The organism is Telluria sp. BA11, assembly GCF_056680305.1.
The window spans coordinates 2,810,577-2,925,919 of the sequence record NZ_CM155275.1; the positions used below are offsets into that span (position 1 = coordinate 2,810,577).

Here is a 115,343-nt window from a genome sequence, read left to right on the forward strand (position 1 = left end):
ATTTCCTGGCTTCCTGGCGCGCGCACCGCGACCGCACAGCGAACCCCAAAAATTGCCCTGCAGTTTTTGGGGTTTTTTCTTGCCCATTGCCATACAAGGACGCCATGCAGGTACTACCCATCTACCAAGTCGATGCCTTCACAGACCGGCTGTTTGGCGGCAATCCGGCTGCCGTCGTCGTGCTGGACGCGTTTCCCGACACGGCGCTGATGCATGCGATCGCTGCTGAAAACAACCTGTCCGAGACGGCGTTCCTGGTACCGCATGACGGGCAATACCGGCTGCGCTGGTTCACGCCGCTGGTTGAGATGCCGCTGTGTGGCCATGCGACGCTGGCGAGCGCGGCGGTCGTCATGGAACGGCTCGAGCCCGGTCGCACGGAAGTCGTGTTCGACACGGCAAGCGGCCCGTTGCCGGTGCGGCGTTCAGCAACCGGCTATGTGCTGAATTTCCCTGCCCGCAAACTGGTGCCGGTGGTGGCACCGCCCGGCTTGGCGGCGGCCCTGGGTTGCCATCCGCACGAACTGCTCGACGTCCTCGACGATGGATTCGGCTATACGGTGGTGCTGGCAGACGCACTCGCCGTGCGCGAACTGGCGCCGGACTTCAATGCCATCGGGCGCCTGCCGCGGCCTGGTCTGGCCGTGACGGCGCGGGGCGATGGCGACTACGATTGCGTCAGCCGCTACTTTGCCCCGGCCAAGGGCGTGCCGGAAGACCCCGTCACGGGCAGCGTCCATTGCGCGCTTGCGCCATACTGGGGCGCGCGGCTGGGCAAGACGACACTGCGCGCCTTCCAGGCATCGCGCCGCGGCGGCGAACTGGCGTGCCGGCTGGTCGACGGCCGGGTCGAGCTCGAAGGTGGATGCGTGCTGTATCTCGAAGGCCGCATCACTGTTTGAATTACCCGTTTTCATTTCACAGGAGACCCCATGCTGAAAATTCTCGGAAAAGCTGCCTCGCTCAATGTGCGCAAGGTCTTGTGGACCTGCAGCGAACTGGATATCCCGTTCAAGCGCGAAGACTGGGGCGCAGGCTTTCAGTCGCCCCAGCAGGAAGCCTTCCTTGCGCTCAACCCCAACGCGACGGTGCCGGTCATCGTCGATGGCGACTTCGTGCTGTGGGAGTCGAACGCGATTTGCCGCTACCTGTGCGCCAACAGCGCCGAACAACACCTGCTGCCACCCACTCCGCGCGCCCGCGCGCTGGTCGAGCAATGGATGGACTGGCAAGCCACCGAACTGAACAATGCCTGGCGCTATGCGTTCATGGGACTGGTGCGGGGCAGCCCGGCGCACCGTGATCCGGATCAGATCGCAGCGAGTATCGCCAGCTGGCACCGTCATATCGGCATTCTCGAGCGCCAGCTGGCCACCACCGGCGCCTACGTCACGGGCGCGCAATTCTCGCTGGCAGACGTCGTGCTCGGTCTGTGCGTCAACCGCTGGCTGCTCACGCCGATGGAGCGGCCGCACTATCCGGCCGTGCTCGCTTACATGGAACGCCTGAATGAACGTTCGGGATTCCGCACGTTCGGCGCCAACGGCGAGCCGTGAAGCCCGAACCGCCGGCCACCGGTGTCGGGTCACGCCGTGTACCGGTGCTCGTCCAGGCAAGCATATCCATGGCGGATCAGGCGTGCTAAACTACTTCGTTCCGAGGAGCGTTGCGACTGAAAGACTCCTTTCAGCCAGGCTCGGATATCAGCAACTGCGCTCACGTTACTTTTTTCTAATCATTGAAAGGAGGGCGTGATGAACGCCGTACTCAAAGAAACTGCCGACTATCTGGTCGCCGACATTTCCCTGGCCGCCTGGGGCGAGAAAGAAATCCGCATCGCTGAAACCGAGATGCCGGGTCTCATGGCCATTCAGGAAGAATACGCTGCCACGCAACCGCTCAAGGGCGCGCGCATTGCCGGCTCGCTGCACATGACGATCCAGACCGCCGTGCTGATTCGCACGCTGGAAGCACTGGGCGCCACCGTGCGCTGGGCATCGTGCAACATCTACTCGACGCAAGACCACGCTGCCGCAGCCATCGCCTCGGTCGGCACGCCAGTGTTCGCCGTCAAGGGCGAAACCCTGGACGAATACTGGGAATACACCCACCGCATCTTCGAATGGCCAGGCGACAGCCACGCCAACATGATCCTGGACGATGGCGGCGATGCCACCCTGCTGCTGCACCTGGGCGTGCGTGCTGAAACCGACATCTCGGTGCTCGACAAGCCGGGTTCGGAAGAAGAAATCTGCCTGTTCAACGCGATCAAGGGCCGTCTGGCGCGTGATCCGAAGTGGTACTCGAAGCGCCTGCCAGAAATCAAGGGCGTGACCGAAGAAACCACGACCGGCGTGCACCGCCTGTACCAGATGCACCAGGACGGCAAGCTGGCCTTCCCGGCCATTAACGTCAATGACTCGGTCACCAAGTCGAAGTTCGACAACCTGTACGGTTGCCGCGAATCGCTGGTCGACGGCATCAAGCGCGCGACCGACGTCATGATCGCCGGTAAAGTGGCTGTGATTGCCGGTTACGGTGACGTCGGCAAGGGCTCGGCCCAGGCCATGCGCGCGCTGTCGGCGCAGGTGTGGGTCACCGAAATCGATCCGATCTGCGCACTGCAGGCGGCGATGGAAGGCTACCGCGTCGTGACGATGGATTACGCGTGCGAACACGGCGACATCTTCGTGACTTGCACCGGCAACTACCACGTCATCACCGAGCAGCACATGCTCAAGATGAAAGACCAGGCTATCGTCTGCAATATCGGTCACTTCGACAACGAAATCGAAGTTGCCGCGCTCAAGAAATATGAGTGGGACAACATCAAGCCGCAGGTCGACCACGTCATCTTCCCTGATGGCAAGCGCATCATCCTGCTGGCCGAAGGCCGCCTGGTGAACCTCGGTTGCGGTACGGGTCACCCGTCGTACGTGATGAGCTCGTCGTTTGCGAACCAGACGATTGCCCAGATCGAACTGTTCATGAACACTGAGCAGTATCCGGTGGGCGTGTACACGCTGCCGAAGAAGCTGGACGAAAAAGTCGCGCGCCTGCAACTGCGCAAGCTGAACGCCCAGCTGACCACGCTGACCGACGAGCAAGCCAAGTACATCACGGTGAGCCAGGACGGTCCGTACAAGCCGGAACACTACCGCTATTGATCAGTCCCTGACTGTGCAGTAGTCTCCGTTGTCATGTGAAACGCCTTTCGGGGCGTTTCGTTTATCCAAATCCACGAAAGTCTGTAACGATGCGCCTGTTAATCACCTGGCTGATCAATGCCGCGGCCCTGATGGCCCTGCCTTACCTGATGCACTCCGTCGAAGTCTCGAGCGTCGGCACCGCCCTGATCGCGGCGCTGGTGCTGGGCCTGGTCAATACGCTGATCCGTCCCTTGCTGGTGCTGTTGACGCTGCCAGTGACGCTGCTCTCGATGGGCCTGTTCATCCTGGTCATCAATGCTGTGCTGTTCTGGCTGGTGGCGAACGTGGTGGGTGGCTTTGAAGTTGCCGGTTTCTGGTCGGCCTTCCTGGCAGCCATCCTGTACAGCATCATTTCGTGGGCGCTTTCTTCCTTGCTTCTCTCCGACAAAGATGGAAACTCCTGATTTCAGTATCGAGTTTTTCCCGCCCAAGACGCCGGAAGGCGCCGAGAAACTGCGCGTCACGCGGGCCAAGCTGGCCGAGTTGCAGCCCAAGTATTTCTCGGTGACGTTCGGTGCCGGCGGCAGTACCCAGCAGGGTACGCTGCAGACGGTGCAGGAAATCCAGGCCGCCGGCCACGAAGCCGCGCCGCACCTTTCGTGCGTGGGCGCCACACGCGAGTCGATCCGCGCCGTCCTCAAGCAGTACCAGGATAGCGGTATCCGACGGATCGTGGCGCTGCGCGGCGACTTGCCGAGCGGTTACGGCGGCGCCGGCGAATTGCGCTATGCCAGTGACCTGGTCGAATTCATTCGCCAGGAAACCGGCGACTGGTTCCGCATCGAAGTGGCGGCCTATCCCGAAATGCACCCGCAGGCACGTTCTCCGCAGGACGACTTGCAAGCGTTCGCGCGCAAGGTGAGTGCGGGCGCTGACGCCGCCATCACCCAGTACTTCTACAATGCCGACGCGTATTTTTCGTTCGTCGACAATGTGCGCAAGCTGGGTGTAACGGTGCCGATCGTGGCCGGCATCATGCCGATCACGAACTACATGCAGCTGATGCGGTTCTCGGACATGTGCGGCGCGGAGATTCCGCGCTGGGTGCGTCTCAAGCTGGCCAGCTTCGGCGACGACAGCGCGTCGATCAAGGCCTTTGGCCTGGATGTCGTCACTGGCTTATGCGAAAAGCTGCTGGCCGGCGGTGCGCCGGGGCTGCATTTCTACAGCATGAACCAGGCAGTGCCGACGACGGCGATCTGGCAGCGGCTCAGGCCTTGAGCTGCTAAAGGTAGCGTGGACGGCGGGACCGTCCACGCGATTAACCCACGTTCGGTACGCCTGTCCACATCACGCTTCGGTAATCACCCGATCAAGCGGCACATCGTGCGCGTCGCCGACAAATTCGACCAACTGGCACGCATACGCGATGCCCACCGTGCTCGGGCGCGGCTCGGGCGCCAGTGTCCGGTCATAAAACCCGCCGCCATACCCCACGCGATACCCCAAAGTATTGAACCCCAAACACGGCACCAGCAATGCCGGCGGCCGCGCCACCATGCGCAACTCGGCTGGCACCGCCACGCCCATCCGATCGGCCACGGTCGGCTCGCCCGGCCGCCACTCGGCAAATTCCAGCGCCGCATGGCGCGCCACGACCACAGGGAGCGCCAGTCGTACGCCTTCCGCCGCCATTTCCGCGTACGCTGGACCCAGGTCCGGCTCGCCCGCGAGCGGCCAGTAGACGGCCAGCGAGGCGTGGGGATTGGCCTGCCACCACGCCAGCACCCGCGCACCGATGCGCTGGTCCCATGCGGCTTGTAGTTCAGGATCAAGCGCACGCCGGCGCGCCTTGAGTGTGTCGCGCAACAACGCCTTGTCTTGATGTGGTTGCTGTAGAGCACTTGTGTCTGGGTGCGGCACGGAGGCGCGTGGTATTCTTGGTTCGCCGGTCATGGTTTCAATGCAGCGTATTGTGAGAGTGGTAGATGTTTCAATCGAAATTGCCTGTCGGCGTGTTGCCGGCTGCTATTGCCCTTGTTCTGAGTCTGGCGTTCGCGCCAGGCGCAGCGGCCCAGGAAGACCCGGAAGCACCCGCGCCCGAGGTAGCACTGTCCCCCGTTCCTGCGGGTGCGCCCACCGTGGCGGGCGCCGCCAGCCGCGCCGACGACGACAACTTCATGTTGCTGCGCGAAGCGGCGCGCCAGAACGACGAAGCGCGGGCCAACGCCATTGCGTCGCGCCTGCCGGTGACCAATTATCTGCTGGCTTCCTACGTTGACTATTATCGTCTGAAACCGCGCCTGCGCGATGCCATCCAGGACGAGGTGCTGCAAGTGCTGCGGCGCCACGAAGGCACGGCCGTGGCCGAACAGCTGCGCGCCGAATGGCTGATGGAGCTGGGTAAGCGTCGCGAATGGAATACTTTTGAACGCGAAGCAGGCACGCTGGCCCAGTCCGGCAGCCTGCCGATCCGTTGCTACGCGCTGCTGGCCAGGGCCGAGCGCGGCGAGCGCGTCGCCGACGAAGCGCGCGTACTCCTGAAAACCCCGGCCGGTTACGGCGACGCCTGCGGCGCCTTGATTGCGCAACTGGTGGCCAATGGCCAGTTCACCGAAGCCGATCTGCTCACGCAACTGCGCCTGGCGGGCCTGGACAATGCCAGCGGCCCGGCACGTCGTACCGCTGTCTTGCTCGGCTTGCCCGAAACCCGGGCCACCCAGGCGGTCGACCTGCCCGCCGTGGCCATGGCGCGCGGGATTGGCAACAGCCGCGCCGAGCGCGAGCTGTACCTGGTTGCCGTGGGCCGCATGGCGCGCACCACGCTGCGCCTGGCCGTGGCTGGCCTCGAAAAGAACAGCGCCCAATTGACGCCTGAAGAACGCGCGATCGGCTGGGCCAATGTGGCGCTGGCCGCCTCGATCGTGCTGGCGCCCGAAGCGCACGCGTATTGGGACCGTGCGAATGGCGCGCCATTGAGCGACTTCCAGATGCAATGGAAAACACGCATGGCGCTGCGCCGCGGCGACTGGAAAACCGTGCGCACCACGATCGAGACGATGCCGCCGGCCTTGCGTGCCGACTCGACCTGGGTCTACTGGCTCGGGCGCGCTCACCAGGGCGAAGGGCGCCCGGCCGAGGCGCGCGCGCAGTGGCAGAGCATTGCCGGCCAGACCACCTTCTATACGCAGCTGGCCCAGGAAGAACTGGGCAACCAGGTCGTCGCGCCGCCCCCGATCGCGCCGATCACGGCCGCTGAACTGGCCCAGGCCACGGCGAATCAGAGTCTGCAGCGGGCCATCAGATTCTACGATCTGCGCCTGCGCGCCGAAGGCAACCGCGAATGGAGCTGGGGTCTGCGCAACCTGTCCGAACGCCAGTTGCTGGCCGCCGCCGAGCTGGCGCGCCGCAACGAGCTGCTCGACCGCATGGTCGAGACGTCGCTGCGCACGCGTACCGAGTTCAGCTACGACCAGCGCTTCCCGGCGCCGCACCTCGACGTGCTGCGGCCGACGGCCCAGGGCCTGAGTCTCGACAAGGCCTGGGTGTATGGCCTGATCCGGCAAGAATCGCGCTTCATCCGTGATGCACGCTCGGGAGTGGGCGCATCGGGCCTGATGCAGGTGATGCCGGCCACCGGCAAGTGGGTGGCGGCCAAGATTGGCCTGAATAACTTTGTCACCAGCATGCTCAACGACCTGCACGTGAACATCACGCTCGGCGCCAACTACATGACGATGGTGCTGAACAATTTTGAAGGCTCGCAAGTGCTGGCCACGGCCGCCTACAATGCCGGCCCGAGCCGTTCGCGCACCTGGCGCAGCCGGCTCGACGCGCCGATGGAAGGGGCGATCTTCGTCGAAACCATCCCGTTCACCGAAACGCGCGGCTACGTGCGCAACGTGATGGCCAACGCCACCAATTACGCGTCCATCTTCGAGGGCAAGCCGCAGTCGCTCAAGGCGCGCCTGGGCACGATCACGCCGCGGCCATCCACGTCCGTGCTGGATTGACAGGCTGACCAGGCCGCGGTTCGCCCGGTCGCCGGGCGAGCGCCTTGACAGCCGCGGCATTGGGCCGCAAGCTGATGTCGATTACCGCAGCCGTCCCGGGCTTTCATGCACCGCCCGGGACGCCCTTCGCCACGTACCCGACGAGACCCCATGCAGACCATCGAACGCGACCCGATTCTCACGCACACCCTGGACCAGACCCGCAGCCCCGGCTTGACGCTCATCATCGGCAACAAGAACCTGTCGTCGTGGTCGATGCGCCCCTGGGTTGCGGCCATGGCATTCGGGATTCCGTTCACTGAAATCAAGGTCCTGCTCGACCAGCCAGATACGTCCAACGAGATCGCCCGCTACTCGCACGCAGGCCGCGTGCCGGTGCTGCTGGCCGGCGAAATGACGGTGTGGGACAGCCTGGCGATCACCGAATACCTGGCCGAGCAATTTCCCGACAAGCATATGTGGCCGCAGGACGTGGCGGCGCGCGCGCTGGCGCGCTCGATCGTGGCCGAGATGCACGCCGGTTTCGGCGAACTGCGCAGCGCCATGCCGATGAATATCCAGGCCCGCCTGCCGGGCCGCGGCCGCACGCATGGCGCGCAGGCCGACATCGGCCGCGTCTGCGAAATCTGGGAAGACTGCCTGTCGCGCTTTGGCCATCACCAGTTCCTGTTCGGCGCGTTCTCGATTGCCGACGCGTTTTATGCGCCGATCGTGCTGCGTTTCCAGACCTATGGCGTGATGCTGGCGCCGGCGCTGCAAGCCTATTGCGAGCGCGTGCTGGCCCATCCGGCCGTGGCGCGCTGGGTAAACGAAGCGATGCTGGAAAATCACCCGACGCCGTTGCACGACGCCGATTTGCCGGAGTAAACGATGCGCAGTTATGTTGTCGGCGGCGCCGTGCGTGATGCGCTGCTCGGGCTGCCGGTCAAGGACCACGATCACGTGGTCGTGGGCGCCACGCCCGAACAGATGATCGCGGCCGGCTTTCGCGCCGTGGGCAAGGATTTCCCGGTCTTTCTGCACCCGAAGACGCACGAGGAATACGCGCTGGCGCGCACCGAGCGCAAGACCGCGCCGGGCTACCACGGCTTCGTGTTCCATGCAGCGCCCGACGTCACGCTCGAACAGGACCTGGTACGGCGCGACCTGACCATCAATGCGATGGCGCAAGGCGAAGATGGCGTGATCGTCGATCCGCTGGGCGGTCAGCGTGACCTGGAAGCGCGCTTGTTCCGCCACGTGTCCGACGCCTTTGCCGAAGACCCGGTGCGGATCCTGCGCGTTGCGCGCTTTGCCGCGCGCCTGCCCGAATTCAAGGTGGCCAGCGACACCAATGCCCTGATGCGCCAGATGGTCGAGGCGGGGGAGGTTGACGCCCTCGTGCCCGAGCGTGTCTGGCAAGAGCTGGCGCGCGGCCTGATGGAACGCCAGCCGTCGCGCATGCTGGTCGTGCTGGACGAGTGCGGCGCGCTGGCGCGCCTGTTGCCCGAGCTCGATACGCAAGAGCGCACGCTGCGCGTCATCGACACCGCCGCGCAGCAGGATCACCCGCTTGAGATCCGTTTTGCGGCCCTGATGCGCGACGCTGGCACGGCGGCCGTCGAGGCGGTGTCCAAGCGCTTGAAGGTACCCAATGAATGCCGCGACCTGGCCCTGATGACGGCGCGCGAGCATGGCGTGCTTGCGCAGGCACGCACACTCGATGCCGACGCGCTCGTCACATTGTTCGAGCGCAGCGACGCCTTCCGCAAGAGCGCGCGCTTTGTCCAGATGTTGCTGGCCACGCGTTGTCACGCCAAAGATACTGAACGTGACCCCGCAGGCGACTGGCTGCTGCAAGCGCTGGATGCAGCGCGCGGCGTGGATGCCGGCGCCGTGGCGGCGCGCTGCGACCAGCGCGACCGGATTGCCCAGGCCGTGCACCAGGCGCGCGTGGAGGCGGTGGCCGCCATTTGTAATAAAGTGTGAAAAACCGCTCTGTGGAGCGTCACAGTTACATGTAGTTACACCCGGCGTACAGTGTGGCCCAGCGTTTTGCTATTCTTCAATATGGTCAATTGTTGCGTTGGAGAAAAAAGATGTTCAGGATGCTGGGACGGCGGATCGGGAGTTGGCTAAGGCGCCGCCGCCTGTTATTGGCGAGCCTGGCCGTCGTATTGATGAGTGCGTTGCTAGTGTTCCTGTACACCCGCACCGAGGTGATCGACCCCGAAGTGCGCAGCAACGTCCTGCTCAACCTGCGCGAATTCGAAAAGCTCGACGCCGAATGGGACGCCAACCTGCTGCGCGCTCATACCGGCCGCGCCAGCGTCCGGCCCGACCTGAGCTCGCAACTGCCGCGCATGCGCATCCTGATGGCGCGCCTGGAAGAAGCCGCGCCGCTCACCGGCAGCCGCGCCGCCACCGAGGCCTGTGCCGATCTGCGCACGGCGCTGCGCAACAAGGAGATGCTGGTGGCCGAGTTCGCGCGGCACAATCCGCGCCTGCGCGCAGCGCTGCTGCACATGCCGCCGGCCGTGGCCGACCTCAAGACCGAAATTTCCGGCATCGAAGGCGCGCTGGCGCCGGCCCAGTTCGTCGTGCGGCTCGATACGACCCTCAATGCGCTGCTGACTGACATCCTGCGCTACAACATCGCCCCATCGCCCGCGCTGGCCAGCCGCATCGAAGAAATCCTGGGCAATGTCGCCGCCCAGGAGATCGCCTTTTCGCCGGCCGTCGTCGACAAGATGGACGCCGTGATCCTGAGCAGCCGCGTGATCCTCGAAAAGCGGCCGCTGGAAAACCTGCTCGAAGCGCAGATCGCCGCCGTCGGCAGCGACATCGTGCTCGACCGCCTGGAGCAGGAATTCGAGCGGTCGTTTACCACCGTGCTGCTCGAGCGCCAGCGTTTTCGCGGTTACCTTGCGGCGTATTCGGGCCTGTTGCTGGTGCTGCTGGCCTATGCCGGCGTGCGCCTGCGCCGCAGCTATCGGATCATCGGCGTCGTCAACCGCCGCCTGCAGGCGGCCAACGAAACGCTCGAGCAGCGCGTGGCCGAGCGCACCGCCGAACTGCAGGCGCAGTCGGTCCAGCTCGAGCGCCTGGCCCAGCATGACAGCCTGACCGGCCTGATCAACTACCGGCAACTGACCCGCCTGCTCGAACGGGCGCTGGCCCGGGCCGACCGCCGCGACAGCGTCGTGGTGCTGATGTTCATCGACCTGGACGGGTTCAAGGCGGTCAACGATACCTGGGGCCATGCGACCGGCGACCTGGTGCTCAAGACCGTGGCGCGCCGCGTGCAGGCCAGGCTGCGCGCCGAAGATGCGCTGGCGCGCCTGGGTGGCGATGAATTCGTTATCCTGCTCGAAGACGTGACGTCGCGCGACGGTGCGCTGCGCGTGGCGCGCCTGGTGCTGGCCGAAATCGAATCGATCACCGAGGCCGATGGTCATGCGATCAGGATCTCGGCCAGCATCGGCATCGCCAGCGCGCGCGGCCAGATGGGCGCGGCGCGCGGACAGGAAGCGTTGCTGGCCGAGGCCGACCAGGCGATGTACGCCGCCAAGCAGGCCGGCAAGGGCCGCTTCGTGGTCAGCGAGCAGGCGCAGTGGCGCGACGAAGACGACCCGGCCGCGCCGGCGTCGGCGCCGGAGCAGGCGCGGCGCGAGCGTCCGAAGGAGGGCGCCGTCGGCAGCACTGGTACGGGCACAGGCACAAGCAAGGCAGACGCCGACCGGATCGGCTAAGATTTACGGGCGACATCGACTGGTTGTCGCGCACGGGAAGGTGGGAACATGCTGGACAATCCATTACGCCGCTGGTTACAGGGCTTGCGCGGCAAGAAGGGGCAGCCGCCGGTCCTGGTCAAGGAATTGCACGAGCGCGACCGCCGCCGCGTGCTGCGCCATCTGCTCGCGCTCGACAAGGATGACCGCCTGCTGCGCTTTGGCAGCATGATGTCCGACGACGGCATCACGGCCTATGTCGGCAAGCTCGATTTCGAGCGCGACATCGTCTTTGGCGTCGTGAGCAATGTGTTCCAGCTGGTGGGCATGGGGCACCTGGCGTTCGCGCCGACCGAAGGGCGCACCGGCACGGCCAAGGCGCAGGTGGCCGAGTTTGGCGTGTCGGTGTCGGCCTCGGCGCGCGGGCAGGGCGTGGGCACGCGCCTGTTCCAGCGCGCAGCGATCCACTGCCGCAACTCGGACGTCGACACGCTCTACATGCAGTGCCTGACGTCCAACAAGACGATGATGCATATTGCAAAGAAAGCCGGGATGGTCGTCACGCGCGAATACGGCGAGGCCGACGCCCACCTCGAATTGCCACCGCCCAGCCCGGGCAGCGTGATGGCCGAGGCGTTGGAGGAGCAGTTCGCGGCGATCGACTACACGGTCAAGGCCAATACGCGGGCCGCGGTGAAGTTTTTCACGCCACGAAAACCGCGGCAATAACTCACACCAACGGCATCGCTGTCGTTTCCTTGATCCGCTGCAGCGCAAAGCTCGACTTCACATCCAGTACGGCCGGATGCTTGAGCAGCGTGCCCATCATGAAGCGCGAGAAGTGGTCCATGTCGCCCACATGCACGCGCAATAAAAAGTCCATGTCACCCGTCATCGCATAGCAGGCCACGACTTCGGGCCAGCTGCCCACCGACACCGCGAAATCGTTGCGCGGCGACGTTGCCGGCAAGCCCGGCTGGCGCGTGGTGCTGGCCACTTCGCTGTGCTTTTCCAGCCGCACGTTCACATACGCCAGCAAGCCCAGCCCGATCTTGTCCGAGTCGAGCAGCGCCACATACTGGCGAATCACGCCCGCTTCTTCCAGCCGCTTGATGCGGCGCAGGCACGGCGACGGCGACAGGTTCACGCGCTCGGCCACATCCTGGTTCGACAACCGCCCATCGTTCTGCAAAATCTCCAGGATTTTGCGATCTGTTTTATCCAGCTCAATCTTTGACATACCTTCCCCACGTCCGTCTTTTGTATGGCAATTTTATTGCGCAATTCAAGAAGGAGGGGGAATTGTTTGGAATTTAATGCTGGGGGGGCAGGTCTATACTGGCGCAAGACGGGAGACCACTCCCGCCAAGAAGCGAGATGCAGGAAATGCACCGCTTCCGGCAACCGCCACCAGTTTCTTGGAGACACAATGAACGCACCCCTGGACCGCGCCCACCTGGCGTCGCCGTCGCCCGCATCCGCACCCGCACAAGACATCACGCTCGACGACAAATGGACGCTCGAGCGCGGCCGCGCCTTCATGACCGGCACGCAAGCGCTGATCCGCCTGCCGATGCTGCAGCGCGAGCGCGACGTCAAGGCCGGCCTGAACACGGCCGGCTACATCACCGGCTACCGCGGCTCGCCCGTCACCTCGGTCGACCAGACCGCGATGAAGGCCAAGGCGCACCTCGACGCGCACCACGTCAAGTTCCATCCCGGCATGAACGAAGACCTGGCCGCGACTGCTGTCTGGGGCACCCAGCAAACCAATCTGTACAAGGACGCGAAGTACGACGGCGTGTTCTCGATGTGGTACGGCAAGGGCCCGGGCGTCGACCGCTGCGGCGACGTGTTCAAGCACGGCAACAACGCCGGCTCGTCGCAATTCGGCGGCGTGCTGGTGCTGGCCGGCGACGACCACGCGGCCAAATCGTCGTCCACCGCGCACCAGTCCGATCACATCCTGACCCACTGCGGCATCCCGGTGCTGTACCCGTCGTCGGTGCAGGAATACATCGACTTCGGCCTGCACGCCTGGGCCATGAGCCGCTACACGGGCCTGTGGGTATCGATGAAATGCGTGACCGACATCATCGAGTCGGGCGCCGTTGTCGACCTTGATCCGGACCGCGTGCAGACCGTCATCCCGACCGATTTCCAGCTGCCCGAAGGCGGCCTGAACATCCGCTGGCCGGACGCCGTGCTGGACCAGGAAGTTCGGATGAGCAACCACAAATGGTACGCCGCGCTGGCCTATGCGCGCGCGAATAAGCTCAACCGCATTATCTGGGACAGCCCGCAGCCAAAGATCGGCATCATTACTGCTGGAAAAAGCTACTTGGACACGCGCCAGGCGCTGGCCGACCTCGGCATCGACGAGCAGGCCGCGCAGGACATTGGCCTGCGCCTGTACAAGGTCGGCATGACCTGGCCGCTCGAGGCCGAAGGCGTGCACGAATTTGCACGGGGCCTCGATGAAATCCTGGTGGTCGAAGAAAAGCGCCAGGTCATGGAATACGCGCTCAAGGAAGAGCTGTACAACCTGCCTGACGGCGAGCGTCCGCGCGTGGTCGGCAAGTTCGACGACACGGGCGAGTGGAGCAACAAGAACCGCATGGGTCACGGCGACTGGCTGCTGCCGGCCACGTACGAGCTGAATCCGGCGCAGATCGCACGCGCGATTGCCTCGCGTATCGGCCACTACTGCGCCGGCCACCCGGTCGCCGAGCGGGTCGCTCAGCGCATCGCCTTCCTCGAAGCCAAAGAGCTGGTGCTGCGCAATATCCCGGCCAAGGCAAACCCGGAAACCGACCGCATCCCGTATTTCTGCTCGGGCTGCCCGCACAACAGCTCGACCAAGGTGCCGGAAGGCTCGCGTGCGATGGCCGGTATCGGCTGCCACTACATGGTGCTGTGGATGGACCGTGAAACGTCGACCTTCACGCACATGGGCGCCGAAGGCACGACCTGGATCGGCCAGTCGCCGTTCACCGACGAGAAGCACGTGTTCGTCAATCTGGGCGACGGGACCTACTTCCACTCGGGCATCCTGGCGATCCGCGCCGCGGTGGCGGCCAAGGTCAACATCACCTACAAGATTCTGTACAACGACGCGGTCGCGATGACGGGTGGCCAGAACGTCGACGGCCCGCTCGACCCGGGCATGATCAGCCGCCAGATCGCAGCCGAAGGCGTCACGCCGATCATCGTCGTCACCGACGAGCCGGACAAATACCCGAGCGACTACGCCTGGGCGCCGGGCACCACGGTGCGCCATCGCTCCGAACTGATGGACGTGCAGCGCGAACTGCGCGAGATGCCCGGCGTGTCGGCCGTGATCTATGACCAGACCTGCGCCTCCGAAAAACGCCGGCGCCGGAAGAAAGGCGAATTCCCTGACCCGGCCAAGCGCGCCGTGATCAACGAAGCCGTCTGCGAAGGCTGTGGCGATTGCTCGGTGCAGTCCAACTGCCTGTCGGTCGAGCCGCTCGAAACCGAACTGGGCCGCAAGCGCCAGATCAACCAGTCCTCCTGCAACAAGGATTATTCGTGCGTGTCGGGCTTCTGCCCGAGCTTCGTCACCGTCGAAGGCGGCGGCCTGAAAAAGCCGAAGAAGGCTGCAGCATCCGACGCGGCGCCGCCAGTGCTGCCGGAACCCGTCATTCCATCGGTCGCCACGCCATTCGGCATCCTCGTGGCCGGCGTGGGCGGCACTGGTGTCGTCACGGTCGGCCAGATCCTGGCGGTGGCGGCGCACGTCGAAGGCAAGGGCGCGATCGTGCTCGACCAGAGCGGCCTGGCCCAGAAGGGCGGCCCCGTGATGTCGCACGTGCGCCTGGCCGAACATCAGGCCGACCTGCACTCGACGCGCGTGGGCACCGGCAGCGCTGACCTCGTGATCGGCTGCGACCAGATCGTCACGGCCAGCCGCGATGCGCTGTCGCGCATGGGCGAAGGCCGTACCTGGGCCGCTGTCAATTCGAGCACCGCCACGACGGCGGCGTTCGTGAAGAACCCGGACTGGCAATTCCCGGCCGAAGGTTCGCGCGGCGCGATCGAGCAGGCCTGCGGCAAGGCCAACGTCGAATTCCTCGACGCCGGCAGCATCGCCACGGCGCTGCTGGGCGACGCGATCGCCACCAATATGTTCATGCTCGGCTACGCGTTCCAGAAGGGCCGCGTCCCGCTGCGCGAAGCCTCGCTGCTCAAGGCCATCGAACTCAATGGCGTGTCGGTCGCGTTCAACAAGGCGGCCTTCAACTGGGGCCGCAGCGCCGGGCACGATCTGGCGGCTGTCAGCAAGTCGGCGATGCCGGCCAAGGTGATCGAGTTCAAGCGCATGCAGACGCTCGACGATGTCGTCAAGCGCCGGGTCGAGCTGCTCACGGCGTACCAGGACGCGGCGTATGCGGGCCAGTACACGGCCTTCGTCGAGCAGGTCAGGGCGCAGGAAGCGCGCCTGGGCAAGGGCACCCGCCTGTCGGAAGCCGTGGCCAAGTACCTGTACAAACTGATGGCGTACAAGGACGAGTACGAAGTCGCCCGGCTGCATACCGATCCGGCGTTCCGTGAAAAAATCGCCAATATGTTCGAAGGCGATATCACGCTCAAGTTCCATCTTGCGCCGCCGCTGCTGGCCAAGCATGACAAGGAAGGCCGCGCCATCAAGCAGGAGTTCGGCCCGTGGATGATGCGTGCGTTTGGCGTGCTGGCGAAATTCAAGGGTCTGCGCGGCACCGCGTTCGATGTGTTCGGCTACACCGCCGAGCGCCGCGTCGAGCGCGCCCTGATCGGCGACTACCGTGCGACGGTGGCGGCATTGCTGCCCAAGCTCACGGAGGACAACCTGGCGCAGGCCGTGGCGGTGGCCAGCATTCCCGAAGATATCCGTGGCTACGGGCACGTCAAGGAGCGGCACCTGAAAGCGGCAAAGGCAAAAGAAGCGGCGCTGCTGGCGGCATTCCATGCGCCGGTGGGCGCGGCGCCGCGCGCGGCTTGATGGCGTTTTGATCACGCCGGCGCGGCAGACGCGCCGGCGTTGTTTGATGGCTGCTTGTCGGCTTGGCATGCTTCGTTGTCGCCTGGCCTCACCTGTGACAGTTGGTGGTGTTGTGCACGAAAACCGCCGTCTATAATCATCTGCATGAGCCCGACATTCTCTCTCCCGCACAAGGCAGTTTCCGTCCGTCTGATTTCCGGCGCGCTCGCTGCGCTGTTCGCTCTCGCCGGCTGCGGCGGCGGTGGGGGCTCGCCCGGCGTGGGCGCCCGTCCACCCGTGGCGGACACGGCGCCGGTCACGCCGGCCCCGACCCCAACCCCGCCCACCAGCGGGGCGACGCCGGAAGACCTCAATCCCAACCTGCTCGGCGACGCCTACGGCACTTACTGGAACAAGTGCGCGGTACCGCGCACGGGCTTTGACGCCAGCGGCAAGGCATATCCCGATGTGCAGGGCACGCTGCTGGACGAACTGAAATTCCTGCGCGCCTGGACCAACCAGTACTACCTCTGGTACAACGAAGTCCCGAACACCTACAAGATGGCCGACTTCAAGAGCGCGATCGACTACTTCGACGTGCTCAAAACGCCGGCCGTGACGGCCACCGGGCAAGCCAAGGACCGCTACCACTTCACCTATCCGACCGCCGAATGGGAAGCGATGCAGACCCAGGGCATCGATCTGGGCTACGGCATCACGTGGTCGCGCAACGCGAACGGCACGGCGCCGCGCACCTGGCTGATCACGGCCGTGGAGCCGGGTTCGCCGGGCGCCGCCGCGGGCCTGCTGCGCGGCGACCAGCTGACGAAGATCGATGGCATCGACTTCATCAACACGACCGACGCGGCATCGATCGCGCGCATCAACGAGGCCCTGTTCCCTGAGACGGCCGGCAGCGCGCACCGCTTCACGCTGCAGCGCGGCGGCGTGCCGTTCGAGGTGACGATGACGGGCGCCGACGTGCGCATCGCACCGGTCAAGAACGTCAAGGTCATCGAGACCGCGACCGGCAAGGTCGGCTACCTGACCTTCGACACCTTCAATGCGGTCTCCGAAAAACAGCTGATCGATGCGTTCACCACGTTCCGCCAGGCGGGCGTGAACGACCTGGTGCTCGATATCCGCTACAACGGCGGCGGCCTGCTGTACCTGGCCAGCCAGCTGGCGTATATGGTATCGGGGCCGGAGTCGACGGATGGCAAGGTGTTCGAGCAATCGCAGTACAACGACAAGTTGCCGCGCGAAGCACCGCTGCCGTTCCGCTCGACCGCGTGGGGCTTCGCGTCGAGTAACCCGGTGCGCACTGGCACGCCGCTGCCGACGCTGGGCCTGAAACGCGTGACGGTGCTGAGCACGGCCGGCACCTGCTCGGCCAGCGAATCGGTGATCAATGGCTTGCGCGGCGCCGACGTCGAGGTCATCCAGATCGGCGGCACCACCTGCGGTAAACCTTATGGCTTCACGCCGGTGCCGAACTGCGGCACGACCTATTTCTCGATCGAGTTCAAGGGCGTCAACAACAAGGGCTTCGGTGATTTCACCGACGGCTTTGCGCCGACCTGCCAGGTCAGTGACGACCTGACGCGCCCGGTGGGCGACGAGAGCGAAGGCTTGCTGGCCGCCGCGCTGACCTATCGCGCCACGCAGGCGTGCCCGGTCTCGACGACGAGCCGCGCCCGCGTCGCGCCGATGGAAATCGTGCGGCCGCAGGTGAAGGAAATCGCGATCCGGCCGACGCCCGGCGCACCACCGCGCTGAGCAGACCGGCTGTATTGACGGGCGGCGTGGCCAATTCGGCGCGCCGCCCTTTGTGTTTCCAGAACTTAACTTTGCGTCAAGAACACGTCTATAATCGTCGGCTTCCCTGTCACCTGCCGGAGCTTCTCGATGATTCGTTCTGCGTTACTGCTGGCCCTGCTGTCTGCATTCCCTCTGGCGCACGCCGCTACCCCCGACCTGACGACGATCTCGGAACGCTCCGGCTTCCAGGCCACCGGCCGCTACGATGAAACGATCGCGCTGTGCGCCGCGTTTGCGCAGGCGTATCCGAAGCAGGTCCAGTGCATCGATTTCGGCATCACGCCGGAAGGCCGCCCGATGAAGGCGCTGGTGGCCAACAACAACGGCGTGTTCACGCCCGCAGCCGCCAAGAAGGCGGGCTTGCCTGTCACGCTGATCCAGGGCGGCATCCACGCCGGCGAAATCGACGGCAAGGACGCGGGCTTCCTAGCGCTGCGCGAGATCCTCGAAGGCCGCGCGGGCAAGGGCGCGCTCGACAAGCAGGTGCTGCTGTTCGTGCCGGTGTTTAACGTCGACGGGCACGAGCGCTTCGGCAAATGGAACCGCCCGAACCAGCGCGGTCCGGTGGAAATGGGCTGGCGCACCACCGCCCAGAACCTGAACCTGAACCGCGACTACCTGAAGGCCGACGCGCCGGAAATGCAGGCGATGCTGGGCCTCGTAAACGCCTGGGATCCGCTGACCTACGTCGACCTGCACGCGACCAACGGCGCCAAGTTCCAGCACGATATCTCGATCCAGGTCGAGCCGGTGTATTCGGGTGACCCGGAATTCCGCAAGGCTGGCCTGGCGCTGCGCACCAATGTCATCAAGGACATTGCGAAGGAAGGCTCGACGCCGCAGTCGTACTACATGTCGTTCGTGAAGCAGGACGATCCGATGTCGGGCTTCGAGGACAGCGTGTCGGATCCGCGTTTTTCGACCGGCTACTTCCAGCTGCGTAACCGCATGGCGATGCTGGTGGAAACCCACTCGTGGAAAGAGTACCCGGTGCGCGTGCGCATCACCCGCAACACCGTGGTGTCGGTGCTGAACCAGGTGGCAAAGCACGGTGCGGACTGGCAAAAGGCGGCCTATGCGGCCGACGCGCGCGCCGCAAAACTGGGCAACAAGAAGGTGGCGTTGAACTACCGCACCACCGACAAGACCGAGATGGTCAATTTCAACGGCTACGAATACACGCGCAAGCCGTCGGAAATCTCGGGCGGCCTGATGACGCGCTACGATGAAACCAAGCCGCAGGTGTGGCGCGTGCCGCTGCGCGACGAAGTTGTCGCCGACATGGAAGTGACAGCCCCGGGCGCCGGCTACATCGTGCCGGCGGCGCAAGCGGCGATCGTCGGCGAGAAGCTGCGCCAGCATGGCGTCGTGTTCCGCAAGCTGGACCAGGGCATTGCTCGTGCCAATGTCGAGACCTTCCGCGCCGCCAAGGCGACGCTGGACGCCGCCTCGGTCGAAGGGCATCAGCGCCTGACGGTCACGGGCAAGTGGACGGCGGAGCCGCGCGCAGTGACGGCCGGTTCGCTGTTCGTGCCGATCGCGCAGCCGAAGGCGCGACTGGTGGTCGCCATGTTCGAACCGCAGGCGCCCGATTCGCTGCTGGCCTGGGGCACGTTCAACACGGCCTTCGAGCGCAAGGAATACATGGAAGACTACGTGGCCGAAGACGTGGCGCGCGAGCAGATGGCGGCCGATCCGAAAGTGGCGGCTGAATTCGCCCAGCGCCTGGCATCGGACCCGGCGTTTGCCAAGGATCCGCAGGCGCGCCTGGCGTTCTTCGCCAAGCGGCATTCATCGTATGACGAGCGGTTGAATCTGTATCCGGTGCTGCGCACGGATACGGCGCTGTAACCTGGTCCCTGCGGACCGGCACGCTTCAGGTGTCGGTCTGCAGGAGATTGCGTGAATTCGCATTCGTGCGAAACACGATCGGCTGCTCGATCACGTGGGCGTTGTCCAGTCCTGCCGGGCGTTGGCTGGCAAAGCGGATCACCTTGTCGACTTCGCCGCGCTTGGGCGACTTGCTGCAGACAGGGTCAGTGGCTGCTGGGTCACCGGCGAGCATGAATGCCTGGCAGCGGCAGCCACCCAGGTCGCGTCCCTTTTCGTCGCAGCTACGGCATGGCTCCTGCATCCAGTCATTCCCACGGTACGCATTGAACGCGGTGCTGGTGCGCCAGATGTCGGCCAGGCCCACGTCGCGCACGTTCGGCAGGTTCAGGCCTGGCAGGTCGCGCGCATTGTGGCAGGGCAGCGCCACGCCGTCCGGCGCCACCCCGAGAAACACCGCACCCCAGCCATTCATGCAGGCCTTGGGGCGGTCCTCGAAGTAATCGGGCACCACGAACAGCAGCTTGCAGGCGTCGCCAATCCGCTCGCGGTACTCTGCCACCACGCGTTCGGCGTCGCGCACCTGTTCGAGCGTCGGCATCAGCTGGTTGCGATTCTTCATGGCCCAGCCGTAGTACTGGGTGTTGGCCAGCTCGAGGTATTCGGCGCCCAGCGCCAGCGCCATCTCGATGATCTTGCCGACATGCGGCAGGTTATACCGATGCAGCACGCAATTCATCACCATCGGGTAATCGTATTGCTTGATCAGCTTGGCGACTTTGAGCTTGAGGTCGAACGTCTTGGTGCTGCTCAGGAAATCGTTGAGCTCACGGGTGGAATCCTGGAACGACAACTGGATATGATCCAGCCCGGCGTTCTTGAGCGCCGCGATGCGGGTGTCATTCAGGCCGACACCCGACGTGATCAGGTTGCTGTAAAAGCCCAGGCGGCGCGCTTCGGCAACCAGTTCTTCGAGGTCGTCGCGCATCAGCGGCTCGCCCCCCGAAAACCCCAGCTGCACGGCGCCCAGCGCGCGCGCTTCGCGCATCACCCGCACCCATTCGCCCGTCGTCAATTCATTGCGCACCGCATCGTAATTGAGCGGGTTATAGCAAAACGCGCAGTGCAGCGGGCATTGGTAGGTCAGTTCGGCCAGCAGCCAGAACGGCGGCGACACGGTGGGCGCGCCGCTGTTGGCAATAACGGTTGGCAGCATCATTCGATCCACTTGTGCTGATGGGCGTGGGCCAGCAAGCCCTCGATATCGGTGCGCAGGCCGGTGGCCTGGAATCTGGTTTCCAGGTCGTGCACGATCTGGTCGACCGTGGCCTTGCCGTCGCAGCATTTCAGGATTTCGCCAGCGCTGCCATTCAGTTTGACCATGCCTTCCGGGTACAGCAGCACGTAGGCCTGCTGGGCGTCTTCCCATTGCAGGCGAAAGCGCCGGTTCAGGGCCGGCATGGCGGGGATGGCTGGATCGTTCATGTTGGATAGGCTTTTTCGATGGCGTCCAGCATGGCCCACAGGATGTCCAGTTTGAACTTGAGGATCTCGAGTGCGCGCTCCTGCTGCGCCCGGGTCGTGAAATAGTCGAGCGTCACGGCCAGACCATGGTCGACATCGCGCTGGGCCAGCGGAATGCGGCTGCGGAAGTAATGCAGGCCGGCCGGTTCTACCCACGGATACTGGGTTGGCCAGCCGGCCAGCCGGTCCTTGTGGATCTGCGGCGCGAACATCTCGGTCAGCGACGAGCACACGGCCTCTTGCCACGGCGAGCGGCGCGCAAAGTCGACATACGCGTCGCAGGCAAAGCGCACCGCCGGCACCACATGCTGGAGCGACCAGAGTTCGGCGCGGGGAATGCCGGCCGCCTCGCCCAGCTGGGTCCAGGCTTCCATGCCGCCCTGGGCGTCGCCCTGGTAATCGTCATAGCCGTCATGGTCCAGGATGCGGGCGATCCACAGGCGGCGCGTCGCGCGATCGTCGCAATTGGACAGGATCGCCGCATCCTTTTTCGGGATGATGAACTGGTAATAGAAACGGTTGGCAATCCAGCCGCGCAGTTGCTCGGGCGAGCATTGCCCGGCATTCATGCGCAGGTTGAACGGATGATGGATATGGTAGCTCTTGCCCATCGCCCGCAACTGCTGTTCGAATTCGGCGCGCGACCAGGGCGCCAATGCGGCGTCGTTCTCGACAGAGGGCGTCATACGGTAATGTCCATGCCGTCGAACGCGACTTCGATGCCGTGCGTGGCCAGTTCGGCACGCTCGGGCGAGTCTTCGCGCAGGATCGGATTGCTGTTGTTGATGTGGATGAGGATCTTGCGGCGCGCCGGCATGCGCGCCAGCACCTCGATCATGCCGCCCGGTCCGGACTGCGGCAGATGGCCCATCATGTGGGCCGTCTTTTTCGACAGGCCGAGCGTGATCATTTCGTCGTCGCTCCAGCAGGTGCCATCGACCAGCAGCACATCGGCCTGGCGCATCGCCGCTTCCACCGCATCGGTCATCTGGCCCAGTCCGGGCGCGTAGAACACACGCGCGCCGCTGGCACTGTCGTGCAGCATCAGGCCGATATTGTCGCCCGGGTGCGGGTCGTTGCGGTGCGAGGAATAAGGCGGCGCCTTGCTCGATAGCGGAACGGGCAGGAACGTCGTGTCGCGCAGTGGCGCAATCGAGAATGGCTGGCCGTCAATGGCCAGCGTGTGCGGCTCGACGCCGCAATAATGGCCAAGCACGCGCGTCAAAGGCAGCGCTTGCGACAGGTCGGCTAGCACCTCGGCGGTCGCATACAGGGGCAGGGGCGTGCCGCGCTCGCGCAGCATCAGCAAGCCGGTCACGTGGTCGATCTGGGCATCCATCAGCAGCACGGCCGCAATACCGGTGTCGCGCACGGCGCGGGCAGGTTGCAGGGCGGGTGTGGCGCGGATTTGCACCAGGATGTCGGGGGATGCATTGACCAGTACCCAGTCGATGCCATCGTCGCTCACGGCGATCGAGGATTGGGTGCGGCTTACAGCCTGGATGGTGCCATTGCGGATGCCATCACAGTTCAGACAATTACAATTCCACTGCGGAAAACCACCTCCCGCTGCCGAACCAAGAATGCGGATTTTCAACAGCGTATCCAACCTTTCACATGGTTATCGCTGATAACCGGAGTGGCAGGTACCGATGACAGGATCGTTCATCAGTACCTGCCGGAATTAAACATCAACGGTTCAGCACGTACATGGTGATTTCAAAACCCCAACGGAAATCAATTGCTTCAGGTGTTTCCCAGCGCATGGTAAGCCTCCTAGTGAATGCATGATGGTATGTTGCGAGTGATGGTCGTCGGCTACGCGACGACACCTGATTGTGACGGAATCTTGTCGATTCTGCACGATGGCGGGCGCTGCCGTGCGGGGGTATGTACGACGGGCCCGGCGATCGCGCCTGATCGGCAGCGCGCGTCGGCCGCGTCAGCGCGCTTTGTCGGCATCCCAGTCAAGCGGACCTTCGATCTGCCTGACGTGCCGGATGACGGGGCGTGCTTCTACCCTGGCGATCAGCGCGCGAATGTTTGGATAAGGGTCCAGCGAGACCTGACATGGCACTGACCATCCCAGAGCAACCACCGCGTAAGCGTCGATGACTGAATAGGCTTCCCCCAGAATGAATTGGCGGTCTGTCAGGTGATTTTCCAGGACCCTGAGTGGCAGGGATACACGTTCGTCATAATACGAGCGCAGACGCGCTTGTATTGCGTCATCTTTCTCGGCCCAGATCCAGGCAACTTCTACCATTCTTGGATGAAGGTCCGATGCGATAAAACCAAGCCACTGCTCCGCCTCATGACGCTCGCGCGTTCCCCGCTCGGGCAAGAGTTTTCTGGATGGCGCGAGATCGGCGATGAACGGCAACGTCGCGCTGTTCTGTGTGAGCACAGTACCGTCGCTCAGGACCAGCACGGGCGTCATGCCCATCGGATTGAGTGCACGGACCTGCTCTGTCAACGGGTCATTCTTTGCCCTCAGATTGACCTCGATCGCCTGGTAAGCGACGCCGCTTTCTTCCAGTGCAAAGTGGTTCGCCGTTGAGCATGCACCCCTGTGGTAATACAGTGTGATCATGGTTGATCCTTCAAGCGAGCGGTGCCCGGCACCAATTCCGAAACACGCTGGCCAGTATGACGACCCAAAATTTGATAACGCATGTCGCTCCTTGTTGTCATCCCCGCTGCAGCGGCGCTACAATAAAAGGATCACTGATCCACATGATGTGGATCAGTGATCCGATTGTCAAGGAGTGTTTATGCGGGCCGATGCGAAAGAAAACTATGACCAACTTCTCGAGACCGCGCGGGTCGTCATCGCCGAAGCGGGTGTTGATGCGTCGATGCGCGACATCGCGCGCAGGGCTGGCGTGGGGCCGGCCACCCTTTTTCGTCATTTTCCGACGCGGGAATCCCTGCTCGACGCGTTGCTCAGAAGTTCGCTTGAAGAACTGACGCAGAAAGCTGAAGCACTCGAGTCCGCCGTTAGTGCTGATGACGCGCTCGTTACGTGGCTACGCGAGGCGGTAGCGTTTGTCCGGATTTATAGCGGCGTGGTCACGTTGATGGCAGCTGCACTTTCCGACGTCAACTCGGCATTGCACACATCGTGCGACAACCTGCGCAGCGCTGGCACCCGCCTGCTGACGCGTGCGCAGGCGGTGGGAACGGCGGACAAGAACATAACGGGCAGCGATATGTTTGCGTTGATCGGAGCGCTGGGCTGGATCGGCGATCAGGCCTCGTTCTCCGCACGCAGCGACTATCTGTTCGATGTCATCGCCGCTGCGATTCTGACAGGCAGGCGTTACGGCGATGCCGGCAAGGACGTCAACAACACGGTCGTTACTTTGCCATCAGCGCCATTGACCAGCTGATATACCCGGTCAAATTCGTTATCGCCAATCTCTGTTCCTGGCGCACCGCCGAACAGCCGCACCAGTTCCGGCAGCGTATTGGAGTGCCCCACCACCAGCACCGGCCCTTGCAGCGCCTTGACCTTGCCGACCAGCGCCTCTGGCCTGCCTGCGTCGTATTGCTGCACGGGCAGGCTGAGTGATGCGGACAGTGGTTTCGCGGTCTCGAGCGTGCGGACGGTGGCGCTGCTGAAGATGGCCTGGATGCCGGCGCGGTGCAGCATCGTTGCGATATTCTGCGCCCGTTGCCGGCCTTGCGGCGTGAGCGACGGGTCGTTGCCGTCGGCGGCTTTTTCGCCGTGGCGCACGAGGTAGATCATGTCGGGCTCAGCCATGGCGGCGCAGGGCGCGAGCAGGGCGGCGGCCAGTGCCAGATGCCCCAACAATCGTGAAGGTGGTAGAGGAAAGCGCATCGTGGTCTTTCAGCATGGATGTGGTTGAAAGCAGCGTAGCACGGGGCGGTCAGTTGTCGTGCGCGTTGGTGGTGCGATCGGCCACGACACCCGTCGTGGCGAAGCGTTCGCGATACACTTTCGGCGCAATCCCCAGCTTTTTCAGGAACACCCGGCGCATCTGCGCCTCGTCGCTGAAGCAGGCACGCGCCGCGACCGTCTTCAGCGGCAGCGCCACATCGGCCAGCAACTGCGTGGCGCGCTCGAAGCGGCAGGTTTCGATGAATTCCTGGGTGCTCATGCCCACCTCTTGCTGGAACACGCGGGCGACGTGGCGCTCGCTCATCATTGCCTTGTCCGCCAGTTGGGCGACCGACAGGCGCTCGTGCAGGTTCTCCAGGATCCAGGTCTGCAGTTCGCGGATCGTCGGTTTCGCTGTGCGCTCGCTGAGCAGGTGGGCGCTGAACTGCGACTGGCCGCCCGGGCGCTTCAGGTAGACGACCATCTCGGTGGCCACATCCAGCGCCAGCGCGCGCCCGAAGTCCTGTTCCACAAGCGCGAGAGCCAGGTCCATGCCGGCCGTGACGCCGGCCGAGGTCCAGACATTGCCGGAGCGGATGAAGATGGCGTCGGCATCGATGTCGATGGATGGGAAATCGGCTTTCAGGCGATCGGCCACGCCCCAATGCGTCGTGGCGCGTTTGCCGTCGAGCACGCCGGCGGCGGCCAGAAAGAACGCGCCCGAGCACAGGGCGCTCAGGCGTTGGAGGCGCGGGGCGGCATCGCGGATCCAGTCGATCAGGGCGGCGCTTTCGACCAGCGCCGCCTGGATGTGGCGCGCACCGACCACCATCGCGGTGTGGGGCAGGGCGAGGGTGCTGACCACCTTGGTGGCTTCGAGCGACATCAGGGTGTCCGAGCGGATCGGCCCGGTCTTGAAGGACGCCACGCGCACATCGTAGCCGGCGGCCTTGCCTTGCCGCGCCAGGTGCAGATTGGCGTATTCGAACACCGACATGGGGCCGATCGCTTCCATCGCCTTGAAGCCGGGATAGACGACGATGTCGACGGTGATGGTGTCCAGAGGTGGCGCAGAAGGCATCGGCAGGGCGGTCAGTGGCGAAGATCCGGTCATTATTGCACCAAATCCTGCCATTTCCGCCCGGGCGGTGCCGGTGGCGATGCCCGCGCCTGCAGAATGGCTGCATTCCATTTCTACTCAGCCAGAGACCATCACCATGAAAACCAAAGCAGCCATTGCCTGGCGCGCCGGCGCGCCCTTGACCATCGAAGAAGTCGACCTGGAAGGCCCGCGCGAGGGCGAAGTACTGATCGAACTAAAAGCGACCGGTATTTGTCATACCGATTACTACACGCTGTCGGGCGCCGATCCGGAAGGGCTGTTCCCGGCGATCCTGGGCCATGAAGGCGCGGGCATCGTGGTCGATGTGGGGCCTGGGGTGACGACTTTAAAAAAGGATGACCACGTTATCCCGCTCTACACGCCGGAATGCCGTCAGTGCAAATTCTGCCTGTCGCAAAAAACGAATCTTTGCCAGGCGATCCGCAGCACGCAGGGCCGCGGCCTGATGCCGGACGCGACCAGCCGTTTTTCGCTCGATGGCAAGCCGCTGTTTCACTATATGGGCACGTCGACCTTCTCGAACTACATCGTGGTGCCGGAAATCGCACTGGCGAAAATCCGTGAAGACGCTCCGTTCGACAAGGTCTGCTACATCGGTTGCGGCGTGACGACCGGTGTGGGCGCGGTGCTGTTTTCGGCCAAGGTCGAAGCGGGCGCCAACGTGGTCGTGTTTGGCCTGGGCGGCATCGGTTTGAACGTGATCCAGGCAGCAAAGATGGTGGGCGCGGACAAGATCATCGGGGTCGACATCAATCCGGCGCGCCAAGAAATGGCGCGCAAGTTCGGCATGACCCATTTCGTCAATCCGAACGAGGTCGAGAATGTCGTCGACGCCATCGTGCAGATTACCGACGGCGGCGCCGACTACAGTTTCGAGTGCGTCGGCAACGTCAACACGATGCGCCAGGCACTTGAATGCACGCACAAGGGCTGGGGCAAATCGTTCATCATCGGCGTGGCGGCCGCTGGCGAAGAAATCGCCACCCGCCCATTCCAATTGGTGACGGGCCGCGAGTGGCGCGGTTCGGCCTTTGGCGGCGCGCGCGGCCGCACCGATGTGCCGAAGATCGTCGACTGGTATATGGAAGGCAAACTCAATATCGACGATCTGATCACGCACCGCCTGCCGCTCGAGCGCATCAATGAAGGGTTCGACCTGATGAAGAGCGGCGAATCGATCCGCTCGGTGGTGCTGTACTGATGGCGCTGGCCGCGGCGGTTCAGGCCAGCGCGGCCACGACAAAGTCGACGAAGGTGCGTACCTTGGCCGACAAATGTTTGCGGCTCGGATAGAGCGCATGAATGCCCAGCTCGGCTGACTCCCAGCCGGGCAGCACCTGCACCAGCCGCCCGGCTGCCAGATCCTCGCCCACGATGAAGTGCGGCTGGAACACGATGCCGGCCCCGGCGACGGCGGCCAGGCGGATCATGTCGCCGTTGTCGGCCCTGATGGGGCCATTCACCGTCACGGTGAGGTGTTCGCCAGCGGACTCGAGGCGCCAGTCGGCGCCGCCCCCGCTCAATGAGTAGCTCAGGCATGTATGCCGGCTCAGGTCGTGCGGCGTCTGCGGCGTGCCGTGCGCGGCCAGGTAGCCGGGCGAGGCGCACACGATGCTGCGCGCGACGCCCAGCTTGCGTGCAATCAGATCCGACTGGGGCAGGGCACCGATCCGGATCGCCACATCGAAGCCTTCCTCGACCAGGTCGACCTTGCGGTCGGACAGCGCAATATCGAGCTGCACCTGCGGGTAGGCCTGGGTGTACGCACCGATGATGCTGCCCAGGCGGTGCTGGGCATAGGACAGCGGAATCGTCACGCGCAGCACGCCGCGCGGCAGCGTTGTCATCTGGCCGGCAATCTGCTCGGCCTCGTTCACGTCCCCCAGGATCTGCACGCTGCGCTCGTGGAAGGAGCGGCCCGTTTCCGTCAGGCTCAGGCGTCGGGTAGTGCGGTTCAATAGCCGCGTGCCCAGGTGCTCTTCGAGCTTTTGCACCTGCTTGGACACCATCGCGCGTGACACATCCAGCCGGAGCGCCGCAGCGGCGAAGCTGCCGCTGTCGACCACGGCAACATAGGTCCTCATCGAGCCGAGCAAGTCCATTGGGCGAGATTGTCAATCAAATGGAAATAGTCTAACCATCTTCAACTGCTTTATCAACATCATGGGCGTAGGTACCATGCACGCATCACTTAACGAGGTGCACCATGAATTTGCCCACGATCTTTGTCTCACACGGCTCGCCGATGCTCGCGCTGCAAGACAGCCCGGCACGCCGCTTCCTGCAGGGCCTGGGCCAGACATTGCCACGGCCGAGCGCGATTGCGGTCGTCTCGGCGCACTGGGAAACCGCTGGCGGCCCGGCCGTCTCGCTGGCCACCCAGCCGGAGACGATCCACGACTTTGGCGGCTTTCCGCAAGCGCTGTTCGACATGCGCTATCCGGCACCGGGCGCGCCTGCCGCTGCCGAACGCGCGGCTGCGCTGTTCGACGCCGCCGGTATCCCGGTCGGACGCAGCGCGACACGGGGCCTGGACCATGGCGCGTGGGTTCCGCTCAGCCTGATGTATCCGGCCGCCGATGTGCCGGTGATGCAGATTTCGATCGTCCATGGCGCCGATCCCGCGCGCCATGAGCAACTGGGCCTGGCGCTGCAGGCCTTGCGCCAGGAGGGCGTGCTGGTCATCGGTTCGGGATCGTTGACGCACAACCTGTATGAAATCCGCGGACACAGCGCCGATGCGCCGCCGCCAGCCTGGGTCAGCGACTTCGGCACGTGGATGCGCGAGCGGCTGCTTGCGAATGACCGCGCCGCCTTGCTGGACTACCGCCAGCTGGCACCGATGGCCGCGAAAAACCATCCGACCGAAGAACATCTGCTGCCGCTGTTCGTGGCAATGGGCGCGGCCGGGCCCGACGCCAGGGCGTCCGTGCTGCACACGAGTATCGAACATGGCGTGCTCGCCATGGATGCCTACGCGTTCAACTAATCATTTACCTTGTTTTCATTCACGAAAGAACGATCATGCAAACCACGACCACGCAACTGAATACCAACAACAACGACGCCGGCAAACTGGTGCTGCGCATTGCCCTGGCCGCGATGCTGCTGTTCCACGGCGTTGCCAAACTGAGCGGCGGCATCGGTTTTGTTGCCGACATGCTGGCCAAAGCCGGCTTGCCTGCCGTGTTTGGCTACGGGGTGTATATCGGCGAAGTCCTCGCACCGCTCCTCATCCTGTTCGGCCTGTTCACGCGTCCTGCCGCGCTGATCGTGGCCATCAACATGATCGTCGCCGTTCTGCTGGCACACACGAGCCAGTTCTTCACGCTTAACGAGACTGGCGGCTGGGCACTGGAATTGCAGGGGATGTTCTTCTTTGCCGCAGTAACAGTCGCACTGCTGGGGGCAGGACGTTACAGCATCGGTGGCGCCAACGGCCGCTGGAACTGAATCGAGCTGCATCCAAAGCCGGGGTCAGGTCTGACATTCGGACACCAAAGTCGGGGTCAGGTCTGACATTCGGACACGACCTCGGCTTTACTCGGATCAAAGCCGGGGTCAGGTCTGACATTCGGACACGATCTCAGCGCTAGTCAAATGACCCCCCGGCCTCCTCGAATGCTGAGCAATCTCAGCGCTAGCGATCCGGCATCCGGTAGCGTGGCCGGATGACACGACCACTCAGACTAGACTTTCCCGGTGCGCTGTACCACGTGACGTCGCGCGGTAACCGGCGTAACACGATCTATCGCGATGAAGCCGATCGCCGAATTTGGTTGGAGGTTCTTGCGAAGGTGTGTGAACGCCACCACTGCGTTATTCATAGCTTTTGCCAGATGACCAATCACTACCATCTTCTGATCGAAACGGCCGAAGCAAATCTTCCGCAATGCATACGCCAACTCAACGGGTCGTATTCGCAGCATGTCAATCGACGGCATCATCTCGTTGGTCACCTGTTTCAAGGGCGCTACAAGGCGATCCTTGTGCAGAAGGAAAGTTATCTTCTGGAAGTCTCCCGGTACATCGTGTTGAATCCACTACGTGCACATGTTGTCGAAACGCTGGATCAATGGCGATGGAGCAGTCACCGTTATTTTGTCGGGGATGAAACGCCGCCAGAATGGTTGGCGCGAGATCGGCTTCTGGAGCGCTTCGGTGGCACACGCACCAGCGCCATTGAGGCATATCAGGCGTTTGTACTGGCAGGTGTCGGGCAAGCAAATCCGCTGGACGCCACCCGCCATCAAATCCTGCTGGGGGATGAAGTTTTCGTATCGGCGCACCAGCGGATGCAGCGGTCTGAAGCGCTCATGGAAACCAAGCGGGCGGCGCGGCGCGCAGTGGCGCTTCCCTTGCTTGACTATCAGAACACCTATCCCGCCAGGGATGAGGCGATGGCGCGCGCCTACCGATCGACCGCCTATACCATGCCACAGATTGCGATCGCCTTTGGCGTCTCGACCAAAACGGTCAGCCGGGCGGTTGCCGCTTTCGAGAAAGCGAAACCGCATGCTTAGTGCTGAGGCCGTGTCCGAATGTCAGACCTGACCCCGGGTTTGATGCTGAGGCCGTGTCCAAATGTCAGACCTGACCCCGGCTTTGACGATCATAGCTGCGTCAACGAAATCGTCCCCGTCACCGGCGTCGAACACGGCTCTTCATCGAACGCGATATCACCCAGCGGATTGGCCACGCCATCCGTCTTCAGGTCCGCGAAGCCGAACAGGTTGCGGTCCATCAGATGCGATGGCACCACGGTCGACAGTGACGAGAAAATGCTCTCCACGCGCCCTGGATGTTTTTTCTCCCACTCGCGCAGCATGTTCTTGATCTGCTTGCGCTGCAGGTTCTCTTGCGAGCCGCACAGGTCGCACGGGATGATCGGGAAGCCTTTTACCGCCGCATAGCGCTCGGTGTCTGCCTCTTTCACATACGCCATCGGGCGGATCACCATGTGCTTGCCATCGTCCGACACCAGCTTGGCCGGCATGCCTTTCAGCTTCCCGCCGAAGAACATGTTCAAGAAGAAGGTTTCGAGGATGTCGTCGCGGTGGTGGCCCAAGGCGATCTTGTTGCAGCCCAGCTCATCGGCGACGCGGTACAGGATGCCGCGCCGCAGCCTGGAACACAGCGAGCAGGTGGTCTTGCCTTCCGGGATCAGGCGCTTGACGATGCTGTAGGTGTCCTGGTTTTCGATGTGGTAATCCACGCCGAGCTTGTCCAGGTAGGCCGGCAGGATGTCGGCCGGGAAGTTCGGCTGCTTCTGGTCGAGGTTGACTGCGACGATGTCGAAGTGGATCGGCGCACGCTCGCGCAGGGTCAGGAGGATGTCCAGCAGTGCGTAGCTGTCCTTGCCGCCCGACAGGCACACCATCACCTTGTCGCCGTCTTCGATCATGTTGAAGTCGCCGATGGCCTGGCCGACCTGGCGGCACAGGCGCTTGTGCAGCTTGTGGTTTTCGTGGGCGATCTTTTCCTGCTTCTTGGCGTCGATCACAGGGGCGGCCTCGCCCAGCGGGAAGTCCGCCTCGGTCAGGCGCTCGATAACGGTTTCGTTCATGCTTCGTCCTTGATACGGAATACTTCGACACCGACGCCTTCGCAATCGGCATACACGTCAGGTTTCATCGTCGACACGCCCGCCGCGCGCACGCGCGGATGGGCCAGCATGGCCTCGACCATGTCGTCGCACAGTGTTTCTTGCAGGTGGATATGGCCTTTGGCGATGCGCTGGGCCACCGTCTCGCGCATGAAGTCGTAGTCGACCACTTCGGCCAATTGGTCGGCCTTTGGCGTCGACATCTCGAGCGGAATGTACAGCTCAACATTGATCAGCACACGTTGCTCGCCCTTCTTTTCGAAATCGTGCACGCCGATATTGATCATCACTTCGTAATTGCGCAGGAACAGCCGGCGGCAATTGCGCAAGCTCGGGTGGGACAGGGCGGACAACATGGTTAAGCCTTTTGGATAGATGATTCGGTGCTGCGGTTGTTGGGGTTGTCGCTGCGCGGTTCGGTCAGGAACATGACGTCGCGCGTCGATGGCGTCAGGTGCTGGCCGCCATCGACCAGCAGGGTCGTGCCCGTCAGCGCGCGGGCGCCCGCTGCGTAGACGACCGCGTCGGCAATGTCCTGCGGTGTCGAGGAGCGCCCCAGCGGCGTGGCGCGGTGCGCCTGCGTAAAACCTTCCTCGCTCTGCTCGCCCGAGACCAGCGTGATGCCGGGCGCCACGCCCACCACGCGCACGGTCGGCGCCAGCGCTTGCGCCAGCATCGTGGTGGCCGCGTGCAGCGCTGCCTTGGACAAGGTGTACGACAGAAAATCCGGGTTGAGATTGTACAGTTTCTGGTCGAGCAGGTTGATGACGACGGCTTGCTCGCCCTGCGGCGTGGCCGCATGCAGCGCCTGTGCCAGCAGCACTGGCGCTGTGACATTCGCGGCCATATGCGCTTTCAATAGCGCCGGCGAAAAGTCGGTGGCGCTGTCGTATTCGAACAACGACGCGTTGTTCACGATGCACGTTAACGTGCCAAGCGCATCGATCGCGCGGCCCGCCAGCAGCCGGACGGCCGCATCGTCGGCCAGGTCGCACTGCAGCAGCACGGCGCGCCGGCCCAGCGCCAGGATGGCGTCGCGGGTGGCGATCGCATCCTGTTCGGAATGGCGGTAGTGCAGCGCGAGATCCCAGCCGGCCCTGGCCAGGCCCAGCGCAATGGCGCGCCCGAGACGGCGGCCGGCGCCGGTCACCAGCGCGACCCGGGGCAGGGCGGTTGGAACTGTGTCGGTCATCATGGGTGATCAAGCCTGAACGTCAGGCAGTAAATTGTTGATAAAAGCGAATCTGGCTACAATGCCGGCATGTCCCTGCCCACCCCCGACCACGACGCCCTGGCCGCGTCCCACGCCCTGCAACAGCGCATCGCTGACGAGATCGAACAATCCGGTGGGCAGATCGCGTTTTCGCGGTTCATGGAACTGGCGCTGTACGCGCCGCGCCTCGGGTATTACAGCGGCGGCGCCGCCAAGCTCGGCGCCGAGGGCGATTTCATCACCGCGCCCGAGATGACGCCGCTGTTCGGGGCAACGGTGGCGCGCGTGGCAGCCGCTATTATCGCCCAAAGCGCGCCTGACATCATCGAGTTCGGCGCCGGCACCGGTCGCCTGGCGCGCGACGTGCTGGCTGCGCTGGCGCGCCAGGGCGTCGCCGTCAACTCGTACACCATCATCGAATTGTCAGGCGAACTGCGTGCGCGCCAGCAGGCCAACCTGGCCGATCTGCCGCAGGTGCGCTGGCAGGACGCCATGCCCGCGCACTTCAGCGGCGTGGTGCTGGCCAATGAAGTGCTCGATGCGATGCCGGTCGAGCTGGTGATCCGCACGCAGGATGGCTGGCGCCGCCAGATGGTCACGATCGAGGACGGCGCATTTGCCTTTGTCCAGGCGCCGCTCGACGCCGCCCTGCACGAGCAACTGGTGCGCCAGGTGCCAGACCACGAACAGATGATCGAAGGCTATGTCACCGAGCTGCACCCGGTCGGCGCCGGCTTCATGGGCTCGCTGGCGGCGATGTTCGCGGGCGGCCGCGGCGCGGCGATCCTGTTCGACTATGGCTTTCCAGCCCACGAGTACTACCTCGACCAGCGTATCGGCGGCACCCTGATGTGCCATTACCGCCACCATGCGCATCCCGATCCGTTCTATTTGCCGGGCCTGCAGGACATCACGGCCCACGTCGATTTCACGGCGATGGCGCTGGCGGCCCAGGATGCCGGCCTGCCGGTACTGGCCTACATGAGCCAGGCCGCGTTCCTGATCGGTGGCGGGATCGGTGAGTTGTTGCTTGAAAACAACCCTGAGGATGCGCTGCGCTTCCTGCCGCAGTCGCGCGCCGTGCAAAAGCTCGTCTCACCAGCGGAAATGGGCGAATTATTCAAGGTGCTGGTGGTCGGGCAGGCTGTAACATTGCCCGATGCACTCGTCCAGGCTGACCGCAGTCATCGCCTGTGATAATTGTGATATCTTGCACAACGGACACAATTGCGTCTAAGCTGTACGACATTCCAGCGCCAGGGTCCGGCCATCCGCCTCGGCCGAGGACGTAGCATCAATGGCAGGCATCAGCGGGCAGATTTGACACACCATGGCCAAGATTCACACACACTATGACAACCTGAAGGTGTCGCGTCACGCGCCCCAGGAAGTCATTCGTGCATCGTACAAGGCGCTGAGCCAGAAATACCATCCCGACAAGAATCCGGGCGACGAAAAGGCCGCCCGCATCATGGCCGTCGTCAATTCGGCCTACAACGTCCTGGCCGATCCGGTGCGCCGCAAAGAGCACGACGAGTGGATCGCGTCCGAAGAATGGGAAGTCGAGTGGCTGGAAAGCTCGAACGCCAAGGACGGCCAGTTGCGCAAGGGCGGTGACGCGGGCGACGCCCCGTCAGCCCACAAGCCGCGCCGCGCACGCCTGATGCGCGATCCGCGCTGGTGGCTGGGGCTGACCACCTGCTTCGTGGCCGGCGCCGCCACTGCCGTCCTGCTCATCGGGCAACCGGGCATGATGCCCGGCGCGCTGGCCTGGAGCGGTGTGCAAAAGCCCGTGAGCGTGCTGGCCAGCACGCCGCCGGCCGCAGCAACGCCAGCAACTGCACCCGCAACCGCCGAACCCGCGCCCGCGCCGGATACCTGGGCCGGCCGCGGTACGCCTGCCGTTCGCACACTCGGCATCGCCCAGCTGGTGGTGCCCGACCGCGTGCCCGATTGCAGCACCGACCTGCAAACCCTGACAGCGCCAGGCGGCGAGCCGTGGCCAGCCGAGTCGGCCTATCTGCCGGGCTACCCGGTGGGTAACGAGGGCGCCGGGATGCAGGTGACGATCGACAATAGCGCGAACGCATCGCCGGTGTTCGTCAAGCTGTACGACCTGGAGCGCCGCGCCAACGTGCGCCACGCCTTCGTGCAACCGCGTGCGACGTTCACGCTCGACAGACTGACGCCCGGCAAGTACGAAGTGCATTACCAGAACGTCGTTGTCGGCGCTGGCAAGGGCGAGTGCGACAGCCGCCAGCCCGTTCAATAAGCGCTCTTCGGCTGTCGTTTTTATGCGCCGTAGCTGGCCCTGAAACGGCGCATCATGCCAATTTCATTTAATTCGTTCTGCGCCGTAATATACTGGGTCGATACTGCGTGCCCATGCAGCCGCCCCACGCCCAACGCAGGCCAACACGGACCACAATGAACGAACTGGAAGGCCTGACGGCCCTGATCATCGAGCCCCACGCAGGGATGCGCGCCAGCATCCACAGCATGCTCACGCTGTGCGGCCTGAACCGGATCGAGCACGCCAGCACGTCCAACCAGGCGATCAAGCACCTGGGCCTGCGCCAGTTCGACCTCGTCCTGTGCGAATACGACCTCGAAGGCGGCCAGGATGGCCAGCAGTTGCTCGAAGACCTGCGCCACCACAAGCTGATGCGCCTGGCCACGATGTTCTTCATGGTCACCGCAGAAGGCAACCACAGCAAGGTGGTCAGCGCAGCCGAGCTCGCGCCGACCGACTACGTCCTCAAGCCATTCACTGCCGATCGCCTGCTCGAGCGCATCGGGCGCGCACTCGAAAAGCGCAATGCCTTCCTTCCCGTGTACACGCTGATGGAGGCGGGCGACCAGGTGGAGGCGGTCGCTGCCTGCATCGAGGGCCAGCGCCTGCACACGCGCTACGCCATTGACTTCTTGCGCCTGCGCGCCGAGCTGCACATGTTCCTGGGCCAGGCCGAGCTGGCCGAGCCGATTTATCGGCACCTGGTCGAGATCAAGGCGATTGCCTGGGCCCGGCTGGGGCTGGCCAAGACGCTGTTCGTGCGCAAGCGCCTGGCCGAAGCCAAGGAAATCCTCGAAGAGCTGGTCGACACCAACCGCAATTTCGTCGACGCCTTCGACTGGCTGGCACGCACCCACGCCGCGGCTGGCGAGCTCGACAAAGCGCAGGCCGTGCTCGCCGACGCCGTGGCCGTCTCGCCCCATGCGGTGCGGCGCCTGCGCACGCTGGCCGACATCGCCTTCGACGCAGGCGATATCGACACCGCCGAAAAGTCGCTGCGCCTGGTGGTGGGCAAGGCCAAGTATTCCGAGTTCCGTGATCCCGAAGACCACGTCAAACTGGTGCGCACGCTGGTGGGCAAGGGCGATCCGGTGGGCGCAGCGGCGGTGGTGCGCGATCTCGACCGCACGATGGGCGGGCGCGCCACGACGGCGCTGTGCAGCGCGGTAGCCTCGGCCCTGGTGCACGAATACACCGGCAACGACGTGCGCCTGGGCGAATCATTGACCACGGCGGTGGCGGCCTGCCAGGATGCGCCGGGCGTGTCGGTCGACATCAAGCTCGAGCTCGCCCGCACATGCCTCGACCATGGCATGGAAGAGGGCGCCTGCTCGGTCGTGCGCGACGTGATGCGCAATGCCGGCGACGAGGCGGTGATGGCGCGCGCAGTCGGGGTGATGGAAAGCGCGGGCAAGGGCGAGCTGGCCCGCTCGATGGTCAAGGAAAGTCGCCAGCATGTGGTCGACCTGGTCGCCAGCGGCGCCGCGCGCGCCAAGAGCGGCGATTACCGGGGCGCGGTCACGCTGATGCTCGAGGCGGCGCACAAGCTGCCGAACAACCCGTCGGTGGCGTTCAATGCTGCGCTCGCAGTGCTGCGCTGCCTCGAGGCGGGTGGCTGGGACGATCGGCTTGGTGGCCAGGTCCCGATCCTGATCGCCAATGTGCGCAAGCTCGACCCGCTCAATCCCAAGCTGCCGGCGCTGGCCGCGCTGTTCCAGAAAGTGCTCAAGCAGTACGATCAGGGCGTGCGCCAGGGGCTGCGCATGCCCGCGCCCAAGGCGGACTGACGATGGCCGACATTCCCCATGGTGCGCAGAGCCACCCCGCGTCGGGCCGGGTGCGCGATGCGCTGATGCGCAAGCTGAGCGGCACCGAGCGCATGTTCAGTCTTGGCGGCACCATGACGCGCGTGATCGGCATGGGCTACAGCGTCGACGAAGGCTCGGCCGACCTCGCGTATTACGTGATGGCCGACGTCGCGCTGACCCAGCGCATCCTGCGCCTGTCGAACACGGTGGCGTACCGCACGCAGCTGGGCGCGCCGGTGACGACGATCTCGCGCGCCATTTCGCTGCTCGGCTTTGACAATGTGCGCGCCGCCGCGCTGGCGATGCTGCTGGTCGACGCGCTCGACGTGGCCGAGCACGGCGTGCGGGTCGAACTCCAGGCGGCGCTGTGCGCCAGCCTGGTGGGCCAGGAAATGGCGCACCGCAGCCCCCATCCGGGCGCCGAGGAAGCAGGGATCTGCGCGCTGTTCAAGAACCTGGGGCCGATGCTGCTGGCCAGCCACGAGCCGGAGCGCTACCGCGAGATCGCGGCCCTGGTCGCCACCGGCAAGCACACCCACGCGCAAGCGTCGCGCCTGATCCTGGGATGCACCTTCGAGACCCTGTCCGAGGCCGTGCTGCGCGAATGGCAATTGCCCGCGCTGATTATCGACGCCCAGGCCCCGCCCGCACCCGTGCCAAGTACGCTCGCGGTCGCGCCAGAGCGCGCCGAGTGGATGCGCCAGGTGGCCGCGTTCAGCCAGGACGTGGCGCGCCTGATGGGCCATCACCATGATCCGGCCAATTCGCCCGAGGCCGAGGCGCTGCTGGCACGCTACGGTGTGGCGCTCGGGCTCGACATGCCCGGGCTGGCAGCGCTGTTCGACACGGTCCAGGAAAGCATGAACGGCATGCTGCAGAGCATGAACATGGAGCGCGCCCCCAAGACCGACCCGAAGGCCGGCAGCAGCCTGCCGAACGTGCTGGCGCTGGCGATGCTGGACGCAGGCGAGGCCGACGACGGCGAGTTCTACCCCAGTGGCAAGCCGAAGAATGCGCGCGACCTGCTGCTGGCCGGTGTGCAGGATGTGTCGGTGCTGGGTGGCTCTGCCACGAGCGCCAACGACGTCATCATGGCCGTGCTCGAAACGCTGTACGGCGCGCTGGGCTTTCGCTTTGCCACCATCTGCCTGCGCGACGGCCGGACCGGCACCTTCCGGGCGCGCGCGTCGCTGGGGGAGAACAAGGTCGAGCTGCAGGCCGGCTTCACGTTCCCTTGCGCATTCACACGCGACCTGTTCCACCTGGCGCTGGAAAACAATGCCGACATGATGATCCCGGATGCTTTCAGCCCCAAGATCCGCGATCTGCTGCCGGCCTGGTACAAAACACTGCTGCCGGACGCCGAGAGTTTCATCGTGCTGCCGCTGGTCGTGGGCAAGGCGCAGCTGGGGCTGTTCTATGCCGACCGCATCTTCACGGCGCCCGAAGGCGTGCCGCCGGACGAGACGGCGCTGATCAAGGCGCTCAAGGCGCAGGTGCTGGCGGCACTGGCGCCGGCTTGACGAACAAACCAAGTTTTTTTCACGCCGCGCAAAATGACCCTTGCGGCTTTAGAGTCCGACCGTTACAATCACGCCCCGAAGCAACGCTGTCAGGCGAAGTGGAAAAACCTTCTACCCAAACCTGATTGACAGTACGTTGAGCTTGCTTCATACTCTGCGGTTCTTCGCGGTGGGGTGGCCGAGTGGTTAAAGGCAGCAGACTGTAAATCTGCCCTCTCTGAGTACGCTGGTTCGAATCCAGCCCCCACCACCAAAAGAAGATCGTGAAGTCGAATTGAAGTTGTACCTCGCGGGTGTAGCTCAATGGTAGAGCAGAAGCCTTCCAAGCTTACGACGAGGGTTCGATTCCCTTCACCCGCTCCAGTGTTTTGCGGTGTGCAAGTTGAACATCGCACCAAATCAGCCCTTGTAGCTCAGTGGTAGAGCACTCCCTTGGTAAGGGAGAGGCCACGTGTTCAATCCACGTCAAGGGCACCAGAATTTTGTACGGCAGTCGCGTTGCACTCGTCCGTCAGGTGTGCCTGGTAATTCTCAAAAATATCGTTAGATCTTAGGAGTCTGAAATGGCAAAAGGTAAATTCGAACGGACCAAGCCGCACGTAAACGTCGGCACCATCGGTCACGTTGACCACGGCAAAACCACGCTGACGGCTGCAATCGCGACCGTCCTGTCGAAGAAATTCGGCGGCGAAGCCAAGGCCTACGACCAGATCGACGCGGCACCAGAAGAAAAAGCACGCGGCATCACCATCAACACCGCGCACGTCGAGTACGAGACCGAAAACCGTCACTACGCTCACGTTGACTGCCCAGGCCACGCCGACTACATCAAGAACATGATTACCGGTGCTGCGCAGATGGACGGCGCGATCCTGGTGTGCTCGGCCGCTGACGGCCCAATGCCACAGACCCGCGAGCACATCCTGCTGGCCCGTCAAGTTGGCGTTCCATACATCATCGTGTTCCTGAACAAGTGCGACCTGGTCGACGACGCAGAACTGCTGGAACTGGTCGAAATGGAAGTGCGTGAGCTTCTGTCGAAGTACGAGTTCCCAGGCGACGACGTCCCAATCATCAAGGGTTCGGCACGTATGGCCCTCGAAGGCAAGCCGGGCGAAATGGGTGAAGAATGCATCACCCGTCTGGCCGAAGCCCTCGACACCTACATCCCAACGCCAGAGCGCGCTGTTGACGGTGCGTTCCTGATGCCAGTGGAAGACGTGTTCTCGATCTCGGGTCGCGGTACCGTTGTGACCGGTCGTGTCGAGCGCGGCGTTGTCAAAGTCGGCGAAGAAATCGAAATCGTCGGTATCATCGACACCGTCAAGACCACTTGCACCGGCGTGGAAATGTTCCGCAAGCTGCTGGACCAGGGTCAAGCTGGCGACAACGTCGGCCTGCTGCTGCGCGGTACCAAGCGTGAAGATGTCCAGCGTGGTCAAGTCCTGGCAAAGCCAGGTTCGATCAAGCCGCACAACCACTTCACCGGCGAGATCTACGTTCTGTCGAAAGATGAAGGCGGCCGTCACACCCCGTTCTTCAACAACTATCGTCCACAGTTCTACTTCCGTACGACTGACGTGACCGGTTCGATCGAGCTGCCAGCAGACAAAGAAATGGTCATGCCAGGCGACAACGTGTCGATCACTGTCAAGCTGATCAACCCGATCGCGATGGAAGAAGGTCTGCGTTTCGCAATCCGTGAAGGCGGCCGTACTGTCGGCGCCGGCGTGGTCGCAAAGATTCTGCCTAACTAAGCAGAGCAGAGGGAGGCGGAAGTCATTTCCGTTTCCCTCGAACAGCATTGTCAGTGAGCGCGCGCTTGCTGTATAATGTTGGATTCAGCTGGAAGTTTTCGTAGGGGTGTAGCTCAATTGGCAGAGCGTCGGTCTCCAAAACCGAAGGTCGCGGGTTCGATTCCCTCCGCCCCTGCCACCGAATTCTGGTGCCAGGCACCGAAAGTAAAGAAGAATGTCTAATCAATCCGTGCAAACTGTCAGCACCTCGAATGACAAGTTCAAGGTCGCGCTGGCGGTGGTTGCAGCGATTGCAGGCGTCGTCGGGTTCTTTTACCTGACAGGCCAGAACAAACCAGCCTTGGTCGCCGCAGGCGCCCTTTTGGCTGGTTTAGTTTTTGCTGTCCTGCTTTTGTGGACTTCCACCACCGGCCGTGATTTCCTGAGCTTTGCCAAGGAATCGGTGCGCGAGACCAAGAAGGTCGTTTGGCCGACCCGCCGCGAAGCCTTGCAGATCACGGGCATCGTGTTTGCCTTTGTGGTTGTGATGGCGATTTTCCTGTGGGGCACCGACAAGATTCTCGAGCTCCTGTTGTACGACTTTGTCCTGGGTTGGAAATAAACATGAGCGAAAACGTACAAGAAGATACCGCGCCGGAAGAGATTCCGGCGGCCGGCGTCCCGGCGACCGGCGCTCCGGAAGAAGGCGTTCCAGAGCAGGAAGCAGCACCAGAAGCAGCTGCACCCGTGAGTGTCCCGGTCAGCAACAAGCGCTGGTACGTCGTTCACGTCTACTCGGGTATGGAAAAGAGCGTGATGCGCGCCCTGACCGAACGGATCGAACGCGGCGGCATGCAAGAACAGTTTGGCCAGATCCTGGTGCCAACCGAGGAAGTTGTCGAGATGCGCAACGGCACCAAGGCCGTTACCGAGCGCCGCTTCTTCCCGGGTTACGTGCTGGTCGAGATGGAAATGACCGACGAAACCTGGCACCTGGTGAAGAACACCAGCAAAGTCACCGGTTTCATCGGCGGCAAGTCGAACAAGCCGACCCCAATCCCGGCGCGCGAGATCGACAAGATCATGCAGCAGGTCCAGGAAGGTGTCGAGAAGCCTCGGCCAAAGACGCTGTACGAAGTGGGCGAACAGGTCCGGATCAAGGAAGGCCCGTTCACCGATTTCAACGGCAATGTCGAAGAAGTCAATTACGAAAAGTCGAAGGTGCGAGTTTCTGTTACCATCTTCGGCCGCGCGACTCCAGTGGAACTGGAGTTCGGGCAAGTCGAGAAAGTCTAAACGCTACAATCGGAGCGTCGCAGTTGTCAGGCGGAATCCGGTAAGAGGAGCCCCGCCGGAGACGAGTAGTCGCGGTGGGGCGCTACTACTCAAGTCAAAGATAGGAGCCTTTCATGGCAAAGAAAATCATTGGCTTTATCAAGCTGCAAGTTCCAGCTGGTAAAGCAAACCCATCCCCACCGATCGGTCCAGCACTGGGTCAGCGCGGTCTGAACATCATGGAATTCTGCAAGGCGTTCAACGCCCAGACCCAGGGTGTCGAGCCAGGCATGCCAATCCCGGTCGTGATCACCGCGTTCGCCGACAAGTCGTTCACCTTCGTGATGAAGACGCCACCGGCAACGTACCTGATCAAGAAAGCCGCTGGCATCACCAAGGGTTCGGCCAAGCCGCATACCGACAAGGTTGCATCGCTGACCCGCGCTCAAGCTGAAGAAATCGCAAAAACCAAGCAGCCGGACCTGACCGCCGCCGACATGGACGCAGCAGTGCGTATCATCGCTGGCTCGGCACGTTCGATGGGCATCACGGTGGAGGGTCTGTAATGGCTAAGCTGTCCAAACGCGTCAAAGCTATCAAAGCTAAAGTAGACCGCAATAAAGTCTACGCCTTCGACAACGGTCTGTCGCTGGTCAAAGAATTCGCCACTGCCAAGTTCAACGAGTCGATCGACGTCTCGGTGCAACTGGGCGTGGACCCAAAGAAGTCGGACCAAGTGGTTCGCGGTTCGGTCGTGCTGCCAGCAGGCACCGGCAAGACCGTGCGCGTTGCTGTGTTCGCAACGGGCGAGAAGGCTGAAGCTGCACGTGCAGCCGGCGCCGACATCGTCGGTATGGAAGACCTGGCCGAGCGCGTCAAAGCCGGCGACATGCCTTTCGATATCGTCATCGCGTCGCCAGACACCATGCGTATCGTCGGTACCCTGGGTCAGATCCTGGGCCCACGTGGCCTGATGCCTAACCCGAAAGTCGGCACCGTGACCCCAGACGTCGCAACCGCCGTCAAGAACGCCAAAGCCGGTCAGGTCCAGTACCGTACCGACAAGGCAGGTATCGTTCACGCAACGATCGGCCGTGCATCGTTCACCGACGAAGATCTGAAGAGCAACCTGGTTGCCCTGATCGACGCCCTCAACAAAGCCAAGCCAACCACGTCGAAAGGTGTGTACCTGCGCAAGGTCGCCCTGTCGTCGACGATGGGTGCTGGCGTGCGCATCGATCACGCTTCGATCGCTGCTGCTTAATTAGCAAATTCAAGTCCTCGCGCCATTGGCGCGGGGCGATTCTTTGGGCTGTCGCAGTAACTGATCGCTGCGGCAGACAATCAAAGACCGTTGGGCCAAGTGCAGAGGTTGGGCATGCGGTTAAAAGACAACCCAACGCAGATGGTGTACCCGAACAAGTTTTGTAGTCCAGCTGCGTGAATTCATCCGCTCAGTTTAAGGCTTCTTAACTTCGGACGCCGTGTGTTCGAACCGATGTGAACATCTCGTTCTCATCATTTAAGGAGATTGACCGTGGGTCTTAATCTGAATGACAAAAAGGCCGTCGTCGAAGAAGTTTCCGCAAAAGTAGCATCTGCGCAAACCATCGTCGTCGCCGAGTACCGTGGCATCCAGGTTAGTCACTTGACCAAGCTCCGTGCATCCGCACGTGCCCAGGGCGTGTACCTGCGTGTTCTGAAGAACACGCTGGCTCGTCGCTCTGTTGAAGGCACGCAGTTTGCCTCGCTGGCTGATTCCATGACCGGTCCGCTGATCTATTCGATCTCGGACGATGCCGTTGCAGCAGCTAAAGTCATCAATGACTTCGCTAAAACCAACGACAAACTGGTCATCAAAGCCGGTAACTACGCAGGTAAGCAGCTCGACGTAGCTGGCGTTACCTCGTTGGCAAGCATCCCATCCCGTGAAGTTCTCATCTCGCAGCTGTTGGGCGTCATGTTGGCTCCGGTGTCGGGCTTTGCACGTGGTCTGGCTGCCCTGGCAGCGAAAAAAGGCGAAGGTTCTTCCGAAGCAGCTCCGGCCGCAGAAGAAGCTCCTGCAGAAGCATAAGCTTCCCTTTTTTTTCAAGTACCAACCTGAACTACATACAAATCAAAACTGGAGTTTCAAATGGCAATTAGCAAAGACGATATCCTGAACGCAGTGAGCGAAATGTCCGTCATGGACCTGAACGAACTGGTCAAGGCATTCGAAGAGAAGTTCGGCGTGTCGGCAGCTGCAATGGCAGCTCCTGCAGCCGGTGGTGGCGCTGGCGCCGCTGCTGCTGAAGAGCAGACCGAGTTCAACGTTGTTCTGACCGAAATCGGCGCGAACAAAGTCGGCGTCATCAAGGCAGTCCGTGAAATCACCGGTCTGGGCCTGAAAGAAGCCAAAGACGTCGTCGACGGCGCTCCTAAGACGGTTAAAGAAGCCCTGCCAAAAGCAGAAGCTGAAGCCGCCAAGAAGAAGCTGGAAGATGCAGGCGCCAAGGCTGAACTGAAGTAATACATAGGCAAAGGGTGCTGTTCGCAGCACCTGATGCGGGAGTCAAAGCTTGCAAAACTTGCCGGAAGGCGGGAATTGCGGCTTTGGCTCTTTTGTCGTCCCTGCGACAGACGTCGCCAAGGAATGACAGAATAGAGGCGGCAACACCGGCTCGGAAATATCGTAACACAGCAGTTTGCTTGTCCTTTTCATCTGGCGCGAAAGAGTAAAGACTTCAGGAATTGTGTGTGGTGGTGGCGCGTGCCACTGGCAAATCCTGAATTCTTCATCCTTTCTGTCACTCACGGAGTGTCCATGCACTACTCATTTACTGAGAAGAAGCGTATTCGCAAGTCGTTCGCGAAACGCGCCAACGTTCACAACGTTCCCTACCTGCTGGCTACCCAGCTGGAATCCTACGAGAACTTCCTCCAGGCTGATGCTGTCCCATCGGGACGCAAGGCCGAGGGTCTGCAGTCGGCTTTTTCTTCGATCTTCCCTATCGTGTCGCACAATGGTTTTGCGCGCCTCGAGTTCCTGTCGTATGTGCTGGGTGACCCTGCGTTTGACGTGAAAGAGTGCCAGCAGCGTGGCCTGACCTTCGCGTCGCCGCTGCGCGCCAAGGTGCGTCTGGTGATCCTGGACAAGGAATCGCCGACCAAGCCGGTCGTCAAGGAAATGAAGGAACAAGAAGTCTACATGGGCGAGCTGCCACTGATGACCACGAACGGTTCGTTCGTGATCAACGGCACCGAGCGCGTGATCGTGTCCCAGCTGCACCGTTCGCCGGGCGTGTTCTTCGAGCACGACCGCGGCAAGACGCACTCGTCGGGCAAGCTCCTGTTCTCGGCACGGATCATTCCTTACCGCGGTTCGTGGCTCGACTTCGAGTTCGACCCGAAGGATATCCTGTTCTTCCGCGTCGACCGTCGCCGCAAGATGCCAGTGACGATCCTGCTCAAGGCCATCGGCATGACGCCGGAACAGATCCTGGCGAACTTCTTCGTCTTCGACAACTTCGTCGTGCGCAACGACGGCGGCGAACTCGAGTTCGTCCCCGAGCGTCTGCGCGGCGAAGTCGCGCGTTTCGACATCGTCGATCCGAAGTCGGGCAAGACCATCGTCACCAAGGACAAGCGTATCAACGCGAAGCACGTCCGTGACATCGAAGCTGCCGGCATCAAGACCATCTCGGTCCCTGAAGACTACCTGCTGGGCCGCGTGCTGGCCAAGAACATCGTCGACCAGGACACCGGTGAAGTCATCGCCGTTGCCAACGACGAGCTGACCGAAGAACTGCTGGGCAAGCTGCGCGATGCAGACGTGACGGAAATCCAGACGCTGTACACCAACGATCTGGACCAGGGCGGCTACATCTCGCAAACCCTGCGCACCGACGACACCGCTGACCGCACCGCGGCGCGCGTGGCGATCTACCGCATGATGCGTCCTGGCGAACCGCCAACCGAAGAATCGGTCGAAGCGCTGTTCAACGGCCTGTTCTACATGCCGGAACGCTACGACCTGTCGGCTGTCGGCCGCATGAAGTTCAACCGCCGTATTGGCCGTGATGAACTGACCGGCGACATGACCATGTCGAACGAAGACATCCTGGCCGTGATCAAGATCCTCGTCGAGCTGCGCAATGGCCGCGGCGAAGTCGATGACATCGATCACCTGGGTAACCGTCGCGTCCGTTGCGTCGGCGAGCTGGCAGAGAACCAGTTCCGTGCTGGCCTGGTCCGCGTGGAACGTGCAGTCAAGGAACGTCTCGGCCAGGCCGAAGCAGACAACCTGATGCCGCATGACCTGATCAACAGCAAGCCGATTTCGGCCGCGATCCGTGAGTTCTTCGGTTCGTCGCAGCTGTCCCAGTTCATGGACCAGACCAACCCGCTGTCCGAAGTGACCCACAAGCGTCGCGTCTCGGCTCTGGGCCCTGGCGGTCTGACCCGCGAACGTGCTGGCTTCGAGGTGCGCGACGTGCACCCGACCCACTACGGCCGCGTGTGCCCGATCGAAACGCCTGAAGGCCCGAACATCGGTCTGATCAACTCGCTGGCACTGTATGCCCGCCTGAATGAATACGGCTTCCTGGAAACCCCGTACCGCAAGGTCGACGGTTCCAAGGTCACCGACCAGATCGATTACCTGTCGGCCATCGAAGAAGGCCGCTACATCATTGCGCAGGCAAACGCCGCGATCAATGAAAACGGCCAACTGATCGACGAGCTGGTCTCGTCGCGTGAAGCCGGCGAAACGATCCTGGTCTCGCCAGAGCGCGTCCAGTACATGGACGTTGCACCAGGCCAGATCGTGTCGGTCGCTGCCTCGCTGATTCCGTTCCTGGAACACGATGATGCGAACCGTGCACTGATGGGCGCCAACATGCAGCGTCAGGCCGTGCCTTGCCTGCGTCCTGAGAAGGCCGTTGTCGGTACCGGTATCGAACGCACCGTGGCAGTCGACTCGGGTACCACCGTGCAGGCACTGCGTGGCGGTATGGTCGACTACATCGATGCGGGCCGCGTCGTCATTCGCGTGAACGACGATGAAGCACAGGCTGGTGAAGTCGGCGTCGACATCTACAACCTGATCAAGTACACCCGTTCGAACCAGAACACCAACATCAACCAGCGTCCGATCGTGCAGGTTGGTGACCGCGTCGCCCGTGGCGACGTGATCGCCGACGGCGCATCGACCGACCTGGGCGAACTGGCCCTGGGTCAGAACATGCTGGTGGCGTTCATGCCGTGGAACGGTCTGAACTTCGAAGATTCGATCCTGATCTCGGAAAACGTCGTCAAGGATGACCGCTACACCTCGATTCACATCGAAGAGCTGTCGGTCGTGGCACGTGACACCAAGCTGGGCGCGGAAGAAATCACCCGCGACATCTCGAATCTGGCAGAAAACCAGCTGGCGCGCCTGGATGAATCGGGCATCGTCTACATCGGCGCCGAAGTGCAGGCTGGCGACGTGCTGGTCGGTAAGGTCACGCCAAAAGGTGAGACCCAGCTGACGCCAGAAGAAAAGCTGTTGCGCGCGATCTTCGGCGAAAAAGCGTCGGACGTGAAAGACACCTCGCTGCGCGTGCCTTCGGGCATGGTCGGCACCGTGATCGACGTGCAAGTGTTCACCCGCGAAGGCATCCAGCGTGACAAGCGCGCCCAGCAGATCATCGATGATGAACTCAAGCGCTATCGCCTGGACCTGAACGACCAGATGCGTATTGTCGAGGGCGATGCCTTCGAGCGTCTGGAGCGCATGCTGATCGGCAAGATCGTCAATGGCGGTCCGAAGAAGATGGCCAAGGGCGCGGCGATCACTGCCGAGTACCTGGCGGACCTGGACAAGTTCCACTGGTTCGACATCCGTCCGGCAGAAGACGACACCGCGAACGCCCTCGAAGCGATCAAGGAATCGATCAACGAGAAGCGTCACCAGTTCGATCTGGCCTTCGAAGAGAAGCGCAAGAAGCTGACGCAAGGCGACGAGCTGCAGCCAGGCGTGCAGAAGATGGTCAAGGTCTACCTGGCCGTCAAGCGCCGCCTGCAGTCGGGCGACAAGATGGCCGGCCGTCACGGTAACAAGGGTGTGGTCTCGCGTATCGTGCCAGTGGAAGACATGCCGTTCATGGCGGACGGTCGTCCTGCTGACGTCGTGCTGAACCCGCTGGGCGTGCCATCGCGCATGAACGTCGGTCAGATCCTGGAAACCCACCTCGGTTGGGCAGCCAAGGGCCTGGGCTGGCGCATCGGCGAAATGCTGCAGGCGCAAGCGAAGGCACAAGACCTGCGCGTGTTCCTGGACAAGATCTACAACGAAACCGGCCGCAAGGAAGACCTGGACAGCTTCAGCGATGAAGAGATCCTGACCCTGGCGGGCAACCTCAAGAACGGCGTGCCGTTCGCGACCCCGGTCTTCGATGGCGCCCACGAAGAAGACATTCGTCGTATGCTGGACCTGGCGTTCCCGGACGACATCGCTGCCAACCTGGGCATGACCCCGTCGAAGAACCAGGTCACGATGTTCGATGGCCGCACCGGCGAAGCATTCGAGCGCAAGGTCACCGTTGGCTTCATGCACATGCTGAAGCTGCATCACCTGGTTGACGACAAGATGCACGCGCGTTCGACTGGTCCGTACTCGCTCGTGACGCAGCAGCCACTGGGCGGTAAAGCCCAGTTCGGCGGCCAGCGCTTCGGTGAGATGGAGGTGTGGGCACTGGAAGCGTACGGCGCATCGTACGTGCTGCAAGAGATGCTGACTGTGAAGTCGGATGACGTGAACGGCCGTACGAAGGTCTACGAGAACCTGGTCAAAGGCGACCACGTGATCGAAGCCGGCATGCCAGAGTCGTTCAACGTGCTGGTGAAGGAAATCCGTTCGCTGGGTATCGATATCGATCTCGAGCGCAACTAAGCAGGCCAGCAAGGCCGCCAGCCTTCGGGCTGGCTCTTCGACTTTCGAAGTCGTCGCCCCCGGAGCAGTCCGGGGCCTAAGCCCGGTGAATCAGCCGGCACACTTGGATTCCCGCCTGCGCGGGAATGACGGTTTCTAGGGTCGGGGGTTTGCAAGCACTGGCGAAAATCAGTGAGGAGCTGGCGGCAAGCAAGTCAGTAAAGAATTCAATCACCTGGAGTGATACATGAAAGCACTGCTCGATCTATTCAAGCAAGTTCAGCAAAACGAAAGTTTCGACGCCATCAAGATTGGCTTGGCGTCGCCTGAAAAAATCCGTTCGTGGTCGTTCGGCGAAGTCAAGAAGCCGGAAACCATCAACTACCGCACGTTCAAGCCTGAGCGCGATGGCCTGTTCTGCGCCAAGATCTTTGGTCCTATCAAGGACTACGAATGCCTGTGCGGCAAATACAAGCGCCTGAAGCACCGCGGCGTGATCTGCGAGAAGTGCGGCGTCGAAGTCACGCTGGCCAAGGTGCGCCGTGAGCGCATGGGCCACATCGAGCTGGCCTCGCCAGTCGCGCACATCTGGTTCCTGAAGTCGCTGCCATCGCGTCTGGGCATGGTCCTGGACATGACGCTGCGGGACATCGAACGCGTGCTGTACTTCGAAGCATATGTCGTCACCGATCCAGGCATGACCCCGCTCAAGAAGAGCCAGATCATGTCGGAAGACGACTACGCCGCCAAGTACGAAGAGTACGGCGACGACTTCACCGCATTCATGGGCGCCGAAGGTATCCGTGAACTGCTGCGCTCGATCGACATCCACCGCGATGCCGACGCGCTGCGCGTGGAACTCAAAGAGTCGAAGTCCGAAGCCAAGATCAAGAAATACGCCAAGCGCCTGAAAGTGCTCGAAGCGTTCCAGCGTTCGGGCATCAAGCCTGAATGGATGATCATGGAAGTTCTGCCGGTCCTGCCGCCAGAACTGCGTCCGCTCGTCCCGCTGGACGGTGGCCGTTTCGCCACGTCCGACCTGAACGACCTGTATCGCCGCGTCATCAACCGTAATAACCGCCTGAAGCGCCTGATGGAACTGCGCGCACCAGAGATCATTACGCGTAACGAAAAGCGCATGCTGCAGGAAGCAGTCGACTCGCTGCTGGACAACGGCCGTCGCGGTAAAGCGATGACCGGTGCCAACAAGCGTCCGCTGAAGTCGCTGGCCGAGATGATCAAGGGTAAGGGCGGTCGTTTCCGTCAGAACTTGCTGGGCAAGCGCGTCGACTACTCGGGCCGTTCGGTCATCGTGGTCGGTCCACAGCTGAAACTGCACCAGTGCGGCCTGCCGAAACTGATGGCTCTCGAGCTCTTTAAACCCTTTATCTTCAACAAGCTTGAACTGATGGGTCTGGCTACGACCATCAAGGCTGCAAAGAAATTGGTTGAAGTCCAAGAGCCTGTAGTTTGGGACATCCTTGAAGAAGTCATCAAGGAACACCCGATCATGCTGAACCGTGCGCCGACGCTGCACCGTCTGGGTATCCAGGCGTTCGAGCCGGTCCTGATCGAAGGCAAGGCCATCCAGCTGCACCCACTCGTCTGCGCGGCGTTCAACGCCGACTTCGACGGTGACCAGATGGCTGTCCACGTCCCGCTGTCGATCGAAGCACAGATGGAAGCACGTACGCTGATGCTGGCGTCGAACAACATCCTGTTCCCATCGAACGGCGAGCCGTCGATCGTGCCGTCCCAGGATATCGTGCTGGGTCTGTACTACGCATCGCGCGAGGCAATCAACGCCAAGGGCGAGGGCATGATGTTCCCGGACGTGTCGGAAGTCATCCGCGCGTACGACAACAAGGAAGTCGAACTGGCGACCCGCATTACCGTGCGTATCGTGGAATTCCCACGCAACGCCGAAGGTGGCTTCGACCAGACCCTGACCCGCTACGAGACCACGGTCGGCCGTGCGATCCTGTCCGAGATCCTGCCAAAAGGCTTGCCATTCTCGGTGCTGAATCGTTCGCTGAAGAAGAAGGAAATCTCGAAGCTGATCAACACGTCGTTCCGCAAGTGCGGTCTGCGTGCGACCGTCGTGTTTGCCGACAAGCTGATGCAGTCGGGCTTCCGCCTGGCAACGCGCGCCGGTATCTCGATCGCCGTCGACGACATGATGATCCCGGACGTCAAGAAGGGCATGATCGCTGCCGCTGAAGCCGAAGTGAAACAGATTGAGCAGCAGTACAGCTCGGGTCTGGTCACCGCCGGCGAGCGCTACAACAAGGTCGTCGACATCTGGGGCAAGACCTCCGATGAAGTCGGCAAGGCGATGATGGACCAGCTGAAGATCGAGCCGGTCACCAAGCGTGATGGCACCGAAGGCACCCAGGAATCGTTCAACGCGATTTACATGATGGCCGACTCGGGCGCCCGTGGTTCGGCAGCCCAGATTCGTCAGCTGGCCGGTATGCGTGGTCTGATGGCGAAACCGGATGGTTCGATTATCGAAACGCCGATTACCGCGAACTTCCGCGAAGGCCTGAACGTGCTTCAGTACTTCATTTCGACCCACGGCGCTCGTAAAGGTCTGGCCGATACCGCGCTGAAGACCGCAAACTCGGGTTACCTGACCCGTCGTCTGGTCGACGTGACGCAGGATCTGGTGGTGATCGAGGACGATTGCGGCACCAACAACGGCACGCACATGAAGGCGCTGGTCGAAGGTGGTGAAGTCATCGAAGCCCTGCGCGACCGTATCCTCGGCCGTGTCACCGGTACCGATGTCGTCAATCCTGAAACCCAGGAAACCCTGTTCGAAGCCGGCACGCTGCTGGACGAAGACATGGTCGAAGAGATCGAACGCGTCGGCATCGACGAAGTCAAGGTCCGCACGCCACTGAACTGCGACACGCGCTTCGGCCTGTGCGCCAAGTGCTATGGTCGCGACCTGGGCCGCGGCATGCTGGTCAACAGCGGTGAAGCAGTCGGCGTCGTGGCAGCACAGTCGATTGGTGAGCCGGGTACCCAGCTGACCATGCGTACGTTCCACATCGGTGGTGCGGCATCGCGTGCAGCAGTGGCATCGTCGGTCGAAGCCAAGTCGAACGGTACGGTTCGCTTCACGGCAACCATGCGTTACGTCACCAACGGCAAGGGCGCGCAAATCGTCATTACCCGTTCGGGCGAAGTGCTGATCACGGACGATCATGGCCGTGAGCGCGAGCGTCACAAGGTGCCGTACGGCGCGACCCTGATCGTCAAGGATGGCCAGGCTGTCAAAGCTGGTATCGCCCTGGCAACGTGGGATCCGCTGACCCGTCCGATCATCACCGAGTACGCTGGTACCATCCGCTTCGAAAACGTGGAAGAGGGCGTCACCGTCGCTCGCCAGGTGGACGATGTGACCGGTCTGTCGACCCTCGTCGCGATCGATCCGAAGCGTCGTGGTTCGGCTGGCAAGGTGCTGCGTCCACAGGTCAAGCTGCTGAACGAAGAGAACCAGGAAGTCAAGATCGCGGGCACCGAACACGCCGTGGCCATTGGTTTCCAGGTCGGCTCGCTGATCATGGTCAAAGATGGTCAGCAAGTGTCCGTCGGTGAAGTGCTGGCACGTATCCCGACTGAATCGCAGAAAACGCGAGACATTACCGGTGGTCTGCCACGCGTTGCCGAGCTGTTCGAAGCACGTTCGCCAAAAGACGCCGGCATGCTGGCGGAAGTCACGGGTACGGTCGCGTTCGGTAAAGAGACCAAGGGCAAGCAACGCCTTGAGATCACCGACATGGACGGCAACAAGCACGAGTTCCTGATCACCAAGGACAAGCAAGTGCTGGTCCACGATGGTCAAGTCGTGAACAAGGGCGAGATGATTGTCGACGGCCCGGCCGATCCGCAAGACATCCTGCGCCTCCTGGGTATCGAATCGCTGGCCCGCTACATCGTCGACGAAGTGCAGGACGTGTACCGTCTGCAAGGCGTGAAGATCAACGACAAGCACATCGAGGTGATCGTTCGCCAGATGCTGCGTCGTGTTCAGATCGTCGAAGCAGGCGACACCGACTACATCATCGGCGAGCAGGTCGAGCGTTCTGAGCTGCTGGACCAGAACGACCGCATGAATGCGGTGGGCAAGCTGCCGGCAACGTACGAAAACGTGCTGCTGGGTATTACCAAGGCATCGCTGTCGACCGATTCGTTCATCTCGGCCGCATCGTTCCAGGAAACCACCCGCGTGCTGACCGAAGCGGCGATCATGGGCAAGCGCGACGGTCTGCGCGGCCTGAAAGAGAACGTCATCGTCGGTCGCCTGATCCCGGGCGGTACGGGTCTGGCATTCCACCGCGCTCGCAAAGAGAAGGAAGTGTGGGAAGCGGAAGAGCGCCAGGCACTGCTGCAGCAAGAGAAGGCCAATATGGCTGCCGAGCTGCAAGCGATGGAAGACCAGCAAGTTGCTTCGGCTTCGGCTGAGCAGCACGACGACGGCGAGTAATCGTCTGCGTTGAAAATGAAACGGCACCCTGAGGGGTGCCGTTTTTTTATGCCTGCGTTTTCGGCAAGCGCCGTCAGCAAATACTGCCATCGATACTTTTGCCGGTAATGAGGTCGAATCCGAAGCTGCACGCGTAGTCGTTCTGTTTGCTCAAGGTGCAAGTCAGATGTTCGTGATCCTTGTGGCGGACGCGCATCCCGCTGCCTTCCGTGCACGGGTCACGCTGGTCCGGCCCGATGGCATCGAAGATCGGCCGGGCAGCATGACCTTCGATGGAAAATGCCACTTTTTTATCGTTCGGTTTGGGCGCGGTTGGATCTTCAAGTGCGCCGCCATAGATCCGGTACGAGGCAGCCGTCTGCAGATATGGCCCGGGATCGGTGTCAGCGGCGATGACAGGCGACGCGAGTAGAAAAATGAACAGGTATAAGCGATGAATGTTCATGGAGGAGCCTCAACGTAGATCGATATGCACATGATTGCCGTACCTCTGGTGGCCTACGCTAGGCCGCGCTTTTTCGATGCCAGACATAGCCCGCGAGCAGCCCACACAACGGCAGGCCAAAAGCCGCGTACGCCTGTAGAAAATACGCAGTGTTTTGTTCGATGCGTAGGTGAGGGCCAACATCAAATGAGTGAAGTTCCAGGAACAGAATTCCGAACCACAGTGCGACGGGTATGAAGCAGATGATGCCTAGCCACGGTTTTATGCGAGTGCCGACGAAACAGACGATTGCTGCAGCCAGACCGATTTTCCAGAAGAGATCTGCAGAAGGTTCCTTGTCACTGACCTCGGCAAACACGGTCGCCGGGTAGACCAGGACGGTCAAAACGGCGAGCTTCAATATTGCACGGTGAGCGGAATGTTGCATTCCGGACGCCCTCCTGATTGATGCCCTCGTTGGCTGGATGGCTTGATGGGATGCACCACCTGTAGGATAGTCAGCCATTCCGCATTGTTCTGACTTACGCGCAGTCAAGCCGGAAACCTGCTGCGGCGGCAGGCCGGGGCGCTGTCTCGGCATCGGCTCCGGAGCCCGCAACCTATCAGATTGACCATGGTTGCCGAGCATCCTGTTGTGTTAGTTTGGCTATCTCACTATGGAGAATCCGCATGCCCCAGCCACCAGCCCTGATCATCATCGACATGCAACAGGGCATGCAATCCGCGACCCTGCCACCGCGCAACAACCCGTCTGCCGAGGATATGATCGCGCGCCTGCATGCTGCCTGGCGGGTGGCAGGGTATCCAGTCGTCAGCGTCCGTCACATCAGCCGCTCACCGGACTCCGTCTTCGCACCGGGCCAATCCGGCGTCGAATTCCAACCCCGCTTCCATCCACTGGCCCATGAGCACGTAGTCGAAAAGAACGTCCCCGATGCCTTCATCCACACTGGCCTCGAGCGCTGGCTGCATGCGCGCGGTATCACGCATCTGGTGATCGTCGGCGTCAGCACCAACAATTCGGTCGAGGCCACTGCACGCACGGCAGGCAATCTGGGGTTTGCCACCATCGTGGTGTCGGATGCGACCTTCGCCTTCGACAAGGCGGACTTCGGCGGCACGCACCGCAGCGCCGAGGACGTCCATTTGATGGCTCTGGCGAACCTGCATGGCGAATACGCGGAAGTCATGTCGTCCGACGATGTACTGCGCCGCTACGCAATGGGCATCGCGTAAGAGAGAAGTAGCGCTCGAGCCCCGACCAGCGTTCCGTGTTCATTCCCCGGAAGCCCTGGTCAGCCGAACACCCCCTCCGCATGGAATGGTCTACACTCACTTGTCTTTTAAATATCCCAAATTTTGCCAAGGAGTGAACCATGAACAAACAATGGATGAGTGCTGTCCTGTTCGGCGCCGTGTGCGCCTCCGCCAGCGCGGCTGACATGTCGGTCACGCTGAAAATGGCGACCGACAAAGGCGAAGGCGCCAGCATCGGTACCGTGAAGATCAGCGAAACCCAATACGGCGTCGTGTTCACTCCTGAGCTCAAGGACCTGACCCCGGGCCTGCACGGCTTCCACGTGCACGCCAACGGCAGCTGCGCGCCGAACCAGGCCGACGGCAAGACCGTGCCTGCAGGCGCCGCCGGCGGTCACCTGGACCCGGCCAACACCAAGAAGCACGGCACCCCATGGGGCGATGGCCACCTGGGCGATCTGCCAGGCCTCTCCGTTGACGCAAAAGGCATGGCCACCAATCCGGTGCTGGCCCCGCGCATGAAAATGGCGGACCTCAAGGGCAAGGCCCTGATGGTGCACGTCGGTGGCGACAACCACGCCGATCATCCGGCGCCACTGGGTGGTGGCGGCGCCCGCATGGCTTGCGGCGTGATCCAGTAATCCGGTAGACGCACAAGCAGCAAACGCGCAGGGCCCATCGCTTGTACACCAAGCGATGGGCCCTGCGTCATTTCAACCCTTCGTTACGGCTGCGGATTCCAGCCTTCTCCGGCCCCAAACGCCGAGAACACCTGGGCGCGGGTCGAGAACCCGGCTTCCATTTCATCGGTGCTCAGCAAATAGCCGCCAACCCGGCGCGACAGATCCAGCGGCACGCCGGCAAGGTCAGTGCTGCCGTATTCGCGCCAGCCGCTCACCGCATTGGGCACGACGGGATTGGGTGCGGGCTGGCTGTTCACGCCCAGCCCGGCCCAGCCTGCAGGCGCCACATGCCGGTCCATCCGGGTGTTGATGAACGCGATGTTGTCGTAGCTCGCGGTGCCGCCCGGGCTGCGCGCCAGCCAGGTGGCGCCGTCCGGTACCTCGCTCTTGAGCGGACCGCGCCCCGGGCCACGCGTCAGCGCGCTGTTGAGGAAGACAAAACCCTTGTCGGCCGGATTGATCACGCGCGCCTGCAGCACATAGCCGCCGCTGGTCGGGCTGGAGGTGTCGCCGATCGTGCGGATCTCGCTTTCTTCGAACAGCGCGGCGCGGCTGCCGCCCCAGATGAAGTCCACGTTGCCCGATACCAGGCTGCGGTAGAACCAGTTGAACCCCTTCAGGTTGAGCGTGTCCTGCTCGCTGTAGAACGCGCTGTTTTTCGCGATCAGGCGGCCGCCATCATTGTTGAAGTACAGCGTTTCGGCCTGGCCGGTGGTGGGGCCGCGCAGCGTCGTGTTGTCGATGCTGAGGGTATCGAGCACGAGCATGTCCGACGTCTCGACCAGCATCACGGCGCGCCCGCCGGTCGCCGCCGCAGCAGCGTTTGCCACCTGGCTCGCGCCGGTAAATGGATTGAGCGTGTTGTGGTTGGTATAGCGGATCACCACGCCGTCACGGCTCTGGCCCACGATGCTGACATTGTCCTTGCCACGCAAAAAGAGCAGTTCCTCGTACGCGCCATTCATCACCCGGATCGTCACCGGTTCGGCCTTGGCGAAGTTCTGCATCGCGTAACTGAGCGCGCCCTGCACGGTGCGGAAATCGGCCACGCCGTCATCATCGACCGTCACGCTCGCGCCACTCGGTGCAGCCGCGCGGGTGGTAAACGCCCATCCACCCGGTTTGCCGATGCCCCGGAACGGCACCCCGCCAAGGCTGGTGCCCGTAAAGACGCCGTCGGCGATCGCCACGTAATACCCCGTGTTGTAGTCCAGCTTGTTGCTGTGCAGCTTGATGGTCACGGTGTTGCCGGCAATCTGGATCGGCGTCGTGTTGACCTTGCGGACCTGGTCCTGGCCCGGATAACCGAGCATGTCGGTTTCACCGGTCAGTTTGATCACGTCCACCAGCGCATCGTCCGCCTGGCGGAAGACGCGGATCGTGCCGCCCGTACCAAGGACTGGTGGCTTGTCGAATACCAGCTTGAGCGTGCTGTCGATGTAGGCGGCGCCTTCCATCGCCGCCGGAGCGACCACGCCATCGAGCTGGTACACCTGGGTCGGCTGGACGAACTGCGGTGAAATCGTTACCGCAATCGAACGCGTCATGGTCGCGTCCGAACCGGCCCGGAACAGGATATTGGCCGTGCCCGCGCCCACTGGTGCGATCGTGGCCATTGCGCCGTCGAGCGTGACGGTGGCCACCGCAGGGTTGCTCGACGCGGCCGCGAAGCTGTCGGGCGTGCCGTCGGCTGCCACCGCAGTGACCTGCACTTGCAGCGGGGCATCGCCTGCTTCGGCGGCCCAGGTCGGCGTGCCGGGGGCGAGCGTCAGCTGCACCGGTTTCATGCGCGGATCGCCAATGCGCACGTCGTCGATCTGGAAGCTCTTGTTGGCCGTGTACAGCGCGACCCGGCCGCGCGCGGCAAAGCTGCTGTCGGTGACCGAGCCGAGGTTTTCACCGTCGAGATACACCGTCAGCGTGGCGCCGACCATCTCGAACCGTACCGTATAGAACTGGGCATCCATCGCGATCGGTTTGCGCACCGCGCGCTGCCGGTTGAGCGCACCATTGAGCAGTTTGACGATCTCGACCTGGGTGCTGGTGGTGGCATTCTGCACGTTCAGGCCGGCGCCGTACCAGTTGTTGACATCGACGTAGCGGGTGACCAGAAACAGGAACTTGTTTCCGGTGGTGCTATTGGTCATCGGGCGGATACGGGCTTCGACGAAGTAGTCGCCCGACGGTACGGCGCCCATCTCGCTGTCCTTGATCAGGGCGAGCACGCCGCCGGTGGTGGCTGCCGTGTATTGCAGCACCTTGTTGGCGCTGCCGGCAGCTTCCGTCACCACGCTGAAGGTGCCGTTCGGGCCCGGCAATGGCTTGAGGTCCCATTTGGCGCTGCCGCCATTCTGGAAGTCGTCGCAGAAGTAGAAGCCCGTTGCGGGGCAGGCCAGCGTCGGGCCGGTATCGACGACGACCTTGCCGGTGCCGCTGATGGTCGTCACCAGCTTGCCGCCGCCGGCCTGCGCCAGCGCGTTGGCCTTGACCAGCGGGATCGGCCGCGCGCTGAAGGCATACGGCGGGGTCCAGGTGACGGTCGTCGGCACGCCGCAGGCGCCGAGCGGTTTGGCATTGAGCAGCGAACCGGTGTCCTTGAAGGCGCCGGGAATCGTGCCGCCGAAATTCTCGACGACATCGCTGCAGGCGGTGGCGCCCGCGACCTCGAACACATTGTTGTGCGACAGGATCTTGGCGGCGTGGCCGACGCCGACGTAGTAGCTGGTGCGGTAGACCGGGTGCGACGTCGAACCGGCATAGTAGTTGTTGAACAAGTGCACCTGGCCATAGCGCACGCGCGGTGCGCGGCTGGCGACGTCGCGGAACACGTTGTTGCTGAACGTGACGCGCAGCTTGCCCTCGTCAGCCGTTGCACCGTCGCCGCTGCCGACCAGGTTGTTCTTGTTGTGCTCGCCGAAGACGTTGTACGACACGGTGACGTAGTCGGACGCGTTCGTGATATCGACCGCGCCGTCATGGCACTGCTTCACCTTGCCGTTCTCGACAGGCAGGAAATTGTCCGTGCGCGGGGTGTCGGTGAAGCTGTTGTGGTCGATCCAGACATGGCTCGATCCCGTGACAGAAATGGCGTCGAAGGCGCTGTTCCAGTTGCCGCTCGATCCGTCGTTCGGGTCCCAGACGGGCGCAACGTCGCACGGATTGACGAGCTTGATGTTGCGGATGATGATTTGCGAGACGTTCGACAGGATGATGTGGCCGTTGACGATGGCGGCATTGGCGTCGCCGATCAGCGTCGTATTGCTTTTCAGACGCACCGCGCCGCGTGCCGCCTGGTCCGCGCTGCTGGCATAGGGCTGGCCTTCGCTCATGTCGAGCACGCCGACGAGCTTGATGATCTTGTTGTCGACGCCGCCATTCTGGATCGCGGCCAGCAGCTGGGCGCGGTTGGTGACCGTGTAGATCTGGGGCTGGACGGCATTCGCGCCGCCGACCGTGCCGCCGGCCTGGCTGGCCCAGCCATCGGCGGGGGCGCTCTGGCGCGCCGGATCGACTGCGGCCGCAGCATGTCCGCTGCTGGCAAAGAGTAGCGCAGCGCAAATCGCTGCATGCAAACCTGGATAATGCATGTGTGTCTCCTGGTGGAGGAAATGAGGCCGCGAGCCCGCCGCCGCGCTTGAAGCGCTGCCGGACTGTCCTTGAATGGCGAGAGACGCGAGGTCAGGCGCGTGGTTTGCGTCCATTGCGCCCGTTGCGTACGAGCGCCAGTGCGGCCAGGCCGCCCATCAGGATCGCAGGCGCTCCGGGTTCGGGCACCGCCACCGCCGTACCGGTTTCCAGGCGTGCGCTCAGTGCGCCGAATTCGCTCCAGTCGACCCCGCTCAGGTCGAGCGCGATCGTGTGACTGTCGATGATCGACAGGCCAGGAATGCCGGTGACGCCGCCCATGCCTGCCAGCGTGAACGCCGTGACCGGCAATACACTCCCAAGATCGAACCGCATGCTGTAGGCACCGGGCGCGACAGCATAGTTGGCGATCACGGTCAGCAAGCCGTCAGCAGAAAAGTCGATCCCAAACAGGAAATCCGACGTGAAGAACTCCACGCCCGTGTCGGTAGGGTCGAGCTTGCTGGTATTGGCGCCCGGGCCGGCCGCGAAGCCGTGATCCAGTCCGAGCATGCCGTCGGCCGCGCCGTTGTAGGTGGCAGTGATGCTGGCGTCTTGCAGCATCAGGGGCGCCGCGTGCACGCCCCCCTGACCCAGTGCGACGAGCGCAAGGGCCTGCAGTAGATGTTTGGTTTTCAAGATGTCTCCGGCTTGTAGTTTTTTAACTGCGAAGAAGGCTCGATGTCAGAGCTGGTGCCGATCTGGTTGATGCGTCAGGCCACCGGACGATGCATCGCCTAACCGGTTCATCGATTCTAGATTGGCCTGACCAAATTTGCAATTTGGTAAACCAAAGATGAGAGATTCTTACAACAATTTTAATAACTCACGCCAGCTTGCCCAGCGTCAGTTCAGCCAGCGAATACGCTTCAACTCTGCTTTGACGAAGGCGTAGATGACGGGGGCGGCGACCATGCCGGCCGGCCCGAACATGATTTCGAACGCAAACAGCACGATGAGCAGTTCCCAGACTTTCGCGCCGATGCGATGACCCTGAATCCGCGCGCTCAGGAAGTATTCCAGCTTGTGGATGACAAGGAGGAACACCGCTGAAGTGACCGCGGCCGGAAACGCAACGCTCAGCGCGATCGTGCAGATCAGGGTGTTCGATACGATATTGCCCACGACGGGCAGCAGACCAAAGAGGAACGTCGCCAGGATGAGGGTTTTGACATAGGGGAGGTCCCAGCCCAGGGCCGGCATGACGGCTAGCAGGTACACCCCCGTCAGTGTCGCGTTGATGGCGGCAATCTTGGTCTGTGCCCAGGCCACGTTCTTGAAAGCGGTGGCCAGCATGCTCCAGTGGCGGTGCCAGGTCCGGTAAAAGACGGAATGCCTCCCTTCGTCGGTTGGCGTGACGGTAATGCTCACCGCGGCCAGCACCCCCGTGATCCAGCCAATCACAGTCAACAGCAGGCTGCGGAGGATGCCCGAGCCAAAGCCCGCGACCGCATTGACATGCTCTTTCAAGGTGTCCGATGCCATTTCGCGCATCTCGAACAGCGATTCAGGCATGTACTCCGCCAGCGCCGGCGGCAGGAATTGCTTGATCTGCGTGATCGTCTCGGCCACCTTCAGCGAGAACGCCCGCAACGATTCGCCCTCAAGCAACCGGACCACCAGAACGCTGATGATGGCGAGCACCGCGATCGACCCCAGGCCGACCACGAAGCTCGCAATGAATTCATGCGAGCGCAGCTTTTTGTACAGGTCACGCGTGCGCAGGATGCCAAGCAGGCCGCGCGTGAGCACGAATGCCAGGAGGCCGGCCAGCAGCGCCGGTACCGCGTGCAGCATCAGGGCCAGAAGCAGGCAGATGACGAAGATCGCGGTCGCCGCCTCGCGCGGGAGATTGAATTTGTAAGTGGTCATGGTCTAGCGGAGGGTAGTTGCTTGCGCCCATCAGGCCACCGGCGAAAACTGGTGAGACGACAGACCTGAACAGCAATCATGTGGCATTCAAATAAGTTGATTGTCGGAAAACTTTACATAGGACTAGTCCTACAAAAGTGATTCTCGGCAAGTAGCTGTTTTTACTTATTAATTTCCTATTGGCATAAAAATTGCTCTAAGTAATTTTTGTAATTTATTTCCACCGGAACTTGTAATGAAAATCAAAATAGCCGTTGCCGGCCTTTTCCTCACCATTGCCAGTCTGAGCGCAACCTACGCTTTGACCGTTGCACGGCAGCCTGGCGCTGGCGGTATCGGTTCAATCAGCTTCAGCAATGGCTCTGCCAATATTGAAAGTGGCTGGACGCAAGCATTGGCCATCCTGAGCCATAACCGCGCCCCGATCCGGGCTGACGTTCCGGAACCAGTCAGTATCATGCTGTTGGGTGTTGGCCTGGCCGGTCTGGGGGCTGCCCGCCGCCGCAAGTCGATCTGATCTGTTTACCTTGCCGGTTCCAACGTGACAGCTGCCGCGCACCGGGCGTCTGACGCGGGAATTTTCGAGCGCCACTTCACCCGTCGCTGGCCTGCTCCCGCAACCACGCCAGCGCCGACGCCGCGCTGTTCAATACCGAGATATGTCCGTCATCCGGCCGCTGCCACAGCCGCGCCGAGCGGCAGCTGCGCGCCAGCCATTCGCTGTGCGCACACGGCACCACACGGTCCTGCGCCCCATGCACCAGCAGCACCGGTTGCACGATGCGCGCGCAGTCGAAGCCCCACGGCGCGACATACGCCAGGTCGTCGTCGATCAGGCCACCCGGGCCTTCGCTGAGCGCCGGCCGGACCACGCTGTCGAACCACGACCAGGTCCCGGACAGCTCCGCCCAATCCTCGGGCGTGAACATCTCGCGATCGAATTCCTGATTGAGCCCCTCGTGCTGCACCTTGGCCGCATGCCCTTGCGCAGCGGCCCGCAGCGCTGCCGCGCCCGATGCCGTCATTCCCTGGAACCAGTCCAGGCCCGCCGCATCGAACGGCGCCAGGCCCGCGATGCTGACGGCAGCAATGACCCGCTTGGGCAGCAGCGCGGCGCAGGCCAGTGCGTGCGGTCCGCCACCCGAATGCCCCATCACGGCGAAGTGCTCGATCCCGAGCTGGTCGGCGATGCGCGCGACGTCTTCGGCGCACGAGGCGACATCGCGCCCGCTTCTTGCGCTCGAGCCGCCGTAGCCGGGCCGGTCGTAGCCGATCCAGCGGATGCCCATCTCGAGCGCGGCGGCAAACAGCGGGGCAGGCGGCTTGCCGATGTTCGGCGTGCCGTGGTGCCAGAACACTGTCAGCTCGGGTTCCTCGAACTCCGGCTTCCAGTCGTAATAGTGCAGCACCCGGCCATCGCCCAGCGTCAGTTCGTTCTCCTGCATTGCATGCCTTTCATCGCTCGATGGCGTGATGCTACAACGAGAAACGGGCTGGCGCGCACTCGTCATGCACGCCAGCCCGTTCAGGTCCTGCTACTCAGGCGAATTATTTCGCCGACTCGCGCGCCTTGCCGAACGGGTCGCCCGCTTTCCACGTCGGCATCTTTGGTGCATCGGCCACCGCGCGGCCCAGGTTCAGCGTGAACTGCGCCTGCTGCACCATGCCCGACAAGTCCCAGCTCGGATCGTATTCGTCGCCCACCTGGTGGTATTTGGCGCGGTAGGTCTTGGCCTTGGCGTTGTTCGCGTCGACATCCTTGACCCAGCTGCTGCCGTAGCCGACCGAGAAGGCGGGCACGCCGGCCTTGGCGAAGCTGAAGTGGTCGCTGCGGAAGTAGCCGCCGCTCAGGTCTGGCTTGGCCGGTGCAATGACCATGCCCATCGATTTGGCAACCGTGGCGGCCATCGCGCCCAGTTCGGTGCGCTCGCTGCCCGGCACGCTGACGTCCTTGACCAGGCCGACCCAGTTCAGGCTATCGAGGTTCAGGTTGGCGGCGGTCTTGGCGATCGGCCACAGGGGCGACGCCACATAGGCGGCGCTGCCCAGCAGGCCTTGCTCTTCGGCGCCGACCCACAGGAACATCTGGCTGCGCTTGGCCGGGTTCTTCACCGCTTCGGCGGCCATCGCCAGCAGCGCGCCGGTACCCGATGCGTTGTCGACCGCGCCGTTGAAGATCGTGTCGCCTTCGGTGCCTTGCTTGCCCATGTGATCCCAGTGCGCCGAGTAGATCACCACTTCGTCTTTCAGCTTCGGATCGGTGCCCGGCACGACGCCGGCCACGTTGAATTCTTCCAGCGAGCGCACCTGCGCGCGCGCCTCGCCCTTGACGCGGGCATTGAGCGCGACCGGCTTGAAGTTCCTGTCTTCGGCAGCGGCGCGCAGCTTGTCCAGATCCTGGCCGCCGGCTGCGAACACCTTGCGCGCCGTGTCGTCGGTCATCCAGCCCTGCAGGCCGCTGCCCACTTTGCCTTCGGTGAGCTGGAAGCGCTCGGCGTTGGCCCAGCTGTTCTGCACCACGCTCCAGCCATACGAGGCCGATGCATCGGTGTGGATCAGCAGGACGCCGGCTGCGCCCTGGCGCGCCGCTTCTTCGAGCTTGTAGGTCCAGCGACCGTAGTAGGTCAGGCCCGCGCCGTTGAAGCGGTTCGCTTCGGTGGCGGTCGGCGCCGGATCGTTCACCATCATCACGATCACTTTGCCCTTGACGTCCATGCCCTTGAAGTCATCCCACTTTTCTTCCGGCGCCACGATGCCGTAGCCGACGAAGACCATCTCGGCGTCGAGCGTGTGATCGGCCTTGCCGTCGCCCGGGCCCCAGACCCAGTCCGCGCCGAACTGCAGCGGCACGGCCTTGCCGTTGGCGACGATGCCGACATTGCTCTTCTCGGGCAGCGAGCGCACGCCGGCGATCTTTACCGGCTGACGGAAGCTCTTGCCGTTGCCGGGCTTGAGGCCCACGGCGGCGGCTTGCGTTTCAAGATACGTGACGGTCAGTTCGCCGCCGCGCTGGCCGGTACCGCGGCCTTCAAGTGCGTCGGACGACAGGAACGCCATGTGCGCGCGCAGCGGCGCTTCCTGGACGGTGGCTTTGGCCCTGGTCTGGGCATGGGTAGGGAAGGCCAGCGCCAGGCTGCCGGCGAGGACGGAGAGGATGAGGGAAGAGACGATCTTGTGCATGGAGTCCTGCTGCGAAGTGAATGCCGCGAAGTTGACGCTGCATGGTTAATCAAGCCATTCATCGGGAAGGGCGCACTCGTGGCGCGCGCGGCCATTTTATGACAACTTGTCAGTAAAACCGCAGGATATCGGTCGACATCGTCGTGCCCACCTGCGGCGCCACGCCTTGCCGGTCCGCTGGCAACAGATGCCGCGGCAGGCCGGGAATGTGTTCCTGCACCGTGATGGCGAAGATCTCGTTGGGCTCACTTTCGATTTCCAGCTGCAGCACCCGGTCCTGCATCCCGTACAGCGACAGCGACCACGCGCTTTCCGTTGCGCTGAGCGTTACGCCGTCGACGCGCGAGCGCAGCGCCCTGGCGCCGTGCATGGCCAACGCGATATGCGGGGCGCGGTTGGCCGAGCGCACGGTGAATCTGGCCAGCCGCACCTGCCCGACGTGGTTGCGCAGGATGAAGCACTCGGGGAATGCGATCCCATCGTCGCGTGGCGCGACGGTGTACCACTGGGGCGCGCTGCGCAGGCCAAAGACTTCGACGAAGACGGTTGGCCTGGCGCGGCCCGCGAACAGGTCGCGGCGCCAGTCGTCGAGCGGCTGCTGTGGCAGCAGCCAGTAAGCGCGCCACGAGTTCATGTCCTTGTAATAGACCAGCCCTTCGAGGTTCCCGGGTTCTGCCGCCTGTTCATATCGTGCTGCAGTGCTATCCGGCAGTGCCACGCAGGCCGCCAGCGCCAGCGCCAGCGCGCCGGCGACGGCGGCCCTGCTCCGCAACATCAGCAGCGGGCTGGCAAAGCACAGCATGGGCAGCGCCATCAGCATCGGCGGAACATGCATGTGGCCCGGTGCAAGCAGGATCCATGCATCGCGCAGCGCCGGCGGGAGCAGGCTCGCGGCCGGCACCAGGCCGGCCAGCAGTACCAGCAGGCGTATATTTGGGCCTTGTCGTTCGCCCCAGCGCGTATGCAGCAGCGTGAAGGCGCCGAGCGCTGCCACCAGCGGCCAGGCCAGCAGCGGGGCAAGCGTTGGCAGGAACATGGCGGCAAAGAGCAGCACCAGCGTCGGCCAGGCCAGCGCGCCGAGCACCGTCGCGGCCGTGCCGACACTGCGCCGCAGCAGGTACAAGCCGCCCACGAACACACAGGCCGTGACAACGGCAACGGTCAAAGGCAGGCGGTGGTCACCGGCCAGGCCGGCGGCGGCCAGCTCGCGATCCCAGCTCCAGGTGCCCACGCGTATCACCAGCAGCAGGAAGCACACGCCGAACGCGCCCTGTGCTGCGTCCAGCACGCCGTCCTCGCCGAACTGTCCACGCCAGGCGCCGGCCAGCATCAGGCAGGACAGGATCGCCGGCGCCCACACCAGCCACGCCGCATGGTGGACGGGGCCGATGATCGGCAGCGAAAAGTAGACGTGCGCAGCCTGGCGCCCCGGTGCCAGCGGCGCCGCACCATAGGCGCGGGCGAGGCGCAGCATGGCGTCGCCCAGCTGACGCGGCGCGGTGTCGGCCGTGCGTGGCTCGCCGCCCCCGAACAGCAGCACCGGCGCATCGAGCCGGGTGAGCGGCCCGATATGGGGCGCGTCGCCCAGCAGCCATGCCAGCGTCGCATTCGCGGACGTGCCACGCAGCTCGGGCGCCGCCCGCATCCAGCCCGCCAGGGCCGGTGCACCCGCGCTGCTCGCCTCCAGCATGCGTAGCGGGCCGTCGACGGCGCCATCGAACCGGAGCGCCATGCCGATGCGGCCTGCCAGCGGGTGCTGTTCGACAAATCCTCGGGACCCGAGCATGCCAACCCGCTCGCCGTCGGCAAACAGCAGCACGATATCGTTGGCCGGCGGGGCGGCGCGCAATGCGCGGGCGGTCTCAAGCAGCGCGCTGACGGTGGCCGCGCCGGGCAGGGCGTCACGTGGCGCGGCGCCACTGTCGTAGTGGGTTGCCAGCAGCAGGGCGGGGCGCCGCGCAGCATCGGGCGCAGTGCCCGGAATCGTCGCGACGATGTTGTGCACGACCCCGATGGTGTGGTGAATGCCGCCGAAGAGCCGGGTGACCGATGTGCGTACGGTGGCGCGCTGCACGGCAGGCGCCAGTCCCATCGCGCGCAGTTGCGTCACCAGATAGGCGCGCGCGTGCGCATTGTCGCTACCCCCGATCGAGCGGGGGCTGGCCGCCAGCACCTGCTGATGGCCGGTCACGCGCGCATCCCACGCGGGGGATGCGATCGATGCGACGGGCGCCGGCACATCGGGCGGGGCCAGCGCCTGCCAGGCCAGGGCGGCGAGGGCGGCCAGAGCGACAGCGCCGGCAAGGGCATGTCTGAAACCCGTGATGTGGAAAGCTGGCGTTACGGCGCGGACGGCATCCATCGGTTGTTCTCCATGCACCTGTCATCAGGGCGAAAAAAAGCCCGCCGGGTCAAGAGGGGCGGGCGAAGGACGGCGGATTTGACTACGTGAGTGTCCAGACATGGGCCAGGTCCGGCGATGAGGGCAAACTTGCCGGCTTGCTACCGACGCCATCATGAATATGAGAACAATGCATATCGACCTCCCTGCGTGTTGTTGAAGGGTGCATATTTACCGCTGATGGAATCAATATATGCTAGAGCCTAGCAATTTGCAAATCCATAATGAAGTAATTTTTGTTCTATTATTGGGTGGCTCAGAATGCGATGATGTTTCCGGCACGTCCAGCCAACGCGTCGCCTCAGCGTGCATGGCATGGCGGATGCACCTTTTTACCCATCGCTTCCCCGCCCGTTGTGTGAAATAATTCCCTTCTATTCCCGGGGCCCATTGCCCCGGCCGTGCATGCCACACCAGGCACCGCACGCGCAACGCATGTGCACCACAGGCCCCCGCGCCAGGAGAACAAATTGGCAGATCAGAACAAACCCATCCGCGTCATGCTGGCCGACGATCACCCCATCGTCATGACCGGTTTTGCCATGTCGCTCGAAGCGGCCGGCATGCAGGTGGTGGGCCAGGCCAAGACCCCGAGCGAGGCCACCGCGCTGTACGCGGCCGAGCAGCCCGACGTCGCCGTGCTCGACATGCGCTTCGGCACCGAGCTGACCGGCATGGATGCGGCCCAGGCCATCCTCAAGTCCGACCCGTCGGCCAAGATCGTTTTTCTCAGCCAGTTTGACCAGGATAGTTTGATCAAGGAAACCTATCGCCTCGGCGCCCACGCCTTCGTCACCAAGGATTGCGACCCGGCCGACCTGGCCACCGCCGTACGCCACGCACACGAGGGCAAGCTGTACTTCCTGCCGCATATCGCGTCCCGCCTGGCCAGCATGGCCGTGCGCGGTGAAGTCACGCCGCAGTCGCAGCTCGACGAGCGCGGCCTGGAAATCTTCAAGTTCATGGCCGAGGGCATGACCAACGCCGAAATCGCCGAGCGGCTCGATCTGTCGACCAAGACCATCAGCAATATCAGCCAGTCGATCAAGGAAAAGCTGGGCGTGCACCGCCAGGCCAGCATCACCCTGCTGGCCGTCAAGCACGGCCTGATCGAGCCGTAAGCGATGGCCAAGCTCCTGCGCCGGATGCAGAACGCTTCACGCGCGCGTTCACTGGTCCCGCTGATCGCCATGACGCTGGCGTTGGCCGCCACCGGCGCCCAAGCCGTCCAGGCCCAGCAAACGGAGCGCGAGCGCGAAGAAGTGCAGGGTTACCGCTTCCAGATCATCACCGGCGACGACAGCGCGGTCACGCACCGCATCGTCGACGATCTGTACAAGCGTCTGGTGCCGACGTTCGCTGCGTTTCGCACCGAACTCGCGCAAAAGCGCCGCATGCTCTATATCGCGATCGGCCCGACCGCGCTGCGCGATGCCCTGTCGCGCCGCTGCGATTGCGTCGTCATCTCGGCCTACACGTCCAGCCAGGTATGGCGCGGCCTGACGGCGCGCCTGCCCAAGCCACGCCGCATCGCCATCACGGCGGTGTACGCCGAGCCGGCGCCGAACGACCAGATGCGCCTGGCCGAACTGGTGTACGGCCGCCCCGTGCGCGTGGGCGTGCTGCTCGGCCCCGACACCGCCTTCCTGCGCCCGGTGCTGCACGACGCCGCCGAGATCCAGATGTTCACACCGGGCGACGACCTGAATCACACGCTCAACAGCATGACGCGCGCCGAGACGCTGCTGGCGCTGCCCGACAGCGACATCTACAACGCCGAAAACGTGCGCAACATCCTGCTCTCGACCTACCGGCGCAAGCAGGGCGTGATCGGTTTTTCGGCCGACATGGTCAAGGTCGGCGCGCTGGCCACCACGTATTCGGAAGTCGAAGAAATCAACGCCCAGGTGGCCGAGCTCACGGCCGATTTCGTGCGCACCGGCGAACTGCCTGCGCCGCAGTTCCCGCGCTACTTCAGAACGATCATCAACGAAGGCGTGGCCAGCTCGCTCGATCTGCGCGTGACGGATGCTGCGCGCAACTTCGCCCGCCCAGCGCCGGCGCCGGCGGCGCGATGAACCTGCGTTTCTGGCGCGGCTGGGGTGTCGGGCGGCGCATGGCCGTCATCACGATGCTGCCGGTGATCCTGCTGTTTACGTCCTTCGTCTGGTACTCGTGGTACGCACACCGCGCGCAGGTCGCCGAAGAACTGGCCGAGCGTGGCCGTATCCTGGCGCGCGCGCTGTCCGAGACGTCCGAGTACAACGTCATCTCGGGCAACCTGTCCGACCTGCGCCTGACGATCAATGGCCTGGTGCAATCCGACCGCAGCATCTACCGCGTCGATGTCATCGACGGCAGCGGGCGCGCCGCCGTGCGCGTGGTGTCCGAATCGGCCGCCGACGCCCAGTCGCACTATTACGAAGCCCCGATCCGCAAGCAGGTCGTGTGGATCAACCTGTTCTCGGACAACGGCACGCCGCACGTGTCGGCGTCGAGCGATTCGCGTCCGCCCACGCTCACTACCGAAGTGGTGGGCTGGGTGCGGGTGACGATGTCGCCGGCGAACATGATGGCCAAGCAGACCGACCGCTTCCAGATCGAGCTGTCGATGGCGGCGCTGGCGCTAGCCGCCAGCGGCATCCTGGCCTGGGTGCTGGCACGCTCGCTGATCGTGCCGCTGCGCGAGGCGATCGGCACGCTGCGCCAGATCCGGGGCGGTAACTTCCGCGTCCATCCGCCGGTCACCACCGGCGGCGAGATCGGCGAGCTGCAATCGTCGATCGGCGAAATGTCGCTGGCGCTGGGCGAATCCAAGCGCGACCTCGAAAACAAGGTGGCCGAGCGCACGCGCGACCTGCTCGCCTCGCGCAACGAAGCGCTGCGCGCCGATGCCGACAAGCGCAAACTGATCCAGAAGGTCAACGAGATCATCGAGGACGAACGCAAGAGCATCGCAGTCGAGATCCACGACGAACTCAATGCGTCGCTGATCGCGGCGCGCCTCGAGGCGCAGGCGATCGGCCTGCTGGCGGCCAAGGCGCCTGCCGGCCCCGAGGTGGTGGAAATCAAGCGCAAGTCCGAGGCGATCACCAAGCTCGCGCTCGATTTGTACGCCAACGGCCGGCGCCTGGTGCGCCGCCTGCGGCCCGAGGTGCTCGACATGCTCGGCCTGCACGGCGCGGTCGAAGAGATGGTGCGCCACTACGACACTACATCTGGCTGCCGCTTCGACCTGCACAGCGAAGGCGACTTCGCGCGCCTGTCGAACGAGCTGGCCATTTCGGCCTACCGCATCGTGCAGGAGGCGCTGTCGAACGTCATGAAGCACGCCGCGGCGCGCTCGGCGCACGTCAGCCTGCTGCTCGACGAAGGCAAGGGCATGCTGCGCATTCGCGTGGTCGACGACGGCGCCGGCTTCGACACGGCCAGCGCCTCCGAAGGCATCGGCATCATCGGCATGCGCGAGCGCGCCTACGCGCTGCACGGCACGATCGAGGTACGCTCGAGCCCCGGCGAAGGCACCGATGTCGCCATCGCCCTGCCGTTGACGCTGGCGCCGCCGGCGGCGGCCGCGCCCACTGCGACTGCGCCTGCCGCACCTTCCGGCGTCATCCTGTAAGCATCCTTTTTACTAGCGAAGAACACATGGCTACTGCACCCCTCACGCCCTACGAACAAGGTAACCTGAACCAGACCACCACCTGGGCCGACTGCATCGCCTGGTATCACGACCTCGCGCGCCAGTATCCGGCAGTGCTGCGCTTCGAGCAGGTGGGCGTGTCCGATGCCGGCGTGCCGTTCCACGCCGGCGTGGTCAGCAGCGACGGCGTGTTCGACCGCGCCGCGATCAAGGCCGCCGGGCGTGCGGTCTTCTTCAACAACAACGGCATCCACCCGGGCGAGCCGGAAGGCGTCGATGGCTGCATGGCGCTGGTGCGCGACTTTTGCCTCGAGCCTGAACGTTTGCATGCGCTGGGCACGACCGTATTCCTGTTTGTCCCGCTGTACAACGTCGATGGCGCCTTCAACCGCGCCGATACGTCGCGCGTGAACCAGGATGGGCCGGAGCAGTTCGGCTTTCGCGGCAACAGCCGCCACCTCGACCTGAACCGCGACTTCGTCAAGTGCGACACGTTGACGGCGCGTGTATTCAACGAACTGTTCACGGCCTGGGACCCTGACGTGATGGTCGACACCCACACGTCCAACGGCGCCGACTACAGCTACACGATGACGCTGATCCACACGCAGGCCGACAAGCTCGGTGGTGGCCTGGGCGAGTTCCTGCGCGCCGAGATGCTGCCGGCGATGTACGCCGGGATGGATGCGCGCGGCTGGCCCACCTGCCCGTACGTGAACCCGGTGCAGGACAGCCCCGACCACGGCATCGCCGAATTCCTGGAAACCGCACGCTTCTCGACCGGCTACGCAGCGCTGCACCACACGATCGGCTTCATGCCCGAAACGCACATGCTCAAGCCGTTCCGGGACCGCTACGAATCGATGCGCGCGCTGGTCGACGTCGCACTGGCCTTCACCGTGCAGAACGCCCCGCGCATCCAGGCGCTGCGCCGCGCTGCGAAGGATGCTGGCCGCAAGCAGGCCGAGTGGCCGGTGCGCTGGAAGATGGACGAGGCCAATCCGTCGAGCTTCCGTTTCAAAGGGTATGAAGCCAAATACAAGAAGAGCGTGCTGGGCGACTATTCGCGCCTGTACTACGACCGCAGCAGCGTCTGGGAACGCGACATCGCCTACTACAACCGCTTCCCGGTGGACGCGAGCGTGCCGGCGCCACAGGCGTACGTGGTGCCGCAGCAGTGGCGTGAGGCGATCGAGCGCCTGGAATGGAATGGCGTGCGCATGGAACGCATCGACGCCGACCGCATGCAGAACGTCGCGTACTACCAGATCGACAGCGTGACTTCGCGCCCGACGGCGTACGAAGGCCATATGTTCCATGACGACGTGGTGCTCGAACGGCGTCACGCCAGCGTGCAGCTGCGCGCGGGGGATTATTTGGTGCCGCTGGACCAGGACAATGCGCGCTATGCGGTCGAGACGCTCGAGCCGCTGGCACACGACAGCTTCTTCCGCTGGGGCTTCTTCAACAGCGTGCTGGAAAAGAAGGAAGCGTATTCGGAGTATGTGTTTGAAGACGAGGCAGAGCGGTTGCTGGCGCAGGAGCCGACGCTGGCAGCGAAGTTCGAACAGTGGAAGACCGAGAATCCTGGCTTGCTGACCAACCAGAAAGCGGTATTGGACTTCATCTTCGCCAACTGCGCGCGCTACCGCGAGCCGGAATGGCGCCGGTATCCGGTGTTCATGATCGAGCGTTGAACAGCGCGTTGAACAATACGGTGGACGGCCTGGCCGTCCACCGTGCAAGTGTTACTTCGACGCTGCAATCCAGCGATCGACTTTCGCCTCCAGCACCGCCAGCGGCAGCGTGCCTTCATCCAGAACGACGCGGTGGAATGCCGGCAGGTTGAACTTGTCGCCCAGTGCCGCCTGCGCGCGCTGGCGCAGTTCCATGATTTTGAGGGCGCCGATCTTGTACGCCAGCGCCTGACCCGGCATCACCATATAGCGCTCGATCTGGGCGCGCGCTTCCAGTTCCGAGTAGCCCAGCGTCTCGCGGAAGTACGTGATCGCCTGATCGCGGCTCCAGCCTTTGGTATGCATCCCGGTGTCGACCACCAGGCGCGCGGCGCGCAGCATCTCGTCGTTCAGGTGGCCGAAATAATCTTCCGGCTTGTCGAACAGGCCCATCTCCTTGCCCAGCGTCTCGGCGTACAACGCCCAGCCTTCGGTGAACGCCGTGTTGCCGCCGAACTTGCGGAAGTTCGGCAGCCCAAGCTCCTGGGTCAGCGCGATATGGAAGTGGTGGCCCGGCTGGCCTTCATGCAGGTACAACGTGACCATGCCGGTACTGCCGTACTTGGTCGGGTCGTTCACCACCGACCAGAACACGCCCGGCCGCGAGCCATCGGCCGCCGGTGACGAATAATGGTCCGACGCCGTCTCGCGCGTCAGTTCCGGTTCCAGGCGCACTTCGAGCGGCGCCTTCGGCATCAGCGAAAACAGCTTTGGCAGCTTGGTGCGCACGTCGGCGTCGATCTTCTCGAACACCGCGATTACCTGCGCATCCGACGTGAACGGCTTGTACTTCGGCTGCTCCGACACCCAGCGCGGCAGGCCGGCCGCAGGACCGGTGTACCCCATCTTCGGACCGATCTTGCCGTACTCACCCTGGATGCGCGCCACTTCTTTCTGGCCGATCTCGTGGATCTGCTCGGGCGTCAGGCTCGTCGTGGTCATCGCTGCCACACGCGCCTTGTACCACTCGGCGCCGTTCGGCAGTGCGCCCCAGCCGGCCGTCGTGCGGGTGGCCGGCAGGTAGTCCTTCTCGACGTACGTGGCCAGGCGCGCCAGTGCCGGATTGAGCTTCTCGCCCACCGTCTTGCGGTACGACGCCGTCAGTTTGGTCTTGTCGGCGTTTGAGAAACCCGCCGGCAGCGCCTTGATCGGGCTGTAGAAGATGCTGGCTTCAGGCGTGGCCGCGACCAGTGCCTTCAGTTGCGGCAGCAGCGACAACATCGGCTCGCGCGGATGCACGACGCCGCGCTTGACGCCTTCGCGCATATTGGCGATCGCCTGGTCGATGTAGGCGACCATCTGGTCCAGGCGGCTCAGGTAATTACGGTAATCCTGCGGCGTGGCGAGGGGCTGCGCGCCCTGGCCGCCGGCATAATTGGCCATGAAGACCGGCATGTTGAACATCTGGTCCACCGGCAGCAGGTGCTCGGGGAAGGCGCCCAGGCGCAGCGCGGTCTCGAGTTCGAACTTGACGATGTCGTAGCTGGCCTGGTCGCGCGGATTGAGGCGCTCACGCGGGATCGTGCCCAGGCGTTTCAGGTAGCCGCGGTACAGCGCAAACTGGGCGTCGCGGTTCTTCGGCGCGATCGGCAGGCCAAGCTGGCCATCGAAGCGGCCGTCGCCGGACTCGGTCGCCCAGACCGGCTCGAAGCGCGCGTAGGCATCGTAATACTCGTCGACCAGCTTGTTGATGGCCTTGCCAGCCTGGGTGTCGGCAGCCGATGCCGATGCTGGTGCGGTGGCCGTGACCGGCGCGGCGCCGGCACTGGCGCACAGGAGCAGGGCGGCCGTGGCCAGTACGCCAGTTTTGAAGAATGGGTTCATCGTGATCGAAGTCCTGGTAAAAAATCAGTAGCTGGCCAGCGGCGTGAGGGCGCCGTTCTTGAAGGTGTACACGGTGACGGCCGTTTTCTTCAGGTTGCCCTTGGGGTCATAGCCGTACATGCCGACCACGCCCTGGTAGCTGATCGTGTGCATCGCGACGCCGACCGCCTTGGCATCGACCGTCTTGGCCGACTGGATCGCCTGCGCGATGAACTTGGTCTGGTCGTAGAACGATGGCGCATACACGTCCGGCTCGCGCCTGAAGCGTTTCTTGTAGCCGGCCAGGAAGGCCGCGCCGCCCGGCTGCCTGGCGACGATCGCGCCGGCCTGCGCGCAGCGCACGTTTTCGCCGACGGCGGCGCCGCCGAGCCTTGCCATCTCGGGGCTGCACAGCGTGTCGCCGCCCAGCAGCGGCACGTTCAGGCCGAGTTGCTTCATCTGGCGCACCATCGGCGCGGCCTGCGGGGCGTAGCCGCCGTAGAAGATGGCATCGACTTTCTTGGCGCGCAGCGCGGTGAGAATCGCGGCGAAGTCGCTGGCCTTGTCGTTGGTGAACTCGTGGCCCGCGACCTTGATGCCGGCTTGCTGCGCCTGGCGCTTGAACTCCATCGCGATGCCCTGGCCGAACGCAGTGCGATCGTCGATCACGCCGATGTTCTTGATCTTGAGTTCCTTGGCCGCGTAGCCGGCGACCGAGGCGCCCACCTGCGTGTCGCTCGCGACGATGCGAAACACGGTGGGGTAGCCGCTGGCGGTGATCTTGGGATTGGTGCCGACCGTCGACATCAGGATGCCGCTGTCGTTGTAGACGCGCGAGGCGGGAATCGCCACGCCGGAGTTGTAAGGACCCAGCACGAACTTGACACCGGCGTCGGCAAATTTCTGGGCCACGGTCACGCCCTGTTTCGGGTCGCCTGCGTCGTCTTCGGATTGCAGCACGAAGCGCAGCACGTTGGCGCCGACCTGGATCTTCTGTGCGTTGAGCTCTTCGATGGCCATGCGCACGCCGTTTTCATTGTCCTTGCCGGCAAACGCATTGGCGCCCGACAGCGGACCGCTGACGCCGATCTTGACGATCTGCTCGGCAGCGTGCGCGTGCACGCCGATGGTGGCAATCAGTGCGGCCAGCGCCAGCGGCGCCATGGTGATTTTCGATGGCATTGACTCAGTCTCCCGTTGATGTGGACGGGCGCCATCATCGCACGATTCGGGCGCGCGGCGAAAGCGCACGACGCCTGTAAAGACTCAGGCTGGCGTGCCGTGCGAGATCAGTTCGAGGGGCAGGGCGGTGGTGGACTTGATCTGTTCCATCGAGAACGCCGACGACACACCGGTCAGGCGCGCGGTCTTGATCAGCTTTTTATAGAAGCGGTCGTAGCCGGCGATATCGGTGGTGACGACCTTGAGCAGGTAATCGACGTCGCCGCTCATGCGATGGAATTCCAGCACCTCGGGCAGCGCGATCACGGCAGCGGCAAAGCGCGCCAGCCATTTTTCATCGTGCTCGGGGGTCTTGACGCTGACGAACACGGTGACCGGCAAGCCGACCTTTTCGCGATTGACGATGCTGACGCGGCTTTCGATGAAGCCTTCTTCTTCCAGGCGCTTGACGCGTTTCCAGCAAGGCGTGCTGGACAAGCCCACCTTTTCGCTCAGGCCCGAAATGGACAAAGTGGCATCCGCCTGCAGGGCAGCGAGGATCGCGCAATCAAACTTGTCGAGTGAATTCATATTCCGCATTGCTGATTATAAGAATAATTATCCTACTGTTTGATTGAAAACCAGAAAGTTTAGGACGTATTGACCGTCTTTAGCTCGTACCATATTACTGGACAATAACATGTTGTGCGACACCTTTTTTATATTTTTGGCACCTATTCATGCAGACCGAAATTTACCTCGACACCAATGCCACGTCCCCGGTATTGCCCGCCGCCGCTGCCGCCGCCATGGCCGCCATGCAGGACGGCTTCGGCAATCCGAGCAGCAGCCATGCAACGGGCCTGCGCGCCCGGGCGCTGCGCGAGAGCGTGCGCGCCAGTGCGGGCCGGGTGGTCGGCGCCGGGGACGGCCGCTTGATGTTCAACAGCGGCGCCACCGAAGGCATCCAGACGGCCGTGCTCTCGGCCCTGTGCGCGGTGCGGGAACGGCGCGCGCGTGGTGAAGCCTGTGGCGACATCGTCCTGATCGGCGCCACCGAGCACAAGGCGATACCCGAAAGTCTGGCGCACTGGAACCGGCTGCTGGGCACGGACCTCGAGCTGCGCATGCTGCCGGTCGATGGCGATGGCCGCCACCGGCTCGATGTACTGCGCGCGCTGGCGCCACGCGCAGTGCTGGTGTGCACGATGGCGGCGAACAATGAAACGGGCGTCGTGTCCGACCTGCGCGGCATCGAGGCAGTGTTGCGCGATGCCGGCAGCGACGCACTGTGGCTGGTCGATTGCGTGCAGGCGCTGGGCAAGCTCCCGCTCGACTTGGCCGCGAGCCGTATCGACTACGCGCCGTTCTCGGGGCACAAGCTGTATGCGCCGAAAGGCATCGGCATGCTGTACGTGCGCCGCGGCGCGCCCTACACGCCGCTGATGTGCGGCGGCGGGCAAGAGGATGGCCAGCGTTCCGGCACCGAAAACATGGCCGGCATTGCGGCGCTGGGGGCCGTGTTCTCCGCGCTGGAGCGGGGCGACACGTTCCGCGACGGCGCCTCGCTGCTGGCGTGCCGCGCGCGCCTGGTGGCGGCGCTCGAAGGGTCCTTGCCCGGCATCGTGTTCAATGCGCCCCTGGCGCAGTCGCTTTCCACAACCATCAATTTTTCGGTGCCGGATGTGGCCAGCGCCACGCTGCTCGACCTGTTCGATGCCGCCGGCATGCGCGTCAGCGCCGGCTCGGCGTGTTCGGCGGGGAAGGCCGGGTCGAGTTACGTGCTCGATGCGATGGGCGTGCCGGCCTGGCGCAGCGCGGCGGCGGTGCGCCTGTCGTTTGGCGCGCTGCTTGACGACGCGTCGCTCGATCTGGCCTGTGAGCGCATCGCGCGCTGCGGCGCGGCGCTGGCCGCGCCGATGCCTGTGGCAGGCGCCGAACCGGCGATTGATGGCGCCATCGACAGCGCAATGCTGGTGCCCGCCGATACTGCCCGTGACTGGCTCGCTGCGCATCCGGACGCGATCGTGATCGACGTGCGCGACCTGCGCGAGCACAGTGTTGCAGGTGCAGGTGTGGGTACGGTCTGCCTGCACGGCCACACGGTACGCAACGTGCCGCTGGCGTGCGTTGCCGACGAGGCGCCCCAGTGGCTGGGCGCGACGGCGCCGCTGCTGTTCGTCTGCCGCAGCGGCGCACGCAGTGCCCGCGCGGCGCAAGCCTTGCGCGCCATGGGCCATTCGGGCGCCTGGTCACTGGTGGGCGGATTCGCGCTCGTTATCTGATCTCGGGTAGGATGGCCCCGATGCCCGGGCATCGGTGGGGTGTGTTCGTCAGCGCACAGTAACGACGCTGGTCTTTGCCTAGCATGAGATCAGCCGTGCGCGCTCAGCGTTTTCTGCCCTGATCCGTCCCGGACGCCACTGTGCTCCAGCGGTCTGCTGCGCACGCTCAGTCCCGAGGCCCCGTTGAACGTCAAGAACCACAACCTGCCCGCCGGGCAGCGCACGCCGCATGATGCGGCGCGCGCGACCGGCGACGATGCGCCATGGCGCGCAGCACCTCTCGGCGCGCTCCAGCGCGCGGAACACGCACGCCAGTTGGCGGCGCGCCACGTACTGCAACCCACCACGGCCGGCAAGGGCGGCGCCCACGCCCTGCGCACACTCCTGGGTACGGATGCCGACGCCATCGCCGCTTCGTGCGACGCGCTCGACGAGGCAGCCCGCGCCGGCTTCGCGCTGCCGCCTGCCGGCGCGCGCCTGCTCGACCAGCACCATCTGCTCGACGCCCAGGTGCGCCTGGTGCGCGCCGGCTTGCGGCCGGTGGCCGCGACCTTGCCGACACTGGCCGCGGATGGCGCCGTGCGCGCCTGGCGCCTGGTGCTCGATGTGGTCGCACATGGCGATGGCCGCATCGACGCCGGGGAACTGGCGTTGTTCGTGGCCGCTTACCAGGAAGGCTCGCAAAGCGCAGCGCTGCGCATCGCCGAACTGGATGCGCTGCCGGCGCTCCTGCGCCTGGCCCTGATCGACAACCTGCGGCGCCTGGCTGCGCGCGCGGCGCGCGCCTGCGCCGCGCATGAGCAGGCAGCCGGGTGGGCCGTGCGCCTGCTGGACACGGCCGAGACGCGGCCCGGTGACCTGATCCTGCTGGTGGCCGACATGATGCGCAGCGTCGAGGCCAACGACAGTTTCATCGCCGAACTGGCGCGGCGCCTGCACGGCCGCGGCGGCGCCGTGAGCCAGGTACTGGACTGGCTCGACGCGCGCCTGGCCGATGGCGACAGCAGCATCGCGCAGCACGCGCAGCGCGAACACAGCGAACAGGCCGAGGATGCCATCTCGGCCGGCAACACGCTGGCCAGCCTGCGCCTGCTGGGCGGGATCGACTGGCGCGCCTTCGCCGAGGCGCACGGCGCGGTCGACGCGCTGCTGCGCACCGACCCTGATGGCAGTTACGCCGCCATGGACGGCGCCACCCGCGACAGCTACCGGCACGCCATTGCGCGCCGCGCCCGGGCTGCCAAGGTTGACGAAGTCGAGGTCGCGCGCGACGCGCTGACACTGGCCGGCACGCACCGCGCGCCAGGCGAAGGTGGCCTGGACGTGCGCACCCGCCACGTCGGCCACTACCTGCCGTCCCTGGCGCAGAAGGCGCCGGTTGCCACGCGCATCGGCGCAACCGCAGTCCTGACACTGCTGCTGACGATTGCCATCCTCGTGCACGCACGCCAGGGCGATGCCGGCGCCTGGTTGCTGGCGCTGATTGGCCTGCTGGCGCTGCCGGGGGCCAGCGCCTTGGCGCTGTCCCTGGTGCGCATGATGGAACGCTGGCGCATCCCGCCTGTCACCACGCCACGCATGGATTTCAGCGCCGGCATTCCCGACACCTGCCGCACCGTCGTCGCCGTCTGCGCGCAAGCGGGCGACGCTGCCGCGACCGAACGGCTGCGCGAAGAGCTCGAGGTGCGCTACCTTGGCAACCGCGACCCGAACCTGCGCTTTTGCCTGCTGCTCGACCTGCCCGACGCCGCCAGCGAAACCCTGCCGACGGACGACGCATCGCTGGCGCAGGCACGCACTGCCATCGAGACCCTGAATGCCAGGTATGCCCCTGACGGTGACGGGCCATTCATGCTCTTGGTGCGGCCACGCACCCGCAGCGTCGACCAGCAAGCCTGGATCGGCCAGGAACGCCAGCGCGGCCAGATCGCCGACCTGAATGCCTGGCTGTGCGGCGCGCGCGAGCGCTTTTTGCTCACCGCCGGCAATACCGGCGCGGGCGCCGCGATGCGCTACGTGATTGCACTGGACGCCAATGCCGGCCTGCCGCGCGACGCGGCGCGCAGCCTGGTGGCCGCGATGGCGCACCCGCTGCACCTGCCGGTGCAGGATGACAGTGGCCGCGTGCTCGAAGGGCACGGCATGCTGCTGCCCGCACGTGGTCCCGCGCCACCGGGCCATCGCGCGCCGCGCTTTGCCCGCATGGGCGGGGCCGCGCTGGATGCGCGCTACGGCTGGGTCGCGATCCATGATGTCGATGCCTGGCGCCGCGCCTGCGGCGACGTCGTGCGCGATGACGGGCGTGCCTGGCCCGGTGCCGTCGAGCGCGATCGCCTGCGCGCCGGTCGCGTGGCGGACCTGCGCGTGGACGCACTGCGCCCGTCCAGCTATGGCGAGTACATGCTGCGCCGGCACCGCGCCGTGCGCGCGGCCTGGCAATCGGTGCAGCGCCTCGGTCGCGGTCCCGATTACCTCGAGTACGCGCCTGCGCGCTGGATGCTGTTCGACCAGCTGCGCGCGAGTCTCGTCGCACCGGCATCCCTCGCCTTGCTGATCCTGTGCTGGAGCCTGCTGGCCGCGCCCGTGTTCTGGACCGCGGCGGTGCTGGCGGTCGTGTTCGTGCCGGCGCTGGTGGGCATGCTGGTGGCGCTGGGAGACCGGCCGCTCGACGCACCATGGCGCCAGCACATGGACGGCTGGGTGCGCGGCGCGCGCCTGACGCTCACGCGCAGCGCCTTGTGGGCTGCCTTCCTGCCGCATGCGGCGCTGGTCGATGCCCATGCCCTCGTGCGGGGCCTGTGGCGCCGGCACGTGACGCAGCGCGGCCTGCTCGATACGCAGGCGGGGGCAGTCCCTGGCCATTCGCTGGAAATCAGCGGCCGCGCCATGTGGTTCCCGCCGCTGCTGGCGATGGGTACTGCCATGCTGGTGAGTTTTGCCAATCCCTATGCCTTGTTCGCCACGGCCCCGATGCTGCTGGTGTGGTTCCTGTCGCCGGTGCTGGCCTGGTGGACGGGCCAGGTGACCCGCCGCAGCGCGCGCCTCGCGCCGGTACAGGATCAATTCTTGCGCGCGCTGGCGCGCCGCACCTGGGGCTTCTTCGAACGCCACGGCGCCGATGGCCATGGGCTGGCGCCGCACGCCGTGCTCGAACATCCCGAGCCCGCGGTCGATGGACGGGTCTCGCCCGACGGGATCGGCCTTGGCCTGCTGGCCACGCTGAGCGCGCGCGACTTCGGCTTCCTGCCACTGGGGGGCATGCTCGAACGCAGCGAGCGCGCGTTCTCCTCGCTGGCGCTGCTCGAACGGTGGAACGGCCATCTGCTGCAGTGGTATGACGGCGCCACGCTGGCCCCGCTCGAGCCACATCATGTCGATACCGCCGCGAGCGGCAGCCTGGTGCTGGCGCTGCGCACCTTTGCTGTCGGCATGGACGAAGTGCTTGATCAGCCAATCGCCGGCGCTGCGCCGGACGGCATCCGCGCCACGCTGCTGGTCGTGCGCGAGCACGCGCACGGTGCGCCAGCGTCGTTCCTGGATGCGCTGGACGAGATGGATGGCGCACTGGCGCCCGAACGCTGCCGCGCTCTCGATACGCTGCCGGGCCTTGCCGATTGCCTGCGCCTGGCGCTGGCCAATGCCGAACGCCTGATGGCCAGTCTGCCCGAGGATGCGGCGGCAGAGCCGGCGCTGGTCGCCTGGGTCGAGCGGCTGCATGCTGGCTGCGCCGCGCAGCTGGACGACCTGTACGCGCTGGCGCCGTGGATGCGCGCCGTTCAGGAATACGTCCTCGGCGCTAGCCTGACCCGGATCCCGACACTGCGCGAACTGCCGCAGCTCGACGCCCCGGCAACGGGTGGCGCCGGCCTGGCTGTCCTGGTGGGGGCGGGCCGCGCTTGCGCGCAGGAACGTATCGAGCGGCTGACCGCCCTGGCCGCTGCGGCGCGCGACGCCGCGCGCATGGACTTCGGCGCGCTGGTCGATCCCGCCACTGGCCAGCTGGCCGCCGGCTACCACGTGCGCGAAAAGCGTCTGGACAGCGACAGTTGCGACTTGCTGGCGTCGGAGTCGCGCATGGCCAGTTTTGCCGCCGTGGCCCAGGACCAGCTGCCGCAGCAGCAGTGGTGGTCGCTCGGTCGCCCGCAGCGCATGGCTGGCGGCAGCACGCTGCTGCTGTCGCGCCGTGGCGCCATGGCCGATGTGCTGGCGCCGCAACTCTGGATGCCGGTCTGGCGCGACACGCTGCTCGACGCCGCCGCCCGCGCGCTGGTGCGCGCCCAGGCTGCACACGCCAAAAGCAGGGACGTGCTGTGGGGCTTTTCGCCATCCCGTTGCAATGCCGTGGATGCCGCCGCGCGCTACCGGTCGGGCCAGTTCGGCTTGCCCGCCGCGGCGCTGCAGCGCCAGCGTGATGACGATCTGGTGGCAGCGCCGTACGCTGCCGCGCTGGCGCTGGGCGTGACGCCGGGCCTGGCCAGCACCAATCTGCGCGCTTTTGCGGCGCAAGGCATGCTGGGCGAACTCGGATTGTATGAAGCACTCGACTATGCGCCGGCCCGTTTGCCGCAGGGCGAGCGCCAGGTCGTCGTGCGCGCATACGCTGCGCGGCATCAGGCGATGCTGCTGCTCGCGTTGGCCCGCCATCTGCTGGGCGAACCGATGCAGCGCCGCTTCTGCCGCGATCCCGAATTCCGGGCCGCGCTGCCCTTGCTGCAAGAACCGGTGCCGGTCTCCGGCGCGGCTGCCGAACGTCGCTACACCGGCGCGGCGACCGCCAGCCAGAGCGTGACGGCGCGCCCGTATGCGCGCGTCATCGGGAGCGAGCCCCCGGTGCTGCCCGAAGTTCAGCTGCTGTCCAATGGCCGCTATCACCTGGTCGTGGCCAGCGATGGCACTGGCGCCAGCCGCTGGGATGATAAACAGATCACCCGCAACGGCATCGGCGACACCGGTTTGACGTGCCATGTGCGCGACGTCGCATCCGGCCAGGTCTGGCCGGGCCTGTTGCCAGAGAGCGAGCGCGAAACGGTGTTCTCCGAGGGCCGGGCCAGCGTGCGCTGCCTGGATAACGGGCTGGCCATGCACACCGATATCGTGGTGGCGCCGGACGACGACGTCGAGCTGCGCCGCATCCGCATCGTCAATCATGGCCTGCAGCCGCTGACGCTGGAGCTGACCAGCAGCGTGGCGCTGGCCGGACCGGCGCTCGAGCCGGGCGGCCGCAGTCACATCATGATCGAATTCGACACCCCGCACGACAGCCTGCTGTGCGTCACGGCGGCCGATGCGCCTGTCGTCATGCACCGCATGGCAGTACGCGACATCGCGCCTGCCGTGACGGTGGAAACGGACCGCGCGCGCTTCATCGGCCGTGGCCACGATTTGCGCGCGCCCCAGGCCATCGGCGCCGGCGGCGCGCTGCCGGGCCTTGTCGCCGAACCGGATGACGCGTTGCTGGCCTTGCGCCGCACCGTCACGCTGGCGCCGCAACAAGAGATCACCGTCGACCTGGTGCTGGGCGTTGCCGCCAGCCGGGCGATGGCGCGTGAACTGGCGGCCCGCTACAGCGCCGGCCATGCGGTCGACCGCGCGATCGACGCGGCCTGGACCCAGGCCCAGGCCTTCCTGCGCCGCATGGACGTGAGCGAAGCCGATGCGCAGCTGTGCAACCGCCTGGCCGGCTGCCTGCTGCAGCCGGTACCGGCCCTGCGTGCCGACCCGGCCGTCATCGCGCGCAATGTGCGCGGCCGCGCCGACCTGCTCGCATACGGCATCGATGGCGTGCAGCCGGTGCTGCTGCTCCAGCTAGCCGACGGCCCGGATACCGGCCTGGCGCGCCAGGTGCTGCAGGCACATACCTACTGGCGCAACCGCGGCTTCGCGGTCGACCTCCTGGTGCTGTGTGACAGCCGCGCCGTGCGCGAGGGGGTGATGACGCTGGCGATGGCGCTGGTGGACCCCGATACCTTCGATGCGCCGGGCGGCGTACACCTGTTCCTGCGCGAAGACGTCGCGCAAGAAGACCGCATCCTGCTGCGCTCGAGCGCAAGCGTGCTGCTGCTGTCCGGCCGGGGCGACCTGGCCGACCAGTTGCGCCGCGCCGCGCGGCCCGGCGCCGCCTTGCCGTCGCCACTGGTGGCTGGCGCGACCACGCCGTGGATGACGGAAGCACTGCCCACCGTGCAGCCCGAACGCCTGTTCGACAACGGCATCGGCGGCTTCACGCCCGATGGCCGCGAATACGAGGTGCGCAGCAACGCTGCAGTGCCGGTGCCGCAGGCGCCCTGGGCCAACCTGCTGGCCAATCCCGGCTTTGGATCGGTGGTCTCGGAACGGGGCCATGCGGTCACCTGGAGCGGCACGCGCGCTGCGCGCCTGAGCGCCGGCAGCGACGATGTCGCCCCGCAGGATGGCGAAGCGTTCTACCTGCGCGACGAAGACAGCGGTGCCTTCTGGTCGCCCACGCCGTGGCCGGCGCCATCGCCGGAACCCTACCTGACCCGGCACGGCGTCGGCTACACCGTGTTCGAACACGGCGCGCATGGCATTCATTCGGCGCTGCGCTGCTTCGTGGCGCCGGATGTCCCCATCAAATACAGCGTGCTCCGGCTGCGCAACGACAGCGATGCGCCGCGGCGCCTGAGCGTGACCGGATTCGTGGCATGGCAGCTCGACAGCGTCGACGCCACGCCCGGCCTGCAGGTCGTCACCGGCATCGACCTGGCCAGCGGCGCGCTGTTCGCGCGCAATGCGTTCAGTGACGACTTCCGCGACCAGGTGGGGTTCTTCCATGTCGACGCCGAAGACGTCGCCGCAACCTGCGACCGCGACGAATTCATCGGCCGCCAGGGCAGCATCGCGCAGCCGGCGGCGCTGGGCCGCAGCAGCCTGTCCGGCGCCAGCGGTGCGGGGCGCACGCCATGCGCGGCCCTGCAAACGGCGATCACGCTGGCGCCGGGTGAGGAACGCGAACTGGTGTTCGTGCTGGGCGTGGCCGGTCCCGGCACGCTCGACGCCAGCCGCGAGGTGCAACTGCACGGTGGTGCGCGCGCCGCCGCTGCCGCGTGGGAGCGCCTGCACACCTGGTGGAATGGCACGCTCGGAGCGGTGCAACTGCACTCGCCCGCCGCATCGCTCGACCTGCGCGTGAACACCTGGCTGCCGTATCAGGCGATCAGCGCGGCGTGGGGCGAGCGTTGTCCCGCCACGCGCCTGCAGTCGCTGCTCGCCAGCGTGCATGCCCGGCCTGAGCTGCTGCGCGACGCGTTGCTGCAGGCGGCGCGCGACTTCGCCACGGCGCAGTCCAACCTGCCGGCTCCTGCGGTCGACGATTTCCTGTGGCTGCCCCATGTGCTGACGCGCTACTTGGCCGTCACGGGCGACTCCGCACTGCTGGCCGTGCTGCCATTCGGCGCCGATCCCGGCGACGCAACACGGCTGGCCGCCGGTGACGACCTGTACCAGCACTGCGTGCACGGCCTGCGCGGCTGCCTGCGCTTCGGCCAGCGCGGCCTGCCGCTGGCAGCGGCGCGCCTGCACGACGACGATGGGACGGGCCGTGTCGAAAGCGTGCGCACGGGCTTTTTCATGGCCACCGTGCTGCAGCGCTTTGCCGACGTGGCGGACCGGCGCGGCGACTTCGGTTTTGCCACCACCTGCCGCGGCGCCGCGCTGGCGCTCAGGGCGCAGTGCGAAGAACACGGCTGGGACGGCGACTGGTACCGCTGGACGTGGCTGGACAGCCGCAATGCACTCGGTTCGATCGCCAACGCCGCTTGCCGCGTCGAGTTGTCGACCCAGGGCTGGGCAGTGCAGGCCGACGCCGAACACGGTGCGGCCGCGCTGCGCGCCGCAGCGCTGCGCCTGGTCGATGAGGCGCACGGCGTCACGCTGCTGTGCGATCCGGCGGTCGACGGGCACTGGAGCGAGCGCGTCGTGGCCAGCCCCGGCCAGGACCACGGCGCCGTCGCGCTGGCGGCGACGGGCTTTGCGCGGCTGGGCGATGCCGGCCGCGCGTGGCAACTGGCCGGCATGCTCGATCCGCTGGCGCCGGGCCTGGGTCCGGATCGCACGGCCGATCACGGCGCGCCGCCATACTTCCTGGCGGGCGGCGTGCGCACGGTGGCGCCGCACATCGGCCGTGCCATCGGCGGCTTGCACACCCCCTCGGCCGGGGCCACCTGGCTGCTGGCGATCGAAGCACTGCTGGGCATGGAGCGCAACGGCGCGCGCCTGCACCTGACGCCGCACCTGGCACCGGGCTGGGAAGGTTTCAGCCTGCGCTATCGTTATCACAGCGCGTTCTACGAGATCACGGTGCATGGGGGCGACGGGATGGAAGGCCTGCTGCTCGATGGCCAGCCATGCCCTGACTGGACGTTCGAACTGCAGGATGACCGGCGCGATCACCGGGTGGAGCTGTGGATCGCGGGGACGCCGGCCGGCGCCTAGGGCCAGCGTGCGGTGCGTGGCGGCCCAGCCACAGCCGGCGCTGAAATTCGCCGGGTGCGGAGGCCGGCCGCGCGGTGCGAATTGGCTTGCGCTATATAATTCGGGAACGGCCCCTGATCGCCGTTGATCTTCCCTTATTCGTGACCGATCGCGCATGCCGCGTACGGCCCTGACACTGACGACCGCATGACACTAGCCACTGACCAGAATGTTGACCGCCACGGTATTTCGCCCACCGGGTTGCAATTCATTTCCATCCGCGACGCCGTCATGGACCGCTGGGAACGGGAAGTGCGCGCGCGCGTCGACGGCGCTCAAAATCTGCTGCGGCCCGTGCTGACCAACACGCTGCCGGCGTTTTTCGACAATATCGCCGAAGCCCTGAGCCCGGACCATCCGCGCACGCAGGCTGCGAGCGGCAACAATTCGGCAAGCGTGCACGGGACCGAGCGCGCCCGCATGACGCCGTTCGGCCCCGACCAGGTGGTCCACGAATACCAGATCCTGCGCGAGTCGATTGCGGTCGTGGCCAAGGGCAGGGTGGTCCTGGACGACGACCACTGGCGCATCATCGACGCATCGATCAATGCCGCCATGCGCGAAGCGGTGCGCTCGTTTACACAGATTCACGAAGATCTGCGGCACAAAATGGCGGCCGCGCTGTCGCACGACATGCGCACGCCGCTGTCGGTGGTCGCGCATGGCGCGCAGCTCATGTCGATGACGGCTGACTGGGCGCAGGTGAAAAACGTCGCCGCCCGGATCGGCACCAACGCCGACCGCCTCAACGAGATGATGGCCGAACTGCTCGACGCGCTGACGTTCCAGGGCGCGGCGAAGATCCCGTTGCACCTGACGCACTTCGATATCCAGGGACTGACGCGCGAACTGGGCGAGCAATACGGGCACGGCCAGCATGGCACGCAGGTTGTCGTTGACGTGGCCGGCGAGCCGGTCACGGGCCACTGGTGCCGCGCCTCGCTCTGGCGCGCACTGGAAAATCTCGTCAACAATGCGATCAAGTATGGCGACGGCGGCACCGTCAGCATCAGGGCGCACCAGACGCGCGGACGACTGATGGTGAGCGTTCACAACGAAGGCAACGCGATTCCTGAAGAGCAGCACAACCGGATCTTCGAGTACCTGCGCCGCGAAACGGGGCCGTTCTCGGCTACCGGCTGGGGCATCGGCCTGCCGTTCGTCAAGGCCGTGGGCGAAAGCCACGGCGGCAGCGTGTCGGTCGACAGCTCGCCCGAACTGGGCACGACGTTCCTGATCGACATCCCCGTCGACTGCCGTCCTTTTGTGGGCGACAGCGCCCAGTGCGCCGCCTCGGCGTGATCCCGTCGCAGGGCGCGTTCAGCAGATGACTGCGACCCTGCCTAGCAGCGCCCGGACGGCGCCGAGGTCGGGCGCGTGCGCTCCCGCCACCCGACCTGCGGCGCTGCCCGCCGCCACCGCAAACGCCAGGTGCGCAGCCATGCCTGCATCGGGCCACTGCTGCAGCGAATAAATCAGCCCGGCCATCCCTGCATCGTCCGCGCCCAGCGTATCGACCACATCGGCGACGTCAACGACGGGCGCCTGCGCATGCCATGTCTGCGCGCCGTGATACAGCGACGCGCCGCCGGCGCCGCGTGTGAGCAGCACCAGCGCCGCCGGATTGCGCGCGCGCAGACGCTCCAGCGAGCCAAGCGTGTCGTGGCTGCGAAACAGCGCGCGCAGGTCGTCGTCGGCCACCTTGATGACGTCGGCCAGTTCGGTCATGCGCCGCAGCGTCGCGTCGTAGGCTGGCCCCATCAGGTTGCGCCAGTGCGGGTCATAACTGATGCGCAGCCCATGCGCTTTCGCCTGTTCGGCCAGCGCGATCAGCGCGAGGTCGAGCGGTCCACGCGCCAGGCTGGTGCCGCCGAAGTGCAGCCACCGCACTTCGTGCGGCCAACCGGGCGGCATCATCGTCACGTCGAAATGCAGGTTCGCTGCAACGTCGCCGCTGACGACGTCGTGCGGCGGCGTGGCGGCCCGCTGCAGGTAGCGCAGGTCCAGGCCCGCCGCTTCGCTGGCGCGCCACAGCGCATCGCCGGCCATGCAACGGCTGATGGCGCCGGCGAAACCGCTGGCGACGCCCAGCGCGGCCAGTGCCCGCGCCACGTTCCAGGTCGAGCCGCCAGCGTGGCTGCGCCATGTGTCGCCGTCCTGGTGCAGCAGGTCGGCCAGCGCTTCGCCCGCGCAGAGGATGGCTGCGGGCCTGGTCATCGCGCCTCTCCCGTGCTGCTTGCGCGGACCATCAGCTGCACCGTGAGTGTCTGTTCGAGGCCGGACGTGGCGGTCTTGTCCAGCAACAGGTCCACGCCCATCCGGCCCAGCAGATCCTTGTCGATATTGATGCTCGAGAGCGGCGGCACCGCGGCCGCGGCGGCGCTGATGTCGTCGAAGCCGACGATCGCGATGTCGTGCGGGACCTTCAGGCCGCGCGCCAGGCAGTGGCGCATGGCCGCCAGTGCGGCGCTGTCGTTGTAGCAGAACAGCGCATCGGGCCGCGGTTCGCGCGCCAGCAGGGTGTCGACCGCCCCGTGCAGATTGTCCTGGGTGTCGCCGATGCTGGGCAGCTGGATTTCAAGGTCGGGATCGGCCAGCATGCGCGCCTCGAACAGGGCCTTGCGAAAGCCCCGATAGCGCTCGCTGATGCTGTGATGCGACAGCGGGCCGGTAAGCATGGCGATGCGGCGCCGTCCCAGCGCGAGCAGGTGCTGCGTGGCCAGGTAACCGCCCAGCGCATGGTCGGGATTGACCGAGCGGTAGCCGGGCAGGCGCATGTCGAGCAGTACCAGCGGCTTGCCGGTGTCGCGCAGCGCGGCCACCAGTTCCGGCTCAAAAAAGCCGGCGCACAGCAGCGCGTCCGGCTGGTGCAGGCGCACGAGATCCAGCATCGGCTCGGCCGGACCGACCACGACGAACGACAGCGCGATGCCGTGCTTGCGGCAGGCATCCTCGGCCCCGTGCAGCACCGGCAGGTAGAACGGGCTGGCCGATTGCGTGTTGTGCTGGCGGTGCAGCAGAAAGGCGACGCGGCGAATCTCGCTCTGGCGCAGATTGCCGACGTCGTATCCCAGCTCGCGCGCCGTGGCGCAGATGCGCGTGCGCGTCTCGCCGGCCAGGCCTTCCTGGTTTTTCAGCGCGCGCGAGACCGTGCCGATCGAGTAGCCGGTGGCACGGGCAATGTCGCGGATCGTCACGGCCATCTAGAGCGCCGGTCAGTACGCGGTCTGCGTGTACGGGCGCGCGTCTTTCGCCGTGCCCCAGTCCTTGTTCGGCGTGGCCTGCATCGTGAATACGAGTTCGCCGCCGGCCATGATGTCCTGGTGGCGCAGGAAGGTGCGCGCGAGCGGCTTGCCGTTCAGGGTCACGCGCCCGACATAGCCGTTGGTGGCCGACAGGTTCTCGGCGCGCACGGTGAAGCGCTTCCCGTTCGGCAGGTTCAGCGTCGCCTTGTCGAGGAACGGGCGGCCGATCACGTACTCGTTGCTTCCCGGGGCGACCGGATAGAAGCCCAGTGCCGTGAACGCGAACCAGGCCGACATCTGGCCCAGATCGTCGTTGCCCGACAGGCCATCGGGCTTGTCGCTGTACTGCGTGGCCATGATATTGGCCAGGCGTTCCTGCGTGCGCCACGGCGCGCCGGCGTAGTTGTACAGGTAGGCGACGTGGTGCGACGGCTCGTTGCCGTGGGCGTAGTGGCCGATCAGGCCCGAGATGTCTTCCATGTGCGCGTACAGGTTATCGTCGACCTTGGCGTCGAAGACTTCGTCCATCTTTGCCACGAGCTGTGCGTCGCCGCCCAGGAAGCCGATCAGGCCCGCGTTATCGTGCGGCATGTACCAGGAATACTGCCATGCGCTGCCCTCGGTGTAGTCGCTGCCGAAGTTGGATTGCGCCGGATCGAACGGGGTGCGGAATTCACCGGTGGATTTGCGGGCGCGGATGAAGCCCGTGTCCTTGTCGAACACGTTGCGGTAGTTCTGGGCGCGCCGGTAGTAGCGCGCGGCGACATCCTTCTTGCCCATTTTTTCGGCCATGCGCGCGATGGTCCAGTCGTCGTAGGCGTATTCGACGGTCTTGGAGGCCGCTTCCTTTTCGAGGTCGATCGGCACGTAGCCCAGCTTCATATAGTGTTCCAGCCCGCCGTATGGGCCGTATTCGGCGCTGGCGGTCATCGCGGCCAGGGCCTTGTCGGCGTCGAAGCCGCGGATGCCCTTCATGTAGGCGTCGGCGATCACGGGCACCGCGTGGTAGCCGATCATGGTCCAGGTTTCCAGGCCGTGGAACTGCCACACCGGCAGCACGCCGTAGGGGCTGTGCTGCTGCGAGGCGATCAGCGAGTTGACGAAGTCGGCGCTGCGCTGTTCGGGCGCGACGATCGTGAGCAGCGGGTGCAGCGCGCGGTAGGTGTCCCACAGCGAGAACGTCGAGTGGAAGCGGAAGTCCCTGGCCTTGTGCACCGCGTTGTCCGGGCCACGGTAGCTGCCGTCGAGGTCCATGAACAGCGACGGCGCGAGCATCGTGTGGTACAGCGCCGTGTAGAACTGCGTGCGCATTGGCGCCGGTGCGTCGACCTTGACGGCGCCCAGCGCCTCGTCCCAGGCCTTGCCGGCGCGGCGGCGTTCGGCGTCGAAATCCCAGCCCGGCATCTCGGCCAGGTTGGCAATCGCATTGTCTTCGCTGACGGGCGAGAGCGCGACCTTTACCAACAGGGTGCCGTCAGCCGGCACGCCGAAACTGAAGTCGCCCATCAGCGCCTTGCCTTCGACCAGCGCGCGGTCGCCCGGCGTCTTGCCCGGCTGGGCAAAGCCCTTGTACTCAACGGCTTCTTCGCGATTGAGCAGCTGGCGCGTGTCGATCGGGCGCGAGAACCGGATCGCGAAATACAGCTGACGGCCCGGCGCCCAGCCGCGCGTTTCGCGCATGCCGGTGACGGTGCTGGCGTCGCGCATGCGCAGGCGCGACCACAGGTTCTTGCCGTCGTAGTTGTAGATGCTGGTGCGCAGGTCGAGCAGCACCTTGGCCGGCTCGCCGGCCTTGAACTTGTAGCGGTGCAGGCCGACACGCTCGCTCGCGGTCAGCTCGACGTCGACGTCATGGTCTTTCAGGCGCACCGCGTAGTAGCCGGGTTCGGCCTGTTCCTGGTCGTGCGAAAAGCGCGAGCGGTAGCCCGAGAACGGTCGCTCGGGGTAGCCCGGCTCCAGCTTGGTTTCGCCGCTGTAGGGCATCAGGAGCACGTCGCCCAGGTCCGAGTGGCCGCTGCCCGAGAAGTGCGTGTGCGAGAAGCCGAGGATCGAGCCGTCGCCGTGGTTGTAGCCGGCGGCCCACGGATAACTCTGGCGGAAGTGGCGGTGCTGGGTGTCGGGACTGAGCTGCACCATCCCGAACGGCCGGCTCGCGCCCGGGAAGGTGTGGCCGTCGCCGCCAGTGCCGATGAAGACGTTCACCGCCGCGGCCGGGGAGCCCGGTTCGGCCGCCTGCAAGGGCGCCGCACTAAAAAACAGGACTGCGAAGGAAAGGGATTGGGTCTTGAAACGAGCTGTCATTGGTGTCTCCACGTGGCGGGAGCGCACAGCCCGCCGCCTGTTCTTGATACGCTGCGCCAGAGGCACATCCAGCGCGCGGGCGATGTCATCAACGCGCGCGCTCGAGCCTGTGTACAGGTTATAGGTGGAGTCAGGTTTCCCGGCAATCATTACCGGATTTTACTCAGTTGTTTAGCCAGTTTACTAAACAATCTCGGCCGGTTAGCGCGATCGATCTTCGCGACGGCCGCAAAAGCGGGGGTCAGGTCTGACATTCGGACACGATCTCGACAGTCGGTAGTGGAACTAGCTGGCAATGAGCCATGCTGATACTGGGCGAGCCACCACTGAACGTGGCTAAGGCTGAGGTCGTGTCTAAATGTCAGACCTGACCCCGGCTGTGACCCCCGGGCCATGCAATCCTGGGCAAGACACCATTAAACAAAAGCGGGGGTCAGGTCTGACATTCGGACACGATCTCGACAGTCGGTAGTGGAACTAGCTGGCAATGAGCCATGCTGATACTGAGCGAGCTACCACTGAACGTGGCTAAGGCTGAGGTCGTGTCTAAATGTCAGACCTGACCCCGGCTGTGACCCCCGGGCCATGCAATCCTGGGCAAGACACCATTAAAAGTGGCTAAAGCTGAGGTCGTGTCTGTAAACAAAAGCGGGGGTCAGGTCTGACATTCGGACACGATCTCGACAGTCGTTATTGGAACTAGCTGGCAATGAGCCATGCTGATACTGGGCGAGCTACCACTGAACGTGGCTAAGGCTGAGGTCGTGTCTAAATGTCAGACCTGACCCCGGCTGTGACCCCCGGGCCATGCAATCCTGGGCAAGACACCATTAAAAGTGGCTAAAGCTGAGGTCGTGTCTGAATGTCAGACCTGACCCCGGCTAGTGACCCCGGCTATGCCGGCTATGGAGGTCGTGTCTGAATGTCAGACCTGACCCCGGCTATGTAAGCTTGAAACTCATCAATGAACATGATCAGGATGACAACCGTAGCACGCATGGCGCAAGGTGACAGGGCGGGCAAGTTGCAAGCTTGTCACCATGAAAACTGCATATCTGCCCATCCTCGTCCTGTCGTTGTGCTGCAGCCAGGCCAGCGCCAGTCCTGCCGAACACCAGGAATTCGACGCCACGCTGCATGCGCCTTTCCAATCTGGCGCGCAGGCGGCACGTACGTTCACGCTGACGTTCGCGTATCCCGGCTTGGCGCAGCCGGCCAATGTCGATTGGCGCGTCGAGCTGCGCGCGCCGGGCGGGCAGACCGTTTTGCAGTGGCGCGGCCAGGTGACGCTGACCGGTGACGAGATCACGGTGACGGTGCCCTGGTCGGGGCGCCTGGGCAAGCAGCCGGCGCCGGACGGCATCTATCGCGTGCGCCTGCGCGCGCTGGTGCAACGTGCGGAACATGATGCAATCGACCAGGAATGGGAGATCGCGGTCGGCACGCCGCGTGCACTGGCCACGCCCGCTTTCGCACCGCTGCCAGGCGCCTTCATGCCAGGGGCAGCGCCGGCGTCCGCCGCGCTGCCCTATACCGTCTACCTGGGCAATCTGCACAGCCAGACCAATCACAGCGACGGCGGCGCCGACGTCGCGAACTGCCGAAGCGCCCAGCGGCCGCAGTCGGCGCTGTATGGACCTGCCGCTGCCTTCGCTTATGCCCATGGACGCGGCCTGGACATCCTCGTCGCTTCGGAACACAACCACATGTTCGACGGCTCGCCAGGCAGCGCGCCCGATGCCGACCCGGCTGCCGCGCGTGCCCTGTACCGCGCGGGCCTGGCCGCCGCCAGCACGTTCTCGGCGCAGCATCCGGGCTTTCTGGCGCTGTATGGCCTCGAGTGGGGCGTCATCGAAAAGGGCGGCCATATCAATATCTTCAACAGCGACGAGTTGCTGGGCTGGGAGACGAACGCCAATGGGGCGCCGTTCGCCGACACGATCACGCCACGCAGCGACTACGCGGCGTTGTACACGCTGATGCGCCAGCGCGGCTGGCTGGGCCAGTTCAACCATCCGGCGCCAGCGGGCCAGTTCCAGGTGGGCGGCGTGCCGCTTGCCTATACCGAGGATGGCGGCGCCGCGATGGTGCTGTGCGAAGTGATGAACACCAGTGCGTTTTCGAACAATGTGACCGAGACCGAAACCCGCCGCAGCAGTTTCGAAGGCGCCTGCAACCGCCTGCTCGAAGCAGGCTACCGGCTGGCCTTCAGCACCAACCAGGACAACCACTGCGCCAACTGGGGCGCGTCGTACGGCAACCGCACGGGCGTGCTGCTGCCAACGGGCGTCGCGCTGAACCGCGCCAGTCTGGTCGACGCACTCAGGGCGCGCCGCGTGTTCGCGACGATGGACAAGACGTCCCAGCTGGTGTTGACGGCCAACGGCCACGTGATGGGCGCGCAGTTCACCAACCGCGGGCCACTCACCTTGATCGCGAATTTCGCCAGCGCCGCTGGCCGGCAGGTCGCGGCAGTGGCGATCATGGAAGGCGTCCCGGGCCGCAATGGCGAGGTCACGCGCCTGTCGCAGCAGGCCGAGACCACGATCACGCCGGTGCCGGGCGCGCACTTCTATTATGCGAAGGTCACGCAGGACGACGGCAACATGCTGTGGTCCGCGCCGGTGTGGATCACGCAGGCAGTGTTGGCGTATTGACACTGGATCAGCGTGGCCCGGCAACGCTTTCGCCGGCCTGACGCCCATGCTATTCTGCTCCCGCCTTCAGCCCGGCCGGGCTGTCATTTTCCGCGAGAGACCATGAACAAAAGCACCCTGCTGCGCGCCACCACCGCAGCCTTCCTGGGCGCGTGGAGCGCTTACGCGTTCGCGCTCGATCCCCTCAGCTACGCCAAATACGACCAGGTCAAGACCACGGCCCTGCACCTGGACCTGAAGGCCGACTTCGCGAAGAAAAGCCTGGACGGCTACGCCGAGCTGACGCTGAACTGGATCGACAAGAAAGCGACGACGCTCGACCTGGACACGCGCGAGCTGACGATCTCGAAGATCGAAGCGCAGGATGCAAAGGGCGCCTGGCGCAAGGCCGACTACACGCTCGGCAAGTTCGATGAAGAGAAGGGCCAGCCCCTGCAGATCAAGCTGCCGGCCCGCCAGACCAAGGTACGCATCCATTACCGCACCGCGCCGACGGCCACCGCACTGCAATGGCTGCAGCCGGTGCAGACCATGTCAGGCAAGTACCCGTTCATGTTCAGCCAGTCGCAGGCGATCAATGCCCGCTCGTGGGTGCCGATCCAGGACACGCCGGCCGTGCGCTTTACCTACACCGCGCGCATCGAGGCGCCGGAAGGCCTGCGCGTGGTGATGAGCGCCGATAACGACATGAAGGCAACCGGCAAGGGCGGCTGGAAATTCACGATGCCGCAGCCGATTCCATCGTACCTGCTGGCGATCGGCATCGGCGAGCTCGAAGCGCGCACGCTGGGTGGGCGCACCGGCGTGTACGCCGAGCCGCAGCGCATCAAGGCGGCCGAGTACGAACTGGCCGACACCGAGAAGATGGTCGCGGCGGCCGAGAAGCTGTACGGCCCATATCGCTGGGGGCGTTACGACATGCTGGTGCTGCCGCCATCGTTCCCGATCGGCGGCATGGAAAATCCGCGCCTGACCTTTTTGACACCCACCATGATCGCGGGCGACCGCAGCCTGGTCGACCTGGTGGCGCACGAACTGGCGCACAGCTGGTCGGGCAACCTGGTGACCAACGCAACCTGGAAGCACTGGTGGCTCAACGAAGGTTTCACCACCTACGTCACCACCCGCATTCTGGAAGAAATCTACGGCAAGGAAGTCGCGCTGATGAACCTGCAGCTCGAGCAGGAAGAAGCGCTCGAGATGCTCAAGGAGCTGCCGCCGGCGAAGCAGGCGCTGGTCTCGCGCCAGGCTGACACCAACGCTGCCGATTACCCGGACACCTCGCTGGCCTACCCGAAAGGCGCCTGGTTCCTGCATACGCTCGAGCAGCGCGCCGGCCGCGCCGCATTCGATCAATTCCTGCGCGGCTGGTTCGACCAGCACGCGTTCCAAAGCGTGACCAACGAGCAGTTCATCGCCTACCTGCGCGCGCAGCTGCTGGCGAAGAACCCCAAGATCATGAGCGACGCGGAACTCGACGAGTGGATCCATGGCCCGGGCATCCCGGCCAGCGGGCAGCGCGCCGTGTCGCAGCGCCTGGCCAAACTGAATGCCGCGATCGATGGCTGGACGAAGGGCACGGTATCGACCGCGCAGTTGAACGCCAAAAACTGGAACGCCGTCGAGTGGATGAAGTTCCTGAACGATATCGACAAGAAGGCCGACGCCGCCAGGCTGGCAGAACTCGACCGCGCCTATGACCTGGCCAAGTCGACCAACAACGAAGTGGCGTTTCGCTTCTACCGCGCGGCGGTGCACGCCGGCTACCGTGACGTGCGCCCGGACATGGAAGCATTCCTGATGAGCGTGGGCCGCCAGAAGTTCGTGGTGCCGCTGTACGCCGCGCTGCGCGAAAAGGCCGAGGACCGCACCTGGGCCGAGGGCGTCTACAAGAAGGCGCGCGAGCGTTATCACCCCGAGACGCAATCGAGCGTCGACAAAGCGATGGGCAAGCCATGATGACACGCTCTTCCAGCGGACTGTTGAAACACATCGCCGGCGCGGTGCTGGTCGCGTTCTGCGGCGCCGGCCTGGCCGTCGCGCAGACGGCGGCAGCACCAACAACTACGGCAGCAGTCCCCGCCTACAACCTGGACGCCGACGTGCAGCGCGTGTTGAAAACCTTCGACGTGCCGGGCATTGCGATTGCGGTGGTCAAGGATGGCAAGGTCGTCGTCACGCAAGGCTTCGGCGTGCGCAAGCTGGGCGACCCGACCCCGGTCGATGGCAAGACGCTGTTCGAGATCGCGTCGAATTCCAAGGCCTTTACTGCCGCCGGCCTGGCGATGCTGGTCGATCAGGGCAAGTTGAACTGGGACGACCCGGTCATCAAGCATCTGCCGGACTTTCGCATGTACGACAGCTACGTGACGGCCGAGATGACCGTGCGCGACCTGCTCACGCACCGCAGCGGCCTGGGTCTTGGCGCCGGTGACCTGATGTGGTGGCCGACCACCACCTTCACCAGCGACGAAATCATCCACAACCTTCGCTACATCAAACCGGCAACGAGCTTTCGCAACAGCTACGCCTACGACAACCTGCTCTACATCGTGGCCGGCAAGATCATCGCGCAAAAGTCTGGCAAGGACTGGGGCACGACGATGCGCGAATGGATCCTCGATCCGGTCGGCATGACCGCGACCACCACCAGCCTGGCCGCGCACACGGCTGGCATGAACGTATCGGCGCCGCACAGCAAGATCAATGGCAAGGCGGCAGTCGTCAAGCCGATGCCGGTGGCGAACGCCGTCGGCGCGGTGGGCATCAACACCAATGCCGAAGACATCGCGCGCTGGATGAACGTGCTGCTCGATAACGGCCGCCTGCCGGCGGGGGCGGGCGGCAAGGATGCACGCCTGTGGTCCGACAAGCAGGCGCGCGAGATGTGGACCGCGCAAACGCCGATGACGGTCAGCCAGCCCAAGCCGTCGCTCGCGGCGACGAGGCCCAACTTCATGGCTTACGGCCTGGGCTTCCAGCTGCGCGACTACCAGGGCAAGCTGGTGGCGATGCACGGCGGCGCGCTGCAGGGCTTTTATTCGCGCGTACTGCTGGTGCCGGAAGCGAAGCTCGGCATCGCGATCTTCACCAACGCCGAAAGCGGCCCATCGCTCAATGCGCTGCAATACCGCCTGCTCGACGGCTATCTGGGTGTCGCGCCGACCGACTGGATCGGCCGCATCGCCGACATCGCGAACGAGGCCAGCGCCAAGGAAGCAGCCCGCGTACAAGGTGAAAGCACCGGCCGCGCCAAGGCATCGAAACCGTCGCTGGCGCTGCGCGAGTACGAAGGCGAGTACGAAGATGCCTGGTACGGCAAGGCGACGATCCGGCGCGCCGGCAGCAAGCTGGTGATGTCGTTTGCGCGCACGCCCGACCTGACGGGCGAGATGGAGCACTTCCAGCACGACACCTTCATCGTGCGCTGGAAGGAGCGCAACTTCAACGCGGATGCGTATGCGACGTTCTCGCTCGAACCCGATGGCACGATCGAGCGGCTGCGCATGAAGCCCGTATCGACCGAGACGGACTTCAGCTATGACTTCCAGGATTTGATGTTCGTGCCTGTGGAGAAGGCGAAGTGAATTCTTTTGGGTGGCTGCGCTGCTGACTTGGGTTCCCGCCTGCGCGGGAACAACGTGCTACGCTACCTGTGCCACGTCATTCCCACGAAGGCGGGAATCCCAGTCCTGCGCCCGCCACCGACCTATTTCTTCCCCCACACCTTCATCATGTCGTCCGAACCCTGCGAGCGTACCCCGTTGTCCGACAGGATTTCCTCGGTCGCATTCAGCGTTGCCTGCCGCGGCAGGATCATCGTCTCGCCATAGCGCTGATCGAACTTCAGCACCACCTGTTCGTCCTTCAGGTCGCGCAGCAGTGCCACCAGATGCGCCAGGCTGCGTACCGGCTTGCCATTGACCGATTCCACGACCGACCCGAAGCGGTTGCTGTAGCCGCTCACCAGCTTGTGCGGGAAGAACGGCGCGCTGATCACGACCAGCTCTTCGCGCTCGGGTGTCGGCGAATCGCCGCGCTGCGTCACGAGCGGACTGGCGTTGAACGCATACGCATTCATCCCCGGCGCGCTGCCGCTGACAAAGGCCATGAATTCGCTGGTGGCGCGCGAGAACGCCACCGGGCCATAGATGAAGTACGACGGATAGCCGCCATCCAGGTCCGGGATCAGCAGCGGGCGCGCGCCGGTGGCCGGCACCTCGACCTTCATTGGCTTGCCGCCGCGGATGATCGACATCGGCACCTTGCCGTTCTTCGCCACCTGCTGGATGCGGTACTGGAAGCGCACGCGCAGGCTCGAGCCCAGCTTGACCATCGCCTGGTTGTCGATCGCATGCTCGCCGATGTGGGTGATCACGTCCCACTCCTTCAGCGGCCAGGCGGCGTCGGTGCGGTACGGCCGGTGCACCACCGCGCCCTCGACCGATTTGTCGAGCTTGAGGTACTGGCGCAGCGCCGGGCTTTCCAGCGTCTGCACGCTGTCATGCAGCAGCGGCTTGCCGTCGTAGGTGCCGTCGGCCACGTCGCGCAGGAACAGTTCGATTTCTTCGTTGGGGATCACGTAGCCGATGCTCTGCGCATTGGTCACGTTGGCGAACGCCAGGCCGATCATGCGCTCGCCGGCGATCACCGGCCCGCCGCTGTTGCCCGGGTTGATCGGCGCGTCGATCTGGATGCGCAGGCCCGAACTGAAGGCGCCGTAGTTGACGAATTCCACGCGCGAGATGATGCCGGTGGTGGTCGAGAGCGAATTGCCGCCGACCGGGTAGCCGTAGGCGAACACCTGCTGGCGCACGTCCGGCAGCACGGCGGCGCGTGGCACCGGCGGGCGCTTGTCGAAGAAGCTGGGATCATCGAGCTCCAGCACCGCCAGATCGAGCCCGCGTGCCAGCGCGATGACCTTCGCCGACACCTTGTCGCCCGACTGGCTGGCCTGCACCTCGACCTGGCTGGCGTAACCCACCACGTGGGCGTTGGTCAGGATGCGCTTGCCCTCGATGATGACGCCGGAGCCTGTAATGGCCGCTGGTGCCGACTTGGTCCAGGGTTTGTACGGGTCGGGCCGGCGCACGGTGGCGAAAATCTTGACGACCGAGTTTTCAACGGCAGGCAGTGCAGGGGCGGGCGTGGTGGTGCGCGATGCGGCTGGTACGGCGGGGGTGGGAACGGCGGTGGCGGCGGCCGGCTGGGCGTCTAGCGGCGTGGTTTCCTGGGCATGGAGCGCGCCGGAGACGGCCAGCGCGAGAACGGCGAATCGCAAAGTCTTCATGGTTTCCTTCGGTTGCGCGAGGGGGATATCAACCGGAAGAATATACACGTGCGCCGCAAAAGAAAATACGTGGGAAGGCCTCGGCCTTCCCACGTCATGCAGGCTGCTTACTTCTTGACGAACTTGAGCGTCATGCGATCGCTCTCGCCGATCGCCATGTACTTCTCGCGGTCCTTGTCCTTGTTGGCCAGTACCGGTGGCAGCGTCCACACGCCTTTTTCATGGTCCGCCTTGTCCTTCGGATTGGCGTTCACTTCCGACTTTGCGGCCAGCTTGAAGCCGGCCAGGTCGGCCATGCGGATCACATACGCTTCGTGCATGTAGCCGCTCGATGCCTTCGCATCCTGCGTCATCTTGACAGGCAGGCGGTGTTCGACCACGCCCAGCACGCCATTCGGCTTGAGGACCTTGTGGACTTCTTTGAGCGTCGTGACCACGGCTTCGTCGCCCGCGCCCAGCCAGTTGTGCAGGTTACGGAAGGTGACGACCATGTCGGCGCTGTTCGGCGCACCCAGCTCGAAGCGGGTCGGCGGTTCGAACACCACCGGCATCACCTTGTCGTAGACCTTGGCGTCGGCAGCGAGCTTGTCGCGATAGGCCTTGCCGCCGCGCGATTCCGGCGAACCGCCAGCGCCAATCAGCTTGCCGTTCTCGCGCAGGTAGGGCGCCAGGATCTCGGTGTACCAGCCGCCGCCCGGCGAGAGTTCGATGACCGTCATGGTCGGCTTGATGCCGAAGAAGGTCAGGGTTTCGTAAGGGTGGCGGAAGGCATCGCGGGCCTTGTTGGCGGCGGCGCGGTGCTCGCCGGCGATGGCGGATTTCAGGGCGTCGTCCGCGTGTGCGGCGCCGGCGATGCCGGTTGCCAGCATTGCGGCCAGGATCAGTCGTTTCATCGTGCGAGGTCTCCATGATGGTTGACGACGGGCGGTGCGCCGTCGTCGCTGCGCTGATGATCCGGGAGGCACGGCGCACAGTCAAGCGTTCGTCACATATGCATGTGTGGCGGGCGTTCACGCCCGTATTGACGGGATGAAGGGAGAAAAGAAGCTGCGCAAGGTACGTACAAATTTGTGCATTGTGGTGGCACAACATTTGCCTATTCAAAGTCTTAAGTTGCTGCTAAGGTTGCGCGGTTTGTCACGTTTTCATCTGTCATAAAACCAAAGCATAAGAGCTGTAATTACAAGAGCGGCCCGAGCTGTTCGCGGAACCGCTGCCCGGACGAAGGTTATTCAGGAGATCTCATGGAACGCCGTACCTTTCTTAATCTCAGCAGCGGGGCAGCCGCCTCGATGCTGCTGCCTTTCGGACGCGCCATCGCTGCCGAAGAGCTCACCAGCAGCATGCCAGTGGCCGCCAAGAAGGCGCTGGCCGATGTCGCGCTCAACGCCGCCACCAAGGCCGGCGCCAGCTACGCCGACGTGCGCATCGGTCGCTACCTCAACCAGTTCATCACCACGCGCGAGCTGAACGTCGAAAACGTGGCCAACACCGAGTCGGCCGGCGTGGGCGTGCGCGTGATCGTGAATGGCGCCTACGGCTTTGCCGCGACGTCCGACATGTCGACCGATGGCATCGCGAATGCGGCGCGCCAGGCCGTGGCAATCGCCAAGGCAAACGCCAAGCTGCAGACCGAACCGGTGCGCCTCGCACCAGTCAAGGGCGTGGGCGACGTGTCATGGAGCACCCCGATCAAGAAAGACTGGCGCACCGTGCCGATCGCAGAGAAGACCGACATGCTGATCGCCGCGAACAAGGCCGGCATGGAAGGCGGCGCGAACTTCATGCAGTCGATGCTGTTCCAGGTGAACCAGCAAAAGTATTTTGCCTCGACCGACGGCTCGTACATCGACCAGGACGTGCATCGCCTGTGGGCGCCATTCTCGGCCACCGCGGTCGACAAGGCCAGCGGCAAGTTCCGCTCGCGCGCCGGCCTGAGCTCCCCGGTGGGCAAGGGCTACGAGTACTTCGATGCGCGGCCCGAGCACAAGATCAAGGCCGCTGGCGGCATCGCCACGCTGTACACCGAATCGTATGACATCATCGAAGACGCCCGCGCCGCCGGCCGCGACGCCAAGCGCAAGCTGACCGCCAAGTCGGTCCAGCCGGGCAAGTACGACCTGATGCTGGCGCCCGAACACCTGTGGCTGACTATCCACGAGAACGTCGGCCACCCGACGGAGCTCGATCGCGTGCTGGGCTTCGAAGCCAACTACGCCGGCACCAGCTTCGCCACGCTCGAGAAGCTGCAATCGAAGAGCTTCAAGTACGGCTCGCCAATCGTCAACATCTTCGCCGACAAGACCACGCCAGGCTCGCTGGGCGCCATCGGTTTCGACGACGAGGGCGTGAAATCCAAGCGCTGGGACATCATCAAGGACGGCATCCTGGTCAACTTCCAGGCCACGCGCGACCAGGCCCACATCATCGGCGAAAAAGAATCGCATGGCTGCTCGTATGCCGATGGCTGGAACACGGTCCAGTTCCAGCGCATGCCGAACGTCTCGCTCGCACCGGGCAAGACCAAGCTGACGCCGGACGAGATGGTCAAGGGCATCAAGAAGGGTATCTACATCGTCGGCGACGGCTCGTTCTCGATCGACCAGCAGCGCTACAACTCGCAGTTTGGCGGCCAGCTGTTCTACGAAATCAAGGACGGCAAGATCGGCCAGATGCTGGAAGACGTGGCCTACCAGTCGAACACCCAGGAATTCTGGGGCGCCTGCAGCGCCATCTGCGATGAACGCGACTGGCGCATGGGCGGTTCGTTCTTCGACGGCAAAGGACAGCCGCCGCAGATCAGCATCGTCTCGCATGGTTCGTCGACCACGCGCTTCAACGGCATCAATGTGATCAACACCGCTCGCAAGATCGGCTAAGCAGGGGCGCACATGAGTATCTTGACCCAGGAACAAACCAAACGCATCACCGACCGCGTGCTGTCGCTGAGCAAAGCCGATGAATGCATCGTCAACATCGAGGGCAACCGCATCGGCAATATCCGCTTTGCGCGCAATGCCGTCTCGACCGCCGGTCTGGCCGACGACACCCGCATCCAGGTGCAGGTCGCCTTCGGCAAGAAGCAGGGCACCGCGACCATCAACGAATTCGACGACAAGTCGATCGAGCGCGCGGTGCGCCGCGCCGAGGACCTGGCGCGCCTGGCGCCGGACAACCCGGAATTCATCCCGGCCATCGCCAAGACGGCGTACAAGCCATCGGACACGTTCGTGCAGAAGACCGCCGACATCGATCCGGAATACCGCGCGCAGGCTGCGGCTTATGCGATCGAAGGCTGCCGCAAGCGCGGCCTGGTATCGGCCGGCTTCTTCACCGACCGCACCAGCTTTGAAACCATCGCCAACTCGAATGGCCTGTTCGGCCACCAGGTGGCAACGTCGCTGGACTTCACGCTGACCGTGCGCACCGAAGACGGCCGCGGTTCGGGCTGGGTCAAGCGCTCGGCGCGCGACGTCGCCAAATTCGATCCGCGCGAAGCGGCCGAAATCGCGATCGAGAAAGCACTGCGCTCGGTCGACGCCAAGGCACTGGAACCGGGCCGCTACACGGTCATCATGGAACCGGCCGCCACATCCGACCTGCTCAGCTTCATGCTGGGTGGCTTCGATGCGCGCCGCGCCGACGAAGGCCGCAGCTTCCTGTCGAAAGCCGGCGGCAAGAACCGCCTGGGCGACAAGCTGTTCGACCAGCAGGTCAATATCTGGTCCGACCCATGGGACAAGGATGTCGCGGTGCTGCCGTGGGACGACAACATGCTGCCGCGCGAGCGCGTGGAGCTGGTCAAGGATGGCAAGATCAATGCACTGGACTACTCGCGCTTCTGGGCGCAGCAGAAGAACCAGCGCGCGGTGGGCGCGGCCGGCAACATCATCATGGCCGGCACCAACAAGACCACCGAAGAACTGATCGCCAACACCAAGAAGGGCGTGCTGGTCACGCGCACCTGGTATATCCGCATGGTCGATCCGCAATCGGTGCTGCTCACGGGCCTGACGCGCGACGGCACGTTCTACGTTGAAAATGGCAAGATCAAGCACCCGATCAAGAACTTCCGTTTCAACGAAAGCCCGGTGTCGATGCTGAACAATATCGAGGAAATCGGCAAGCCGGTGGTCATCGGCGCCGATGAAGCACGCTACTCGATGCTGATCCCGTCGATGAAGATCCGCGACTTCAACTTCACGTCGCTGTCGGACGCAGTGTAAGTATCTCCAGGCCGTCGTTCCCGCGCAGGCGGGAACCCAAGTTCTCATGAGCCGCAATGACGCATGCAAGCTTGGGTTCCCGCCTCCGCGGGAACGACGTGCAGGCGCTCACGCGAGCGCAAACGTAAACGGATAACTCATGGAACGTCGACAATTCCTGCATATCGGCGCCGGCACGGCTGGCGCGCTGTTCATTCCGGTCTTTGGCAACGCGATCGCGGCCGAAGACCTGCTCAACCCGATGGCGGCAAGCGCCAAGAAAGCCCTGGCCGACACCGCGATGAACGCGGCGACGCAAGCCGGCGCGTCGTACTGCGACGTGCGCATCGGGCGCTACCTGAACCAGTTCGTCATCACACGTGACCTGAACGTTGAGAGCATCAACAACACCGAATCGAGCGGCGTCGGCGTGCGCGTGATCGCCGGCGGCGCCTACGGCTTCGCCTCAACCAACGACATGACGACCGACGGTGTGGCCGGCGCCGCACGCCAGGCCGTGGCGATTGCCAAGGCCAACGCCAAACTGCAGACCGAGCCGGTGCGCCTGGCGCCCGTCAAGGGCGTGGGCGAAGTGGCATGGGCCACGCCGCTCAAGAAGGACTGGCGCACGATTCCGGTCAAGGAAAAGGCCGACATGCTGATCGCCGCCAACAAGGCGGGCCTGGATGCCGGCGCGAACTTCATGACCGCGTCGCTCTTCCAGATCAACCAGCAAAAATATTTTGCCTCGACCGACGGCTCGTACATCGACCAGGACATCCACCGCCTGTGGGCGCCGATCAATGCCACCGCCGTCGACAAGAAGAGCGGCAAGTTCCGCTCGCGCGGTGGCCTGGGCGCCCCGGCGTCGATGGGCTATGAATACTTCGACGCGCGCCCCGAGAACAAGGTGCGCGCCGCCGGCGGTGTCACGAGCCTGTACAAGAACGCCTACGACATCATCGAAGACGCCCGCATGGCCGGCAAGCAGGCACGCGAAAAGCTGTCGGCCAAGTCGGTCGAACCGGGCAAGTACGATCTGGTGCTCAGCCCTGAACACCTGTTCCTGACGATTCACGAAAACGTGGGCCACCCGACGGAACTGGATCGCGTGCTCGGTTACGAAGCCAACTACGCGGGCACCAGCTTCGCGGGCCTCGACAAGTGGGAAACCAAAAAATTCAAATACGGTGCGGAGCGCGTCAATTTTGTGGCGGACCGCACCACGCCAGGCTCGCTGGGCCTGATCGGCTATGACGACGAAGGCGTCGCGGCCAAGAAGTGGGACATCATCCGCAACGGCGTCCTGGTGAACTACCAGGCCACGCGCGACCAGGCGCACATCATCGGCGAGAAGGAATCGCACGGCTGCTCGTATGCCGACAGCTGGAGCACGGTGCAATTCCAGCGCATGCCGAACGTCTCGCTCGAGCCGGGCAAGAGCCGGCTCACCCCGGATGAGATGGTGGCCGACGTCAAGAAGGGCATCTACATCCTGGGCCGTGGTTCGTACTCGATCGACCAGCAGCGCTACAACTTCCAGTTCGGCGGCACGCTGTACTACGAGATCAAGAACGGCAAGATCACGAACCCGCTGGAAGACGTGGCCTACCAGGCCAACACGCAGGAATTCTGGAATGCCTGTACCGCGATCTGCGACGAGCGCGATTGGCGCATGGGCGGGTCCTTCTTCGATGGCAAGGGCCAGCCAAGCCAGGTGAGCGCCGTGTCGCACGGGTCGAGCACCACGCGCTTTAACGGCATCAATGTCATCAACACCGCACGCAAGATCGGCTGAGGAAACCAAGATGAAAGCGCTCAATCAAGACCAAGCAAAACGCATCACCGACCGCGTGCTCGCCATGTCGAAAGCGGACGAGTGCACCGTGTCGATCGAAGGCAGCCGTGTGGGCAACGTGCGCTTCGCGCGCAACAGCGTCTCGACCGCCGGCCTGACCGAAGACATGCAGCTCGTCGTGCGCGTGGCCTTCGGCAAACGCAGCGGCACCGCGATCGTCAACGAATTTGACGACAAGTCGCTGGAAAAGGCCGTGCGCCGCGCCGAAGAACTGGCACGCCTGTCGCCGGAAAATCCGGAGTTCATGCCGGCGATTTCCAAGCAGGCCTATCGCGCCACCAGCACCTTCGTGCCGGCCACCGCAGCGATCGACCCGGACTTCCGGGCGTCGGTCGCCGCCACCAGCATCGAGATGGCGCGCGCCAAGAAACTCGTCACGGCGGGCTTCTTCACCGACAGCACGCGCTTTTCGACGATCGCCAATTCGAATGGCGTGTTCGGCCATCAGGACTTCACCGACCTGTCGTTCAGCCTCACCGCGCGTACCGAAGACGGCCGCGGTTCGGGCTGGGTCACCCGCGCCGCCGTCGATGCGGCGCGCTTCGATGCGCGTGAAGCATCCGAGGTCGCTATCGAAAAGGCGCTGCGTTCGGTCGACGCCCGCGCGCTGGAGCCAGGCCGCTACACGGTGATCCTGGAGCCGGCGGCGACGTCGGAAATCCTCGGCAATATGTTCAGCGCGTTCTCGGCCCGTTCGGCCGATGAGGGCCGCAGTTTCCTGGCCAAGAAGGGCGGGGGCAACCGCCTGGGCGACAAGCTGTTCGACAGCCAGGTCAATGTCTGGGCCGACCCGTGGGACAAGGACGTACCGGTTGCGCCATGGGACAACGAATCGCTGCTGCCGCGCGAGCGCACCCAGTTGATCAAGGATGGCCGCATCGCCTCGCTGGACTACTCGCGCTACTGGGCGCAAAAGACCGGCAAGCGCGCCACCGCGGAACACGGCAACATGATCATGGCGGGCGGTACCAAGTCGCTGGAAGAGCTGATCGAAGGCACCAAGAAGGGCATCGTCGTCACGCGCACCTGGTATATCCGCATGGTCGATCCGCAGTCGCTGCTGCTCACGGGCCTGACCCGCGACGGCACATTCTACGTCGAGAACGGCAAGATCAAGTACCCGCTCAAGAACTTCCGCTTCAACGAGAGCCCGGTCACGATCCTGAATAACATCGATGAACTGGGCAAGCCGCAGATCATCGGTGGCGACGAGGTGCCGTTCCAGATGGTGCTGCCGCCGATGAAGGTGCGTGACTTCAACTTCACGTCGCTGTCGGACGCGGTCTGACGGTCGGGCATCGACATGGCCAGTTTTGACTTCTACTTCACGCGCCTGATGTACGAATCGGGCAACTGGGACGTGGATGTCCGCATGCCGAGCAACGTGCTCAACTCCCTCGTGGAGTACACCACGCTGCGGGTCGATACGACCGAACGCATGGTGGCCTTGTCCGACCCGAAGATGCTGCAGGCGCCGTTCTGCTACCTGGCCGGCCACAAGCTGGTGCAGTTCACGCCAGCAGAGCGGCGCAACTTCGAACAGTATGTGCGCGGCGGCGGTTTTGTCTTTGTCGACGACTGCAACCATGACATCGACGGCTTGTTCGCCAAGTCGTTCGAGGCCGAGATGGCCAAGATCTTCGGCCTGAACGCGCTCAAGAAAATCCCGAACAAGCACCCGCTGTACTCGTGCTTCTTCAAGTTCGAGGACGGCCCGCCCACGACCGGCATGGAGCTCAATGGCTGGGGCGATGACCTGGTGCACGAGTACCTGAAGGCGATCGAGATTGGCGGGCGGGTGCGCGTGCTGTACTCGAACAAGGACTATGGCTGCGAATGGGACTACGACTTTCGCAACAAGCGTTTTCTGGCGGTCGACAACACCCGCTTTGCAGTAAACATCATTCAATATGCGTTGGGAGCATGACCAGTGGCTGACAGTAATTCTATAGCGTGGGACGAACAGGAAATCGCTGCACTGACGGCGAAAGTGGGCGAGCTCAAAGCCAGCATGGCGCGCGTGATCATCGGCCAGGAAGACGTCGTCAACCTGCTCGTCACGTGCCTGCTGGCCGGCGGCCACGCGCTGGTCGAGGGCGTGCCGGGGCTGGGCAAGACGCTGCTCGTGAAATCCCTGGCGCAGGCCACCGACATGCAGTTCCGGCGCGTGCAGTTCACGCCCGACCTGATGCCGTCGGATATCGTCGGCACCGAGATCCTTGAAGAAGACCAGGCCACGCGCCAGCGCGCGTTCCGCTTCCAGCCTGGCCCGGTGTTCACGCAAGTGCTGCTGGCCGACGAGATCAACCGCGCGCCACCAAAAACGCAATCGGCGCTGCTCGAGGCGATGCAGGAGCGGTCGGTCACCTTTGCTGGCCAGACGCATAAATTGCCGCGGCCCTTTTTTGTTCTGGCCACGCAGAACCCGATCGAGCAGGCCGGGACGTACCCGCTGCCGGAAGCGCAGCTGGATCGCTTCCTGCTGCGCATCGACGTCGTGTACCCGACCGAGGACGAAGAAGTGCTGATGGTCTCGCGCACGACGCACGCCGGCTTGCAGGACGCCGAGCCGGTGATGGATGTCGTCACGCTGCTGCGCCTGCAGCAGCTGGTGCGCGACATCGAGATTGGTGACCATCTGGTGCGCTATGCCACGCGCCTGGTACGCGCCACGCGCCCGAGCGAGACCACGGTCGACGCGGTCAAAAAGCATATCGGCTGGGGCGCCGGGCCGCGTGCCGGCCAGGCGCTGGTGCTGGCGTCGAAAGCGCGCGCGCTGATGCAGGGCCGGCTGGCTGTGACCCGCGACGATATTGGCGCGATGCTGCTGCCGGTGCTGGCGCACCGCGTGCTGCGCAACTTCGAGGCCGAAGCCGATGGCATCGCCATTGCAGACGTGTTGCAGGCGCTGCAGCGCGAGATCAAGGTAGCGTAATTGACGATCGCAAAATGTCGTCCGTGAACCCGGCGCTGATCGCGCATACGACCAGGCTCGATCTCGTGATCCGTCACGTTCTGGCCGGGCTCGGGCACGGCATCCACGCGGGCCGCGAGCGCGGGGCCGGCGTCGAGTTTTCCGAGTACCGCTCATACGTGCCGGGGGACGAGTGGCGCCGCGTCGACTGGAAGCTGGCCGCGCGTGCCGACCGTTATTTTGTGCGTGAGGCAGAGCGTGACAGCCACGTGGCCGTCTGGCTGATCCTCGACGCCAGTGCGTCGATGGCCGAACCAAGCCGCAGCGTTGAAGGCATCGACAAACTGGCCTGTGCGCGCACGCTGCTCGCGTGTGTTGCCGCCATCGCGCAGCGCCAGGGCGATGCATTCGGCCTGGTGATCCTGAGCGACGGCAAGGTGACGTTCACGCCGGCCAATCGCGGCCCGCGCCATCTGCAGCGCGTGCTGGCACAACTGCAGCGCGCCACGCCTGCCGGCCAGTTGCCGGACGCCGCGACGCTCAAGGCCAGTCTGCACTTTGCCCTCTCGCCCTGCGCGATTTATGCGGTGAGCGACTTGCTCGACTGGCCGTCGCCGCTGTCGCTGGCACTGACCCGGCTGCGCCAGATGCGCCACGACGTGCGCGTACTGTGCCTGCAGACGCAGGCCGAGATCGACGCCAGCTTCCCGGACACGCAGGCGTACCGCGACCCCGAGCACGAAGAAGGGGTGTTCCGCTTCGGCGCCGACCTGAAGGAAGGCTACCGCCGCAACCGCATGGAACACTTCGATCGGGTGACGGCCCAGTGCCGCAAGAATGACATGCCGTTGACGCTGGCCGCCATCGAGCAGGCGCCGGGCGACGTGCTGCGGCGCTGGCTGCGCCGGCCATCGAGGTAATCGCCCATGAATGCACTCTGGTGGTTTGCGCTTCCCGTATTGCTGCTGCCAATCTGGTGGCACCGGCGCAAGCGCGTGCAGAATCAGGCGGCGCTGCTGGCCACTGCGCGCTTCCTGCCGCGCACCGAGCCGAAAGAGACGCGCGTGTGGCGCTGGAGCGATCCGTTACTGCTGCTGGCCCGCCTGTTATTGCTGGCCTGTTTGATTGCGTGGCTGGCCGATCCCGTCTATCCGTGGCGTGGCGACACGGTGGTCGTGACCGCGGGCGCCGATCCGGTCTGGGTCGAGCGCGAAGCTGCGCAAGCCGGCCTGGCTGGGGCCGAGCGCGTGACGCTGCCGGCGGCGCAGGCATTGAGCTGGCTGCACACGCATGAGCGCGAGTGGGCTGGCGACGCACGCCTGCTGGTACTGGGCGACGTGCCGATGCCGGCCACCAAGCCGGTGTTTGGCCGTGACATCACGGTGCGCACGCAGCCGACCGCGCCAACTAACGTGGAGCGGCACGTGGTCATCGCCAGCGAGCGCCCGCAGGCCTGGCGCCGCCTGTTCGCGGCGCAGGATGGTGTCGAGAAGATTGTCGTGGATGACGCTCCGGGCGCCAGGACGGACCTGATCATCTGGGACCGCGCCGAAGCGCCGCCTGCGGCGCTGCGCGCTTCGCTATGGTGGGTGACCGATCCAGCGGCGTTCCCCGAGCTGGCCAAGGCGCGCACGCTGAACGGTTTGCAGTACGCCGACAGCGCGCGTGGCCGCCTGTGGCATCACCCCGCATGGCCGCCGCAGGATGTCGACGCCGCGCGTGCGCTGCTCGACACCTGGCAGCAGCTGCACATCGGGCCACGTCCCTACACCTTGCCGTCGCAAACGTTCGCCGCCTCGAAAGGCGCCAATGCACCGGCGCCGAGCGGCGCATTGCGCGACATCCTGCTGGCCATCCTGGTTGGCTTGTTCGTCCTTGAAAGGAGTCTCGCGCATGCACGGAGGCGTTGAGATCACCAAACGCGTATGGCGCGCAGCCCAGCTGCGCCGCATGCCGCTCTGGATCGGCGGGGCCTTGCCCTGGCTGGTCATTCCGTCGGGCCCCGGGTTGCTGGCCTGGGCCGGCTGGTGCGCGCTGGACTGGGTCAAGCTGCGCCGCCGCGTGGCCTATGAATGGCCGGCGTGGCTCGATGGCGCCGTGCCCGAGATGGAAGACAGCGCGGCCCTGCTCGACGCGGCCGATACGCCAATCGCGCGCCTGCAGCAGCAGCGCCTGTTCGCGCGGCTCGATGCGGCCGTCTCGCGCCAGCAGCTGCGCCAGATCGCGCGCCAGCATGTTTCGAGCGGTCTGCCGATCCTGCTGGTCAGCGCGGTGCTCGCGGGGATGGTGTGGTACGCCACCACGCGGCCGGCGCAAGAGGGTGCGGTCACGCCGCCCAGCCCCGTCAGCAGTGCGACCGCCGCCACGCTGGCCGGCCTGACGCTCAAGCTCGCGCCGCCTGCCTACACGGGCGTGGCGGCATCCACCTCGGCGCCGCGCGATCTGCAGGTGCCCGAGCAGACGGTCGTGACTTGGTGCCTGACCGGTGGCACGGGCGGCAACAACAGGATCGAGCTGGGTAACGGTGAAACACTCGAACCCGGTGAACAGTGCGCGCGCTGGACGGCAACCGAATCGGTCGTCTGGCGCTGGCGCGGCGCGCGCCACACGCTGCGCGTAATCCCCGATGCGCCGCCCGAGATCACGATCAGCGCCCCGGCGCAGATGATCCAGGACCTGCGCGACAACGCGACCGGCGCCACGATGACGGTCCAGGTGAAAGACGACTACCGGATCACCCGCGCGACGCTGCACATGACGCTCGCGCAGGGCAGCGGCGAGAACGTGCGTTTTACGGACCGTGAGATGCCGCTGCCAGCATCAAACAATCCCAGGCTGCGCAACTGGTCCAGGACGTGGGCGCTGAGCGAGCTGGCGATGGAGCCGGGCGACGAGCTGTATTTTTTTGTCCGCGCGACCGATAACGCGGGCCGCGCGCAGACCGTGCAGTCGCCCACCTACACGGTGCGGCGTCCGGCGCCTGAACAGGAAGCCGAAGAAGAGAGTGCGGCGATGCCATCGCTGGTAAAGCCGGCGTCGCTGCGCAGCCAGCGCCAGATCATCATCGACACCGAGCAGCTGATCGCCGACATGCGCAGCACGAAGCTGGCAGCGGCCGACGTGCGTGACCGCAGCGAGCGGATCGGCGACGATCAGGCGCAGCTACGCCGCCGCTATGGCCAGTTCCTGGGCGAAGAGTCGACGCTGTTCGGCGAAGAAGCGGCCAAGGCACCACGCGCCGCCGAGAAGCCTGCCGAAGAAGAAGGCCATGAGGGCCACGACCATGCGCCCGGTGGCCATGACCACGACCACGGCGAACCGAATCAGCGCAAGGGCGGCATCGTCAACGAAACTCAGCAGATCCTCGCAACCTACGGCCACGCGCACGACGAAGCCGAGAACGCAACGATGTACGACGAAGGCACCAAGAAGGTGTTGCGGCGCGCGCTGGTCGCGATGTGGGACGCCGAAAAATCGCTGCGCGCGATTACGCCGAAAAGCGCGCTGGCCCCCGAACACAAGGCCCTGGAGGCGATCAAGGAATTGCAGCAGGCCGAGCGCATCTACCTGCACAAGACCGCCTTCACGCCGCCACCGATCAAGGAAGAAAAGCGCATGACCGGCGAGATGGACGGCGCCGCGAGCTACCGCCGCACGCAGGCTGAGCAAGCGGCGGCGCTGCCGGAAGAACTGCGCACGCTGGTGCAGGCGCTGTCGGGCGAGGCCGCGCTGCCGGCGCTGTGGATGCGCACCGCGAACGACTGGGTGCGCACGCGTCTGGCCGAGGACGAGCAGCGCCTGGCGGCGCAGCGCGCGATCCAGGACGTGGCCGATGGCTGCATCGCCTGCCGCCCGGTGCTGCGCGCGTGGTTGCGTTCCGGCGCGGGGCAGGGGCAGGTGCTGTTGCAGGCGAAGATCAGTGTCGACACGGCGTTCGCGCGCCGCTGGCGCGAGTCGGCTGATGGAGTGGCCAAGCCATGAACCAGCAGTGGCTCATCGCCGCCATCCTCGTGGCAGGCATCGTCAGCGCCGGGCTGTATCTGCGCCGCCGCCAATGGCTCGATGCGCTGCTGGTCATCGTCGCCGCCGCGAGCCTGGGCCTGTTCGCGCTGGACTTGCGCATGCCGGGCGAGGGCGGCCGCACGCTGGCCATCGATCCGGCCGCGCCACCATCATCACTGGAAGGTGTGAACAGCCTGACGCTGAAGGGCGATGGCCTGCGCACCGCCGAATGGAACGATTTGCCGGCACGGCCGCTGGCTTGGGAAGCGCCACGCGGCGGCGCGCTGCGGCTGGCGTTCCCTAATCAGGTGGCGCTGGGTCGCCAGTTCACGCTGACGATCAAGCGCGAAGACAAGACCGACGCGCGGCTGCAGCTGCTGGCCGAGAATGGCCAGCCGCTTGCAGAAGCGCGGGGCACCGGTGACCTGCGCGTCGACTGGATGCCACCGGTTGCCGAGCGCGTCGTGCTCAAGGCGCGGCTGCTTGACGCCAAAGACAAGGTGATTGCCGAGGGACCGGTCCCGTTCATCGTGCATGAACCTGCGCCGCTGCAGGTCGTCGGCCGCTTCGGCGCGCCATCGTTCGACCTGCGCGCGCTGAACGACATGCTGACCGCCAGCGGCGCGCTGCTCGACTGGCAAGTCACGCTGGGCCGCGCCATCACGCGCACCGAAGCGCCGCGCAGCGAGATGGCTTCGCCCAACCTGATGGTGATCGACGCCGCGCGCTTCGAGCGGATGGCGGCCGGTGAACGCTCCGCGCTGCTGGACCGCGTGGCCAAGGGCATGCCGCTGCTGGTCCTGGGCGGCAACGCAAACGATCCGGGCGTCTGGTCACGCACGCTGCAATTGCCGCTGCGCGCACAGCCGCTGGGCGCAAAGATTGATGCGCCACTGGAGATGCCGGTGGCCTCGCTGCTGCCCGCATCGCGCGACGCCGGCCCATGGCGCGGCACTGACAATATGGTCTGGACCCGCGACTGGCAACAAGGCCGCATCGCCTGGCTGGGCGTCACAGAATGGCACCGCCACGCAATCGCCGAACCGCGCGCGCTGGCGCTGTGGTGGCAGGGCGTGCTGGACCGCGTGGGTGTCGAAGAACGGCACAAGACCGAATGGCTGGCCCCAGGCGACATGCCGCTGGCAGGCCAGCGCCTGGAACTCTGCGCGCGCGGCGTCAGTGGCCAACTGACGCTTCCCGATCTGAAGCAGTCCCTCAGCTGGCAACGACGCGCAGACCGCGCCGATGCATTATGCGCAGCACTGTGGCCGCAAAAGGCAGGTTGGTTGCAACTGCAGGACCAGAACGCCGGCCCGCATGCACTCTACGTGTACGCAACGAACGACTGGCCCGAATGGCAGGCAGCCGAGCGGCGCGACGCAACGGCACGCTACGCCGCCCGTTCGCAGATCCAGCCGGCAACCGGACCAACACAACCCGCGCCATCCTGGCCATTCGCACTCGCTTTCGCAGCGGCCATGCTGCTGCTATGGTGGCGCGAGCGGCGCTAAAAAAAAGCCGGGGTCAGGTCTGACATTCGGACACGGCCCCAGCCTTAGTGATGCGTCTTCTGAAAAAAGCCGGGGTCAGGTCTGACATTTGGACACGGCCCCAGCCTTAGTGATGGCTCTTCAGACGACGGTGCAATTACCGCGCCGAAATCAATCATAAAGGCGAACGTTCGCTTTACTTTTTCGAGCGCGAATTGAGCGACTAGTGAAGAGGTCGTGTCCGAATGTCAGACCTGACCCCCGCTGCGTGCGCGCGCGGCGTCAGTGGCCAACTGACGCTTCCCGATCTGAAGCAGTCGCTCAGCTGGCAGCGTCGCGCAGACCGCGCCGACGCATCATGCGCAGCGCTGTGGCCGCAAAAGGCAGGTTGGTTGCAACTGCAGGACCAGAACGCCGGCCCGCATGCACTCTACGTGTACGCAACGAACGACTGGCCCGAATGGCAGGCAGCCGAGCGGCGCGACGCAACGGCACGCTACGCCGCCCGTTCGCAGATCCAGCCGGCAACCGGACCAACACAACCCGCGCCATCCTGGCCATTCGCACTCGCTTTCGCAGCGGCCATGCTGCTGCTATGGTGGCGCGAGCGGCGCTAAAAAAAAGCCGGGGTCAGGTCTGACATTCGGACACGGCCCCAGCCGTAGCGATGTGTCTTCAGAACGGCTATGCAAAAATCGTCCCGAAACCGATCGCAAAGGCACACCTTCCTTGCTCATCTGAACCCGGATTGAGCCACTAATGCAGAGATCGTGTCCGAATGTCAGACCTGACCCCGGCTGTTCTGCAGAGGTCGTGTCCGAATGTCAGACCTGACCCCCGCTGTCGAGGTCGTGTCCGAATGTCAGACCTGACCCCCGCTGTTCTTGACCCCCGCTGTTCTTATCAGAACGTGTAGTCCGCCTTCACATATGCCGTGCGGCCGTTCATCCCGAACGGGCAGGTTTCCCAGCAGTAGGTGAAGCCCAGCTGCGGGAAGGGGGCTGCGCGTACCGGGTCCCATTTGGTCGGGTAGGTGTCGAACAGGTTGTTGATCCCCGCCGACAGGCTCAGGCTCTTGTTGAACGTGTAGCGGCCGGTCAGGTCGACGATCCATTTGGCTTCCCACGTCTGCACGAATGGCGCCGTAAAGCCTTGGCCCTGTACTTCGCCGAAATAGTTCGCGCGGCCCGTCACGTTCCAGGCGCCGGCCGTGTAGTCGGCTGACACGACGTGGTGCTTGCGCGGCTGGCCGCGTTCGATCAGCGTCACCTGCGCATCGTCGAACAGCTGCGCGCCGGTCAGCACGGGCGATTGCGAATTGCGCGCCTTGACCTCGGTCTTGTTGAAGCCCAGCTGCCCGGACAGCACCAGGGTCGAACCCTGGCCGCGGATGGTCTGCTGCGCCACCAGGTCCAGGCCCGTGGTCGACGTATCGATCGCATTGGTGAAGAACTGCGCCTGGCCCACGCGCAGCGGGTCGAGGATCGCGCGGATCGGGCATGCGGCCGGTGTCGCGCAGGCGCCCGACTCTGGCGAGATCGTGCTCGAGAACACGATGCGGTCGTCGATCTTGGTGCGATACACATCGGCGGTCAGCGAGAACGTGGTGGTCGGCCGCAGGATCACGCCGATGCTGGCGCTCTTCGACGTTTCTTCCTTCAGCGGTGCGATGCCGAAGGCGCGCGTGACGGCGCTGTCTTCGCGCGCCGTCAGCGTTTCGGTCAGCACGCCGGCCGAATTCAGGTTGGTCGAGACCGAGCTGTAGAACTTCTGCTGTACGCCCGGCGCGCGGAAGCCCGTCGACGCGCTGCCACGCAGGCCGAACGAGCGGCTCGGGTCCCAGCGCGCATTGAGCTTGCCGATCGTGGTGTTGCCGAAGTCCGAATAGCGCTCGTGGCGCACTGCCGCGCCGACCGAAACGTCCGGGCCGAACTTGCGTTCCAGGTCGAGGTAGTAGGCCGTGTTG

General features: G+C 64.4%; 87 protein-coding genes, 4 tRNA genes and 1 riboswitch (2 of these 92 cut by a window edge). Of the genes, 60 read left to right on the forward strand and 31 right to left on the reverse strand.

All coding sequences use genetic code 11. From position 1 onward, the window contains the following. The 6 genes from metK to metF all read left to right on the forward strand — a co-directional run. Position 1, forward strand: a 1-nt sliver of a protein-coding gene (gene metK, locus AC1MGT_RS12335) for a methionine adenosyltransferase (RefSeq protein ID WP_258837074.1). 1,166 nt of this gene lie to the left of the window's left edge; a 1-nt sliver of its 1,167-nt coding sequence is all that appears in the window; the start codon falls outside the window, past its left edge; only part of the stop codon is in view: it crosses the left edge, with 1 base visible at position 1. A 103-nt stretch (positions 2 to 104) separates the two neighbouring features. Then, positions 105 to 902: a PhzF family phenazine biosynthesis protein gene (locus AC1MGT_RS12340; RefSeq protein WP_499500400.1), complete on the forward strand. Its 798-nt coding sequence runs from the start codon at positions 105 to 107 to the stop codon at positions 900 to 902. 30 nt (positions 903 to 932) lie between these two features. Further along, on the forward strand, positions 933 to 1,556 hold the full coding sequence (locus tag AC1MGT_RS12345) for a glutathione S-transferase family protein (RefSeq protein WP_499500401.1): 624 nt from the start codon (positions 933 to 935) through the stop codon (positions 1,554 to 1,556). A 96-nt stretch (positions 1,557 to 1,652) separates the two neighbouring features. Then, positions 1,653 to 1,725, forward strand: a riboswitch (S-adenosyl-L-homocysteine riboswitch). Positions 1,726 to 1,754: 29 nt separating this feature from the next. Then, positions 1,755 to 3,167 carry an adenosylhomocysteinase gene (gene ahcY, locus AC1MGT_RS12350; protein WP_332531945.1) on the forward strand — a complete coding sequence of 471 codons (1,413 nt, stop codon included), beginning with the start codon at positions 1,755 to 1,757 and terminating at the stop codon, positions 3,165 to 3,167. Between the two features lie 89 nt (positions 3,168 to 3,256). After that, on the forward strand, positions 3,257 to 3,613 hold the full coding sequence (locus tag AC1MGT_RS12355; protein WP_499500402.1) for a phage holin family protein: 357 nt from the start codon (positions 3,257 to 3,259) through the stop codon (positions 3,611 to 3,613). Continuing rightward, positions 3,600 to 4,430 carry a methylenetetrahydrofolate reductase [NAD(P)H] gene (gene metF, locus AC1MGT_RS12360; RefSeq protein WP_332531947.1) on the forward strand — a complete coding sequence of 277 codons (831 nt, stop codon included), beginning with the start codon at positions 3,600 to 3,602 and terminating at the stop codon, positions 4,428 to 4,430. Before AC1MGT_RS12355 ends, metF begins: the two co-directional genes overlap by 14 nt. Before the next feature lie 69 nt (positions 4,431 to 4,499). Here the strand turns inward: metF and AC1MGT_RS12365 are convergent, their stop codons facing one another. Further along, positions 4,500 to 5,105, reverse strand: a complete 606-nt coding sequence (locus AC1MGT_RS12365; RefSeq protein WP_499500403.1) for a 5-formyltetrahydrofolate cyclo-ligase — start codon at positions 5,103 to 5,105, stop codon at positions 4,500 to 4,502. Between the two features lie 32 nt (positions 5,106 to 5,137). Between AC1MGT_RS12365 and AC1MGT_RS12370 the strand changes: the two genes are divergently transcribed. The 5 genes from AC1MGT_RS12370 (at position 5,138) to AC1MGT_RS12390 (ending at position 11,601) form a co-directional block, all read left to right on the forward strand. Beyond that, positions 5,138 to 7,162, forward strand: coding sequence for a lytic transglycosylase domain-containing protein (locus AC1MGT_RS12370; RefSeq protein WP_499500404.1), 2,025 nt, complete (start codon positions 5,138 to 5,140; stop codon positions 7,160 to 7,162). A 150-nt stretch (positions 7,163 to 7,312) separates the two neighbouring features. Next, a complete protein-coding gene (locus tag AC1MGT_RS12375) occupies positions 7,313 to 8,029 on the forward strand; it encodes a glutathione S-transferase family protein (RefSeq protein ID WP_183554496.1) in 717 nt (238 codons plus the stop codon). 3 nt (positions 8,030 to 8,032) lie between these two features. Continuing rightward, positions 8,033 to 9,130, forward strand: a complete 1,098-nt coding sequence (locus tag AC1MGT_RS12380) for a multifunctional CCA addition/repair protein (protein WP_499500405.1) — start codon at positions 8,033 to 8,035, stop codon at positions 9,128 to 9,130. A gap of 191 nt (positions 9,131 to 9,321) precedes the next feature. Then, complete coding sequence (locus AC1MGT_RS12385; RefSeq protein ID WP_499500406.1) at positions 9,322 to 10,893, forward strand: diguanylate cyclase; 1,572 nt, start codon at positions 9,322 to 9,324, stop codon at positions 10,891 to 10,893. A 48-nt stretch (positions 10,894 to 10,941) separates the two neighbouring features. Further along, positions 10,942 to 11,601 carry a GNAT family N-acetyltransferase gene (locus tag AC1MGT_RS12390; RefSeq protein WP_332531953.1) on the forward strand — a complete coding sequence of 220 codons (660 nt, stop codon included), beginning with the start codon at positions 10,942 to 10,944 and terminating at the stop codon, positions 11,599 to 11,601. Position 11,602: 1 nt separating this feature from the next. On the opposite strand, the gene AC1MGT_RS12395 is transcribed toward AC1MGT_RS12390, so the two are convergent. Next, positions 11,603 to 12,112, reverse strand: a complete 510-nt coding sequence (locus AC1MGT_RS12395; RefSeq protein WP_183554481.1) for an Lrp/AsnC family transcriptional regulator — start codon at positions 12,110 to 12,112, stop codon at positions 11,603 to 11,605. Positions 12,113 to 12,301: 189 nt separating this feature from the next. Between AC1MGT_RS12395 and AC1MGT_RS12400 the strand changes: the two genes are divergently transcribed. The 3 genes from AC1MGT_RS12400 to AC1MGT_RS12410 all read left to right on the forward strand — a co-directional run bounded on the left by AC1MGT_RS12400 (position 12,302) and on the right by AC1MGT_RS12410 (position 19,525). Continuing rightward, positions 12,302 to 15,874 carry an indolepyruvate ferredoxin oxidoreductase family protein gene (locus tag AC1MGT_RS12400; RefSeq protein WP_499500407.1) on the forward strand — a complete coding sequence of 1,191 codons (3,573 nt, stop codon included), beginning with the start codon at positions 12,302 to 12,304 and terminating at the stop codon, positions 15,872 to 15,874. 144 nt (positions 15,875 to 16,018) lie between these two features. Continuing rightward, positions 16,019 to 17,632, forward strand: a complete 1,614-nt coding sequence (locus tag AC1MGT_RS12405) for a S41 family peptidase (RefSeq protein WP_499500408.1) — start codon at positions 16,019 to 16,021, stop codon at positions 17,630 to 17,632. A 129-nt stretch (positions 17,633 to 17,761) separates the two neighbouring features. Beyond that, entirely contained in the window at positions 17,762 to 19,525 is a 1,764-nt protein-coding gene (locus tag AC1MGT_RS12410; RefSeq protein ID WP_499500409.1) for a M14 family metallopeptidase, read from the forward strand. A 25-nt stretch (positions 19,526 to 19,550) separates the two neighbouring features. On the opposite strand, the gene pqqE is transcribed toward AC1MGT_RS12410, so the two are convergent. The 6 genes from pqqE to AC1MGT_RS12440 form a co-directional block, all read right to left on the reverse strand. Further along, on the reverse strand, positions 19,551 to 20,723 hold the full coding sequence (pqqE, locus tag AC1MGT_RS12415) for a pyrroloquinoline quinone biosynthesis protein PqqE (protein ID WP_499500410.1): 1,173 nt from the start codon (positions 20,721 to 20,723) through the stop codon (positions 19,551 to 19,553). Then, a complete protein-coding gene (gene pqqD / locus AC1MGT_RS12420; RefSeq protein WP_499500411.1) occupies positions 20,720 to 20,989 on the reverse strand; it encodes a pyrroloquinoline quinone biosynthesis peptide chaperone PqqD in 270 nt (89 codons plus the stop codon). The genes pqqE and pqqD overlap by 4 nt, the downstream gene beginning before the upstream one ends. Beyond that, positions 20,986 to 21,714 carry a pyrroloquinoline-quinone synthase PqqC gene (gene pqqC, locus AC1MGT_RS12425; RefSeq protein ID WP_499500412.1) on the reverse strand — a complete coding sequence of 243 codons (729 nt, stop codon included), beginning with the start codon at positions 21,712 to 21,714 and terminating at the stop codon, positions 20,986 to 20,988. Before pqqC ends, pqqD begins: the two co-directional genes overlap by 4 nt. Beyond that, complete coding sequence (pqqB, locus tag AC1MGT_RS12430) at positions 21,711 to 22,628, reverse strand: pyrroloquinoline quinone biosynthesis protein PqqB (protein WP_499504285.1); 918 nt, start codon at positions 22,626 to 22,628, stop codon at positions 21,711 to 21,713. Before pqqB ends, pqqC begins: the two co-directional genes overlap by 4 nt. 91 nt (positions 22,629 to 22,719) lie before the next feature. Then, positions 22,720 to 22,794 carry a pyrroloquinoline quinone precursor peptide PqqA gene (gene pqqA / locus AC1MGT_RS12435; protein ID WP_183555285.1) on the reverse strand — a complete coding sequence of 25 codons (75 nt, stop codon included), beginning with the start codon at positions 22,792 to 22,794 and terminating at the stop codon, positions 22,720 to 22,722. A gap of 176 nt (positions 22,795 to 22,970) precedes the next feature. After that, positions 22,971 to 23,621 (reverse strand): glutathione S-transferase family protein, encoded by a 651-nt coding sequence (locus AC1MGT_RS12440; protein WP_499500413.1) that lies wholly within the window; start codon positions 23,619 to 23,621, stop codon positions 22,971 to 22,973. Between the two features lie 181 nt (positions 23,622 to 23,802). Between AC1MGT_RS12440 and AC1MGT_RS12445 the strand changes: the two genes are divergently transcribed. Next, the gene (locus AC1MGT_RS12445) at positions 23,803 to 24,420 is read left to right on the forward strand and encodes a TetR/AcrR family transcriptional regulator (protein ID WP_499500414.1); all 618 of its coding nucleotides are present in this window, start codon (positions 23,803 to 23,805) and stop codon (positions 24,418 to 24,420) included. Here AC1MGT_RS12445 and AC1MGT_RS12450 read toward each other — a convergent pair. Further along, positions 24,351 to 24,872, reverse strand: a complete 522-nt coding sequence (locus AC1MGT_RS12450) for a SixA phosphatase family protein (protein ID WP_499500415.1) — start codon at positions 24,870 to 24,872, stop codon at positions 24,351 to 24,353. The two genes, AC1MGT_RS12445 and AC1MGT_RS12450, sit on opposite strands and share 70 nt — an antisense overlap. A 49-nt stretch (positions 24,873 to 24,921) precedes the next feature. Further along, positions 24,922 to 25,986, reverse strand: a complete 1,065-nt coding sequence (locus tag AC1MGT_RS12455; RefSeq protein ID WP_499500416.1) for a GlxA family transcriptional regulator — start codon at positions 25,984 to 25,986, stop codon at positions 24,922 to 24,924. Positions 25,987 to 26,089: 103 nt separating this feature from the next. On the opposite strand from AC1MGT_RS12455, the gene AC1MGT_RS12460 reads away from it, so the two are divergent. Further along, positions 26,090 to 27,196 (forward strand): S-(hydroxymethyl)glutathione dehydrogenase/class III alcohol dehydrogenase, encoded by a 1,107-nt coding sequence (locus AC1MGT_RS12460; protein ID WP_499500417.1) that lies wholly within the window; start codon positions 26,090 to 26,092, stop codon positions 27,194 to 27,196. Positions 27,197 to 27,215: 19 nt separating this feature from the next. Here AC1MGT_RS12460 and AC1MGT_RS12465 read toward each other — a convergent pair whose 3' ends face one another. Continuing rightward, positions 27,216 to 28,079 carry a LysR family transcriptional regulator gene (locus AC1MGT_RS12465; protein WP_499500418.1) on the reverse strand — a complete coding sequence of 288 codons (864 nt, stop codon included), beginning with the start codon at positions 28,077 to 28,079 and terminating at the stop codon, positions 27,216 to 27,218. Between the two features lie 122 nt (positions 28,080 to 28,201). Here AC1MGT_RS12465 and AC1MGT_RS12470 point away from each other — a divergent pair, with 122 nt between their 5' ends. From AC1MGT_RS12470 to AC1MGT_RS12480, 3 genes are all read left to right on the forward strand, one after another. Beyond that, the gene (locus tag AC1MGT_RS12470) at positions 28,202 to 28,984 is read left to right on the forward strand and encodes a DODA-type extradiol aromatic ring-opening family dioxygenase (RefSeq protein ID WP_499500419.1); all 783 of its coding nucleotides are present in this window, start codon (positions 28,202 to 28,204) and stop codon (positions 28,982 to 28,984) included. A gap of 35 nt (positions 28,985 to 29,019) precedes the next feature. Continuing rightward, positions 29,020 to 29,448: a DoxX family protein gene (locus AC1MGT_RS12475; RefSeq protein ID WP_499500420.1), complete on the forward strand. Its 429-nt coding sequence runs from the start codon at positions 29,020 to 29,022 to the stop codon at positions 29,446 to 29,448. A gap of 218 nt (positions 29,449 to 29,666) precedes the next feature. Next, a complete protein-coding gene (locus AC1MGT_RS12480) occupies positions 29,667 to 30,518 on the forward strand; it encodes a transposase (RefSeq protein ID WP_499500421.1) in 852 nt (283 codons plus the stop codon). An 89-nt stretch (positions 30,519 to 30,607) separates the two neighbouring features. On the opposite strand, the gene ttcA is transcribed toward AC1MGT_RS12480, so the two are convergent. From ttcA to AC1MGT_RS12495, 3 genes are read right to left on the reverse strand one after another with little or no spacing between them, the layout of a single operon-like run. Beyond that, positions 30,608 to 31,561 (reverse strand): tRNA 2-thiocytidine(32) synthetase TtcA, encoded by a 954-nt coding sequence (gene ttcA / locus AC1MGT_RS12485; RefSeq protein WP_499500422.1) that lies wholly within the window; start codon positions 31,559 to 31,561, stop codon positions 30,608 to 30,610. Next, positions 31,558 to 31,956 (reverse strand): dihydroneopterin aldolase, encoded by a 399-nt coding sequence (locus AC1MGT_RS12490; RefSeq protein WP_499500423.1) that lies wholly within the window; start codon positions 31,954 to 31,956, stop codon positions 31,558 to 31,560. The genes ttcA and AC1MGT_RS12490 overlap by 4 nt, the downstream gene beginning before the upstream one ends. 2 nt (positions 31,957 to 31,958) lie before the next feature. Next, entirely contained in the window at positions 31,959 to 32,795 is an 837-nt protein-coding gene (locus AC1MGT_RS12495; RefSeq protein ID WP_499500424.1) for an SDR family oxidoreductase, read from the reverse strand. A gap of 66 nt (positions 32,796 to 32,861) precedes the next feature. On the opposite strand from AC1MGT_RS12495, the gene AC1MGT_RS12500 reads away from it, so the two are divergent. From AC1MGT_RS12500 to rpoC, 17 genes are all read left to right on the forward strand, one after another. Then, positions 32,862 to 34,010: a class I SAM-dependent methyltransferase gene (locus AC1MGT_RS12500; RefSeq protein WP_499500425.1), complete on the forward strand. Its 1,149-nt coding sequence runs from the start codon at positions 32,862 to 32,864 to the stop codon at positions 34,008 to 34,010. Between the two features lie 133 nt (positions 34,011 to 34,143). Continuing rightward, entirely contained in the window at positions 34,144 to 35,085 is a 942-nt protein-coding gene (locus AC1MGT_RS12505) for a J domain-containing protein (RefSeq protein WP_499500426.1), read from the forward strand. A 155-nt stretch (positions 35,086 to 35,240) separates the two neighbouring features. Then, positions 35,241 to 36,893: a response regulator gene (locus tag AC1MGT_RS12510; RefSeq protein WP_499500427.1), complete on the forward strand. Its 1,653-nt coding sequence runs from the start codon at positions 35,241 to 35,243 to the stop codon at positions 36,891 to 36,893. 2 nt (positions 36,894 to 36,895) lie between these two features. After that, positions 36,896 to 38,437, forward strand: a complete 1,542-nt coding sequence (locus AC1MGT_RS12515; RefSeq protein WP_499500428.1) for an HDOD domain-containing protein — start codon at positions 36,896 to 36,898, stop codon at positions 38,435 to 38,437. Between the two features lie 168 nt (positions 38,438 to 38,605). Then, positions 38,606 to 38,690, forward strand: a tRNA-Tyr gene (locus AC1MGT_RS12520). Between the two features lie 36 nt (positions 38,691 to 38,726). Next, positions 38,727 to 38,800: transfer RNA gene (locus AC1MGT_RS12525), tRNA-Gly, on the forward strand. A 39-nt stretch (positions 38,801 to 38,839) separates the two neighbouring features. Continuing rightward, positions 38,840 to 38,914 (forward strand) — tRNA-Thr (locus AC1MGT_RS12530). Between the two features lie 86 nt (positions 38,915 to 39,000). After that, positions 39,001 to 40,194, forward strand: a complete 1,194-nt coding sequence (tuf, locus tag AC1MGT_RS12535; protein WP_183554297.1) for an elongation factor Tu — start codon at positions 39,001 to 39,003, stop codon at positions 40,192 to 40,194. Between the two features lie 102 nt (positions 40,195 to 40,296). Then, positions 40,297 to 40,372, forward strand: a tRNA-Trp gene (locus AC1MGT_RS12540). A gap of 36 nt (positions 40,373 to 40,408) precedes the next feature. Then, the gene (gene secE / locus AC1MGT_RS12545; protein WP_183554440.1) at positions 40,409 to 40,795 is read left to right on the forward strand and encodes a preprotein translocase subunit SecE; all 387 of its coding nucleotides are present in this window, start codon (positions 40,409 to 40,411) and stop codon (positions 40,793 to 40,795) included. A gap of 2 nt (positions 40,796 to 40,797) precedes the next feature. After that, on the forward strand, positions 40,798 to 41,469 hold the full coding sequence (gene nusG / locus AC1MGT_RS12550; protein ID WP_499500429.1) for a transcription termination/antitermination protein NusG: 672 nt from the start codon (positions 40,798 to 40,800) through the stop codon (positions 41,467 to 41,469). 113 nt (positions 41,470 to 41,582) lie between these two features. Beyond that, positions 41,583 to 42,014 (forward strand): 50S ribosomal protein L11, encoded by a 432-nt coding sequence (rplK, locus tag AC1MGT_RS12555; protein WP_137172442.1) that lies wholly within the window; start codon positions 41,583 to 41,585, stop codon positions 42,012 to 42,014. Then, positions 42,014 to 42,712 carry a 50S ribosomal protein L1 gene (gene rplA / locus AC1MGT_RS12560; protein WP_183554438.1) on the forward strand — a complete coding sequence of 233 codons (699 nt, stop codon included), beginning with the start codon at positions 42,014 to 42,016 and terminating at the stop codon, positions 42,710 to 42,712. The genes rplK and rplA overlap by 1 nt, the downstream gene beginning before the upstream one ends. Before the next feature lie 273 nt (positions 42,713 to 42,985). Next, positions 42,986 to 43,522: a 50S ribosomal protein L10 gene (gene rplJ / locus AC1MGT_RS12565; RefSeq protein WP_183554436.1), complete on the forward strand. Its 537-nt coding sequence runs from the start codon at positions 42,986 to 42,988 to the stop codon at positions 43,520 to 43,522. A gap of 60 nt (positions 43,523 to 43,582) precedes the next feature. Beyond that, entirely contained in the window at positions 43,583 to 43,957 is a 375-nt protein-coding gene (gene rplL, locus AC1MGT_RS12570) for a 50S ribosomal protein L7/L12 (protein ID WP_183554434.1), read from the forward strand. A gap of 294 nt (positions 43,958 to 44,251) precedes the next feature. Further along, complete coding sequence (gene rpoB, locus AC1MGT_RS12575) at positions 44,252 to 48,361, forward strand: DNA-directed RNA polymerase subunit beta (RefSeq protein WP_183554432.1); 4,110 nt, start codon at positions 44,252 to 44,254, stop codon at positions 48,359 to 48,361. A 226-nt stretch (positions 48,362 to 48,587) separates the two neighbouring features. Then, on the forward strand, positions 48,588 to 52,835 hold the full coding sequence (gene rpoC, locus AC1MGT_RS12580; RefSeq protein ID WP_183554430.1) for a DNA-directed RNA polymerase subunit beta': 4,248 nt from the start codon (positions 48,588 to 48,590) through the stop codon (positions 52,833 to 52,835). A 73-nt stretch (positions 52,836 to 52,908) separates the two neighbouring features. On the opposite strand, the gene AC1MGT_RS12585 is transcribed toward rpoC, so the two are convergent. Together AC1MGT_RS12585 and AC1MGT_RS12590 are read right to left on the reverse strand one after the other, a co-directional pair. Beyond that, positions 52,909 to 53,280 (reverse strand): hypothetical protein, encoded by a 372-nt coding sequence (locus tag AC1MGT_RS12585; RefSeq protein ID WP_499500430.1) that lies wholly within the window; start codon positions 53,278 to 53,280, stop codon positions 52,909 to 52,911. Between the two features lie 58 nt (positions 53,281 to 53,338). Further along, positions 53,339 to 53,707: a hypothetical protein gene (locus AC1MGT_RS12590; protein ID WP_499500431.1), complete on the reverse strand. Its 369-nt coding sequence runs from the start codon at positions 53,705 to 53,707 to the stop codon at positions 53,339 to 53,341. A 242-nt stretch (positions 53,708 to 53,949) separates the two neighbouring features. Here AC1MGT_RS12590 and AC1MGT_RS12595 point away from each other — a divergent pair, with 242 nt between their 5' ends. Beyond that, entirely contained in the window at positions 53,950 to 54,516 is a 567-nt protein-coding gene (locus AC1MGT_RS12595; RefSeq protein WP_499500432.1) for a cysteine hydrolase family protein, read from the forward strand. Between the two features lie 140 nt (positions 54,517 to 54,656). Continuing rightward, complete coding sequence (sodC, locus tag AC1MGT_RS12600; protein WP_258837106.1) at positions 54,657 to 55,178, forward strand: superoxide dismutase [Cu-Zn] SodC; 522 nt, start codon at positions 54,657 to 54,659, stop codon at positions 55,176 to 55,178. 83 nt (positions 55,179 to 55,261) lie between these two features. On the opposite strand, the gene AC1MGT_RS12605 is transcribed toward sodC, so the two are convergent. The 3 genes from AC1MGT_RS12605 to AC1MGT_RS12615 form a co-directional block, all read right to left on the reverse strand. After that, positions 55,262 to 58,807 carry a pectinesterase family protein gene (locus tag AC1MGT_RS12605; protein ID WP_499500433.1) on the reverse strand — a complete coding sequence of 1,182 codons (3,546 nt, stop codon included), beginning with the start codon at positions 58,805 to 58,807 and terminating at the stop codon, positions 55,262 to 55,264. 91 nt (positions 58,808 to 58,898) lie between these two features. Next, entirely contained in the window at positions 58,899 to 59,483 is a 585-nt protein-coding gene (locus tag AC1MGT_RS12610) for a hypothetical protein (RefSeq protein ID WP_499500434.1), read from the reverse strand. Between the two features lie 207 nt (positions 59,484 to 59,690). Next, positions 59,691 to 60,716: an AI-2E family transporter gene (locus AC1MGT_RS12615; RefSeq protein ID WP_499500435.1), complete on the reverse strand. Its 1,026-nt coding sequence runs from the start codon at positions 60,714 to 60,716 to the stop codon at positions 59,691 to 59,693. 235 nt (positions 60,717 to 60,951) lie between these two features. On the opposite strand from AC1MGT_RS12615, the gene AC1MGT_RS12620 reads away from it, so the two are divergent. Next, entirely contained in the window at positions 60,952 to 61,233 is a 282-nt protein-coding gene (locus AC1MGT_RS12620; protein ID WP_499500436.1) for a PEP-CTERM sorting domain-containing protein, read from the forward strand. 76 nt (positions 61,234 to 61,309) lie between these two features. On the opposite strand, the gene AC1MGT_RS12625 is transcribed toward AC1MGT_RS12620, so the two are convergent. The 3 genes from AC1MGT_RS12625 to AC1MGT_RS12635 all read right to left on the reverse strand — a co-directional run bounded on the left by AC1MGT_RS12625 (position 61,310) and on the right by AC1MGT_RS12635 (position 66,258). Then, positions 61,310 to 62,161, reverse strand: a complete 852-nt coding sequence (locus AC1MGT_RS12625) for an alpha/beta fold hydrolase (protein WP_332533316.1) — start codon at positions 62,159 to 62,161, stop codon at positions 61,310 to 61,312. Between the two features lie 103 nt (positions 62,162 to 62,264). Beyond that, the gene (locus AC1MGT_RS12630) at positions 62,265 to 63,896 is read right to left on the reverse strand and encodes a M28 family peptidase (protein WP_499500437.1); all 1,632 of its coding nucleotides are present in this window, start codon (positions 63,894 to 63,896) and stop codon (positions 62,265 to 62,267) included. A gap of 109 nt (positions 63,897 to 64,005) precedes the next feature. Continuing rightward, positions 64,006 to 66,258: a M28 family peptidase gene (locus AC1MGT_RS12635; RefSeq protein WP_499500438.1), complete on the reverse strand. Its 2,253-nt coding sequence runs from the start codon at positions 66,256 to 66,258 to the stop codon at positions 64,006 to 64,008. A gap of 509 nt (positions 66,259 to 66,767) precedes the next feature. On the opposite strand from AC1MGT_RS12635, the gene AC1MGT_RS12640 reads away from it, so the two are divergent. Genes AC1MGT_RS12640 through AC1MGT_RS12655 form a run of 4 tightly spaced genes read left to right on the forward strand, consistent with a single transcriptional unit; the run spans position 66,768 to position 71,637 of the window. Beyond that, positions 66,768 to 67,418: a response regulator gene (locus tag AC1MGT_RS12640; protein ID WP_183554407.1), complete on the forward strand. Its 651-nt coding sequence runs from the start codon at positions 66,768 to 66,770 to the stop codon at positions 67,416 to 67,418. 3 nt (positions 67,419 to 67,421) lie between these two features. After that, on the forward strand, positions 67,422 to 68,375 hold the full coding sequence (locus AC1MGT_RS12645) for a hypothetical protein (protein ID WP_499500439.1): 954 nt from the start codon (positions 67,422 to 67,424) through the stop codon (positions 68,373 to 68,375). After that, on the forward strand, positions 68,372 to 69,919 hold the full coding sequence (locus AC1MGT_RS12650) for a sensor histidine kinase (protein ID WP_499500440.1): 1,548 nt from the start codon (positions 68,372 to 68,374) through the stop codon (positions 69,917 to 69,919). Before AC1MGT_RS12645 ends, AC1MGT_RS12650 begins: the two co-directional genes overlap by 4 nt. Before the next feature lie 26 nt (positions 69,920 to 69,945). After that, on the forward strand, positions 69,946 to 71,637 hold the full coding sequence (locus tag AC1MGT_RS12655) for a M14 family zinc carboxypeptidase (protein ID WP_499500441.1): 1,692 nt from the start codon (positions 69,946 to 69,948) through the stop codon (positions 71,635 to 71,637). A 51-nt stretch (positions 71,638 to 71,688) separates the two neighbouring features. Here AC1MGT_RS12655 and AC1MGT_RS12660 read toward each other — a convergent pair whose 3' ends face one another. From AC1MGT_RS12660 to AC1MGT_RS12670, 3 genes are all read right to left on the reverse strand, one after another. Beyond that, positions 71,689 to 73,500, reverse strand: coding sequence for a DUF885 domain-containing protein (locus AC1MGT_RS12660; protein ID WP_499500442.1), 1,812 nt, complete (start codon positions 73,498 to 73,500; stop codon positions 71,689 to 71,691). 24 nt (positions 73,501 to 73,524) lie between these two features. Continuing rightward, positions 73,525 to 74,661, reverse strand: a complete 1,137-nt coding sequence (locus AC1MGT_RS12665; RefSeq protein ID WP_499500443.1) for a branched-chain amino acid ABC transporter substrate-binding protein — start codon at positions 74,659 to 74,661, stop codon at positions 73,525 to 73,527. 84 nt (positions 74,662 to 74,745) lie between these two features. After that, the gene (locus AC1MGT_RS12670) at positions 74,746 to 75,231 is read right to left on the reverse strand and encodes an Lrp/AsnC family transcriptional regulator (RefSeq protein ID WP_183554394.1); all 486 of its coding nucleotides are present in this window, start codon (positions 75,229 to 75,231) and stop codon (positions 74,746 to 74,748) included. Between the two features lie 149 nt (positions 75,232 to 75,380). On the opposite strand from AC1MGT_RS12670, the gene AC1MGT_RS12675 reads away from it, so the two are divergent. The 3 genes from AC1MGT_RS12675 to AC1MGT_RS12685 all read left to right on the forward strand — a co-directional run bounded on the left by AC1MGT_RS12675 (position 75,381) and on the right by AC1MGT_RS12685 (position 86,717). Continuing rightward, on the forward strand, positions 75,381 to 76,925 hold the full coding sequence (locus AC1MGT_RS12675; RefSeq protein WP_499500444.1) for an aminotransferase class V-fold PLP-dependent enzyme: 1,545 nt from the start codon (positions 75,381 to 75,383) through the stop codon (positions 76,923 to 76,925). A 183-nt stretch (positions 76,926 to 77,108) separates the two neighbouring features. Next, the gene (locus AC1MGT_RS12680) at positions 77,109 to 85,376 is read left to right on the forward strand and encodes a GH36-type glycosyl hydrolase domain-containing protein (RefSeq protein ID WP_499500445.1); all 8,268 of its coding nucleotides are present in this window, start codon (positions 77,109 to 77,111) and stop codon (positions 85,374 to 85,376) included. Between the two features lie 186 nt (positions 85,377 to 85,562). Next, positions 85,563 to 86,717 (forward strand): sensor histidine kinase, encoded by a 1,155-nt coding sequence (locus AC1MGT_RS12685; protein ID WP_499500446.1) that lies wholly within the window; start codon positions 85,563 to 85,565, stop codon positions 86,715 to 86,717. Positions 86,718 to 86,735: 18 nt separating this feature from the next. Here the strand turns inward: AC1MGT_RS12685 and AC1MGT_RS12690 are convergent, their stop codons facing one another. From AC1MGT_RS12690 to AC1MGT_RS12700, 3 genes are read right to left on the reverse strand one after another with little or no spacing between them, the layout of a single operon-like run. Further along, positions 86,736 to 87,632: a PfkB family carbohydrate kinase gene (locus AC1MGT_RS12690; protein ID WP_499500447.1), complete on the reverse strand. Its 897-nt coding sequence runs from the start codon at positions 87,630 to 87,632 to the stop codon at positions 86,736 to 86,738. Continuing rightward, the gene (locus AC1MGT_RS12695) at positions 87,629 to 88,618 is read right to left on the reverse strand and encodes a LacI family DNA-binding transcriptional regulator (protein ID WP_499500448.1); all 990 of its coding nucleotides are present in this window, start codon (positions 88,616 to 88,618) and stop codon (positions 87,629 to 87,631) included. Before AC1MGT_RS12695 ends, AC1MGT_RS12690 begins: the two co-directional genes overlap by 4 nt. 12 nt (positions 88,619 to 88,630) lie before the next feature. Then, positions 88,631 to 90,961, reverse strand: coding sequence for a GH92 family glycosyl hydrolase (locus tag AC1MGT_RS12700; RefSeq protein ID WP_499500449.1), 2,331 nt, complete (start codon positions 90,959 to 90,961; stop codon positions 88,631 to 88,633). Between the two features lie 1,040 nt (positions 90,962 to 92,001). Between AC1MGT_RS12700 and AC1MGT_RS12705 the strand changes: the two genes are divergently transcribed. From AC1MGT_RS12705 to AC1MGT_RS12715, 3 genes are all read left to right on the forward strand, one after another. Beyond that, a complete protein-coding gene (locus AC1MGT_RS12705; RefSeq protein ID WP_499500450.1) occupies positions 92,002 to 93,618 on the forward strand; it encodes a CehA/McbA family metallohydrolase in 1,617 nt (538 codons plus the stop codon). Between the two features lie 102 nt (positions 93,619 to 93,720). Next, positions 93,721 to 95,577 (forward strand): M1 family metallopeptidase, encoded by a 1,857-nt coding sequence (locus AC1MGT_RS12710; protein WP_499500451.1) that lies wholly within the window; start codon positions 93,721 to 93,723, stop codon positions 95,575 to 95,577. Further along, complete coding sequence (locus AC1MGT_RS12715; RefSeq protein WP_499500452.1) at positions 95,574 to 97,205, forward strand: serine hydrolase; 1,632 nt, start codon at positions 95,574 to 95,576, stop codon at positions 97,203 to 97,205. Before AC1MGT_RS12710 ends, AC1MGT_RS12715 begins: the two co-directional genes overlap by 4 nt. Before the next feature lie 122 nt (positions 97,206 to 97,327). On the opposite strand, the gene AC1MGT_RS12720 is transcribed toward AC1MGT_RS12715, so the two are convergent. Together AC1MGT_RS12720 and AC1MGT_RS12725 are read right to left on the reverse strand one after the other, a co-directional pair. Next, entirely contained in the window at positions 97,328 to 98,908 is a 1,581-nt protein-coding gene (locus AC1MGT_RS12720) for a S1C family serine protease (RefSeq protein WP_499500453.1), read from the reverse strand. A 107-nt stretch (positions 98,909 to 99,015) separates the two neighbouring features. Beyond that, a complete protein-coding gene (locus AC1MGT_RS12725; protein ID WP_332533296.1) occupies positions 99,016 to 99,801 on the reverse strand; it encodes a class I SAM-dependent methyltransferase in 786 nt (261 codons plus the stop codon). Between the two features lie 351 nt (positions 99,802 to 100,152). Here AC1MGT_RS12725 and AC1MGT_RS12730 point away from each other — a divergent pair, with 351 nt between their 5' ends. From AC1MGT_RS12730 to AC1MGT_RS12780, 11 genes are all read left to right on the forward strand, one after another. Continuing rightward, on the forward strand, positions 100,153 to 101,787 hold the full coding sequence (locus AC1MGT_RS12730; RefSeq protein WP_499500454.1) for a TldD/PmbA family protein: 1,635 nt from the start codon (positions 100,153 to 100,155) through the stop codon (positions 101,785 to 101,787). Between the two features lie 12 nt (positions 101,788 to 101,799). After that, positions 101,800 to 103,134 (forward strand): TldD/PmbA family protein, encoded by a 1,335-nt coding sequence (locus tag AC1MGT_RS12735; protein WP_332533295.1) that lies wholly within the window; start codon positions 101,800 to 101,802, stop codon positions 103,132 to 103,134. A 139-nt stretch (positions 103,135 to 103,273) separates the two neighbouring features. Then, a complete protein-coding gene (locus tag AC1MGT_RS12740) occupies positions 103,274 to 104,911 on the forward strand; it encodes a TldD/PmbA family protein (protein WP_499500455.1) in 1,638 nt (545 codons plus the stop codon). A 10-nt stretch (positions 104,912 to 104,921) separates the two neighbouring features. Beyond that, positions 104,922 to 106,259 carry a TldD/PmbA family protein gene (locus AC1MGT_RS12745; RefSeq protein ID WP_332533293.1) on the forward strand — a complete coding sequence of 446 codons (1,338 nt, stop codon included), beginning with the start codon at positions 104,922 to 104,924 and terminating at the stop codon, positions 106,257 to 106,259. Between the two features lie 15 nt (positions 106,260 to 106,274). Further along, positions 106,275 to 106,898 (forward strand): DUF4159 domain-containing protein, encoded by a 624-nt coding sequence (locus AC1MGT_RS12750; RefSeq protein WP_183554362.1) that lies wholly within the window; start codon positions 106,275 to 106,277, stop codon positions 106,896 to 106,898. Between the two features lie 3 nt (positions 106,899 to 106,901). Beyond that, positions 106,902 to 107,906 carry an AAA family ATPase gene (locus tag AC1MGT_RS12755; protein ID WP_499500456.1) on the forward strand — a complete coding sequence of 335 codons (1,005 nt, stop codon included), beginning with the start codon at positions 106,902 to 106,904 and terminating at the stop codon, positions 107,904 to 107,906. Positions 107,907 to 107,920: 14 nt separating this feature from the next. Then, complete coding sequence (locus tag AC1MGT_RS12760) at positions 107,921 to 108,805, forward strand: DUF58 domain-containing protein (RefSeq protein ID WP_499500457.1); 885 nt, start codon at positions 107,921 to 107,923, stop codon at positions 108,803 to 108,805. 6 nt (positions 108,806 to 108,811) lie between these two features. Further along, positions 108,812 to 109,795 carry a BatA domain-containing protein gene (locus tag AC1MGT_RS12765; protein ID WP_499500458.1) on the forward strand — a complete coding sequence of 328 codons (984 nt, stop codon included), beginning with the start codon at positions 108,812 to 108,814 and terminating at the stop codon, positions 109,793 to 109,795. Beyond that, complete coding sequence (locus AC1MGT_RS12770) at positions 109,779 to 111,866, forward strand: hypothetical protein (RefSeq protein ID WP_499500459.1); 2,088 nt, start codon at positions 109,779 to 109,781, stop codon at positions 111,864 to 111,866. The genes AC1MGT_RS12765 and AC1MGT_RS12770 overlap by 17 nt, the downstream gene beginning before the upstream one ends. Continuing rightward, positions 111,863 to 113,398, forward strand: a complete 1,536-nt coding sequence (locus AC1MGT_RS12775) for a hypothetical protein (RefSeq protein WP_499500460.1) — start codon at positions 111,863 to 111,865, stop codon at positions 113,396 to 113,398. The genes AC1MGT_RS12770 and AC1MGT_RS12775 overlap by 4 nt, the downstream gene beginning before the upstream one ends. 224 nt (positions 113,399 to 113,622) lie before the next feature. Next, positions 113,623 to 113,994: a hypothetical protein gene (locus AC1MGT_RS12780; RefSeq protein ID WP_499500461.1), complete on the forward strand. Its 372-nt coding sequence runs from the start codon at positions 113,623 to 113,625 to the stop codon at positions 113,992 to 113,994. A gap of 286 nt (positions 113,995 to 114,280) precedes the next feature. Here the strand turns inward: AC1MGT_RS12780 and AC1MGT_RS12785 are convergent, their stop codons facing one another. Further along, on the reverse strand, positions 114,281 to 115,343 hold the 3' portion of the coding sequence (locus tag AC1MGT_RS12785) for a TonB-dependent receptor plug domain-containing protein (RefSeq protein ID WP_499500462.1). It continues 1,361 nt past the right edge of the window; the window shows 1,063 of its 2,424 coding nt (coding positions 1,362-2,424); its start codon lies off the right edge, out of view; it ends in the stop codon at positions 114,281 to 114,283.

What these genes read in the sequence shown, in the direction of transcription:
- AC1MGT_RS12405 (WP_499500408.1), top strand. Translation starts at nt 16,019, where the DNA reads ATGAGCCCGACATTCTCTCTCCCGCACAAGGCAGTTTCCGTCCGTCTG.
- AC1MGT_RS12615 (WP_499500435.1), bottom strand. Translation starts at nt 60,716, where the DNA reads ATGACCACTTACAAATTCAATCTCCCGCGCGAGGCGGCGACCGCGATC.
- AC1MGT_RS12455 (WP_499500416.1), bottom strand. Translation starts at nt 25,986, where the DNA reads ATGACCGGATCTTCGCCACTGACCGCCCTGCCGATGCCTTCTGCGCCA.
- AC1MGT_RS12770 (WP_499500459.1), top strand. Translation starts at nt 109,779, where the DNA reads ATGCACGGAGGCGTTGAGATCACCAAACGCGTATGGCGCGCAGCCCAG.
- AC1MGT_RS12480 (WP_499500421.1), top strand. Translation starts at nt 29,667, where the DNA reads ATGACACGACCACTCAGACTAGACTTTCCCGGTGCGCTGTACCACGTG.
- AC1MGT_RS12395 (WP_183554481.1), bottom strand. Translation starts at nt 12,112, where the DNA reads ATGTCAAAGATTGAGCTGGATAAAACAGATCGCAAAATCCTGGAGATT.
- AC1MGT_RS12345 (WP_499500401.1), top strand. Translation starts at nt 933, where the DNA reads ATGCTGAAAATTCTCGGAAAAGCTGCCTCGCTCAATGTGCGCAAGGTC.
- AC1MGT_RS12705 (WP_499500450.1), top strand. Translation starts at nt 92,002, where the DNA reads ATGAAAACTGCATATCTGCCCATCCTCGTCCTGTCGTTGTGCTGCAGC.
- AC1MGT_RS12470 (WP_499500419.1), top strand. Translation starts at nt 28,202, where the DNA reads ATGAATTTGCCCACGATCTTTGTCTCACACGGCTCGCCGATGCTCGCG.
- AC1MGT_RS12475 (WP_499500420.1), top strand. Translation starts at nt 29,020, where the DNA reads ATGCAAACCACGACCACGCAACTGAATACCAACAACAACGACGCCGGC.
- AC1MGT_RS12635 (WP_499500438.1), bottom strand. Translation starts at nt 66,258, where the DNA reads ATGGATGCCGTCCGCGCCGTAACGCCAGCTTTCCACATCACGGGTTTC.
- AC1MGT_RS12700 (WP_499500449.1), bottom strand. Translation starts at nt 90,961, where the DNA reads ATGACAGCTCGTTTCAAGACCCAATCCCTTTCCTTCGCAGTCCTGTTT.
- AC1MGT_RS12765 (WP_499500458.1), top strand. Translation starts at nt 108,812, where the DNA reads ATGAATGCACTCTGGTGGTTTGCGCTTCCCGTATTGCTGCTGCCAATC.
- AC1MGT_RS12390 (WP_332531953.1), top strand. Translation starts at nt 10,942, where the DNA reads ATGCTGGACAATCCATTACGCCGCTGGTTACAGGGCTTGCGCGGCAAG.
- AC1MGT_RS12595 (WP_499500432.1), top strand. Translation starts at nt 53,950, where the DNA reads ATGCCCCAGCCACCAGCCCTGATCATCATCGACATGCAACAGGGCATG.
- AC1MGT_RS12780 (WP_499500461.1), top strand. Translation starts at nt 113,623, where the DNA reads ATGTCAGACCTGACCCCCGCTGCGTGCGCGCGCGGCGTCAGTGGCCAA.
- AC1MGT_RS12690 (WP_499500447.1), bottom strand. Translation starts at nt 87,632, where the DNA reads ATGACCAGGCCCGCAGCCATCCTCTGCGCGGGCGAAGCGCTGGCCGAC.
- AC1MGT_RS12670 (WP_183554394.1), bottom strand. Translation starts at nt 75,231, where the DNA reads ATGAATTCACTCGACAAGTTTGATTGCGCGATCCTCGCTGCCCTGCAG.
- AC1MGT_RS12665 (WP_499500443.1), bottom strand. Translation starts at nt 74,661, where the DNA reads ATGCCATCGAAAATCACCATGGCGCCGCTGGCGCTGGCCGCACTGATT.
- AC1MGT_RS12745 (WP_332533293.1), top strand. Translation starts at nt 104,922, where the DNA reads ATGAAAGCGCTCAATCAAGACCAAGCAAAACGCATCACCGACCGCGTG.
- AC1MGT_RS12590 (WP_499500431.1), bottom strand. Translation starts at nt 53,707, where the DNA reads ATGCAACATTCCGCTCACCGTGCAATATTGAAGCTCGCCGTTTTGACC.
- AC1MGT_RS12730 (WP_499500454.1), top strand. Translation starts at nt 100,153, where the DNA reads ATGGAACGCCGTACCTTTCTTAATCTCAGCAGCGGGGCAGCCGCCTCG.
- AC1MGT_RS12510 (WP_499500427.1), top strand. Translation starts at nt 35,241, where the DNA reads ATGAACGAACTGGAAGGCCTGACGGCCCTGATCATCGAGCCCCACGCA.
- AC1MGT_RS12605 (WP_499500433.1), bottom strand. Translation starts at nt 58,807, where the DNA reads ATGCATTATCCAGGTTTGCATGCAGCGATTTGCGCTGCGCTACTCTTT.
- AC1MGT_RS12450 (WP_499500415.1), bottom strand. Translation starts at nt 24,872, where the DNA reads ATGCGCTTTCCTCTACCACCTTCACGATTGTTGGGGCATCTGGCACTG.
- AC1MGT_RS12365 (WP_499500403.1), bottom strand. Translation starts at nt 5,105, where the DNA reads ATGACCGGCGAACCAAGAATACCACGCGCCTCCGTGCCGCACCCAGAC.
- AC1MGT_RS12515 (WP_499500428.1), top strand. Translation starts at nt 36,896, where the DNA reads ATGGCCGACATTCCCCATGGTGCGCAGAGCCACCCCGCGTCGGGCCGG.
- AC1MGT_RS12620 (WP_499500436.1), top strand. Translation starts at nt 60,952, where the DNA reads ATGAAAATCAAAATAGCCGTTGCCGGCCTTTTCCTCACCATTGCCAGT.
- AC1MGT_RS12460 (WP_499500417.1), top strand. Translation starts at nt 26,090, where the DNA reads ATGAAAACCAAAGCAGCCATTGCCTGGCGCGCCGGCGCGCCCTTGACC.
- AC1MGT_RS12380 (WP_499500405.1), top strand. Translation starts at nt 8,033, where the DNA reads ATGCGCAGTTATGTTGTCGGCGGCGCCGTGCGTGATGCGCTGCTCGGG.
- AC1MGT_RS12710 (WP_499500451.1), top strand. Translation starts at nt 93,721, where the DNA reads ATGAACAAAAGCACCCTGCTGCGCGCCACCACCGCAGCCTTCCTGGGC.
- AC1MGT_RS12725 (WP_332533296.1), bottom strand. Translation starts at nt 99,801, where the DNA reads ATGAAACGACTGATCCTGGCCGCAATGCTGGCAACCGGCATCGCCGGC.
- AC1MGT_RS12585 (WP_499500430.1), bottom strand. Translation starts at nt 53,280, where the DNA reads ATGAACATTCATCGCTTATACCTGTTCATTTTTCTACTCGCGTCGCCT.
- AC1MGT_RS12385 (WP_499500406.1), top strand. Translation starts at nt 9,322, where the DNA reads ATGAGTGCGTTGCTAGTGTTCCTGTACACCCGCACCGAGGTGATCGAC.
- AC1MGT_RS12495 (WP_499500424.1), bottom strand. Translation starts at nt 32,795, where the DNA reads ATGATGACCGACACAGTTCCAACCGCCCTGCCCCGGGTCGCGCTGGTG.
- rplK (WP_137172442.1), top strand. Translation starts at nt 41,583, where the DNA reads ATGGCAAAGAAAATCATTGGCTTTATCAAGCTGCAAGTTCCAGCTGGT.
- secE (WP_183554440.1), top strand. Translation starts at nt 40,409, where the DNA reads ATGTCTAATCAATCCGTGCAAACTGTCAGCACCTCGAATGACAAGTTC.
- AC1MGT_RS12660 (WP_499500442.1), bottom strand. Translation starts at nt 73,500, where the DNA reads ATGAACCCATTCTTCAAAACTGGCGTACTGGCCACGGCCGCCCTGCTC.
- AC1MGT_RS12505 (WP_499500426.1), top strand. Translation starts at nt 34,144, where the DNA reads ATGGCCAAGATTCACACACACTATGACAACCTGAAGGTGTCGCGTCAC.
- nusG (WP_499500429.1), top strand. Translation starts at nt 40,798, where the DNA reads ATGAGCGAAAACGTACAAGAAGATACCGCGCCGGAAGAGATTCCGGCG.
- AC1MGT_RS12650 (WP_499500440.1), top strand. Translation starts at nt 68,372, where the DNA reads ATGAACCTGCGTTTCTGGCGCGGCTGGGGTGTCGGGCGGCGCATGGCC.
- metF (WP_332531947.1), top strand. Translation starts at nt 3,600, where the DNA reads ATGGAAACTCCTGATTTCAGTATCGAGTTTTTCCCGCCCAAGACGCCG.
- tuf (WP_183554297.1), top strand. Translation starts at nt 39,001, where the DNA reads ATGGCAAAAGGTAAATTCGAACGGACCAAGCCGCACGTAAACGTCGGC.
- ttcA (WP_499500422.1), bottom strand. Translation starts at nt 31,561, where the DNA reads ATGAACGAAACCGTTATCGAGCGCCTGACCGAGGCGGACTTCCCGCTG.
- AC1MGT_RS12695 (WP_499500448.1), bottom strand. Translation starts at nt 88,618, where the DNA reads ATGGCCGTGACGATCCGCGACATTGCCCGTGCCACCGGCTACTCGATC.
- AC1MGT_RS12735 (WP_332533295.1), top strand. Translation starts at nt 101,800, where the DNA reads ATGAGTATCTTGACCCAGGAACAAACCAAACGCATCACCGACCGCGTG.
- pqqC (WP_499500412.1), bottom strand. Translation starts at nt 21,714, where the DNA reads ATGACGCCCTCTGTCGAGAACGACGCCGCATTGGCGCCCTGGTCGCGC.
- AC1MGT_RS12340 (WP_499500400.1), top strand. Translation starts at nt 105, where the DNA reads ATGCAGGTACTACCCATCTACCAAGTCGATGCCTTCACAGACCGGCTG.
- AC1MGT_RS12715 (WP_499500452.1), top strand. Translation starts at nt 95,574, where the DNA reads ATGATGACACGCTCTTCCAGCGGACTGTTGAAACACATCGCCGGCGCG.
- AC1MGT_RS12720 (WP_499500453.1), bottom strand. Translation starts at nt 98,908, where the DNA reads ATGAAGACTTTGCGATTCGCCGTTCTCGCGCTGGCCGTCTCCGGCGCG.
- pqqD (WP_499500411.1), bottom strand. Translation starts at nt 20,989, where the DNA reads ATGAACGATCCAGCCATCCCCGCCATGCCGGCCCTGAACCGGCGCTTT.
- AC1MGT_RS12625 (WP_332533316.1), bottom strand. Translation starts at nt 62,161, where the DNA reads ATGCAGGAGAACGAACTGACGCTGGGCGATGGCCGGGTGCTGCACTAT.
- AC1MGT_RS12630 (WP_499500437.1), bottom strand. Translation starts at nt 63,896, where the DNA reads ATGCACAAGATCGTCTCTTCCCTCATCCTCTCCGTCCTCGCCGGCAGC.
- AC1MGT_RS12400 (WP_499500407.1), top strand. Translation starts at nt 12,302, where the DNA reads ATGAACGCACCCCTGGACCGCGCCCACCTGGCGTCGCCGTCGCCCGCA.
- AC1MGT_RS12685 (WP_499500446.1), top strand. Translation starts at nt 85,563, where the DNA reads ATGACACTAGCCACTGACCAGAATGTTGACCGCCACGGTATTTCGCCC.
- ahcY (WP_332531945.1), top strand. Translation starts at nt 1,755, where the DNA reads ATGAACGCCGTACTCAAAGAAACTGCCGACTATCTGGTCGCCGACATT.
- AC1MGT_RS12645 (WP_499500439.1), top strand. Translation starts at nt 67,422, where the DNA reads ATGGCCAAGCTCCTGCGCCGGATGCAGAACGCTTCACGCGCGCGTTCA.
- AC1MGT_RS12500 (WP_499500425.1), top strand. Translation starts at nt 32,862, where the DNA reads ATGTCCCTGCCCACCCCCGACCACGACGCCCTGGCCGCGTCCCACGCC.
- pqqE (WP_499500410.1), bottom strand. Translation starts at nt 20,723, where the DNA reads ATGATGCTGCCAACCGTTATTGCCAACAGCGGCGCGCCCACCGTGTCG.
- AC1MGT_RS12655 (WP_499500441.1), top strand. Translation starts at nt 69,946, where the DNA reads ATGGCTACTGCACCCCTCACGCCCTACGAACAAGGTAACCTGAACCAG.
- AC1MGT_RS12440 (WP_499500413.1), bottom strand. Translation starts at nt 23,621, where the DNA reads ATGATCACACTGTATTACCACAGGGGTGCATGCTCAACGGCGAACCAC.
- AC1MGT_RS12445 (WP_499500414.1), top strand. Translation starts at nt 23,803, where the DNA reads ATGCGGGCCGATGCGAAAGAAAACTATGACCAACTTCTCGAGACCGCG.
- AC1MGT_RS12775 (WP_499500460.1), top strand. Translation starts at nt 111,863, where the DNA reads ATGAACCAGCAGTGGCTCATCGCCGCCATCCTCGTGGCAGGCATCGTC.
- sodC (WP_258837106.1), top strand. Translation starts at nt 54,657, where the DNA reads ATGAACAAACAATGGATGAGTGCTGTCCTGTTCGGCGCCGTGTGCGCC.
- AC1MGT_RS12760 (WP_499500457.1), top strand. Translation starts at nt 107,921, where the DNA reads ATGTCGTCCGTGAACCCGGCGCTGATCGCGCATACGACCAGGCTCGAT.
- rplA (WP_183554438.1), top strand. Translation starts at nt 42,014, where the DNA reads ATGGCTAAGCTGTCCAAACGCGTCAAAGCTATCAAAGCTAAAGTAGAC.
- AC1MGT_RS12490 (WP_499500423.1), bottom strand. Translation starts at nt 31,956, where the DNA reads ATGTTGTCCGCCCTGTCCCACCCGAGCTTGCGCAATTGCCGCCGGCTG.
- AC1MGT_RS12740 (WP_499500455.1), top strand. Translation starts at nt 103,274, where the DNA reads ATGGAACGTCGACAATTCCTGCATATCGGCGCCGGCACGGCTGGCGCG.
- rplL (WP_183554434.1), top strand. Translation starts at nt 43,583, where the DNA reads ATGGCAATTAGCAAAGACGATATCCTGAACGCAGTGAGCGAAATGTCC.
- AC1MGT_RS12465 (WP_499500418.1), bottom strand. Translation starts at nt 28,079, where the DNA reads ATGAGGACCTATGTTGCCGTGGTCGACAGCGGCAGCTTCGCCGCTGCG.
- AC1MGT_RS12370 (WP_499500404.1), top strand. Translation starts at nt 5,138, where the DNA reads ATGTTTCAATCGAAATTGCCTGTCGGCGTGTTGCCGGCTGCTATTGCC.
- AC1MGT_RS12355 (WP_499500402.1), top strand. Translation starts at nt 3,257, where the DNA reads ATGCGCCTGTTAATCACCTGGCTGATCAATGCCGCGGCCCTGATGGCC.
- AC1MGT_RS12675 (WP_499500444.1), top strand. Translation starts at nt 75,381, where the DNA reads ATGCAGACCGAAATTTACCTCGACACCAATGCCACGTCCCCGGTATTG.
- AC1MGT_RS12375 (WP_183554496.1), top strand. Translation starts at nt 7,313, where the DNA reads ATGCAGACCATCGAACGCGACCCGATTCTCACGCACACCCTGGACCAG.
- rpoB (WP_183554432.1), top strand. Translation starts at nt 44,252, where the DNA reads ATGCACTACTCATTTACTGAGAAGAAGCGTATTCGCAAGTCGTTCGCG.
- AC1MGT_RS12410 (WP_499500409.1), top strand. Translation starts at nt 17,762, where the DNA reads ATGATTCGTTCTGCGTTACTGCTGGCCCTGCTGTCTGCATTCCCTCTG.
- AC1MGT_RS12750 (WP_183554362.1), top strand. Translation starts at nt 106,275, where the DNA reads ATGGCCAGTTTTGACTTCTACTTCACGCGCCTGATGTACGAATCGGGC.
- rpoC (WP_183554430.1), top strand. Translation starts at nt 48,588, where the DNA reads ATGAAAGCACTGCTCGATCTATTCAAGCAAGTTCAGCAAAACGAAAGT.